This is a genomic window from Gordonia sihwensis NBRC 108236, from assembly GCF_000333035.1.
Lineage (GTDB): Bacteria > Actinomycetota > Actinomycetes > Mycobacteriales > Mycobacteriaceae > Gordonia > Gordonia sihwensis.
The window spans coordinates 57,672-173,014 of sequence record NZ_BANU01000006.1 but is presented as its reverse complement, the minus strand read 5'-3'; the positions used below and the strand labels follow the sequence as shown (position 1 = coordinate 173,014).

Here is a 115,343-nt window from a genome sequence, read left to right as displayed (position 1 = left end):
CGACCACGGCCAGGAAATCCTGTCCGCGCTCGACCTTCTCGAGCCGGCCCGGCACCGCCACGCGGGCCAGACCGGTGACCGCCGTCCCCACGTTCACTCCGGCCGCCGCACTCAGCGCTACCGCGAGGAGAGCGTTCGCGACGTTGTACGCACCCGGCAGGGGAACCGTCAGCTCCACCTCCGAGCCCTCCGGCGTGGCCGCCAGAACCGTCTGCGACCCCGGCTCGGTCCGTACCGATCCGACCACCGACCAATCAGCCGCACCGGTGGTCGACACGGTGGTCACGGACGTACCGGCGACCGCGGCCATCTTCACGCCCCACGCATCGTCGACGCAGACCACGGCGCGTTGCGCCCGGGTCGACGAATCCGCCCGGAACAGCCGGGCCTTGGCCGCGAAGTAGGCGTCCATCGTGTGGTGGTAGTCGAGGTGGTCCTGCGAGAGATTCGTGAAGCCCCCGACGGCGAACCGGCAGCCGTCCACGCGGCCGAGTTCGAGGGCGTGGCTGGAGACCTCCATGACGACGGTGTCGACTCCGCGCTCGAGCATCACGGCGAACATCCGCTGGAGGTCGGGGGCCTCCGGGGTGGTCAGCGAGCTCGGGACCACGGTTCCGTCCACGCGGATCTCGACGGTCCCCAGCAGTCCGACCACCCGTCCCGCGGCCCGCAGCGCGGCCTCGGTCAGGTAGGCGGTCGTGGTCTTGCCCGACGTCCCGGTGATACCGATGAGGGTGAACTTCGACGACGGGTCGCCGTAGATGCGCGCCGAGACCTCCCCCAGCACCGACCGCGGGCGGTCGTGCACCAGCACCGGCACCGACTCCAGGCCGGGCGCGGCGCGAATCAGGTCCAGTCCCGCCGCATCGGTGAGCACCGCGACGGCACCGGCGGTCGACGCCTGGCCGGCGTATCGAGCACCGTGGGTGCGGTCGCCGGGCAGCGCGGCGAACAGGTATCCGGCACCCGCGTCCTGCGCACGCAAGGTCGCGCCCGTGACCTCGGCGTCGGCGCCGTCGAGAACCAGACCGAACTCGTCCGCCAGTGCGCTCAGGGCCACCGGCCGGAGGTGCTCCGGGCGGATCGGCCCACTGCTGTTCGTCGCACCGGCTCCCGGCTCCACCACTACCTCAGACCTCCGCCTTGACCTTCTCGTCCCGTTGAGACGTACTCGTCTCGCCGACGTCTCCCCTCGTCCGCCGGAGCGCACGCGGTGATGACGCAATGAATCTACCGTGCGATGCGGCGCGCCCTCACGCCTCCAAGCGCAGGCGCGGAGCCGGCTGCGCGGAGAACGGCACCTGGTCGTGACGCAGAAGCCACGAACCGATGGTTCCGAACAACGGCGCCGCGGACTGACCGCCGCTGCCGTCCGAGCTGCGCACCGGATTGTCCATCATGATGCCGATGACGAACCGCGGCGCGTCGGCGGGCGCGATACCCGCGAAGGTGATGTTGTAGCTCGACCGCGAGTAGCAGTTGCAGGACGGGTCGACCTGCTGTGCGGTACCGGTCTTGCCCGAGGTCTGGTAGCCCGGGATGGCGCCGGTGTAGCCGGTGCCGTTCTGCACACCCTCCGGGTCCTTCTGCATGACGGCACGGAACATGTCGCGAACGGTCTTGGCCGTCTGCGGACTGACCACCCGCACCGACTCCGGCTTGCTCACGCCGGCCTCGTCCTCGTCCTCGGGAGCGATGATCCGCGGCTGGATCCGAACCCCGTCGTTGGCGATCGCCTGGTACATCGACGTCATCTGCAGCAGCGTGGTCGACAGACCCTGACCGATCGGCAGGTTGGCGAACGAGCCGCCCGACCACTGACTCAGCGCGGGCACCGCGCCGGGGCTCTCGCCGGGGAGGCCGACTCCGGTGCGCTGACCGAGCCCGAAGCGGTCGAGCATGTCGGCGAACCGCCGCTCACCGACCTTCTGCGCCAGCATCAGTGTGCCGACGTTGGACGACTTCCCGAAGATACCGGTGGTGGTGTAGGGCGCGGTGCCGTGCACCCACGCGTCGTTGACGGTGATACCCGACATCCGAATCGACCCCGGCACCTGGTGCACCTCGTCCGGGGTGGTGACCCCGTATTCGATGGCCGCGGAAGCGGTCACGATCTTGTTCACCGACCCGGGCTCGAAGGGCGAGGTCACCGACCGGTTGCCGAGATCGGCCTTCTGCTGCTCCGAGAGCGGCCGCGAGGCGTCGAAGGTGCTGTCGTTGGCCATCGCCAGCACTTCGCCGGTGTGCGAGTCGAGCACCACGGCGGAGACGTTGTGCGCGCCCGACTTGTCCTTCGCCAGGTTCACCTGGCTCTGCACGAACCACTGGAGGTCGGAGTCGATCGTGAGGTGCACGGTCTCTCCGTCGACGGCCGGATGGACGTTGCGCTTGCTGCCGGGGATCACCGCGCCGTCGCGGCCGCGGTCGAAGGTCTCGGTGCCGTTGGTGCCTGCGAGCACGGAGTCGAGCGACGATTCGAGGCCGATCAGGCCGTTGCCGTCGAAGTTCACATCGCCGACCAGGTTGGCGGCGAGTGAACCGCCCGGGTACAGGCGGTTGCTCTGCCGCTCGGCGCCGACCTCGGGGAACTCGTCCTGGATCTTCTTCGTGACGTCCAGCGACACCAGGCGGGCGAGGTAGACGAAGTCCTTGTCCGACTTCATCTGTGCCAGCAGATCGTCGGACGCGATGCTGCCGCCGAGGGCCGACGAGACGCCGTCGGCGATCTGCTTGAGGCGCACGTCAACGTCCGGGACGGTCGAATCCTTCTTGTGTTCCTCGGCGATCTGCTTGCGTACGGCCTTCGGTTGAAAGGTCAGTGCCCGTGCGTCGTCGGTGTGTGCCAGCAGGCGTCCGTTGCGGTCGACGATGCTCCCCCGCACCGCAGGCAGTTCCTGGGTGATCGATCGTTGCTGCGAGGCCTGCGCCGAGATGGAGTCGGCCGCGATCACGTGCACGTACAGCATCCGGCCCGCGATCACGAGAGCGACCACCGCGACGAGCACGGTCAGGATCCGCTGGCGGACGACGAACCCCGACGGCCCCGAACCGGAAAGTTCGGGGGGACGGGGAGGCCTGGGCGGAGGCGTTCCGGTGCCGTTCGACGACGCGCCGGACGGGCGGCCTCCCGCCCTCGCCTCGGCTGCGCGCGGTGTACGGGTGCGGGTCATGATCTTCCGATTGTCGCGCGCATCAACGCGCGGCCGCGGTATTGGCGGGCGGCGTGGCGGTCGTCGGAGACGCCACATCGGTGGGCCGACTCACCCGATTCCGGACATCCGGGCGCACCGAGGTCTGGGGTGCCGGATTCGTCCGAGACTGCGATGTCGGGACCGAGGACGGGCGGGGGTTCGGCGCCGGCCGCGGGTTCGGCGCAGGCGTCGACGGCGCCGGAGCGGGAGTGGTCGCCGTACGCGGCGGTGCACTCTGCGATTGTTCGCCACCGAGTCCCTCGGAATCGTCGACCTTGTTCTTGTCGATCTTCTCGACGGGGTCCGGCGCCGGGTTCAGGTCCGGAAGCGGGCTGCCGGTCGCCGGTGTGGGAGTGCCGCGGAGCCGTGGCTTGCCGTCTGCTCCGACGATGATCTCGGCGGCGTTCGACGCCGGGACCATCCCCTGGCGAGCGGCCGCCCGCGCGATCGCGGGCGCCTGGTCGCCTGCGTCGGCTGCCGCCTTCAACTCGGCGGCACGGGCCTGCAGCTCCTGGTTCTCCTTGCGGAGCGCGTCGATCGAGTACGAGTCCTGCGCCGATTTGGTTGTCAGGAACAGAGTCAGCGCGAGGGCGCCCATCACCAGGACCAGGATCGGCACCACGAGCGGGACTCCGGCGATGCGGCGCCCGGTCATCGGCAGCCGGGCTCCGGTGCGCTCACGGCGAGTGCGCCGATCGAGAGCCCGCTGGGCCGCCTTGGATCGCGACGGACGCTCGCTCGCCGCGGCGCCGGTGCGCCGTCGACGCTGACGGTCGGAACCCTCGCGTGGTCCGGTGGCGGTGCGAGTGTCCACAAGCGTCACTGTGCTCCCCTTCCGTCTGCGGTCCCGCCGCCGCGACCCGCGGGGTGGTTCGGTGCGATACGTTCGATGGCCCGGATCCGGACAGGGGCCGAACGCGGGTTGGCCGCACGTTCGGCCGCGTCTGCCTGTTCGGCTCCGCGAGTGACGAGCGAGAACCGCGGGGCGGTCCCCGGCAGATCGACCGGCAGGCCGGCCGGGGTGGTGTTCTCCACCGCACGGGCGAAGTCGCGCTTGACAATTCGGTCCTCGAGCGACTGGTAGCTCATCACGGCGAGCCGGCCGCCGACCGCGAGTACTTCGAGCGCCGCCGGGATCACCCCGCGCAATGAGTCGAGTTCGTGGTTCACCTCGATCCGGAGCGCTTGAAAGGTCCGCTTGGCCGGATGGCCACCGGTCCGCCGGGTCGCCGCCGGGATGGTGGCGTACAGGAGCTCCACGAGACGTCCGCTGGTGGTGAACGGCTCCTTGGCGCGTTCCCGGATCACTGCCGAGGCGATCTTCCCCGCGAACCGCTCCTCGCCGTACTCGCTGAGCACTCGGGCGAGAGAGCCGTGGTCGTAGGTGTTGAGGACGTCAGCCGCTGTCAGCTCGTCGTCGGGATTCATCCGCATGTCCAGCGGTGCGTCGACGGCGTACGCGAACCCGCGTTCGGCCCGGTCCAGCTGCATCGACGAGACCCCGAGGTCGAGAAGCACCCCGTCGACCTCGTCGCGTCCGGTGGCGGCGACCACCGACTCGATCTCGTCGTAACGATTGTGGTGGAACTCCACGCGGTCTCCGAAGCGATGCAGACGCTCGGAGGCGATGCCGATCGCCGATGTGTCGCGGTCGATGCCGACGACGTGCAGGCCCGCCAGGCGTTCGAGGAAGTACTCTGTGTGGCCGCCGGCGCCCAGCGTGCCGTCCACCAGGACCGCGCCACCGCCGTCGGGCGACCGACGGGTGAGAGCCGGTTCCAGCAGCGCGAACATGCGATCAGCCATCACCGGAACGTGTCCGTGTTCGCCTTGCCGCGGTGCGTTCACCCCGCTCCCTCCCTGCTGCCGTGAGAACCGTGCCGATAACTTCTGGGCGTCGCCCCCTGCGACGCTCCGGAGACCACCGGCATCGATGCCGTGGAACTGCGGCGGTGTGGGCCTGCGATGAGACGGGGTCCCCGCCCGAGCGCACCTGGCGTTGGGGAAGTACGTCAGGGTCGATCGGGCCGAGGCCTCGACTCACCGCAGCAGTCGTGATCTCCGAATGTTCAATTCACGTGTGTCGACGCGATCCCGTTACAGGATCGAGTCGAGGGCGGACGATCCCGCGTTGGAGAACGCCTCCTCGTGCTGGGCCTGGTAGTCGCGCCAGCTCTGCGCGTCCCAGATCTCCAGGTGGTCGTACGAGCCGATGACGACGCACTCCTTGGTGAGCCCCGCGTAGTCGCGATGCTCGGCCGAGAGGTTGACGCGGCCCTGCCCGTCGAGCCGCTGCTCGTCGGCGCCGGCGAAGAAGTACCGCAGAAAAGCGCGGGCCTCCGGGTCGTTGCGCGACGCGGTGACCGCCTTCTCGGCGATCGCGTCGAACTCCTCTGCCCGGTACACCGACAGGCTGCGGTCCTGGCTGCGTGTGACCATGACTCCTCCTGCCAGCGCGTCGCGGAACTTCGCGGGCAACGTCAGTCGCCCCTTGTCATCGAGCTTGGGCGTGTAGGTGCCGACGAAACGAGCCACGTCGACACCTCCTCACCCTTCCGGGTTCGGCGGTTCCGGTATCCCCCTCGCCCAGTAATGCCCACACTACCCCACTTTCCACCACATTCCACCCCGCAGGCCCCACCGTTTCCCCACCATCAACTATATGCGCAGGTCAGAGTGCCTAAGCTTCACTGAATTCTCAGCAATCATTGACGTGTCGCAGCTCACTAGTGTCGTTACGAAAGGGGTCAAAAGGTAACGAAGTGACTGGTGAGACCAACCAAGAGCGGTAGGTGGGGCGTTGTGGGGAGACGAGGTGGGACGCTGTGGGGAGACGGGGTGGGACGCTGTGGGGACACCCCGGAGACAGACGTTCCCGAGATACGAAAAACGGGGCCGCATCTTCCTTTCGGAAGTTGCGACCCCGCCAGGGAGATCGTTGTCGACGCAGGGCGCGTCAGGCCGTCAGCCGCCGGTGCCGACGGCCGGTTCTACAGATCGCGGTCGTCCCGCTCGAAGCGACGGTTGAAGCGATCCTCCATCCGTCGGCTCAACGAGCCGTGACCGCTCGCGGCCTTTCCGGACTTCTTCGACGAGGAGGCGCCGTCGGGACCCGAGATCCGCCCGCGGCCAGCCATCAGGCCGAAGACCGCGGCCCCGAACATCAGCAGGAATCCGACGAAGCTGAGGATCTTCAGTCCGCCGACCTCGACGTCGACCATCATTCCGCCGACCAGCAATGCGAGTCCAGCGAGGAACCCGAGAGCGACCACGATCCGACGACGCGCGTTCGGCAAGCGCACCTTGTGGCGGGTGACGCTCGACGCGAACTTCGGGTCTTCGGCGTAGAGAGCGCTCTCTATCTCATCGAGCATGCGCTGCTCGTGCTCTGAAAGCGGCACCGCTCCTCCCTTACTGGATCGTGGCGAGGATTTCGTCTTCTCGCCTCTCTATGTCAATAGTACGAGCCCGAGCGCCCTTCGACCACCATTGGCCGACGATGCGTTCACAATCACGCCGATCATCCCGCGCACTCAAGCGACGGTTCCGCGCGCCGCCGGACGCTTCGAGGTGAGCTTCCCCTGCTCGTACGCCAGCAGCGTCGCGTCGGCCACGTCCAGGAACGCGACCGCACGGCGCTCCACGCGCGCGCAGAACGTGGAATCGACGGCGCGCACCAGCCCCGCCTCGACGTGCGAGCGCATGGTCGAGAGTTCGCCGAAATAGTCGGCGAGTTCCCGGCACTGGGGAGCACGCTCCTTGATCCGACTCCACGCGTCCGCCGCACCGCGGCGTCGGCGGACGCGGCCCGAGGGCTCGTAGATCTCCAGCACCGCGCCGGCGGCTCGGATCGCCGCGAGATAGAACAGCCGGAATCGCTCGGCCCCGTCGTCGTCCACCGACGCCGCCTGCTCGAACAGGTCCTCTGCCCGATCCAGGAGATCGCGGCTGCGGTGCACCACGTGCGGGTCGACTCCGTGATCGGCTTGTGCACCGGACACCGACGGGGCGGGTGCGAGATGCAACCCGGCGAACTGCCGCCCGGACCGTTCTGCTGACCGCTCCATCCCAACTCCTCCGTGTCGGCGCCCGGCTCTGTCGGGCTCGTGACGACACCATGACAGAGGGGTACGACAAAGAAGGTGTTGCGACGACGGGCCCGACGGCCGGCCGTCGCACGGCGCCGGCACTCCCGCGAAGACTTCGACAGCGGACCCCGTCACCGATGATCGGTGGCCCGGCGATGTCTTCCCCATCGCCGGGCCACTGGACCGCCCAACCGATACGAACATCAGTTCGACAGGCGTCAACCGTAGCCGGTGTGAACGCCGATGGGCAAGTGCCGCTACGCTCCCAGAGTCTGGCAGCCGCAGACGAATCGAGCCGACGACGAAGGGAACGGGCATGTCACTGGACGCCTCCCCGATCCGCGTCGCGCCCCTCCCGGCCGATCTGGCACACCTGTGGCTCGATCCCGCTGTGCACACCTACATCACCGCCATGCACTACCCCCGCGGAAGCGAAGCCCACCGGTTGCCGCTGTGGCGCGATCACATCGCGCGCCCCGGGTGGTCGGCTTTCGGCGCGTTCGCGACGCTGTCCGCGCTCGACTCGCTCCGGCCCACGTACTCCCGGCTGCGCGTGCGCGCACCGCTGGCGCTCTCGGATCGCGAGATCCTCGTCGGGGTGGCGTACGGCTACCGCGGTGCACCGGACCAGTGGTGGAACCGCCAGCTGTATTCGGGACTGCTACAGGCCGGAACCCGGCCCGCCGACGCGCGCGAGTTCATGCGCGACTACTTCGAACTCACCGAACTGCATGTGCATCCGGCCGGTCAGGGCCGCGGCGTCGGCCAACGGCTCCTGACATCGCTGCTCTCGGGCAGACCGGAGAGCAAGGTCCTCCTCTCGACGCCCGAAGTCCAGGGTGAGGCCAATCGCGCCTGGGGCCTCTACCGCCGCCTCGGCTTCGAGGATGTCCTGCGGCACTTCACCTTCGCCGGAGACGCCCGGCCGTTCGCCTTCCTCGGACGCCCGCTCCCTCTTCCGGACGCCGGTCCCCCGCCGCGATGACCGGCCGCCCGCGGTCCGTCCGACGCACCGATGACGACACTGCGCAGGTTGGCGCATCTCTTCTGGCACGATGAGTCGGTGACCTCGTTCCGCCGCACCGCGCTCGCCCTAGCCGGACTGTTGGCACTGATCCCCGTGCTCACCGGTTGTCTCACCAAGTCGACCACGGTCGGCGACCAGTTCTCCGGCACGGTCATCATCGCCACGTCACCGGATCAGCATCCGCAGAAGCCGTCCTTCGACATCCCGGCCTCGCTCAGCGGCCAGGTCTGGACCACCGACTTCCCGGAGAAGTCGGATGAGAGCAGTGCCGTACCCGCCCCGTCGACGCAGAGTTCGCGCCCCGGCGGACAGGCCGCGCCGTCGCCCGACGGCAAGGTCGGTTCCGAGCTCACCTTCGACAGACTCTCTGCGGGTCAGTTCAGCCAGCTCGGCGACATCATCGCCGCCGCCCTCCCCGACCCGTCCGCGACGGTCCATCTCAAATCGTCCCGCAGCGGCGACATCGTCCGTTTCCGCGGCTCGGCCTCGCTGACGGACGCCGATCCCGGCAGCGTGTACTTCTCCCTGTCGATCACGTTCGGCGGTGAGGTGGTCGCGACCAACGGTCATCAGGCGGGCGACGACACGGTGGTCTGGACGCCCACCCCGGGACAGAACGTCGACCTGCAGGCCGATTCGGAGTACGCGGATCCGGCGACCGCCGCCGTGCCCAGTTGGACCTGGTTCATGTTCCTGCTGTGCGCGATCATCGTCGCGATGGTCGTGTACGCGGCCTACCAGAATCGGGACCGCTCACCCCGTCCGGGACGCCCGAAGCGCAAGCCCGAGGCGCCGCAGTCCGACGAGGAGTCCCCGAAGCCCGAGCGCGAGACATCCGGGCGCGGCGCCGACTGACGCCGTCCGCGCGCGGTCGCCCTCTCCGGCGGACCGCACGTCTCAGACGCCGGCCAGCGCCCCGCGCGTGTCGATGCCGATGCGCTCGAGCACCTCGCTGGTCGCCTTCGCGAAGTTGAGGCTGCAGAAGTGCAGGCACGGCACCCCTTCGGAGATGAGCCGCAACGAGGCCTCCGTGCACAGGTCGATGCCGACCGCACGCACGTCGGCCCGATTCTCCTCCGGTCCGTCGCCCGCCGCCTTCGCTAGCCGTTCCTCGACCGCCGGGGGGATCTTGCTGCCGGACAGCTCGGTCATCCTGCGCGCCGAGGCCAGCGAGGTGATCGGCATCATCCCCGGGATCAGCGGCTTGGCGCCCTGCTCGGGATCGGCGGCGGCGATACGGTCGCGCAGGCGGAGGAAGTCGTCGACGTCGAAGAACATCTGCGTCACCGAGTACTCCGCGCCCGCCCGCAGCTTCCGCACCAGATTTCCGGTGTCGGCGGCGAGATTGGGCGCGCGGTGGTGACCTTCGGGGAACGACGCGACGCCCACGTGGAAGTCGCCGAGTTCTCCGATCAGGCGCACCAGTTCTTCGGCGTACGCCACGCCTTCCGGGTGCTTGACCCACTCACCGAGCGGATCACCGGGCGGATCACCGCGCAGGGCGAGCAGGTTGACGATGCCCTTGTCGGCGTACGCGCCCACCAGGCCGCGGAGTTCGTCGACGCTGTGGTTGACCGCGGTCAGATGCGCGACGGTCAGCAGCGTGGTCTCGGTCGCGAGTTCGCCCGCGATGCGCACGGTCCGGTCGCGGGTCGATCCGCCCGCACCGTAGGTCATCGACACGAAGGCCGGGTTCATTCGTTCGAAGATCCGGACCGCACGCCACAGTCGCGCCTCCTCGGCGGCGTCGCGCGGTGGGAAGAACTCGACGGAGAACGGCACCGGCCCGGAGTGCGGGTCGGCCAGACGCTCCACGACCGACTGCCCCGGGCGGGCGCGGACGTCGGAGTCGGTACTGATCGGATCGGTCACCCCAGTCATCATACGGACACCCGGCGAGCGGCCCGCGGCCGCCGATACCGCGGCTGTGCCCGCGATCACCGCCGCTGCGGCGCGTGGCCGGGCTATCGACGAGGACCGGTAACCTTGCCAGTCGTGGTCAACATTGCGCACGTGCCCGCCGCGGTCGACGAGATCCTGACGGCGTTCTTCGACTCCGGCCGGCCTGCGCTCGACGACATCTACCCCGCGGTCGCGGAGGCCGGCGACGTGCTCGCCGACTTCGTGCTGTCGGGCGGCAAACGGGTGCGGCCGCTGTTCGTCTACGCCGGCTGGCGATGCGGCCCCGAAGCGGCCGCCGACACCGGCCCCGGGGAGTCGACGGCATTGCGGGTCGGCGCCGCGATCGAGTTGATCCAGGCCTGCGCCCTCATCCACGACGACATCCTCGACCGCTCCGACACGCGGCGCGGCCGCCCGACCGTCCACCGCCGGTTCGAGGCCCTGCACGGCGACCGGGGGTTCGCCGGCGACCCCGCGCACTACGGCGTCTCGGCGGCCATCCTGCTGGGCGATCTGGCACTGGCCTGGGCCGACGACCTCGTGCACGGCATCACTCCCGCCGACGGCGGTCCCGCCGATCCGCATCCGCTGCCGCGGCCGGTGGCCGTTCTGTGGTCTCAGATGCGGACCGAGGTGCTCGGCGGTCAGCTCCTCGACATCACCAACGAGTCGTCCGGCGACGAGTCAGTGACCGCCGCGTACCGGGTGATGGAGTACAAGACGGCCGCGTACACGGTGGCCCGGCCGCTCCAGCTCGGTGCGGCGCTGTCCGGGGCCGAGGACGAGTTGTCACGCTCACTGCATCGCATCGGGCTCGATCTCGGCGTCGCCTTCCAACTGCGCGACGACGTCCTCGGTGTATTCGGAGACCCCGCGGAGACCGGGAAGCCGTCCGGTGACGACCTCGTCGAAGGCAAGCGCACCGCACTCCTGGCCGAGGGTCTGCAGCGCGCGTCGGCGGCCGGCCGAGATCTGCTGCGCGACAGCCTCGGCCGTTCGCTGTCGGAGGCGGAGCTGACCGCGGCGCGCGACGTCCTGACCGAATCCGGCGCACTCACCGAGATCGAGAGACAGATCGACGAACGCCTCGACGCGGCCCTGGCCGGCATCGACGGACTGGATGCCGGAGAGTCCGCGCGCGCCGATCTGACCTGGATGGCCCGCCGAATCACCCATCGACGGCGGTGACGGCCATGACCGCTGATTCGCACGTCGTCGTCATCGGAGCGGGGCTGTCGGGATTGACCGCCGCGGCCCACCTGCGCGCCCGCGGACACGAGGTGACAGTCTTGGAGGCCACCGACTCCCCCGGCGGCCTGGTGCGCACCGAGACCATCTCGGGTCACCGATTCGACACGGGTGCAACGGTTCTCACCATGCCCGAGTTGATCGTCGACGCACTCACCGCCGTCGGCGTCGACCGCGAGCAGGCCCTGGAGCGGCTGGCCCTGCGCCCGGTGGACCCGAGTTACGTCATGAACTACGCCGACGGCTCGTCGCTGGCGATACCGCGCGAGCCCGCGGCCATCCCCGCCGCCGTCGAGCAGGTGTTCGGGACCGAGGCCGCCGACGGTACTCGCGACCTGCTGACCTGGCTGCGCCGCGTCTACGATGCCGAGTTCGACGTCTTCATCGACCGCAACTACGACGGCCTGGCCGACCTGACCGGACCGCGCACGCGCGCCGCCGCCGCGAACCTGGTCCGGCTCGGCGCGCTCGGCGGCCTCACCGCCGCCGTGGGTCGATTCGTCTCCGACCCCAGGGTTCAGCGGGCGTTCACCTTCCAGGCGCTCTACGCCGGCGTTCCACCCCACCGCGCGCGGGCGATCTACGCCATCATCGCGGATATGGACATCGGCCGCGGCCTCTGTGCTCCCGCGGGCGGCATGGGCCGCATCGGCCGGGTCCTCGAGCGCGCACTGGCCGACGCCGGCGTGCGGATCGAGTACGGAGCACGCGTCGACCGGATTCTGCGCCGGACCGACGGCTCCGCCTCGGGTGTGCTCGTCGGCGACCAGCGGCTCGCCGCCGACGCGGTGGTCGCGACACTCGAACGCGACGCGGTCGCCGAACTGTTGCACGACGAGCGCCGCCTGCGGACTCTGCGCTACTCGCCGAGCGCCGTGGTGGTGCACGGCGTGCTGCCGGCCGGGACCACCGCGGGCTGGCGGTCCGGCCATCACACTCTCGACTTCGGCGCCGCGTGGACCGACACCTTCGCCGACCTCACCGCTCGCCCGGGCCGACTGATGGGCGACGGATCGTTCCTGATCACCCGGTCTGCGGCCACCGATCCGGAGACATTCGTGGCCGACGGATCCGAGTCGGTGTCGGTTCTCGCGCCGACACCGAATCTGGTCTCGGCCGATCTGCCGTGGGATGTGCTCGCCGAGCCGTACACCGCCGAGTTCCTCGGCGTCCTGGAGTCCCGCGGCTACCCGGGTCTGTCCTCGATGACCGTGCTCCGGATCGACCACCCGCTGACCTGGCTGCGATCGGGTCTGCCCGCGGGGACGCCGTTCTCCGCGGCTCACACCGTCGCGCAGACCGGCCCGCTGCGCACGCCCAACCGCTGGCGGGGTGTGCCGAACCTGGCTCTGGGCGGCAGCGCGACCGTGCCCGGAGTCGGCATCCCGCCCGTGCTCGTGTCCGGCGGGCTCGCCGCGGCGCGGATCGACGACTACCTGCGTGGCCGGAACGGACACGGGGGGCGGTCGTGAATCTCCTGAAGCGCTATCCCGACGCCTGTCTCGGGTTCCTCGGTGTGCTGCTGGTGGTCGCGGGAAGCTACGGTCTCTCCGACGTTCCTCGCAACGACGCGACGCTCGCCGATCTCGGCCTGGCGCCGATGACGTACGGCCACGGGAAGACGCTGTCCGGCTTCGCGTTCTGGACGGGGATCGCGCTGATGGTCATCGCCTGGGTGCGAATCGGCCGGAGCCCCGAGCGGATGAGCCTGCGCGCCACGATGGCCACCGTCGGCGCCTGGACCGCGCCGCTGATGTTCGCGGTACCCACCTTCAGCCGCGACGTGTACGCCTACCTCGGTCAGGCGTCGGTGCTGATGCACGGATTCGATCCCTACACCGACGGACCCGCACACCGTCCCGGACCGATCGTCGATTCGATGGCGCAGATCTGGGCTCCCACGACCTCGCCCTACAGTCCCGGGTTCATGCTCCTGCTGCGCGGCATCGTCGGGATCACCGGCGACAACGTCTTCGCCGGCGTGTTCGCCATCCGCGTCGCCCTGCTGCCCGGACTGCTCCTGACGATGTGGGCGGTGCCCCGGATCGCCGCGCACTTCGGTGCGAGCCGGCGACTCGGGCTCTGGCTGGTCCTGGTGAACCCGATGCTGCTGATCCATCTGGTCGGGGGCCCACACCTCGAACTGCTGATGATGGGCTTCCTGGCCGCAGGCGTGGCCCTGGCGCTGGAGGGCAGGCACGTCGCGGGTCTCGCGGTCCTGGGCCTGGCGATCTCGGTGAAGGTCACCGCGGGAATCGCGATTCCGTTCGTCATGTGGATCTGGCTCGACCACCTGCGCAAGCGGCGCGCGGCCGATCCCGCGGCACCGACTCCGCTCATCGCCTGGCGCGACCGTGTCGCGATCTTCGTCGCGACGGGCGCGATCCCCGCCGCGGTGTTCGGTGCCTTCACGGTGATCCTCGGCCTCGGCCTCGGATGGATGAACGGCCTGTCGTACGCCTCTCGGATCATCAACCCGTTCACCGTCCCGATCTTCGTCGGGCACATCGTCACCTACGCCGCGGCTCCCTTCGCGACGCTCAACCTCCAGGCGGTCCTGGTGGTGACGCGGGCCATCGGCAGCGTCGCACTCGCGCTGATCCTCGTGTACCTCTGGTGGCGGTCGCGTCGCGACGAGCGGTCCGCGATGGCCGGCATGGCATGGGCGATGCTCGCTCTGCTACTGCTCGAACCGTCGACCCTGCCCTGGTACTACACGTGGGTCGCCTGCCTGGCCGTCGCATTCACCCTCCCGATGTGGGTGCGGCAGGTGGTCGTCGGAGTCAGCACCTTCTATCTCATCGTCTTCCAGCCGGACGACTCGATCCTGTTCTACAAGCCGCTCGAAACTTTGATGGCGCTGGCCTTCGCCGTTCTCGCGGCCGTCTCGCTGCGCCGCCGCGACCCGCTCAGACTGCGGGGGCTCGGGTCCCTGCTGATCCATGGCTGACGCCGACCGCGGGTACCGCCTCGCCGAGTCGCTCACGCGCGCGGCCGGCCGCACCTACTTCCTGGCCTCGCGTCTGCTGCCGGTGGACGGCCGGCGCGCGGTGTTCGCGTTGTACGGCTATGCACGCACCGTCGACGACGTCGTCGACGGTGCCGGTGGGTCGCAGCCGCGATCGGCGCGGCTCGACGCCCTCGAGAACGGCCTGGCCGCCGCACTCGCGGGGGCGCCGGTGCCGGCTGGTCTGAGCCGGGACGAGGCCGACATGCTCGCTGCGCTCGCCGAGTCGGTCGACCGGTTCGCGATCCCTGCCGAAACCTTCGAGGCGTTCGGCCGATCGATGCGAATGGACCTGCCCGGCGACCCCCTGTTCCGGAACCGCTACGCGACGCTCGACGCCCTGGCCGAGTACACCTACGGCTCGGCCGCGGTGATCGGCCTGCAACTGCTGCCGATCCTGGGCGCGGCTCCCGATCCGGACACCGCCCGGGGTGCAGCCCTGCTGGGCGAAGCGTTCCAGCTCACGAACTTCCTCCGTGACGTCGGCGAAGATCTGAACCGGAATCGGATCTACCTGCCCCTCGACCACCTCGGCGCCTTCGGGGTCGACGAGCAGGAGCTGCGTCACGACGCCACCGCGGGCACGGCCGGCCCCCGGATGCGGCGGGCGACGGCGCATCTGATCGCCGTCAATCGCGACCAGTACCGGCGGACGCTGCCCGCCATCGCCTCACTGCCCCGACGGTCGCGCCCCGCGATCTGCGCGGCCGCGCGGTCGTACAGCGCGATTCTCACCGCCATCGAAGACCGCGGTCACGACGTGTTCGCCGCGCGGGCCGTCGTACCGGTCCACCGCAGGCTCGGCCATGCCGTCACCGCCGTGGCCGGCCGCCCGGCTCTCGGCTGACCGGCTGCGCCGTCAGAAGGCCTGAGCCTGTGCGCGCCGGATCACCTCGCGCGCCGAATGAGTGTGCAGCGCATCGGCCGGGCGCAGCCCCAGGTCGTCCTGCTCGGTGAACAGCCAGCGCATCGCCTCGTCGCGCGTGTAACCGCCGTCGAGCAGGATCCGGACCAGCCCCTCGAAGTGCTTCGCGAGGCCGTCGGACCCGAAGAAGGCCTCCGGAATCACGGGTACCCCTCCGCGCGAGGCCGCGAGCAGGTTGTGGTCGCGGATGAGTGTGCGGAGCCGGTTGGACGAGACCCCCAGCCGCTTGGCGGCCTGGTCCAGGTCGAGAACTGGAACGTCGTCGGGAAGGATGTCGATCGAAAGCGGAAGAGAACCCACGGGGCAAAGCCTACCGGTGTCCTGCGCGGCACATACGAGGTCGTCGGCGCGGCGGGTAGATTCGAACACCGTGACCACCCCTGGCGACCCGCTCATCGGCCGAGTGCTGGAGCGCAGATACCGGATCGACGCGCCGATCGCTCGCGGCGGGATGTCCTCGGTGTATGTGGGAACCGACCTGCGTCTGGGTCGGCGCGTCGCAGTGAAGGTGATGGATGCGCGTTACGTGGGCGACCCCCAGTTCCTGCGCCGGTTCGAGTTCGAGGCCCGCGCCGTCGCCGGTCTGAGCCACCCCGGCCTCGTCGCGGTCTACGACCAGAGCATCGACGGTGAGGTCGCGTTCCTCGTCATGGAGCTCGTGCGCGGGGGCAGCGTCCGCGAACTGCTCCGCGAACGCGGGCCGATGCCGCCGCACGCGGTGGCATCCGTCGCGATCCCGATGCTCGGCGGCCTGGGCACCGCGCACCGCGCGGGCCTGGTGCACCGGGACGTGAAGCCCGAGAACGTCCTCGTCTCCGACAACGGCGACATCAAGGTTGCCGACTTCGGTCTGGTCCGCGCGGTCGCCGAAGCCGGCGTCACGTCGGCGAGCGTGATTCTGGGGACCGCCGCGTACCTGTCCCCCGAGCAGGTCAACTCCACCGACGTCGACGCGCGCAGCGACGTGTACTCGGCCGGAGTGATGCTGTTCGAACTACTGACCGGACGGCAGCCCTTCAGCGGCAGCACTCCGCTCGCGCTGGCCTATCAGCGGCTCACCTACGACGTCCCCGCCCCCGGCGACCTGATCGAAGGCGTCCCGCCGCAGATCGACGAGATCGTCCTGCGAGCCACCGAGCGTGACCGCGCCGATCGCTTCCGCGACGGATTCGCCATGCAGCACGCGTTGCTCGACGCCGCCGATGAACTCGACCTGCCAGCCTTCACCGTCCCGGCTCCGAGCCGGGCCTCGGCGCGGGTCACCTCCGCCATCGCCCGCCCGGTGCGGGCCGTGTCGGCGCAGGCGCCCGATCCGCGACCGGTCACCGCATACGATCCCGAGCCGCTCCCCCGGTCTGATCGGTGGGACGACGACGCCTGGGACGGACCCGACGAGCGACGCTGGACGGACGACGAGCCGGAGTGGGCCGACCGGGCCGACTGGGAGCCGGACTCCGACCAGGTCGACGTGATCGACGAAGCCGATCCCGCGGCCACATCGCGCGGACGCGCACTGGCGGCCGTGTGGTTGACGATCATCACGATCGTCGCCGTCGTGCTCGCAGCGGCGGGGTGGGCCGTGGGCGCCTCGCTCGCCTGAACCGGGCGCCGTCGGGTCTCCTCAGCCGCGCAGGCTCCCCTCAGCCGCGCAGCATCTCCGCCACGAGGAAGGCCAGTTCCAGCGACTGCTGGGTGTTGAGGCGCGGGTCGCACGCCGTCTCGTAGCGGCCTTCGAGATCGAGGTCGGAGATGTCCTGTGCGCCACCGAGGCACTCGGTCACATCCTCACCGGTCAGCTCGATGTGAATGCCCCCGGGGTGACTGCCCAGCGCGCGATGCACCTCGAAGAAGCCCTGCACCTCGTCGACCACGCGGTCGAAGTGGCGGGTCTTGAAACCGGTGGACGCGGTGTGGGTGTTGCCGTGCATCGGATCGCACTGCCAGATCACCTTGTGTCCGGTCGCCTCGACGGCCTGCACGATCGCGGGCAGGACCTCGCGGACCTTGCCGTTACCCATCCGCGACACCAGCGTCAGCCGGCCGGGACGGTTGTCGGGGTCGAGTGCCTCCACGTACTCGACCGCCAGCTCGGGCGTCGTGGTGGGGCCGATCTTGACGCCGATCGGATTGCTGATCAGCTTGGCCAGCGCGATGTGAGCGCCGTCGAGCTGCCGGGTGCGTTCGCCGATCCACAGGAAGTGCGCCGACAGGTCGTACAGAGTCTGCTCGTCGCCGCCGCGCGGGTTGTCGGCGAGCCGCAGCATGGCGCGCTCGTAGTCCATCACCAGAGCTTCGTGCGAGGCGAAGATCGACGCCGACTCGAGGCTCGAGTCGGTGACGCCGCAGGCGTCCATGAATCGCAGCCCGCGATCGATCTCCGCGGCGAGCGCCTCGTACCGCGCACCGGCCGGCGATGTGCGGACGAACTCGCGGTTCCAGTTGTGAACGTGCGCCAGGCGGGCCTCCGACCCGGTCAGCGACCGCACCAGGTTCATCGCCGCGGCGGCGTTCGCGTACGCGCGCACCAGACGCGAGGGATCGTGCACGCGCGCGGCCTCGTCGGCCTCCAGCGCGTTGACCATGTCGCCTCGGTACGAGAGCAGCCCGAGCGCGTCGGTGTCGGACGAACGCGGCTTGGCGTACTGCCCCGCGATGCGGGCGACCTTCACCACCGGCATGCTCGCGCCGTAGGTGAGCACCACGGCCATCTGAAGCAGGGTGCGGATGTTGCCCTTGATGTGCGGCTCGGTGTTGGCCGCGAAGGTCTCGGCGCAGTCTCCGCCCTGGAGCATGAACGCGCGACCGTGGGCCACCTCGGCGAGTTGGTCGGCGAGCACCTCCACCTCGGACGGCATGCAGATCGGCGGGACGCTCTCGAGGACGGTGCGCATCTTGTGCGCCTCCTCTTCGGGCCAGCTCGGCTGCTGCAGAGCCGGGCGCGCCAGCATGTCGTCGAATTGCTCGGCGAGACGTCCCGGCAGGGGCGGCAGTTCGGGAAGCTCGTCGATGGGCACGTCTACGGTCCAGTTCACCACCGCTCCAGCCTATCGTGACGAACCGGACGTCGCGTCGGTCACCTCCGACAGTGCCATCGGTTCTCGGCCGTCAGTTCACGCCGGCGCCGCCGCCGACGGCCGCTTCGATGGCGCGCCACTTGACGAGGTTGTGCCGCGCGTCGGCGAGCGCATCGTGTGCGTTGCGCGGAGCCGGAGGCAGTTCCGGACGGCCCGCGGCCTCCCAGTGCTGTCGGAGTTCCCGGGTGAAGCGCGGCATCTCCCGCGGCAGCTCGGTCATCGACCCCCACAGCTGACACACCACCACGTGGTCGTACGCGCCGACCCACGCCCACAGTTCGACGCCGTCGCCAGGGGCGGTGAGGAACTCGTAGAGGCTCTCGCGGATCGCTCGGCGACTCCGCCACGCCTTGTCGGCCGGGGACGGCAGCTTGTCGAGGACGTTGGTGCGTACCCAGTCACCCGCCCGCGCCGGATCGAATTCGGTCGAGACGGCGTAGAACTCGCGGCCGTCCTCGCCGACCACCCCGATCGACACCAGCTCGATGGTGGTTCCGTCTTCGATGAACTCGGTGTCGTAGAAGTAGCGCACGACTTCTGATTATCCATGCCGGACAGGAATACTGGCTTTCATGCCCACTGCAAGCGGTCAGACGCAGCCCCGCGACGAGGGCGGAGCGCTCCGGGGTCAACGGCTCGCCGAGCGGCTCACCCGGTGGTCGCCCGGACCAGCCGCGAGGGCGGCGATCGTCGCCGCATTCGCACTCTCGGCCGCCCTGCAGATCCTGGGCGTGCCCTTCACATCCAGTTTCGGCACCCGAACCCGGTTCGACATGGACGTGTACCGCATCGGCGGCCAGATCTGGCATCAGGGCCTGAGTCTGTACGCCGACGGCTCGATGCCCTTCACCGCCGACGGCATCTGGCTGCCGTTCACGTACCCGCCGTTCGCGGCGCTGCTGTTCACCCCGTTGGGTGCGATCCCGCTCGCCGTCGCGAGCATCGGGATCTCACTGGTCACCGCCGCGCTGCTGGTCTACGTCACCAAGCTCTCGCTCGCCGTGCTCGACATCGGCTCGCCCGGCAACCGGTGGTGGCTCGCGATCGCTGCATCGGTCGCGACCATCTGGTTCAACCCGTTCTGGATGACCCTCGGATTCGGTCAGATCAACGTGGTGCTGATGGCGATGATCATGATCGACGTCTTCGTCCTGCACCGCGCCGGGGGCCGCCGCGCACAGGGTGTCCTGATCGGCATCGCGTCGGCGGTCAAACTCACCCCGCTGGTCTTCCTCGGCGTGTTCCTTGTGGCTCGCCGGTTCCGCGCCGTCGCCACCGGACTGGCCGCGTTCGTCGGCGCGGCGGCGATCGGCTGGATCTGGATGCCGGCCGACTCCCGCACGTATTGGACCGACACCCTGTTCCACACCGCCCGGATCGGCCAACCCGAGGGGCGGATCAATCAGAATCTGAACGCCGCGTGGCTCCGCGTGTTCGGTGACGCGGGCAGCGCCGCGGAGGTTGCCTGGATCCTGTCCAGCGTCGCGGCCACGGTCCTCGCGCTGGCGGCGGTGCTGGCGGCACGCCCCGCCGAGGCGTTCGCGCGCGGACCGATGACCGGCCGCGTCGACGCCCTCGCGATCACGTGCGCCGTGGCCGTGTGGGGACTGCTCGTCTCGCCGACCACCTGGGCCCACCACTGGGTCTGGTGCGTCCCGGCGCTGCTCCTGTGCCTGACGATCGGCTGGCGGGTCGATGAGCGCCGCTACCGTGCCACGTACTTCGGCCTCGCCGGAACCGGGGTCGTGATCTTCGCGGTGGGGCCTTTCCAGCTCCTGCCGCCCATCGAGCACGGCTGGGCTGCATGGCAGCACCTGATCGGCAACGCCTTCACGCTCTGGGGCGTGACGCTCCTGGTGGCACTGTGGCGGCTGCCGTACCGCGCCCCCGAGACGACGACGGTGTCCGCCACGGCCGCTTGACGGCCGGCGCGGACACCGTCATGGGGTCCGGAATCGGATCAGGCCGCGTCGCCCGGTTTCGCGGCCGGCGCCGTCGGTGCCGCCGCCTTGGCGCCTCCGCCGGCGTTCTTGAGGCTGGCGGCGTACACGTCGACGTACTGCTGGCCGCCGAGACGCATCAGCGCGTACATGATCTCGTCGGTGACCGCGCGCTCGATGAAGCGGTTGCCTGCCATGCCCTCGTACCGCGAGAAGTCGAGCGGTTCGCCCACTCGGACGACGATGCGGGTGGGCCGCGGCAGCACCGTGCCGGGCGGGTTGATCCGATCGGTCCCGACCATCGCGATCGGGATCACCGGTGTGCCCGTCTCCAGAGCGATCCGTGCGAGCCCGGTCTTTCCCTTGTACAGTCGGCCGTCCGGCGAGCGGGTGCCCTCCGGATACAGGCACAGCAGCCGTCCGTCCTCAAGCACCTTCTTGCCCGCCAGAAGCGCGTCCGCGGCCGCGCTGGCGCCGGACCGGTCGATCGGGATCTGTCCCGAAGTGCTGAAGAACCACTTCTTGAAGCGCCCCTTGAGGCCCTTCTCCGTGAAGTACTCACTCTTGGCGAGGAAGAAGATCCTCCGCGGCACCATGAGCGGCAGGTAGAAGCTGTCGACCACCGCCATGTGGTTGGACGCGATCAACGCGGCACCGTCCTTGGGGATGTTCTCCAGCCCCTCGATCCGCGGACGTCCCATCAAGCGGAGCGCCGGACCCATGAAGATGTATTTGAAAAGGTAGTACCACATGGACGTTGCTGCCCCTCCTGCTCGATTCCCGACCTGCACCGGCGCACCGGCGCCCGAACGCATCGGAAGAAACTCTACTGACTGCCCGCCACCTGCATCGCCAGTCCCTGCCGTGCCACCTCGGCCGCACCGATCGTTCCCGCCGCCTCGCCGAGCTGGGTACCGCGGATCCGGGCCAGCCGGCGGTGCCCGCTACCGGTGACCGCCGCCGCATAGTGCTCGCGCGCGTCGTCGAGGAACAGACTCGACGCAGCACCGACGCCGCCGGCGAGGACGATGAGATCCGGATCGAAGACGTCGGCGATCATGCCGAGACCGTAGCCGAGCCAGCGCGCCATGTCCTCGTACGCGGCCAGTGCCGCGGGGTCGCCGTCCGCCGCGGCCGCCGCCACTCGCCTGCCCGTGAGCGAGCCCGGGTCCGCCTCCGACTCGGCGGCCAGCACGCTGCGCGGATAGTCGTGCGAGGCGAGCAGTTCCAGCACGGTGTCGACCAGTGCCGTCCCGCTGCAGTAGCGCTCCCAGCAACCGCGTTTGCCGCAACTGCACGGGCGGCCGTCCGGAACCACGGTGAGGTGCCCGAACTCCGGCGCCACGCCGAAGCTGCCGCGATAGAGCCGCCCGTCCATGATCATCCCCGCGCCGATCCCGGTGCCGATGGACAGGACGAGCGTGTTGTGTCCACCTGCCGCCGCACCGAAGTGCAGCTCGGCGAGTGCGGCCGAATTGGCGTCGTGCTCGGCGAATACCGGCAACCCCAGCCTGCGCGTCATCGTCTCCGGTACCGGAGCCTCGCGCCAGGCCAGATGCGGGGAGAAGCGCACCGTCCGGCGATCGGGTGTCAGGAAACCCGCGATCGCCAGTCCCACCGCTGCCACCGCCCACCGGTCCCGCAGTTCGGTGACGAGCCGGTGCAGGCAGTGCTCGAGTGACTCGGCGGTCGGCGGGGTCGCCGTGCGAAGCGTGTCGAGTTGGCGACCGCGCGCGTCCACCACCGAAGCTCTCACGCTGGTGCCGCCGATGTCGATGCCGATGGTCAGTTCCGAACCGGGCGACGCCCCGTCGCCTGCGCGCGCGGTCACGTCACCTGCCCATCGGCGTGACGTTGACCGAGATCGTCTCGAACCGCGATGACGTGCCTGCGCGCTCGGACCGATCCGAGCGCAGCATGTCGGCGACGGCCTCGAGCACCGCGATCAGTGCGGCGAGGATGCGGGCGAGCAGGTCGCCGAGTTCCCGGACCATCGTGCCGACGTCTCCGAGCAGCTCCGGAATGCCCGATCCCGCAACCCCGGAACCCGGGACTCGCGGCCCGGATGTGCCGGCGATCAGACCGGCGAGCTGGTCGATCTGATTCGCGAAACCGAGCAGCAACGCCTGCACGGAGTCGCCGGCGTCGGCGGCTCCTGAACCGGTGGCGTCGTGGTCGTCGGTCATCGTGGGTGGAGTCCTCGGTGGTCGGGCCGACATCGGTGGTCGGGCAAACGGGGGTCGGGCAGCAAGCGGGGGTCGGACGGCACGTGGGTGCGCATCGCGAACACCTGACGCTACCGGGCGCGGCGGCCGATCCCCAGCGCCGGGCACCGGAGTGGTGACAGACCGCACATCCCACCCGGTCGATGCCCTCGCTCACAACGACGAGTGTACGTTCACCGGCTTCTCGTCGTGCCCGTCGCCGGGATCGTTCGTCCGGTCAACCGTCCCCGTCCGGAGTGGTTCCGGTGCGCCGCTGCGGCCAGACGGCCGGGTCCGGGCGGAAGCGCAGAACCAGCCGTCCCGCATGCCAGTCGGCCCCCGTCACCAGGCACCGCCGCAGCACCGAGGGCAGCCGGACCGGGAAGCGGAAACCCGACACCGTCACCAGCAGATCGTCGCCGGACCTGCCCAGCGCCAGCCGGTCGGGGTCGGGTAGCCCTTGGTCCCACGCCAGTTCGAAGACGCTGTCCAGGCCCTCTCCGGAGACGTGCGCGACGGTCAGCGCGCCCGACCCGCGCGGCCGCCCGCCCGGTGTCGGCAGATCGACCACCACCCGGCGGATCCGGGACAGCCGGTCGACCGCCTCCGGCGCGGCGGCCACGGCCATCACCTGCACCGTGTCGTCGCCGCCGAGCACCGCCCGCGCGGTATCGATCGCGCAGACCTGTGCCGCGCCGCCCGCGCCCTCATTGACCAGCACCGATCGCAACGGCAGCGCCATCAGGTCGCTGATCGCGATCTGGTCTGCGAGCGCACGCGCTCCGCGGTCCCCCGCGTCGACAACCACGTGGACCGCCACCCCGTGCGGATCGGTGAACAGATCCGCCAGATCCTGGCAGTCGCGGTCGATGCCCTCCACCGCCGCGGACAACTGCGCCACCGCGGGCTTCTCCGCCGCCTCGGCGAGCCGCGCGTGCCGCGGCCACAGCCGTTCGAGTGCCGCGGACAGCACCGTCGGCGACCGCAACAGGGCGAACGGATCACCGCAGCCGGACAGGTCTACGACTATGCGTCGCCACCGTCCAGCGGTCGCGGCTTCGCGAATCCGCCTGAGCAGCAGGAACTCCTGTACGCCGGGCAGAGCCGACAGCTCGCCCGGCGCGATCGACGCCACCGAACCGACTATCGGCAGCAGCGCCTTGCCCGAGCTCACCGCCGTGAGCGCACCGGTGAACTCGCTCCACGCCTGCTCCAGCACGGACAACGGGTCGAGTTGCAGAAGGTCGACGTCGGCGGTCACCGCGACGGGTTCCCCGGGGAGCCGAAGAACGCCGAGACGTTCCGGCAGATACGACCGCGAGTCGAGAGAGACGAGCAGTGTGCCCCGCTCGGCGCCCAGCCGCACGCCCGCGGGCGGGTGCGTGGTGTGCCGCAGTGCCGCGGCCGCGGCGACGACGGAGACGCCCGAGCCACCCGGCCCGAGCACCAGATCGATGGGCGCTAGATCGATCAGCCTTCGACCCTCTTCTTCAGGTCGCCGAGCGCGGCCTCGGTGATCGCCTTCTCCGCGCGTCGCTTCAACTGGCTGATCATCGGGATGTGAAGGTCCACCATGAGAGCGTAGGTCACCTTGGTCGAACCCGGAACCTGCTGCGCCAGACGGTAACTGCCCTCCTGAGCGCGCTGCAGCTCACTCGAGACGAGCGTCCAACAGACACCGTCGCCGTCCTCGTCCCACGTGTATCGGAGTTCGTAGGTGTCGGCGAGGACTCCCGCGTCGAGGACGAATCGCACCCGAACGCCCCGTCCCCACGCGTCCCGTTCCAGAACGGTCACCTCGCGGGCCGCGGTGACCCACTGCGGATAGTTGTCGAAGTCGGCGATCACTGCCATCACGTCCGCCACGTCGGCGTTGATGACGATCGACTGCTCGGTGTGGTCGGCCATCGCTACGCCCCCGCGGCGGCAGACGCCGCGGGCGCCCCGGCCTCGCGGTCTCCCTCGAGCAGCGCCTTGACATGGAAGGACATCTCCTTGCCCGCGATGCGCCTGCGGCGGTTCAGCTCTGCGACCGCGTCCATCCGCTCGCGCGCCCCGTCCGGCAGTGGGCGCGACGGCTCGGCGTGCAGGTAGTAGTGCAGGATGAAACCGTCCATGCACGGCTCGCACCAGATCTCCATGGTGCCCTCGACCGGTCCGGCCACCGTCCACCGCACGCCCTGGTCTCCGCGGTCCTCGACCACGGTCAGCCGGAGGTCCGGCCACCACTGCCGCCAGCGCGCCCGATCGCCCACCACCGCACCGGCGAGCGACGGCGCCGCAGCGACGAAGACCTCGTCGGCAACCTGAATGCTCGTCACCGTCCTAGCTTCACACACCCGGCCCCGTGGGTGAAACCCGACTCGTGCGTAACCGGCACTCCGAGTGGGTCTAAGATCACTCAGAGATTCAGGTCGTTCTGAGAAATTTCCGTTCCGGAAGGTGTATTACATGGCCGAGTGCCGCGTGCCCGCGAAGTTTCAGATCCCCGAGGAGCGGAACGCGTCCGACGTGCTCTTCGACATCGTCGAGAAGCAGAGCGGCAAGACCGTGTTCCGTCGTCAGTCCGGCTCGCAGTGGCTCCCGGTCACCGCGGCCGAGGCCGGAGCACAGGTCACGGCGATCGCCAAAGGATTGATCGCCTCGGGCATCGAACCGGGCGACCGCGTCGCGTTGGTCTCGGCCACGCGCCTGGAATGGACTCTCCTGGACTTCGCCATCTGGTCGGCCGGCGCGATCACCGTCCCGGTCTACGACTCCTCCTCCGGTCCCCAGATCGATTGGATCATGCGCGATTCCGGCGCTACGGCGATCATCGCCGAGACCGCCGGGCACCGCGCCGTCATCGACACGGTGGAATCGGTGGACGACTCGGTCCAGGTGTTCCAGATCGACGTCGCCGACGGCCCGGGAGTCGTCGAACTCCTCACCGAGCGCGGCAAGGACGTGGCAGACGAGGAGGTCCACGCGCGTCGTCGGACGCTCAAGGCCTCCAGTCCGGCCACCCTCATCTACACCTCGGGGACCACGGGCCGCCCCAAGGGCTGCATGCTGACCCACTCCAACCTGCTCGGCGAGATCGCCGGCGTGATGGAGACCCCGCTGAATGCTCTGCTCGGCGACGGCAAGCGCCTGCTGCTGTTCCTGCCGATGGCACACGTACTCGCCCGCGCGATCAACCTGGTCGCGCTCGAGGCGGGCATGGAGGTCGGGTACACCAGCGACATCCCCAATCTGCTGCCGACTTTCTCCGTCTTCAAGCCGTCGCTGATCCTGTCGGTCCCCCGCGTCTTCGAGAAGGTGTTCAACTCGGCACGCCAGAGTGCGCACGACGGCGGGAAGGGCAAGATCTTCGATCTCGCGGCCGACGTCGCCGTGCAGTATTCGACGGCCGCCCAGAACGGTGACGTGGGCCTGCTGCTGCGCGCGAAGCACGCGGTGTTCGACAAGCTGGTGTACGCCAAGCTGCGCGCCGCGCTCGGCGGGGTCTGCGAACTCGCGATCTCCGGCGGCGCACCCCTCGGTTCGCGCCTCGGACACTTCTTCAGCGGCGTCGGCATCCCCGTCTACGAGGGCTACGGCCTCACCGAGACCACCGCCGCGGTCACGGTGAACACCCCCGGCCAGGTGAAGGTCGGCACCGTCGGCCGGCCCATCCCGGGCAACGCCGTCCGGATCGCCGACGACGGCGAGATCCTGCTCTCCGGCGAGGTGGTCTTCACCGGCTATTGGCGCAACGACGAGGCCACCGCTACCGCGATCACCGACGGCTGGTTCCACACCGGCGACATCGGAGCGCTCGACCAGGACGGCTACCTGAGCATCACCGGCCGCAAGAAGGAGATCATCGTCACCGCCGGCGGCAAGAACGTCTCGCCCGCGCCGATGGAGGACATCATCCGCGCGAGCGCACTGGTGTCGCAGGCCGTGGTGGTCGGCGATCAGAAACCGTTCATCGGCGCACTCATCACGATCGATCTCGAGGCCTTCCCGGCGTGGAAGGAGCGCCACGGCAAGTCCGCCGACCTCAGCGTCGCCGATCTGGCGCAGGACCCCGACCTGCTGGCCGAGGTCCAGGAGGCCGTCGACGCCGCCAACGAGACCGTCTCCCACGCCGAGACCATCAAGAAGTTCCGCATCCTCCCGACCGACTTCAGCGAGGACTCGGGCGAACTGACCCCCACGCTGAAGGTGAAGCGCAACGTGGTGGCCGACAAGTGGGCCGAGGAGATCGCGGCGATCTACCGCAAGTAGCCGCCGGTGCGTGCCTGCGGGCACCGAGACGCGGTATGACGATCCCCGCGAACCCCTTCCGACGGGGTTCGCGGGGATCGTCAGTTCAAGCGCGTGGGGCGGCGTGGTCGGCCGGACCGGACGGCGCTCGTCACAGCAGCCGCATGAGGCGCGCGGCCTGCATCTTCCACTGCCAGTTCTCCACTGCCCATTCGCGTCCGGCCTCCCCCATCGCCGCAGCGAGCCGCGGTGAGGAGAGGATCTCGACGATCGCCCCGGCGACGGCGGCCCGGTCACGGCCGTCGACGACGGTGCCCGTCAGGCTCTCGCGCACCGTCTCGGGCGCCCCGCCCGAGTCGCCCGCCACCACCGGCACACCGCTGGCCGAGGCCTCGAGAAAGACGATGCCGAGGCCTTCCACGTCGAGGCCGCCGCCCCGGGTGCGGGTCGGCATGGCGAATACGTCGGCCATCGCGTGGTGCATCGGCAGTTCCGCGGCGGGGACGCCGCCGGTGAAGGTCACCGAATCCATCACGCCGTTCTCCTCGGCGAGCCGGTGCAGCGCATCGGCGTAGGGACCGCCGCCGACGATCATCAGCCGCGCGTCGGGAATTGCGTCACGGATCGCGGGCCACGCCCTGATCAGCATGTCCTGGCCCTTGCGCGGCACGAGCCGCGACAGGCAGAGCACTGTGGGTGCGTCGCCCAGTCCGTAGCGCTCCCGCAGCACGCGCCGCGCCGTGGAGTCCGGCGCGAACCGGTCGACGTCCACTCCGCAGGAGACGTACTCGAGCGATGCCCGCGGGCCGAAGGCCGCCGCGAACCGGCCGCGGGTGTAGCGGCTGACGTAGGTGATCGCGTCGGTGTGGTCGCCGATGTACCGGAGTACCTGGCGGGCGCCGGGCAGCATCGACCACCCGACCTCGTGACCGTGTGTGCTCGCGACGATCCGCCGAGCCCCGGCCTTCCGGAGCTTGGGCCCGAGGACCGCGAGCGGAGCCGCCGCGCCGAACCAGACTGTGTGAACATCGTTGTCGCGCACGAGATTCGCAGCCCTTCGCAGCACTCCGGGAGTCGGCAGCATCAGGCTCGTGGGATGGCGGACGATCCGGTACGGAGCCGCGCAGTCGTACTCCTCGCAGCCCCGCCACGTCGGCGCGTAGACGATGACGTCCTCCGGCGGGAGGAAGGCGATCAGGTTCTCCAGGTACGACTGGATGCCGCCCGGCCGAGGCGGGAAGTCGTTGGTGACAAGCAGCGTTCGTCTCACCGGCGCACCTGGGTGCGCAGCCACGCCTGCCAGTCGGCGACCACCGTCGACTTGTCGGCACCCAGCGCGTCCTTCATCGCGTCGTCGGTGGTCGAGGTGTCTCCGCCCTTGCCGACACCGATGTACATCTTCTTGAGCTTCTCCTCGCCGAACCTCTGGCCGACGAAGGCCGCGAACGACCACGCCTCCTGATAGGCGATCCGGGCCGCGTCCGAGTCGACGGAGAACGACCCGTCCGAGGGCAGCGCCTTCGGAACGTCGCCGGCGGCCACGGCAGCGGCCAATTCCGGTGCGGCGTCGACGAAGTCCCGGTAAGTGCCCTTGCGGCCCACGTACTCCGGAACGCCCTCGGTGAGCCACAGCGGCGCGTTCTCGGCGGTGTTGAGCCGCGAGGCGACGTGCGTGAGCTCATGGCGGATCACGACGGCGAGCGCCGGCTTCGACAGGGCACGGGCGGCGGGCGTGAGCACGATCCGCTGTCCCACCACCTGCTGATTCTGACGATCGATCATGGTGTACACGGTGGCGGCCGCGGCAGCTGAGGTGTCGACCGGAACGGTCCTCGTGAGTCCGGAGAACTGAGCGCCGTCGGCGGTGGAGATCACCGCGATCCGCCGGACCCAGTCGTCGCCCCAGAACTTCGATACCTCATCCACCGCAGCGGGCAGGATTTCGGCGACCTGAGCCGCGGTCTTCTCCGCGCCCCGGTAGCACAGAACCGTCGAGGTCCCCCCGGAGGTGCGCACGTCGTTCGCCGACAGCCCCGGAAACGCCCACGGTCCCACCTCGGGTGCCTTCGGATTCTCGCGTGAGGCCTGCGACGGGTCGGGCGCCAGGCCACCGTCGCCGACGACTTTCCAGTCGTCGCCGTATCGCGCGAAGGTCAGGCTCTGGTGGAGGGTCACCGTCGGTTCGTCGAGTCCAGGCGACGACGCGCCTCCCAGCGCGTAGTCGAGATCGACGGGCGTCACCCAACTGTCGGAGGCGCCGGCCGCTTCGAGCTTCGCCTCGAAATCCGGTTCGAGAAGGTGCTCCGGGCCGGTCTGGGGCGCCACTCGATAGCGGAATTCCTTGAGTTTGAGCGGCTTTCCCACCGGCGCCGATGCGAAATCGGCAGCCACGGCGTCGAGCCGATGCCGGAACTCGACGGTGGCGGCCGGATCGATGAGTTCGGACAGACCTCTGCGGTCGCCGTTGCGCAGCGCCGACGACAGTTGGTCGAGCAGGGCGGTGACGCCGTCGTAGCGCTGCTGTTCGAACGGGTTCAGCGGCGTCGTCGCGATCGTCGGAGACGAAGTGGCCGATGGGTGATCGGCATCGGAGCCACAGGCGGTGAGCGACGCGGCAGTCACGGCCGCCAAGACAGTGGCCGCGATCGCGGCACGCTGGGGGCGCACTCAGTACCGTCGCGCGGAGTTGTACGGGCCGGCCTTGTCGATCGGCACCACCGCGACCGGCACACCGAAGGTCGATGCGTGCACCACGTAACCGTCGCCCACATACATCCCGACGTGCGTGGCATCCGGGTAGTAGATGATCAGATCTCCCGGCTCGAGGTCGTTGCGATCGACCGGGGTGCCGCCTGCGAGCTGGGCCTCGCTGGTCCGCGGAATCGAACGTCCGGCCTGCTTATAGGCCCACAGCATCAGGCCGGAGCAATCGAACTGGTTCGGCCCGGTGGCGCCCCAGACGTACGGATCACCGATACGCGAGATCGCGGCCTGGACGGCCACGAGTTCCGGAGAGGTCCCCTTCGGCACGGCCCGGGGGTCGAAGTTGTACTTCGGCCCGCGCAGCGCGGCGAGCTGCTTGCCGGTCATCGACTGGTAGATGGCGCGGATCTGAACGGCTTCGATCTGCAGATTCGCCTGCTTGGCCTGCAGTTCACCGCGCTGCTTCTCCGAGGCGGCAATGGCCTGGGTCGCGGCTGCGGCGGTCTTCTCGGCCTCCGATTTGGCGGCCTTGGCCTCGCGTGCGGTCTTCACCACCGACCGCAGGTCGGCCGCCGACTGGCGGGACATCACTTCCAGACCCGACATGTTGTCGAGGAGATTCTGGGGCGAATCGCTCACCAGCATCGCATAGAGGCGGTTGATGCGAGCGCCGCGGTAGCTGACGCGCGCGAGGGCGTCCACCTTCTTCTGGGCCGCGTCCATCTGGCCCTGCATCGCGGTGAGCTGATGGGCCGCCTTGTCGGCCTTGCGTCGTTCGACGGCGACGATGCGGCGCTGCTTGTCGTACTCGACCTGCGCGGCGTTCATCGCCTCGGAGGTCTTCTCGGCGTTCACCGAGAGCGAGCGGTACTTCGAGAGCAGTTGGTCGGGGGTGCGCGCCGGGTCGGCTGACACGGGGGCCCCGACCATGATCGTCGACGCGGACACGGCTGCCAGCCCGAAGGCGGCCGCCCGTCTGAGCGTCCGGGACGTTCGACTCTTCAACACCACTCGCACTCGATCCTTCATACCCGTGAGGGCGGGCCGGCGCACTTCACGCCGTCCCGCCCTTCACCGAAGTTCAAACGGCAGTCGCTGCTCAGTAGCGGCGAATACCCGTCAGGTTCCACGCGTTCACCTTGTCGCGCTTCACCGGAACGCCCTCGGTGGACGAGTGGACGAAGATTCCATTGCCGGCGTAGATGCCTGCGTGGCCGCCGCCGTTGAAGATCAGGATGTCGCCGGGCTGGGCCTGTGCCAGCGATGCGACGGGAGTGCCGCCGCCGAGCTGACCGTAGCTGTCACGCGGGATGATCTTCCCGGCCTGCTTGTAGGCCCACGAGGTCAGACCCGAGCAGTCGAAGGCGTTGGGGCCGGCCGCACCGTAGACGTACGGCGCGCCGATCTTGGACTCCGCGTAGCGCAGCGCCTTCTTGGCGCGCACCTGCTGCGGGGTGCCGATGTCCAGGCTCGGGGCCTGCGGGGCCTTCGGCACCAGGTTCTGCGGCAGTCCCGGAACGTCGAAGGTGCCGACGTTCGGAACGGTCACCGGAGTGGCATGTGCGGGAGCTGCGGCGAACGCCAGCGATCCGCCGATGGCGATCGAGCCGGCGAGCACTGCGGACTTGGCGGCCTTACGGCCGGCACTGGTCTGCTCCAAACTATGTTTGCCCACGAAAACACGTACTCCTTGTTGTTCTCCCTTATCGCCGACCGGGTTAGCTGTCGGGTTCGGGCCGGAAGAGATGGACCCTACGCAGGCAGAAAGAAGCCCGAAGCTTCAATCCTTGTGCGATTCACCCCAATCCGCACGCACGATTCACATCGGTCGCACGGAGGAAGTGGTTCCCCGGTTCGCCCCCGTTGGTGAGGGCGATTAGGCGATGACCCACCGGGCACCCGGACTGCTCCGGGACATCCCTGACTGGAAGGTCTCGGAAAGATTACGAAACCCTGACAGCGATGTCCACTGGCCCGCCGTAGGCGTGCCGTCCACTACCGGCTCACACGGCGCGGAGGCCACCCGGCCACGACTCCCGGAAAGTGTCATCACCTGCGACGACACCCCGTTTGGCCGCACCCGCGACCTCAGGGGAGATCAATTCTGTGTCAGCGAACACATCGATCGCGTCGGCGAGTTCGGCACCGGCGGGGTCAGGGTTCTCCATGACCCCATAACCGCTGGTGGGCGGACCGAAGAAGACCTGCATCATGCAGTCGCCGCAGGCTCGCGCTCGCATCGGACACCGCGCACAGTCAATTTTCATGTGATCTGCCTCTCATCATCTCGGTGGAGACGGCGAAACCGGGCAATCACGTTGTCCGCGACCCGAAGACGTCTCGTCGCCGTCGACCTCGGGTGGAGACTACGACGCCCCTACGACATCTCCGTCCGTCGAAGCGCGTCGGGCCGGGGCTGTCAGAGCCCCGCCGTACGGTTCGGCCATGACCGTCGAACAGCTGTCGTTCGCCGACCTTCCCGAGGCCGACGAGTTCACCTCCGCTCCATTGCGGGAGACCACCTTCGTGGTGGTCGACCTCGAGACCACGGGCGGCAGTCCGGAGAACGACCGCATCACCGAGATCGGTGCGGTCAAGATCCGCGGAGGCGAAGTGCTCGGCGAGTTCGCGACGCTGGTCGACCCCGGGCGCGCGATCCCGCCGCAGATCGTCGCCCTCACCGGAATCACCACCGCCATGCTCTACGACGCGCCAGCCGTCGAGGCGGTGCTGCCGTCCTTCGTCGAGTTCGCCCGCGGGTGCGTCCTGGTGGCGCACAACGCCCGCTTCGACATGGGGTTCCTGCGGAGGAGCGCTGCCCGAGCGGGCCTGCCGTGGCCGTTCTCCGCGTCCCTGTGCACTGTGGTGATGGCCCGACGGATTCTGAGCAGGCAGGAGGCGCCGAGCGTCAAACTCTTCGCGCTGGCCGATCTGTTCGACGTCTCGGTCCGGCCGACCCACCGTGCGCTGGACGACGCCCGTGCCACGGTCGACGTCTTCCATCGACTTCTGGAGCGCGTCGGCGACCAGGGGGTGCGAACGGTGGGCGATCTGACCACGTATCTGCCCCGGGCGACGCCGGCGATGCGCGCCAAACGCACGATGGCGTCCGGGCTCCCCCATCGGCCCGGCGTCTACCTCTTCCGCGGTCCGTCGGAGGAGGTCCTATATATAGGTACCGCCGTCGACCTCCACCGTCGCGTCTCCGGGTACTTCAACGGAAGCGACACCCGCACCCGGATCGCCGAGATGGTCTCACTCGCGACCCGCGTCGATCACGTCGAGTGCGCTCATGCGCTGGAGGCCGGGGTCGCCGAACTGCGACTCCTCGGAGTCCACAAGCCGTCCTACAATCGCCGCTCCCGCAATCCGCAGCGGGGCTGGTGGATCACCCTGACCGCCGAGCGCTTCCCGCGCCTCAAGGTGTCGCGCACGCCGGGGACCGAATCGCTCGGGCCGGTGACGAGCCGGGCGGTCGCGCTGGAGGTGGCGGACGTCCTCTCCGGGGCGGCGGGGCTGCGGACGTGCGGCGCCGACCTGAAGAAGGCGAGTCACCACTGGTGTGAGGGGCCGACGGAGGCGGGACGACTGCCGGATCCGCTCGTCGCGACGCTGCCGGGAACGTGCCGCGCCGCCAGTGACCGCCCGCAGACGCTGCCGGACTACCTCTGCCGAGTCGAGGCCGTACGCGACCTGATCTCGGGACGGTCCGACTCGCTTCTCGCGGTTCTGTGCGAACGCGTCGAGTACCTGGCCCAGCAGCGCCGGTTCGAGTCGGCGGCCCGGGCGCGCGACCGGCTGTCGGCGACCATCGAGACCCTCGCCCGGACGCAGCGGCTCGCGGCGGTGGCGCAGCGGCCGGAGGTCGTGGGCGCACGGCCCGACGGTGCCGGCGGCTGGGAGCTGAGCGTCGTCAGATACGGGCGCCTGGCCGGCTCCGCGCACGCGGCTCGCGGCGTGGCCCCGATGGCGGTCGTCGAACGACTCAGAGCCGCGTCCACGACCGTGTTGCCCCCGGCCGACGACAGCGGACCGCTCGCCGGTGCGCCTGCCGAGGAGACGGCGCTGATCGAGCGATGGCTGTACGAGTCCGGTACGCGGTTGGTCGACGTGAGCGACCAGCTCTCATTGCCGATCGGCGCGGCCGAGCGCTGGCGCGACTTCGCACGCATTGCGCGATCGGCGCGCGAGGCGACGAGTCGCTAACGGCCTGGCGGCAAGCCACTAGAGTCGAGCCCATGATCACCGCCATCGTTCTCATCGGAGCCGACATCCATCAGATCCCCGAGACGGCCCAGGCCGTCGCCGAGATCCCGGGCGTCACCGAGGTGTACTCGTGCGCCGGCGACGTGGACCTGATCGCCAAGGTCCGGGTGCGCAATCACGAGGAGATCGCCTCGGTGGTGACCGGCGCCATCAACCGTCTTCCCGGTGTCCGCACGAGTGCCACGCACATCGCGTTCCGCAGTTACGCCAGCGCCGAGGTGGAGGGCGGGTTCTCGATCGGCGAGGCGTGACGCGCCCCGATGTCCCGTCCGACCGAGGCGTCCTGCGCCCCGAGTCGCTTCCCGAGTTCCATCGACTTCCCGCCATCGGCGCGACGGCCGACCTGGTCCGGTGGTTCTGGATCTGCCGCTGGCAGCTGCCGACCGGCCGTGTCAGCCGCCAGGAGGTCATCGGCTTCGGCGCCCTGAATCTGGTGGTTCAGCACGATCACGTCGTGGTGGCCGGTGCGACCACCCGGATCAGTCATCGGGACCTGGCAGGAACAGGATGGGCCGTTGGAGCACTCCTGCGGCCCGCGGCCGCAGGAGCACTCCCCATCCGTCCCGCCGAACATCTCGACACCGTCACCGTGGTGTCCGCACCGGACCTGCACGCCGCGGTGAGCACTGAGATGACCACTGGAATGGGCTCCCCGCCCGACCCCGCGGCCGCTGCCGAGACGGTGGGACGGTGGCTGCGGGCTCGCGCGTCGCTCACCGACGAGGCGCTGCTCGCGAACCGCGCGGTGACCGCGCTCGAGTCCGACCCCGCTCTGATCCGGGTCGATCAATCGGCCGAACTCTTCGGGATCAGCGAACGGACCCTGCAGCGCCTCACCGCCAAGTACGTCGGCCTGTCACCGGCGGCGTTGATCCGCCGCCGTCGACTGCAGGAGGCGGCGCACCGCGTCCGGACACGGCCGGACGAATCCCTCGCCGAGATCGCCGCCGAGCTCGGCTACACCGATCACGCCCATATGACACGCGACTTCGCCTCGGTGCTCGGGTTCACCCCGAGCCGCTACCGCGCGGGAGGGTGAGATCAGCCGTGCTCGGCGGCGAGGCGGTTGCTGACCTGCGCCCAGCGCGACAGCAGGTCCGCCGCCCCGCCCGAGTCGATCACGGCCTCGACCCTCGCGAGAGCATCGCGCATCGCCGCGATGAACTCCTCCTGAGTGAACATCTCGTCCTGTTCGAAGGCGACCACAGCGGCCGCGGCGTTGAGGACCACCGCGTCACGCACCGCACCGCGGGCACCGGCGAACATCTCACGGGCGATCTGCGCGTTGACCGAAGCGTCTCCGCCCTGCAGGGCTGACAGCTCGACGAGATCGATTCCGAGATCTCGGGGATCGAGGGTCAGTTCGCGGGAACGGCCGCCGATGATCTGCCACACGGTGGAGGTGGTGGTGGTCGTCAACTCGTCGAGACCGTCGTCGCCTCGAACCAGAAGCACCCGGTTGCCGCGCTCTGCGAAGGCCTGCGCCAGCACCGGCGCGAGGTCGGAGAAGGCGCAGCCGATGAGTCCGGCTTCCGGCGACGCCGGATTCGTCAGCGGCCCGAGCACGTTGAAGACCGTCGGAATGCCGATCTGACTGCGCGGCGGTCCTGTGAAGCGGAAGGCCGGATGAAAGACCGGCGCGAAGCAGAAGCCGATACCGAGTTCCTCGACGCACTGCTGGACCGCGGCTGGCGGCAGCGTGATCGCCACGCCGAGCGCCTCGAGCACGTCGGCTCCGCCGCTCTTCGACGAGGCCGCACGGTTCCCGTGCTTCACCACCGGAACACCCAGAGCGGCCACGACCACCGATGTCATCGTGGAGATGTTGACGGTGTGGGAGCGGTCGCCCCCGGTCCCGACGATGTCGACCGCCGCCCCCGACACCTCGATGCGGTTCGCGAGCGCGAGCATCGCCTCCGACAGCCCTCGCAACTCCGACGACGAGGCGCCCTTCATTTTGACGCCGACACCGAACGCGGCGATCTGTGCGCCGGTCGCCGCGTCGGACATGATCTCGCGCATCGCCCACGCCGCCTCGTCCACCGTCAGATCGACCCGATCGGTCACTTTGCCGAGTACATACGGCCAGGTGTAAGCGTTCTCGGCGGCAGTCACGTCGTCAGCAGTCACGCGAACCACCCTAACGGCAGCCTCCCGGACGCGTCAGCGGAGTATCCGCCGCAGTTCAGCGACGGGGCGCACCGGCTTCCCCGGCACCCGCCGGCCGCAGCACCGCCCAACCGACGACGGCCCCCTCCGCGCGCGAGACCATGCTCGCGATGCGGGCCCGCTCCCGAGAGAGCGCCACCGCATCCACCGGCATCACCCGAGCAAGCGCGAGGGTCGTCAGCGCGTCGTCCGCTGCGTCGGGCCCCGCAGCCACCACACGCTCATCCACCGGACTCTCGTCGACCGCGTAACCGTCCGCACCGACACGCTCGAGGACCCCGCCGACCGCCGAGGCGGGCAGTCGCACCACATGCCGCAGAACCACCGCCTCGGTCGAGGCGAACCCCGCCTGCGCCAATGCCACCGAACTCGCGACCGTCTCGTCGGTGCCGGAGACGACCACCCGCAGATCCGGATCGCCCACCACGGGCTCGGGTGCGCGCGCGGCGTCACTGCGCCAGGGCAGCTTCCACGAGACCATCACGCCACCTCACGCCATATCGTCATGGCGTCCACCGTAAACCCTCATCCTGGTCTCAGGACACGCCGGTAGACTCGTCGTCATCGGCTCTACCTGCGGAAAGCAGGCGACTTCGAGCAATTTTCCGACCCGGGTGGTCAACGGTTACTACGAACCGTCATACTTCTCTTGTGACTAGCGCTGTGGGTAACTCAGAAACCGCCATCACCTCACGCGTGCACTCGCTGAACCGTCCGAACATGGTCAGCGTCGGCACCATCGTGTGGCTGTCGAGCGAATTGATGTTCTTCGCTGGCCTCTTCGCGATGTATTTCGTCGCTCGGGCCAATGCATCGGACGGCTGGCCGCAGCCGCCGACACATCTGAACCTCTGGCTCGCCGTGCCGGTGACCACGGTTCTGATTCTCAGTTCGTTCACCTGCCAGGCAGGTGTCTTCGCCGCCGAGCGCGGCGACGTGTACGGCCTTCGTCGCTGGTACACGCTGACCCTGCTGATGGGCACCTTCTTCGTGTGCGGCCAGGCCTACGAGTACTACTCGCTCATCAACGAGGGCACCACGCTCTCGTCGAGCGCATACGGGTCGGTCTTCTACATGGCGACCGGTTTCCACGGCATGCACGTCATCGGCGGTCTCCTCGCGTTCGTCTTCCTCCTCATCCGCACACGCCTGTCGAAGTTCACTCCGGCGCAGGCGACAGCTGCGATCGTCGTCTCGTACTACTGGCACTTCGTCGACGTGGTGTGGATCGCGCTGTTCGTCGTCATTTACTTCATCCGGTAGCCCCCGGCGGCCGAAGAACCGGCCGGCCCGCCGGACCGGTTCACATACATTCAGTCCAAACCGCTTAGTAGAGAGTCACAGATGAGATCATCTCCACCGAGTTCGCCGGAAGACCGCGACCCGTCCGATGACAACAACGACGCCGCGCGCGCTAAGCGGCGTCGCAAGCTCCGTCGCCGAGCCAGCGGCACCATCTTCCTTCTGCTGGGCCTGATCGCCACCGGCATCATCGCCGCATTGATCTCGCCCAAGCCGCAGGTCGCGACCGCCGACGACAAGAGCGCGAGCTCCGTCGCCGCAGGCAAGCAGCTGTACGACACCTCCTGCATCACCTGCCACGGCGCCAACCTCGAGGGCGTCCGGGACCGCGGTCCGTCGCTCATCGGCGTCGGTGACGCCGCGGTGTACTTCCAGGTCTCCAGCGGCCGCATGCCGGCCTCGCGCAACGAGGCTCAGGCGCAGCGCAAGCCCGCCAAGTTCACTGAGGCTCAGATCGACCAGCTCGGCGCCTACATCCAGGCGATGGGCGGCGGTCCGTCGGTCATGTACGAGAAGGACGCCGACGGCAACATCAAGTACAAGGACGGCTTCCCCGTCCTCGCGATGGACTCGCTGCGCGGCACCGACATCGGCCGCGGTTCGGAGCTGTTCCGTCTCAACTGCGCCTCCTGCCACAACTTCACCGGTCGTGGCGGCGCTCTCTCGGGCGGTAAGTTCGCTCCCCCGCTGACGGACGTCAACCCGCAGCAGCTCTACACCGCGATGCTCACCGGACCGCAGAACATGCCCAAGTTCTCGAACCGTCAGCTGTCGGTGGACGAGAAGAAGAACATCATCGGCTACGTCCGTTACGTGGACACCGCCAACCCCAGCGGCGGTTACGGACTGGGCGGTTTCGGTCCGGTCTCTGAGGGCATCGTCATGTGGGTTGTCGGCGTGACGGCGGTCGTCGCCGGCGCAATGTGGATTGGATCACGAAATTGAGCGACACGAGTAAGGACGTCCCGTCCGACGACGAACTCGCCGCAATGTCTCGCGACGAGAAGGTCCGTCTCGGTACCAACCTCGACGGAGTGGAGATCATCCACCGCGCCGAGCGTTTCCCCGAGCCGGGCACGAAGGCCGAGAAGCGCGCCGAGTTCGCTGTCGCGATCTGGTTCGTGCTGGCAGGCCTCTTCGCCATCGCCGGCTTCGCGCTGTTCATCTGGAATGAATGGCAGTTCCGCATGCCGGACGAGTCGGGCTACTGGGCTTACACCCTGTACACGCCTCTGCTCGGCGTCACCTTCGGTCTCTCGATCCTGTCGTTCGGATTCGGCGTCGTTCAGCTGACCAAGCGGTTCATCCCGGCCGAGATCTCGGTGCAGGATCGTCACGACGGCGGTTCGGCGGAGGTAGACAAGCAGACCATCGTCGCTGAACTCGACGACACGCTGGAGACCTCCACCCTCCCCCGCCGCAAGATGATCATCGGTTCGGCGGTCTTCGGCCTCGGCGCACTGTCGGTGGCCGGCGGCGTCGCCGCGATCGGCGGCTTCATCAAGAACCCGTGGGCCAAGGGCGACGACGCTCCCCTGTGGCACACCGGTTGGTCGCCGATCTACAACGAGACCAAGGGCGAGACCGTCTTCCTGCGCCGCGACACCGGCAACCCGTACCAGGTGGCCCTGGTCCGACCGGAAGACCTCGACGCCGGCGCCATGGAGACCGTCTTCCCGTGGCGCGTCTCCGACGGCTACGGCGAGACCGAGGAGTCCCGCCACAAGCTGCTCGAGGGTCTTCGCGCGGTCCGCAACCCCGTCATGCTGATCCGCCTGCGTCCGGCCGACGCCGAGCGCGTCATCAAGCGCAAGGGCCAGGAGAGCTTCAACTACGGCGACTACTACGCCTACACGAAGGTCTGCAGTCACCTGGGTTGCCCGACCTCGCTGTACGAGCAGCAGACCAACCGGATCCTCTGCCCGTGCCACCAGTCGCAGTTCAACGCCCTCGAGTACGGCAAGGCGGTCTTCGGACCGGCCGCACGTGCGCTGGCGCAGCTGCCCATCAGTGTTAACAACCAGGGCTACATGGTCGCCAACGGCGACTTCATCGAGCCCGTCGGACCGGCATTCTGGGAGCGTAAGTCATGACGATCGCTGACCGCCTCGCCACGCAGGCAGAAGAGGTCGACTCGCGGTACCACCTCGCGGCCGGTATGCGTCGACAGATCAACAAGGTCTTCCCCACCCACTGGTCGTTCCTGCTGGGCGAGATCGCGCTGTACAGCTTCATCATCCTGTTGCTGTCCGGTACGTACCTGACTCTGTTCTTCGACCCGTCGATGGCTCACGTCATCTACGACGGCGCCTACCAGCCGCTCAACGGCGTCACCATGAGTCGCGCGTACGAGACCACGCTGAACCTCTCCTTCGAGGTCCGCGGCGGACTCTTCGTTCGCCAGATCCACCACTGGGCGGCCCTGCTGTTCGCCGCGTCGATCATCATCCACATGATGCGAATCTTCTTCACCGGCGCGTTCCGCCGCCCGCGTGAGGCGAACTGGGTCATCGGCTGCTTCCTGCTGCTGCTGGCGATGTTCGAGGGATTCTTCGGGTACTCGCTGCCGGACGACCTGCTCTCGGGCACCGGTGTTCGCGCCGCGATGTCGGGCATCGTCCTGGGCATTCCGCTGATCGGTACCTGGGTCCAGTGGGCCCTGTTCAGCGGCGACTTCCCGGGCGACATCATCATCCCGCGCCTGTACGTCCTGCACATCCTGATCTTCCCGGCCATCATCCTGGGTCTGATCGGTGCTCACCTGGCTCTGGTCTGGTACCAGAAGCACACGCAGTTCCCCGGCCCCGGCCGCACCGAGAAGAACGTCGTCGGCGTTCGCATCCTCCCGGTGTTCGCCGCCAAGGGCGGTGCCTTCTTCGCCATCATCACCGGCGTTCTCGCCCTGATGGCCGGCGTCTTCCAGATCAATGCGGTGTGGAACATCGGTCCGTACAACCCGGCGCAGGTCTCGGCGGGCTCGCAGCCCGACATCTACATGATGTGGACCGACGGCTTCGCCCGACTGATGCCGCCGTGGGAGCTCTACCTCGGCAACTACACGATCCCCGCGATCTTCTGGGTCGTTGTGGTCATCGGCGTGATCTTCGGCCTGCTCTTCACGTACCCCTGGATCGAGAAGAAGCTGACCGGCGACACCGCGCACCACAACCTGCTGCAGCGTCCGCGTGACACCCCGGTGCGCACGGCGGTCGGAGCGATGGCCCTGGCGTTCTACATCATCCTCACGGTGAGCTGTATGAACGACATCATCGCGCTGAAGTTCCACATCTCGCTCAACGCGACCACCTGGATGGGCCGCATCGGTCTGCTGGTGATCCCGCCGCTGGTGTACTTCATCGCGTACCGCTGGGCATTGTCGTTGCAGCGCAGCGACCGCGACGTCCTCGCACACGGCATCGAGACGGGCATCATCCGCCGCGAGCCCAAGGGCGAGTACATCGAGATCCACCAGCCGCTCGGACCGGTCGACGACCACGGTCACCCGATCCCGCTCCCCTACGAGGGTGCACCGCTGCCGAAGCGGATGAACAAGCTCGGCGCAGCGGGGTCGCCGGGTTCCGGCACCGTGCTGGTTCCGGACAGCGCCGAGGAGCAGGCGCTCAACGAGCGCATCGCTCACGAGCAGCACGAAGCGGAGAAGCAGGCGCTCATCGCCCTGCAGGAGAAGGGCGGCAAGGCCCTCGACTGATCCGCGCAGTCACCACGACGAAGGCCGTCTCGCACCAGCGAGACGGCCTTCGTCGTATCTGCGCTCCCCTCCCCCACCGGCGACGGTGCGCGCCCTCGATCGGTCGCCAAGCGACGGACCACGGCCGAGCTGGCGGCAGCCGAACGGGAACTGCGCAAGCGTCGCTCGCGGTCCCGGTGACCGCCGCCGAACTCGACGAGGTCGCCGACGCCGGCCGAGAATGAAGGCACGACTCGGTGTCGACGCCCTCGGCTCTACCGTCGCCCGCCCGGCCGCGCCCGGAGATCTGGTGGCCGGCTGCGTGGTTCACAGCGACCGCGGATCGCAGGGCGGATTCGACTGGTCGCCGCAACACCTTGACTGTGGAGGTGTTTCAGCAGTGGCGACGAAGGACTGGTCTGCTAAGACGAGCGACGTTCCTGAAAGGGCTCGGCGGCAGTGGCGTCCAGATCGTGCGTTGCGCCCGCCGATACGCTCGCCCGGGCGACCCGGAACGGGCCTACGAGGCCGTGGACGTCGAGTTCACCACACGTCCCCGCGGCGGTATTCGCAGATCAGCCGACCGTCCGTGTCGATCTCCGCGGTCTCAGGTGTCCGGAGGACCAGGACTGCGCCCTCATCGTCCGGGGTGAACTGTACCCCCGACTGTGTGAGGACGCCGAGCGGGCCGGACCACGGTTCCCAGCCGTGTCGAAGATACAGCCGGCGACCGTCGTCGGAGGCACCGAGTCCGCCGAGGTCGTACGCACGGGCGACGATTCCGTCCACCTGGTGCATCAGCGCATCGCCGATGCCGCGGCGGCGGTGTGCGGCATCGACCGCCACCGCCTCCACATAGCCCGTCCGCAGAACCCTGCCGCCGGGCACGTTCTCCCCTTGGACGATCAGCTGCCGTTGAACGACGGACGCGTGTCCCACCACCGCGTCGTCGGTACCGAACGCGATCACGTGGACGCCACCGAGCGCATGGTCGAAGTCGTCGGCGCCGAAGTCCCCGTCGAAGGCATCGGCCAGGAATGCGAACAGCTGCCCGCGGAACGCCGCGGACAGCTCGTGAGAATGACGAAGCCGCACCCGGTTCTCGGGTGCGGCTTCGTGCGTCTGAGTGGAGACGATCAGTGCTTCTCGGGTCCGACGTGGTACTCGAAGACCAGTCCGGCGACCGTGCCGACGATGATCGGCACCAGACCGATGGCGAACCACCAGTTGGAACTCGCGAAACCGATGGCGAAGAGCGCTGCGCCGCCGGCGATCATGATCGGCCAGTAGCTGTGCGGCGAGAAGAAGCCGAGCTCACCGGCGCCGTCCTCGATCTCCGCCTCTTCGTAATCCTCCGGACGGATCTCCACGCGACGGGCCACGAACCGGAAGTAGGTGCCCGCGATGAGCGCCAGACCGCCGGAGAAGAACATGGCGGTCGCACCCGCCCATTCCACACCGGTCCGGTAGTAGAACGTCGCGACGGCGTAGATCACGCCCATCAGGATGAAGAAGAGGGCGAGGGCCTCAAAGACCCGTGCTTCGACCTTCATAGTTCCTTAAACCTCCGGGGTGCACTGGGCGATCGTGGTGTTGTTGGCATCGCCGAGGTTCTTCGGAGTGGTTCCGTTGGAGACACGGCGGGTGTCGAACGGAACCGTGGTGACCGACTCGGGAACCTGGCACACGGCCTTGAGCGCCTGAGCGTTGGTCGCCTCCGGGTGGGCCTGGCGGTACTTGATGTAGTTCGCGAAGGTCGTCGGGCTCACGGCGCGGACCTCGAAGTTCATCATCGCGTGGAACGTTCCGCACATCTCCGCACAGCGTCCGACGAAGGCGCCCTCGCGGTCGATCTCGGAGATCTGGAAGCTCGAGTCCTGGTGGTTCTGCTTCGGGAAGGGCATCACGTCGCGCTTGAAGAGGAACTCGGGAACCCAGAAGGAGTGCACGACATCCGCTGCTGCGAGATCGAACTGGATGCGCGTATTGGTCGGCAGCACCAGGATCGGAATCTCCGACGAGCTACCGAGGGTCTCGATCTTGTCGTAGCTCAGGTAGTCCCGGATCTCGGCCGAACGGCCGCCGGCGGCACCGAGGATCTCCTCCTGCTTGCCGTCCTCTTCGCGGTACTTGGCGATCTGGTCCTGGAAGGGAACGCCCTGCTTGGAGTCCGTCTTCGGGTTCACCAGCTGCTTGCCGTCGATGGTGACCGACTTGTAGCCGAACTTCCAGTTCCACTGGAAGGCGGTGACGTCCACGGCGACAGCCGGGTTCTCTTCCTTCTTCTCCACCGAGTTCTGAACGACGACGGTGAAGTAGAACATCACGGCGATCAGCACGAACGGGATCGCGGTGTACGCGAGTTCCAGCGGAACGTTGTATCCGGTCTGACGCGGAATCTCGTCCTCGGCGGTGCCGTTCTTCTTGCGGCGGTGGAAGGTGATGGTCCAGAAGATCAGACCCCACACCAGCACACCCATGGCCAGGGCGGCGATGACCGACCAGGTCCAGAAGGTGCGCATATCATGTGCCTCGGGAGTGACTCCCTCCGGCCAACCGAAACGCAGGGCCTCTTCAGCACTGCAGCCCGATGTCATCAGCACACCGACGCCGAGTACTGCGAGGCCACTCAGTCTCTTGATCGTGCGCGACGGAGATCCCTTCCGTCGCGTCGACGGCCGTACACCGTTCGTCAATTTCACGCCTTCCTGCTGGCAGGGAGCTGTTCTTCCAAGGCCTGCGGCGACGAGCAGACACTCCTCGACGCAATTCTTGCACCTAGTACTACGCAGCGTAGACCAACCCGACGAAGTCGTCGTGATTGGGGTTCGCTGTTTCGCCGATCATTTTTCGCGACCTGCGGATACGGCTTCGACCGGGGGTGATTCCGCCCTCGCCACGGTGCGCCGGAGTCGCGGCGGCCAGCGCATCTGCGGCATAGTGGAACGCGCTCACGGGCGCGGATCGCCGCCCGTCTGACCTGACAGTATCTGCGAAAGAGGCCCTGACACCGTGTGTGGCTTGCTCGGAATGCTCACCAGCGACGGTTCGGCGTCGTCCACCATCGACCTCGTCGCCTCGGCAGCGAGGTACATGCGGCATCGCGGGCCCGACGACATGGGCACGTGGAACGACGACGACCTCGTCTTCGGTTTCAACAGGCTCTCGATTATCGACATCGAACATTCGCACCAGCCGCTGCGATGGGGGCCGGCTGAGAACCCCGAACGCTATGCACTGGTGTTCAACGGAGAGATCTACAACTACCTGGAGATCCGTGAGGAGCTGGCGCGCGACCACGACGCGCCGTTCCGCACCGAAGGGGACGGCGAGTCGATCGTCGCGGGCTTCCATTACTGGGGCCCGGAGGTGGTCCGCAAACTGCGCGGCATGTTCGCCTTCGCGATCTGGGACACCCAGAACCGCGAGTTGTTCATCGCCCGTGACTCGTTCGGCATCAAGCCGCTTTTCCTGGCGACCAGCCCGCGGGGTACCGCCTTCGGATCGGAGAAGAAGAGCCTCCTGGAACTGCTCGACCGGCTCGACCTCGACCGCGAACTCGACGATCGCGCGATCGAGCATTACACCGTTCTCCAGTACGTCCCCGAGCCGGAGACTCTGCACCGCAACATCACCCGGCTGGAGTCCGGCTGTTACGCGACGCTCAAGCCGGGTGCCGCCCCGCAGACGACTCGCTATTTCGCACCTCGATTCCCGGTGCGCCCCTTCGCTCCGGGTGGCGAGCAGAAGCGCTACGACGAGATCGCCGACGTGCTGCGCGACTCGGTGGCCAAGCACATGCGCGCGGATGTCACCGTCGGGTCGTTCCTGTCCGGCGGCATCGACTCGACGGCGATCGCGGCGCTGGCGATCCAGCACAATCCCGACCTCATCACCTTCACCACCGGATTCGAACGGGAGGGTTACTCCGAGGTCGACGTCGCCGCGGAGTCGGCGGAGGCGATCGGCGCCCGCCACATCGTGAAGGTGGTCTCGCCGCGGGAGTTCATCGAGGCGCTCCCCCAGATCATCTGGTACCTCGACGACCCGGTCGCCGACCCCGCGCTGGTGCCGCTGTACTTCGTCGCGGCCGAGGCCCGCAAGCACGTGAAGGTGGTGCTCTCCGGTGAGGGCGCCGACGAGTTGTTCGGCGGCTACACCATCTACAAAGAGCCGCTGTCGCTCAAGTCGTTCGACAAGCTGCCCGGCGGACTACGGCGGCTGGCGGGCAAGGTGTCGGACAGAATCCCCGAGGGCACCCGGGGCAAGAGCCTCCTGCACCGCGGCTCGCTGACCCTCGAGGAGCGGTACTACGGCAATGCACGCAGCTTCGACGACGCCCGGCTGCGTGCGGTGCTGCGGAACTTCCGGCCCGAGTGGACACATCAGGACGTCACCGCACCCATTTACCGGATGAGCGAGGGAATGGACCCGGTGACGCGCATGCAGCACCTCGACCTGTTCACCTGGCTGCGCGGCGACATCCTCGTCAAGGCCGACAAGATCAACATGGCGCACTCGCTGGAACTACGCGTTCCGTTCCTCGACAAGGAGGTGTTCGCCGTCGCCGAACGCCTCCCGTTCGAGGAGAAGATCAGCCACGGCACCACCAAGTACGCGCTGCGCAAGGCGCTCGAACAGATCGTTCCGCCGCACGTGCTGCATCGTCGTAAGCTCGGTTTCCCGGTCCCGCTGCGCCACTGGCTCGCCGGCACCGAGATGTACGACTGGGCGCGCGAGCTCATCTCCACGTCCGACACCGACCACGTCTTCGACAAGCGTTTCGTGATGCAGATGCTCGAAGAGCACCGGCGCGGCGAGGTCGACAACAGTCGGCGGATCTGGACCGTCCTCTGCTTCATGCTCTGGTACGGCATCTTCGTCGACGGAACCATCGTCCCGGCGATCGAAGATCACGATTACCCGGTCCGCCTGTAGCTGACCGCCCGGTGGTCGAGCAGGCGGCCCGTCCCGCCTCCGCTGGTTGAGCGAGCGGCCCGTCCCGCCTCCGCTGGTTGAGCGAGCGGCCCGTCCCTGTTCCCGCTGGTTGAGCGAGCGAAGCGAGTCGAAACCCCGGTGACAATCGGCCGGTAGCAGAACCATCTGCTGCCGTCGGATGTCGCGTTGGTTTCGACTCGCTTCGCTCGCTCAACCAGCCTGAGTGGCGCGCCGGCCGGCTACAGAACGGTCTTGATCTCCGCAGCGGCGTCGGCGCCGTAGGCCTCGGTGAGTCGCTCGACGGCCACGTCGACGTTCCAGGTCCAGCCCTGGGTCGATTCCGATTCGAGCACCAGCGTGGCGACCATCGCACCGAGCTGTGCGGCCCGTTCGTAGCCGAGGCCGCGGGCGATGCCGGTCAGGAACCCTGCGCGGAAGCCGTCGCCGACACCGGTCGGGTCCACCTGCTCGCGGACCGGCACCACGCCGACGTGGGTCGTGGTGCCGTCTCGCTCCACGATGTCGACACCACCGGCACCGAGCGTGGTGATACGGGTCCCGACGAGACCTGCCACCTGCGCGGCGTCGAGTCCGGTCTTCTGCTGCAGCAGGCCCCACTCGTACTCGTTGGTGAACAGGTACGCCGCGCCGTCGATCAGGTCGCGGGCGGCGGTGCCGTCGAGCCGCGCCAACTGCTGCGACGGGTCCGCGGCGAACGGGATCCCCTGCTCACGGCACGTCCGCGTGTGGCTGACCATCGCGTCGGGGTCATCGGCTCCGACGAGCACGAGGTCGGGGCGGCCGGTGGTGGCGAACAGCGCGGTGAGGTCGATGTCGCGGGCCTCGCTCATGGCTCCGGCGTAGAACGTGGCGAGCTGAGCCATGGTCTCGTCGGTGGTGCACATGAATCGCGCGGTGTGCTTGGACTGGGACCTCGTGACGCCGCGGCAGTCGACGCCGTGTCCGGACAGCCAGTTCTCGTAGTCGTCGAAGTCGGGACCGGCCGCCGCGACGAGCAGGGGCTCCTCCCCCAGCGAACCGATCGCGTACGCGATGTTGCCGCCGACACCGCCCCGATGGACGACGAGGTCTTCGACGAGAAAGCTGAGCGAGATGTGCTCGAGCTGATCGGCGACGAGCTGATCGGAGAACTTTCCGGGGAACTTCATCAGATGGTCGGTCGCAAGCGACCCGCAGACGGCAATGAACATCTGTCCAACGGTACTTCGTCCGGAAACGACGACGGCCGTGACCCCACCCCCGACGCGAGCGTCAGTTGAGGTCACGGCCGTCGACAGCTCCGTGTCAGCTGCCGAATGGACTCAGTTGAACGAATCGCCGCAGGCGCAGCTGCCGGTCGCATTCGGGTTGTCGATGGTGAAGCCCTGCTTCTCGATGCTGTCGACGAAGTCGATGGTGGCACCCTGCACGTAGGGTGCGCTCATCCGGTCGACGGCCAGCTTCACGCCGCCGAAGTCCGAGACCACGTCGCCGTCCAGGCTGCGGTCGTCGAAGAACAGCTGGTAGCGCAGACCGGCGCAGCCACCGGGCTGCACCGCGATGCGCAGGGCCAGGTCGTCGCGTCCTTCCTGGTCCAGCAGTGCCTTCGCCTTGGAGGCGGCGGCGTCGGTCAGCAGGACACCGGTTGCGGTTTCGTTCTGAACGGTCATGGGCGCTCCTCATGTCGCCGACCGCGAAGAATCTCGACGGCCGGATACGTTGTCGGTGGCTCAGTTACCGGTACAGCGGCCCGGCAGACACGGCCAACAGCATCAACGGTACTCGCCGACCCGCTATTCCCGCATCCCGCGCCCGGGTTTCGGCCGAGTCAGATTCCGGTCCGCTCGACCGTCCCGGCGAATCCGGCCGCGACCGTCTGCGCGAGTCCGGCCAGGATCGGCGCCGGGTCGGCGAGTGCGCGCGCGGACGAGCCGGCCCAGTCGGCCATCGAATACGCGACGGTGACGCCGTCGACGCGGGGCCTGCCGCGCACCTGCCCGGCCAGAACCACCGCAGGCACTCCGGCACGCCGTGCGTCGGCTGCGACGGAGGCCACCACCTTGCCGAAGGGAGTCTGCTCGTCGAAGCGGCCCTCCCCGGTCAGCACGAGATCGGCGACGCCGATGCGCCGCGCACGACCGGTGACACCCGCCACCACGTCGGCGCCCGCCTCTCGGGTCGCACCGAGTGCCAGGAGAAAGGCACCGAGCCCGCCCGCGGCACCCGCACCGGTGGCGTCACGGAGCCGCTGACCGTCGTCGGTGCGGACGCGGAGGTCCTCCAACTCGTCCGCCCACCGCTGCAGTCGCGACTCCAACCGCGCGACCGTCTCGGGGTCGGCGCCCTTCTGCGGAGCGAAGACAGCGGCCGCCCCGGACGGACCGAGCAGCGGGTTGGTCACATCGGTGGCCGCCACGAGTTCCGTCTCCCGCAGGAGGTGGTGCGCGGCGGTCAGTCCGCCGAGTGCCGTACAGGCGCCGCGGCCTCCGTCGGTGGTTCCACTTCCGCCGAGTCCGACCACGATCCGGGTCGCACCGGCCTCCACCGCAGCCCGCAGCAGGTCACCGACCCCGGCCGTCCCCGCACACCAGGCCGTCTCCGGACCGGGCGAGCCGATCAGATGCAGTCCGCATGCCTGAGCCGACTCCACGAACGCCGTGCGGCCGTCGAGCAGCACCTCGGCGGCCACCGCACCTCCGAGCGGTCCGGACGCCGAGACGCCGAGACGCCGCCCGACGCCGGCAGCCGCGAGCACGTCGACGAATCCGGGACCGCCGTCGGACTGCGGCAGCTGCTCGAGCACATCACCCGGCCGCGCGCGGGCCCAGCCCTCGGCGATCGCGGACGCGGCCTGCGCCGCCGTCAGCGTCCCGCCGAACTCGTCGGGGGCGATCACCACCCGCATCGCCGTCGTGTCCATCACCGGTCAGAGTAGCCGGGAGGCGCTTGCCCGATGCCCGCCGTCGCCGCCGCATCGAATAGTCTCGTAGTCGTGAAGTTGCCCTGGAAATCCGACGCCGCCAAGAGCTCAGCCGCCGAGTCGGAGGAGACCACCGACGTGCCGGCCGACGACGCGAGGCCGACCTCTGGTTCGACGACGCCCGGCAAGGGCCGCCCCACGCCGAAGCGCCGCGAAGCCGAACGCCGCCGCGGTCCCGTCGCGCCGCCCCCGACCACCCGCGCTGAAGCGCGGGCCCGGAAGAAGGCACTGCGGGCGTCGATGACCAAGGTGGAGCGCAAGGAGGTGGCCGCCGAACGCCGCCGCGTCCGCCTCGAGCAGCGCGAGAAGATGATGTCCGGCGACGAGAAGTTCATGATGGCCCGCGATCAGGGGCCGGTCCGGAAGATGGCGCGTGACATCGTCGACTCGCGACGCAACTTCGCCGGACTGTTCCTGCCCTTCGCGATCTTCCTGCTGGTGGTTCTGATGCTGCCGAACCTCGCGGTCATCGGGAACCTGGTGCTGCTGGCCTTCGTCCTGCTGGTGATCATCGATTCGCTGTACCTCGGCCGGATGGTCAACAAACGGGTGCGTGAGCGCTACCCGGACACCACCGACACCGGATTCCGGCTCGGGTGGTACTGCTTCACCCGTGCCATGCAGCTGCGGATGATGCGCGCGCCGCGCCCGCAGGTCAAGCCGGGCGACAAGGTCTGATCGCGTGCGCACGCTGATCCTCGGCGGCATCCGCTCGGGCAAATCGGCGCACGCCGAGCATCTCCTCGCCGACGCACCCGCGGTCCGCTACGTCGCGACCGGTTCCGCCGACGGCGACCGGGCCTGGCGCGCGCGGATCGATGCCCACCGCGAACGTCGCGGCGACCGCTATCGCACCGTCGAATCGTGCGATCTCGCGTCGCTCCTGCGCGACTTTCCCGATGAGCCGACACTCGTCGACGACCTCGGCAACTGGCTCACCGCACTGCTCGACGAGGCCGGAGCCTGGGAGGACGAGGCCGCCGACGTATCCGCGCAGATCGAGGACCTGTGCGCCGCCATCGCCGGCTACTCCGGCGATCTGGTGCTGGTGAGCCCGGAAGTGGGGCTCTCGCTCGTCTCGCCGACGCCGTCTGGACGGCGCTTCGCGGACGAACTGGGCCGCCTGAATGCGGCGGTGGCGGCTGTCTGCGAGACGGTCACTCTCGTCGTCGCCGGACGTGCACTGGACCTGCCCGCCGGTACCGGCGCCGTGCCCGCGGCCCCGGTACCGGTTTCCGCGTCCACGGCACCGTCCTCACCCGTCCCCGCGGAAGAGCCCGCCCGGCCCGCCGACGCGCCGGCGCCCCGGCGGGCGACCGTCTCCGAACCGGCCCAGATCGACGGCACCGACGCCGAGATCTTCCCGATCGTCGAACTCCCCGATCACGACGTCGCCGAGCAGGCCCGGGCACGACAGTTGCGGCTGACCAAACCGGCGCGATCCCTCGGCAGACTCGAAGAGCTCGGCGTCTGGATGTCGTCGTGCCAGGGCGTCTGCCCGCCGCGGACCCTGCAGTCGCCCGCAGTGGTGGTGTTCGCGGGCGATCACGCCGTGGCCGCCGACGGCGTCTCCGCCTATCCGCCCGAGGTGACGGCGCAGATGGTCGCGAACATCGCGACCGGCGGCGCCGCGATCAACGTGCTGGCGCGCCGCGCCGGAGCCACGGTGCAGGTCCTCGACATGGCGGTGCGAGCCGATACCGACCCGCACGTCTCCCGGTACAAGGTGCGCGCGGGAAGCGGCGATCTGCGAACCGGCAGTTCGCTGACCATCGCCGAAGCCCGACGGGCGGTCGCCGCCGGACGGGCCGTCGCCGACCAACTCGTCGACGCCGGCGCCGACCTGCTCATCGCCGGCGACATGGGCATCGGCAACACCACCCCGGCGGCCGTGCTGGTCGGGACTCTCACCGATCGCGAGCCGGTGGTCGTGGTGGGACGGGGCACCGGGATCGACGACGCCACCTGGATCCGCAAGACAGCGGCCATCCGCGACGGCATGCGTCATGCACGGCGGCACCGTAACGAGCCGCTCGCGCTGCTCGCCGCGGTGGCGGGCGCCGACATCGCGGCGATGGCGGGATTCCTCGCCCAGGCGGCCGTCCGGAAGACTCCGGCGCTCCTGGACGGGCTGATCACGACCTCGGCCGCCCTGGTCGCGCAGCAGTTGGCGCCGGGTGCCGCCTCGTGGTGGCAGGCCGGTCACCGGTCCACCGAACCGGCGCACGCGTTCGCACTCGATTCACTCGGGCTGACCGCGATCCTCGACCTGTCGATGCGGTTGGGCGAGGGCACCGGTGCCGTGTCGGCGCTCCCGCTGGTCGCGTCGTCGATCGACATTCTGACCGACATGGCGACCTTCGACGAGGCCGGCGTCAGCGGCGGAGAATAGGCACACCGGGATGATCGCCCGTGGCCTCCGCGGCGTGCACGACGCCTTCAGCTGGCTGACGGTACTCCCGCTCCCGCAGCCCCGCGGCGAATTCGACCGCGCCCGGGGCGCGACCGTGATCGCCGCGGTACCCGTCGTCGGAGCGGTGCTCGGACTGCTCGCCGCCGCCGTCGCCTTCGGGCTGTCGCACACCGATCTCCCCAGCGCGCTGGCCGGCGTCACCGTGGTAGCGGTGCTGGCGGCGACTACCCGCGGCATGCACTTGGACGGTCTCGCCGACACGGCCGACGGTCTCGGCTGCTACGGAGATCCGGATCGCGTGCGGGCGGTGATGCGCAGCGGCGACGTGGGGCCGTTCGGTGCGGCCACGCTCGTTCTGGTGCTGTTGGGCCAGTCCCTGGCGTTCGGCGCCCTGACCGCCGACTCACGATGGTGGTCGTTGGCGCTGGCGGTGGTCGCCGGAAGGACCACCGCGACCGTCGCGTGCCGGGCCGGTCTGAGCGCCGCGAACACCGACGGGTTCGGGGCGCTGGTCGCCGGAACTCAACGCGCGTCCATCGCGGTGTGGGCGGTGCTTCTGCTCGCGGTCGCGGTGGCCGCGGGAGGCTGGAACACGGGTACCTTCCACGCGGCGGATGCGGTCCGTGCGGCGGCGACCGTGGCCGTCGTCTGGGCGTTCGCCTGGGCCTTCACCGGGCATTGCGCCCGTCGCGCCGGCGGGCTGACCGGCGATGTCATCGGCGCGACGATCGAAGTGGCGACCGTGCTGACAGCCGTCGGCCTGCTCCTGTAGAGGTCGCCGAAACGGATCATGCCGCAGCCGGACCCCGGACGGGTGCGGCTGCGGCTGCGGCATGAGCGCTCATTCAGGGCCGGAGCGGCCGGTTCACGGAGCCGGGTAGAGCGTGGTCATCCAGCCGTGTGTGTCGGCGAAGGTGCCGCGCTGCAGACCGGTGAGGGTGTCACGGAGAGCCTGCGTCACCTCTCCCGTGGTGCCGTCGCCGATCAGGTAGTCGTCGGTGTCGCTCTGAACCCGACCGACGGGAGTGATCACGGCAGCGGTACCGCAGGCGAAGACCTCGGTGATGTCGCCGTTCTTGACCCCCTCGCGCAGTTCCTCGGTCGAGATGCGGCGCTCGTCCACCTTGTAACCCGCGTCGGCGGCGAGGGTGAGCAGTGAGTCGCGGGTGATGCCCGGAAGCAGCGAGCCGCTGAGCTCCGGCGTCACCAGCTGTGCGTCCGACCCCGAGCCGAAGACGAAGAACAGGTTCATGCCGCCCATCTCCTCGATGAAGCGGTGCTCGATGGCGTCGAGCCACACCACCTGGTCGCACCCCTTGTCGGCGGCCTGCGCCTGCGCCAGCAGCGACGCGGCGTAGTTGCCGCCGAACTTCGCATCACCGGTACCTCCCGGGGAGGCCCGCACGTACTCGGTGCACAGATAGACGCTGACCGGCTTCACGCCGCCCTTGAAGTAAGCGCCGGCGGGCGATGCGATCAGCGAGTAGCTGTACTTGTCGGCCGGCCGGACGCCGAGGCTCGCCTCGGTCGCGATCATGAACGGGCGCAGATAGAGGGACTCCTCGCCGCCCGCGCCGGGAACCCACGCGTGGTCGGCGGCCAGCAACGCCCGCAGCGATCCGACGAAGTCCTCCACCGGCAGCTCCGGCATCGCGAGGCGCCGTGCCGACCGGTTGAACCGTTCGGCATTGGCCTCCGGCCGGAAGGCGGCGATGGAGCCGTCGGGCTGGCGGTACGCCTTCAGCCCCTCGAAGATCTCCTGCGCGTAGTGCAGGACCATCGCAGCCGGGTCCAGAGCGAGCGGCCCGTACGGGGTCACCCGTGCGCCGTGCCATCCACGATCGCGGTCGAAGTCTACGGTCACCATGTTGTCGGTGAAGTAGTTGCCGAAGCCCGGCGCGGCGAGGATCTCGGCGCGTCGATTCTCCGACACCGGATGCGGATGCTCGGTGCGGGTGAACTCCAAGGTCATGCGGTCATGGTACCGCCGACCCGCAAGGGAGTTTCCCGGCACCGGCGGGATGCGCCGGTCAGACGTGACTCTCCACGAACGGCGGCAGAACGACCTCGCAGGTCAGGGCCCGCCCGCGGACATCGACCACCACTTCATCGCCCTTCTTGACGCCGGAGGCGGTGTCGATGAACGCCAGGGCGATGCCCTGCTTGAGGGTCGGAGAGAACGTGCCCGACGTGCACACACCGATCTGCTCACCGCCGGCCTCGACATGCACCGTGCAGTCCGCGCGCGGCACCCCGCGGCCGGTGGCCTTCAGCCCGTACAGGCGTCGGGCCGGGCCCGCGGCGCGTTCGGCCACCAGCGCCTCGCGGCCGAAGAACGACGGCTTGTCCCAGCCGACGGCCCACGACGACCGCGCCTGCACCGGGGTGATGTCGACGGTCAGTTCGTGTCCGTGCAGCGCGTACCCCATCTCGGTGCGGAGCGTGTCACGCGCACCGAGCCCCGCGGGCTGACCGCCGCGCGCAGTCACCTCGGCGAGCAGAGCGTCGAAGACCGCACCCGCGTCGTCCCACCGGGGCAGCACCTCGTACCCGTGCTCGCCGGTGTAGCCCGACCGGCACACCCGGATCTCCAGTTCGGCTCCGCCCAGCACGATCCGAGCGTCTCGGTAGGCCATGTACTCCATGTCGGTCGGCAGGTCGAGCGCGGCGAGCACGTCGGCCGACTGCGGGCCCTGGACTGCGAAGACCGCGTAGTCGCGATGCTGATCGGTGATCTCGATCCCTTCGGGGGCGACCGCTCGCAGTGCCTCCACGACGGCTGCCGTATTGGCTGCATTCGGCACCAGGAACACCTCGTCGTCGCCGGCCAGGTAGGCGATCAGATCGTCGATCACGCCGCCGCGCTCGTTGCAGCACAGTGTGTACTGGGCCTTCCCGGGCTCGATCTTGCCGAGATCGTTGGTCAGGGTCGTGTTCACGAATCCGGCGGCTCCCGGGCCCGCCACGAGCGCCTTGCCGAGGTGACTGACGTCGAAGATGCCGACGGTGCTGCGGACGGCGTTGTGCTCGGCGACGGTGCCTGCATACGAGACGGGCATGTTCCATCCGCCGAACTCGGCGAAGGAGGCGCCCAGGGCGGTGTGACGATCGGCGATCGGGCCTGCGAGCAGTTCAGTCATGGCGCTAACGGTATCGCCCCGACCCGGGCGGTTCCCACCCGAGGTTCAGCCGCTCGGCGGTGCCGGTGTGGCAGAGTTGAAAGGCGTGAGCGCCAACCACTTCTCCGACCGTGTCCGCGGTCCCCGCATCGACCTGACCACTGCCCTTTCCTCCGACGACGACGTGCTCGTCGTCGGCCTCGTCGCCGGTTCCGGCGACGGCGGCACCGAGGAGCCGACACTGCTGCTCGTCGAGGACTTCCTCGACGACGAGCCCGCCGACCAGATCAGCGCGGCGCTGTCGGCTCTGGGCGCCAAGGGGTCGGTCGGCGAGATCACGCGGATCCCGGCACCGCAATCGCTGCCGGTCGGCGTGGTGGTCGCGGTCGGGCTGGGAACAGAGGTGGACGATCCGGAGACCATCCGACAGGCCGCAGGGAACGCCGTACGCGCACTGGACGGATTCGACCGCGTCGTGAGCACCCTCTCGGCCGCCGACCTCGGTGCGGCGGCGGAGGGTTCGTACCTGGGCGCGTATCGCTTCGACGAACTGCGCAGCGAGAAGTCACGCCCCTCCGAGCAGCCGCCCTCCGCCGTGTCACTCGCGGTACCCGCGAAGAGCAAGCAGGCCAAGGTCGAACTCGACCACGCGCTGATCGTCGCCGATTCCGTCGCGATCGCCCGCGACTTCGTCAACACCCCGCCGAACGTCCTCTACCCCGCCGAGTTCGCCGAGCGCGCGCGCATCCTCGGCAGCAAGGCCGGCCTCCGGGTGGAGATCCTCGACGACGTGGAACTGGCCAAGGCCGGCTACGGCGGCATCGTCGGCGTGGGACAGGGATCCTCGCGCAAGCCCCGCCTGGTGCGCCTGACCCACGAGGCCAAGGGCGCCGAGCGCACCGTCGCGCTCGTCGGCAAGGGCATCACCTTCGACACCGGCGGCATCTCCATCAAACCCGCCGCCGGGATGGACCACATGACCTCGGACATGGGCGGTGCGGCGGCGGTCATCGCCTCCACGATCGCCGCTGCACGCCTGGACGTGCCGGTCACGGTCATCGCGACGGTGCCGATGGCCGAGAACATGCCCTCGTCGACCGCGCAGCGTCCCGGCGACGTCCTCACCCAGTACGGCGGCACCACGGTCGAGGTCCTCAACACCGACGCGGAGGGCCGGCTGATCCTGGCGGACGCCATCGTCCGCGCCTGCGAGGACGAGCCGGACTTCCTCATCGACACGGCCACCCTGACCGGCGCACAGATGGTGGCGCTGGGCACCCGGACTCCCGGTGTGCTCGGCACGGACGACTTCCGGGACCGCGTCGCCGCCATCTCCCAGTCGGTCGGCGAGCACGGCTGGCCGATGCCGATGCCTGCGGAACTCCGCAGCGACCTGAATTCACGGATCGCCGATCTCGCCAACGTCACCAACCACCGCTGGGGAGGCATGCTGTCGGCCGCGATGTTCCTGCGGGAGTTCGTCGCCGAGGGGCTCGACTGGGCGCATATCGACGTCGCCGGCCCGGCGTTCAACACCGGTGGCCCGTGGGGCTACACCGGTAAGGGCGGCACCGGCGTACCCGTCCGGACCATCATCGCGGTCATCGAGGACATCGCCGGCGGACAGTGACGCGCACCGCACTCCGGCGTTCAGCGGACTCACGCGGAGCCGAGATCGTTTGGGAGTAGGCTGAGTCACGGGCGTCGACCCATCCGGCCGACATCACGCGAACCTGCACACGCCGCTGGAGCGCGCCGACCCGCATCGACCGATCGACCGAACAGCACAGTTCACGAAATTGTTAGGGAGTCACACGCAAATGGCCTTCTCTGTCGAGATGCCCGCACTGGGCGAGAGCGTCACCGAGGGAACCGTCACCCAATGGCTGAAGCAGGAAGGCGACACCGTAGCGGTCGACGAGCCCCTGCTCGAAGTCTCCACCGACAAGGTCGACACCGAGATCCCGTCGCCCGTCGCGGGTGTGCTGGTCAAGATCGTCGCCGCTGAGGACGACGTCGTCGAGGTGGGCGGACAGCTGGCGCTGATCGGAGAGGCCGGCGAGTCGGCGTCCGATGACGCGGCCGCGCCCGAACCCGCCGCCGCTCCCGAGCCGGAACCCGAACCCGAGCCCGCCGCACCCGCTGCCTCCGCTCCGGCCGCCGAGAGCCCCGCGACCGAGGCGCCGGCCGCGTCGACTCCCGCGGCCTCGGCATCCGGCGTCGACGTCCTCATGCCCGAACTGGGCGAGAGCGTCACCGAGGGCACGGTGACCAACTGGCTCAAGCAGGTCGGCGACACGGTCGCGGTCGACGAACCGCTGGTCGAGGTGTCCACCGACAAGGTCGACACCGAGATCCCGTCGCCGACGGCTGGTGTGCTTCTCGAGATCGTCGCCGACACCGACGAGATCGTCGAGGTCGGCGGCAAGCTGGCCGTCATCGGCGACCCGAGTGCCGCATCGGCGGCCCCCGCGGCTCCGGCTCCCGCTCCCGCGGCTGCGGCTCCCGCGCCGGCCGCTCCCCCGACGCCCGAGCCCGCCGCTCCGGCACCTGAACCCGCACCCGCGGCCACCGCACCCGCTCCGACTCCCGCTGCCGCCGACGGAGATCTGCAGTCCACTCCGTACGTGACGCCGCTCGTGCGGAAGCTGGCCGCGGAGAACGGAATCGACCTGGCGACCGTCAAGGGCACCGGCGTCGGCGGACGCATCCGCAAGCAGGACGTGCTGGCCGCGGCCGAGGCCAAGAAGGCGCCTGCCGCCCCCGCCGCGGCTCCGGCCGCAACACCGTCGGCGCCGACACCGGCCGCCGCACCCGCCGCGGCGAGCCCCGAATTGGCTGCACTGCGCGGAACGACGCAGAAGATCAACCGCATCCGGCAGATCACCGCGGCCAAGACGCGCGAGTCGCTGCAGACCAGCGCGCAGCTCACGCAGGTCCACGAGGTCGACATGACCCGCATCGCGGCACTGCGCACCGCGGCGAAGTCCTCGTTCAAGGCAGCCGAGGGCGTCAACCTGACCTTCCTGCCGTTCTTCGCCAAGGCCGTCGTCGAGGCACTGAAGGTGCATCCGAACGTCAACGCCTCGATCAACGAAGAGGCCAAGGAGATCACGTACCACGCCGACGTGCATCTGGGCATCGCCGTCGACACCGAGCAGGGCCTCCTGTCGCCGGTGATCCACAACGCCGACGACCTCTCGCTGGCCGGCCTCGCTCGCGCGATCGCCGACATCGCCGCACGGGCCCGTTCCGGCGGGCTCAAGCCCGACGAGCTGGCCGGCGGCACGTTCACGATCACGAACATCGGCAGCCAGGGCGCTCTGTTCGACACCCCGATCCTGGTCCCGCCGCAGGCGGCCATGCTCGGCACCGGCGCGATCGTCAAGCGCCCCGTGGTTCTCACCGGCGACGACGGCACCGAGTCGATCGCCGCACGGTCGATGGCCTACCTACCGCTGACCTACGACCACCGGCTCATCGACGGTGCGGACGCCGGCCGGTTCCTCACCACGGTCCGTCACCGTCTCGAGGCCGCGGAGTTCGCCGCCGACCTGGGGCTGTAAGCACCCGGATATGCGAATCGCGGTCGCGGGAAGTCACGGGCTGATCGGTTCGGCCCTCGTTCCCGCGCTGACGCAGGCGGGGCACGACGTCCACACTCTGGTGCGTCGTGCCCCGACCGGTCCGCGGGAGATCGGTTGGGAACCCGAGCGGTCCGAACTGCCGGCCGACGCCCTGCGCGGCTTCGACGCGGTCATCGCCCTCGGCGGCGAGAACATCGGAGCCCACCGATGGAGCGGCCAGGTGAAGCAGCGGCTCCGCAATTCGCGGATCATCCCGACCACCGTCCTGGCCGACGCCGTCGCCGAGTCCGGCGTCGGAGTGTTCCTCAACGCCAGTGCCTCCGGTTTCTACGGAGACACCGGTGAGACCGCGGCGGACGAGACGTCGCCGCACGGCTCCGGCTTCCTGGCCGACCTGGTGGTCGACTGGGAGAAGGCCACCGAGCCCGCACAGGCCTCGGCGCGCGTGGTCACGCTCCGCACGGCGCCCGTGCTCTCCCGGCGCGGCGGCATCCTCGCGCGGCTCCGACCGCTCTACCGTTTCGGCCTCGGCGCCCGTATCGGCGACGGCAGGCAGTGGTTCTCGTGGATCAGCCTGCCCGACGAGATCGCCGCGATCACGCACGTGCTCGGCGACGATTCGATCGTCGGTCCGGTCAATCTGACCGCGCCCGGACCGGTACGCTTCGCCGATTTCTCCGCCGAGCTCGCACGAGCCGTCCACCGCCCCGCGGTGCTGCGCGTGCCCGCCGCGCTCGCGCGCAAGGCGGGCGGAGAGATGGTCGAGGAGATGGTCCTGACGTCCTCGCGCGTGGTTCCCGCGCTGCTCACCGACCGCGGCTTCACCTTCACCCACCCTCATCTGACATCTGCACTGGAGTACTGCTGTGCGTAACGCATCGTCGCGAGCCGACGGAGCACCGATCGAAGTCCGCCGCCTCGGCGTCGTCGACTACACCGAGGCCTACGAGCTGCAACACCGCCTGGCCGAGCAACGCGCCACCGGCGAGCTCGACCACGACCTGCTGCTGTTGCTCGAACATCCGTCGGTCTACACGGCGGGCAAACGGACCGAGGACTCCGACCGTCCGGTCAACGGCGCCCGGGTGATCGACGTCGACCGCGGCGGCCGCATCACCTGGCACGGTCCCGGCCAGCTCGTCGGGTATCCCATCGTCAAGCTCGCCGAACCCCTCGATGTGGTCGACTACGTCCGCCGTCTCGAAGAGGCGCTGATCGGCGTGGCGGCACGGCAGGGTCTGGCCACCGGCCGCGTGGACGGGCGCTCCGGCGTGTGGCTGCGCGACGCCGCCGGGGAGCGCAAGCTCGCCCAGATCGGCATCCGCGTCGCCAAGGGCGTCACCCTTCACGGGTTCGCCCTCAACGTGAACCCCGACATGTCCGTGTTCGACGCGATCGTCCCGTGCGGCATCGCGGACGCGGGGGTGACCTCGCTGAGCCAGGAGACCGGCACCGCCGTGACCGTCGACGACGTGCTCGACGACGTCGTCGAACTGGTCCAGAAGTGCCTGGACGACCCGGCCGGACCCGGCTCGGATACGGCAGGCGCCCCGGCTGAGGCCGGTCGGCCCACCGCACCCACGAGCGTAGGATCGGCACAGTGACCACCACCCCCGCCCAACCCGCCTCACCGAGTCCCGCCGACGCTCCCGCCGGACGCAAGCTCCTGCGTCTGGAGGTGCGCAACGCGCAGACTCCCATCGAGCGCAAGCCGAAGTGGATCAAGACGCGTGCCACGATGGGACCGGAGTACACCGAGCTCAAGGGACTGGTGCGCAGCGAGGGGCTCCACACGGTGTGTGAGGAGGCCGGCTGCCCGAACATCTACGAGTGCTGGGAGGACCGCGAGGCCACCTTCCTGATCGGCGGAGAGCAGTGCACCCGTCGCTGCGACTTCTGCCAGATCGACACCGGCAAGCCCGCCGCACTCGACCGCGACGAACCGCGCCGCGTGGCCGAGTCCGTCCGGTCGATGGGGCTGCGCTACTCCACCATCACCGGCGTCGCCCGCGACGATCTCCCCGACGAGGGAGCGTGGCTGTACGCCGAGACCGTTCGCAAGATCCACGAACTCAATCCCGGCACCGGCGTCGAGAATCTGATCCCCGACTTCCACGCGAAGCCCGACCTGCTCGACGAGGTCTTCGCCTCCCGTCCCGAGGTGCTGGCTCACAATCTCGAGACCGTTCCCCGCATCTTCAAGAGCATCAGGCCCGCCTTCCGGTACGAACGCTCCCTGGAGGTGCTGACCCGTGCCCGCGACTACGGCCTCGTGACCAAGTCGAACCTCATCCTCGGCATGGGAGAGACACCGGACGAGGTGCGAGAGGCTCTGCGCGACCTCCACGACGCCGGCTGCGACATCGTCACCATCACCCAGTACCTGCGACCGTCGGTGCGGCATCATCCCGTCGAACGGTGGGTCAAGCCCGAGGAGTTCGTGGAGCACTCGCAGTACGCCGAGGAGATCGGATTCGCCGGGGTGATGGCCGGTCCGCTGGTGCGGTCGTCGTATCGCGCAGGCCGGCTGTACGCCCAGGCGATGGCCCGTCACGGCCGTGAGCTGCCGCCGGAACTGGCCCATCTGGCCAAGGAGGGCAGCGCCGCTCAGGAGGCCTCTTCGGTCCTCGCCCGCACCGTGCGCTGAGGCCCGCCCACTGCCGAATCGACCGGCCGGAACATGTGTTCCGGCCGGTCGATTCCGTTGTGCGGGCCGCGCTACCCGAGCGCCGTCGACACTGCGTCGGCGCGCTCGGTGTGCACCGTAGACTGGCACTCATGGCTAAGGCGCAAGACAAGTCGAGCAAAGAGGCGAAGCAGGCTGCTAAGGCAGCTCGCAAAGCGGCGAGCAGGGAACGGCGGCAGCAGATCTGGCAGGCGTTCCAGATGCAGCGGAAAGAGGACAAGGCCCTCATCCCGCTGATGGTCGCCACCGTCCTGGGCACCACGCTGGTCTTCGGCCTGCTCGGCCAGTTCGTCTTCCACAATCTCTGGATCACCCTGCCGCTCGGCGTCATCCTCGGCGCGCTGCTCGCCTTCGTTCTGTTCGGCCGGCGCGTTCAGCGGAGCGTCTACAAGAAGGCCGAGGGCCAGCCGGGCGCCGCGGGCTGGGCTCTGAGCAACATCCGTGGGCAGTGGCGGGTACAGCAGGCCGTCACCGGCACCTCGCATCTCGACGCGGTGCACCGCGTCATCGGCAAGCCCGGCGTCATCCTGGTCGGTGAGGGCTCCCCCACTCGCGTCAAGCCGCTGCTGGCGCAGGAGAAGAAGAAGGCCGCCCGCGTGGTCGGCGACACCCCGATCTACGAGATCCTCGTCGGCGACGGCGACGGCCAGGTGCCGCTGTCGAAGCTGGAACGCCACATCCGCAAACTCCCGAGCAACATCGACCGCAAGCGGATGGACGCGCTCGAGGGCCGACTGTCCGCGCTCAAGGCGAAGGGCGGCGCCGGCGCCGCCATGCCCAAGGGCCCGATGCCGCAGGGCGCCAAGATGCGCAGCGTCAGCCGCACCACCCGTCGCCGCGGGGCCTGAACCTCCCGGCCGGTGGAACACCGCCCTACCGCCCGCATCGCGCTCGTGCGAATGTCGGGCGATTCCGACTCGAACGAGGAGCTTTGACATGACCGATCTGAACCGTTACGGCCCCTGGGCATTGATCGTCGGAGCCTCCGAGGGAGTCGGTTCCGCGTTCGCCCGGCGCCTGGCCGCCGACGGGTTCGGAGTCGTGCTCGCCGCCCGCAACGCCGAGCGTCTGGAGGCGGTGGCCGGCGAGGTGCAGGCGCTCGGCGCACCTTCGCGCACGGTCGCTCTGGACATCCTCGACGAGGACGCCGCCGAACGGCTGATCGACGCGACCGCCGACCTCGAGATCGGGCTCCTGGTGATGAACGCCGGCGCCAACACGTACGGGCACTCGTTCGTCGACGGCGACCTCGCGCGCCACAACGAGGTGGTCACGCTCAACGTCCTGCGCCAGCTGCCGCTCCTGCACCACTACACGCGGGCGATGGTGGAGCGCGGCCGGGGCGGAGTCATCACCACCGGATCGGTCGCCGGCTACACGGGCTCACCGCGCGAAGGCGCCTACGCCGCGTCGAAGGCCTTCCTCCGGGTCTTCACCGAAGGTCTCTGGGTGGAGTGCAAGCCGAAGAACGTGGACGTGGTGCACCTGGTGCTCGGACTCACCCGGACCCCCGCGATGGAGCGCCGCGGCCTGAACTTCGACAACCCCGGCATCCCGGTGTCCGAGCCCGACGATGTCGCCGCCGAGGGTCTGGCCCATCTGGCCGACGGCCCGGTCTGGATCACCGAAAACAATGTGAGGTCGGTTCAGCGGCAGTCGGGGCCCGATCGCGCCGCGATCGTTCAGGCGTCCGCCGACGTGATCGCGAAGGTGGTCGGTCAGCGGTGATGCGCATCGGACTCGGTCTGCCCGTCGTCACCGCCTACCCGCCGACCACTCAGGACTGGGAGAAGGGTGCGGGCATCGCTGAGATCGCGACGGCCGCCCGTGTGGCCGACGCCCTCGGCTTCCACCACCTCACCTGCAGCGAACACGTCGCGGTGCCGGACGAGGTGGCCGCGGTCCGGGGCGGCGTGTACTGGGATCCGCTCGCGACCTTCGGGTACCTCGCGGCCATCACCCGCCAGATCCGCTTCGCGACCAGCGTGCTGGTTCTCGGCTATCACCATCCGCTCGAAGTCGCCAAGCGCTACGGCACCCTCGACCAGGTCTCCGGCGGACGGCTCGTCCTCGGCGTCGGCGTCGGGAGTCTGCAGGAGGAGTTCGAGCTGCTGGGCGCCGAGTTCGACGGCCGCGGCGCCCGCGCCGACGACGCGCTGGCCGCGATCCGGTCGGCGTTCCCGACCGGCACGCCGTCGCACACCGGCCCGTACTACTCCTACGGCGGCGTGACGGTGGAGCCGCACGCTGTGCAGGACCGGGTGCCCGTGTGGGTCGGCGGCCGGAGCGGTCGCGCCCTGCGCCGCGCCGTGGAACTCGGCGACGGGTTCAGCCCGTTCGCCCTGTCGCCCGACGAGGTCGCCACCATGCTGTCGCGCGTCGAGACCCCGGAGGGATTCGACGTGGTGCTGCCCAGCGGTCCGGTGGACCCGCTCGGCGATCCGGACGGGGTCCGGAGCCGTCTCGACTCGCTGCAGGCGGCCGGCGCGACGATCGTGACAGCATCCATCGCCGCCACCGGTCTGGATCACTACACCGACCAGCTCGACGCACTCCACTCCCTCGCCCGTGCGCAGGGCGCCGTGTTCAGCCCCGCGGCGGAGGGCCCCCGATGAATGTCGACGAGCGGCTCGAGGCTCTCGAGACCCGGCTGCGCCTCGTGGAGGACAGGCTCGCGATCACCGATCTCGTCTACCGCTACGGTCCCGCGATCGACACCGGGTCGGTCGACGACGTGCTCGCTCTCTTCACCGAGGACGGCGTGTACGACGTCGACACCGGCAGGCTCTCCGGTGCGCAGGAGATCGCGGACATGGTGACCGGCGATCCGCACCAGGGGCTCATCCACCGCGGCTGCAGTCACGTGATGAGCGCGCCGCAGATCCGGATCGACGGCGACCGTGCGAGCGTCGTCAGCTACTCGCAGCTGCTCCTGCGCGACCCCGCCAGGGACACCTTCACCGTGCTGCGTGCGACGGTCAATCACTGGGCGCTCACCCGCACCCCCGACGGGTGGCGGGTGGCCCAGCGCACCGCACGCAAGGTCGACGGATCCGACGAGGTGCGCGCGCTGCTCGCCTCCCACGGCCTCGACCGGACGTCAGAGAGCAGCTGAGTCGCCGAGCGGCTCATCCGCACCGAGCCGGAAGTGCGACCGGTCGGGCCGGGCGAGCATCCTCGACAGCGTCGCGCGGTCGAACGGCCACAGGTCCACCGCACCGGACTCGGTGAGGTACCAGGAATCGCATCCGCCTGTCTTCCACACCGTGGTCTCCGACGCCGCCGCCACCTGGGCGTTGAACTCGGCCGTCGCCTCCTCGGTGACCTCTATCCGGTCCACCTCTCCGTTCCGGAACAGGTCGAACCACTGCGCCAGGTACCGTGCGGTCTTCTCGGCCGTGTACTGCAGGGAGATCGAGCCGGTCGGTGAGTTGGGTCCAAGGACGGTGAACAGGTTGGGGAAGCCCGGGATCGCCGTCATCCGGTACGCCCGCGGACCGTCCCGCCACGCCTCGTCGATCGTGAGTCCGCCGCGGCCGACCACCGTCATCGGGCGCATGTAGTCGTGCGCGCGGAAGCCGGTCGCCAGAATGATCACGTCCACCTCGTGGAGCCGCCCGTCGGCGGTCACGATCCCCTCCGGCCGGACCTCGGTGATGGACTCGGTCACGAGGTCGGCGTTGCCGGCGGTGATCGCACGGTAGTAGGTGCCCGACACCACCTGCCGCTTGCACAGCGGCTGGTAGTCGGGCGTCAGGTCGGCCCGCAAGTCGCTGTCGCGGACTTGCGCGCGCAGCGACAGCCGCGCGTAGGCCTGAACGGCTCGGCGGCGCCACGTGTCTTTGCGGACGATGTCGGCCAGAATTCCCGACCCCCACAGCAGGCCTCGGTACAGCGCGTGATGCAGGCGCGGCGACGCGGCCAGGACGGTGTCCGCGAAGGGCAACTGCGGCAACGACATCGGCGCCCAGAGGATCCACTGCGGGGTCCGGGTGAAGTGGAGCAGTTCCCGGGCTTCCGGCTGTAGCGCGGAGACCACCTGCACGCCGGTGGAGCCGGTGCCGATCACCGCGATCCGCTGTCCTGAGGTGCGCACGTCGTCGTCCCAACGCGCGGTGTGCACCACCGGTCCCGCGAAGCTGTGGAGCCCGGGGATGTCGGGGATCGACGGGTTGTGCAGCACCCCGGTGGCGCAGACGACGAAGTCGGCGTCCACCGTCTCCCCGTCAGCGAGAGTGACCGTCCACCGACCGGTGGCGTCGTCGAAGACGCTGCTGACGACCTCGGCGTTCAGCCGGATCCGGTCGCTCAAGCCCAGGCGTTCGACGACGTCCCGGTGATACCGCTGGATCTCCGGACCACTGGCCCAGATCTTGGGCCAATCGGGTTTGGGTGCGAATCCGAACTGGTAGAGCTGCGAGGGCACGTCGCACGTGAGACCCGGGTAGTGGTTCCAATGCCATACCCCGCCGACGTCGTCGCCCTTCTCGTAGACGGTGAAGTCGGTGAACCCGGCCTCCTGCAGGACATGTGCCGTGGTGATGCCGGCTATCCCCGCACCGATGACGACGATCCGCGGCGATCGGCGGGCCGTCACAGCGCGGCCCGAGTCTCAAGAGCCCGGGCGACGGCCTCGGCCACGGTCGATCGCGCGGCGTCGAATGCGCGCTCCCGGTGATCCCGGTTCATGAAGTTCCATCCGAGACCGGCCATGTCTGCCGCACCGGGGGCGATGTGGACCACCTCGGTCCCGCGTCGACGGACGGTTGCGATCTCGGCGTCGAGCACGGCCGACATCGGCCGCCGGAGAAGAGCTCGTTCGGCGAGTCCGCCGATTCCGGGGGCCCGCACGGACGGCGCCGACGCCATCGGGGTGATCAGGTAGATCAGATCCGCTTCGTCTCGCGCGACCAGATCCACCGAGGCGGTGGACGCGGCCCCGCCGTCGACGTACTCGCGGCCCTCGATCGCCACCGGGGGCATCCATCCGGGAATCGCCCACGAGGCGCGCAGCGCCTCGCCTGCGCCGGCCTTCGGTGCACCCGGAGCACCGAACGCGACGCGCGCGCCGTCGTCCACGCGGTACGCGACCATGCGCGCGCCGGGATGCGGCAGTCGGCCGTAGTCCGCGGTCACCGCGTCCGCGAGTCGCTGAAGCCAGGAGGCATCACCGCGCCCGCGGGGAGCGATGCCGGTCAGCGCGGCGTGACCGCCGCGCCTGGTCCACAGCGTCGAGGGTCGAGGTCGCGCCGGACGCGGCAGCGGAGGCAGGCTCGGGGGCGTGGCAGCCGAGTGCGCCCGGAGAATCGGGCTGGTGGCCCGACCGGCCTGCATGTCTGCGAGGTCGGCGGCAGTGAATCCGCCGGCGAGCATCGTCACCATCTCCGCACCGGCGGAGGTGCCCTGCAGCACCGTCGCCTCCGCCGGGTCCCAACCGGTCTGCCGAGTCAGCTCGTCGAGGGCGGCGATCGCCCACGCTCCGCCGATGGTCCCGCCGCATCCGATCACCAGGGCCGTCTTCGTCATCGCGCCCGCACCTCGCTCGTGCCCGCAGAGTCCACTACCGCGCCGTCGACCACCGTGCCGCCGGAGTGGCCGCCCGCCGCGTGATCGCTCGCCTGCCTCGCGATCCGTGCGAGGTACGCCGATCGCTCCGCGGCGTCCAGGGCCAGCGCCTGACCGTGTCCGGCCAGAGTGCGCGCGACGCGTTCCACCGACTCCGGGACGAACAGGTCGGCGATCGACCATCCGGGCAGCACCCATCCGGGGACCGACGTGCGGGCCGCTCGCGTGCGAACCGTGCGGACCACGGCACGGGCGACATCCTGCGGGTCGACGGTGGGAAGCACGCCTCCGAGGTCCGCTCCGGAAGCCAGCTCGGTGCGGACCGCTGCGGGCAGAATCGCGGACACGGTGACGCCCGTGCCGTCGTATTCGCGGCGGGCGGCCAGCGAGGCGCCGTAGGCGGCGAACTTGCTGGCGTTGTACGAGACCATTCCCGGCAGTGGCAGCATTCCGGCCATCGACGCAATGTTGACGATGTGGCCTCTCCCCTCGCCGAGCATCGAAGGCAGGACGGCGCGCATCCCGTTCAGCATGCCCCGGACGTTGACGTCGAGGATCAGATCGGCGGTGGCCTCCGACTCCTCGAGGAACGCGCCCACCGGCATCACACCCGCGTTGTTGACCAGGATGTCGATGCGCCCGCACTCGTCGAGGACCTTCGAGACGAACTCACGCCAGGAGACGGCGTCGGTCACGTCCAGTACCGCCGACCGCGCACCGTCGATGACGCCAGCCGTGTCAGCGGCGACGTCGGCGTCCACGTCCCCGATCCAGACCGTCGCCTCCGCCTCCGCGAACTGTCGGGCGATCTCGGCGCCGATCCCCCGCGCCCCACCGGTGACTACGACGACGGCGCCGGGCGGCTCGATCCGCGGATTCGACCGCGCGTACGACCCCGGAACCAACTCGCTCAGCATCTCGGACAGCCTCACGGCCCACCTTCTCTCGGATCTTGCCATTGGATGATGGCACCGATGATCGTTCAGATACCATCGGTATGTCAATACCTTCGGTATCTGAAATGAGGAGGTCCGATATGGCCAGGATCAGCCGCGCCGACCAGAAGGAGCGGAACCGAGCGGCTCTTCTCGCCACCGCACGCACCCAGTTCCTCGACGCCGGCTACGCGGCGACCAGCCTCGATGCGATCGCCGAGGCGGCGGGCTTCTCGAAGGGCGCGGTGTACTCCAACTTCAAGGACAAGCCGACGCTCTGCCGGGCCGTGCTCGAGGACATCCACGGGGAGAAGCTGAACGAGCTGCGCGGCATCGTCGAACAGAGCACCGACCTGCACGGGATGCTCGACGCTTTCGCAGCGTGGGTGCGCCGCACCATCGGCGACGTGGAGTGGACGATGCTCGAAATGGAGTTCGCGGTGCTCTCACGGCATCATCCGGAACAGAAGGCGATGATCGTCTCCCTGCGTGAGGATGCGCGCGACGCCCTGGCCGGGCTTCTCGAAACCGTTCTCGGAGACTTCTCGCCGCTCATCGACCAGGCGGCGGCGGACACCTCGAATCCGGTGCCCACGCGGGACGAGATCGCCGACCTGATTCTCAGCACCGGAATCGGGCTCGGGATCCAACGAGCCATCGACCCGGCCGTGTCCGTCGAACCCGGCATCGCGTTGATCCGGTCGGCGTTCGGCCGGTGAGTCGACTCAGCGCGTGCGGACGATGGCCGTTCCGGTCGCGCGGTCGTGCATCGCGCGACCGTTGTAGTCGTTGATGAGTGCCGGCACCACGAAGATCAGAATCGCTTGGCGGCCGAGGGCCCGAATCGGCCCGACCGCGGCCCTCGGCGTCTCCCCGCGAGCCTCCGCGGCGCCGCGATCACTGCCCAGATCCACCCGTACCACCCGCGTGCCCGCGATGAACTGCCCCGGGGTGAAGCCGAAGAAGGCCACCGCCAGCACACCGATCACGAACCAGATGATCAACTGCGGCGTCGCCGCCGCACGCATGGTCATCTCCAGACTCGACGCCATCTCCTGAGCCGGCCGCACGCCGACGATCACGATCGCGAGGCCGCCGGCGATCAGCCAGTCGAACAGCAACCCCACCACGCGCAGCCACCCGCCGGCGAGAGCGCCCGGTCCGTCCTGCGGCAACCCGAGATCCTGCCCGCGGTACTCGTTCTCCGTGGCACCCGGGAACTGCGGCCCCGACAGCCACGTACTCGTCGCGCGCGCCACTACTGGGCCCCTCGGGAAACGGTCATGAATACCACGGTCATGAATGCCATGGTAGCCAGCTTCCCCGTGCACCCCAATAACGTGACTCCGACCACACCGCCGTGCGCGCGACGCGGTCTTTCGTAACGCGCCGGCCATCGGTGTAACACGGGGGAAACATTGGTTTAGCGCACGAGCAACGTCATCTCCGTACTCTGGTTGCCGAGATTCGTGCTGCCCTCGCGAGGGTGGCACGGGTTCTGTGTCAGAGAGTTTCTGACCGGATCTTCACCAAGAAGGAGTCAGGCGAACCGTGTACAACACGAACGAGGAACTGCTCGAGGGGATCAAGGCCGAAGGTGTCGAGTACGTCGACATCCGCTTCTGTGACCTGCCGGGAACGATGCAGCACTTCTCCATCCCCGCAGCAGCATTCACCGAGGACGTCTTCGAAGAGGGCCTGGCATTCGACGGTTCGTCGGTTCGCGGCTTCCAGTCGATCGACGAGTCGGACATGATGCTCCTCCCCGACCCGGCCACCGCGCGGATCGACCCGTTCCGCAAGGCGAAGACGATGAACATCAGCTTCTTCGTTCACGACCCGTTCACCCGCGAGGCCTACAGCCGCGATCCCCGCAACGTCGCGCGCAAGGCCGAGGAGTACCTCGCCTCCACCGGCATCGCCGACGCCTGCTTCTTCGGCGCGGAGGCCGAGTTCTACATCTTCGACTCGGTCTCGTTCAGCTCCGAGATGAACTCGACCCACTACGAGGTCGAGTCGGAGTCAGGTTGGTGGAACGCCGCGTCGCCGACCAACCCCGACGGCACCCCGAACAAGGGCTACAAGGTCCGCCAGAAGGGCGGCTACTTCCCCGTCGCCCCGTACGACCACTACGTCGACCTGCGCGACGAGATGTCGACCAACCTGACCAACTCGGGCTTCACCCTCGAGCGCGGCCACCACGAGGTCGGCACCGGCGGCCAGGCGGAGATCAACTACCGCTTCAACACGCTGCTGCACGCCGCGGACGACGTTCAGCTGTTCAAGTACATCATCAAGAACACCGCGTGGCAGAACAACAAGTCGGTCACCTTCATGCCGAAGCCGCTCTTCGGCGACAACGGTTCGGGCATGCACGCTCACCAGTCGCTCTGGAAGGACGGCAAGCCGCTGTTCCACGACGAGTCGGGCTACGCCGGACTGTCGGACATCGCGCGCTACTACATCGGCGGCATCCTGCACCACGCTCCGTCGCTGCTGGCCTTCACCAACCCGACCATCAACTCCTACAAGCGCCTGGTTCCGGGCTACGAGGCTCCGATCAACCTCGTCTACAGCCAGCGCAACCGCAGCGCCTGTGTGCGCATCCCGATCACCGGCAACAACCCGAAGGCCAAGCGCATCGAGTTCCGCTGCCCCGACAGCTCGGGCAACCCGTACCTGGCATTCGCGGCGATGATGATGGCCGGCCTGGACGGCATCAAGAACCGCATCGAGCCGCACGAGCCGGTCGACAAGGACCTCTACGAGCTCCCGCCGGAGGAGGCCAAGGGCATCCCGCAGGCACCGACCTCGCTGTCTGCCGTGATCGATCGCCTCGAGCAGGACCACGACTACCTGACCAACGGCGGCGTCTTCACCGAGGACCTCATCGAGACCTGGATCGCACTCAAGCGCGAGAACGAGATCGAGCCGATCCAGATCCGCCCGCACCCGTACGAGTTCAACCTGTACTACGACTGCTGACGTCTGACCTGCTGCTACGCCTTTTCGGTACGCAGTAGAGCCCGCAGTCCCCTCGACCCGCTCCGCGATCACCTTCCCGATCGCCGAGCGGGTCGACTCGTCTGAGTCCGGCGATGACAGAGCCGATCCACCCGCTCGGGCTCACGTCCATCCGTGACGAGCCCCGTTCCCTCTGCTCGACGAACCGTCGACCGGGCTCGATGTCGCCGCGCATGAACAGTGCCGAGACAGACGTGCGCAGGTGCCCGCGCCGGCCTACCCGATGAGATCGAGCGCCAGGTCTCGCGCTCGGTCGAGTTGCTCCTCGCTTCCGAAGAGTTCGCGGTGGACGTTCGCCGCACACAGGTAGGCGTCGATGCGGAACGCGTCCCCGGCCGGGTCAGCGACCCCCGCCTCTCGCAACTCGGACTCCAGCAGATCGAGCCACTCACGCTTCAACGCACGCACCGCGTCCGCTACGTCACCCTCACGGCGCCCGTACTCGGCCGTACTCGCGACGATGAAGCAGCCGCCGGGGAAGACCGCTGCCCGCAGGTAGGCGACCCAGCAGTCCAACAATGCCCGCAACCGCGGCCTGCCCGGCTCATGTCCCCATGCCGGAGCCACAACCGCCTCCAGATAGATCGCGCGCGCCTCGGCGACAGCAGCCACCTGGATCGCCTCCCTGGTACCGAACACCGTCAGGATCCCGCTCTTACTCAACCCGGTCGCCGCCGCGAGCGACCCGACGCTGATCGAGTCGAGCCCATGGGTGGTGGCGATCTCCGCCGCCTTCCGCGCGACGGTGCGACGCGTGAGATCTCCACGCGCACGGCGCCCGTCGACCTTCGAGTCCGACGTCATGGTCCGAGAATATGCGACCGACTTGACGCGAACCATCGGCGCTACCTACGCTCCACAACAACACGTCCGATCGAACGTATAGTTTGGAGACCCTCCGTGCCCGTCCCCTCCGCAGAGCTCCTGCACGACACCATCGACATCGACGCCACCCCGGAACAGGTCTGGGAACTGATCAGCGACCTGCGCCGCATGCCGCAGTGGAGTCCCCAGGTCGACTCCGTGCGGCTGCGCGAAGGCTTCGACCGGATCGAGCTCGGTGCCGAGTTCACACATCTCAACCATGAAGGCGACCTCAAGTGGACAACCCACAGCACGATCGTGCGGTTCGAGCCTGAGCAGGAGATCGCCTTCCGGATCGAGGAGAACTGGGTCGTCTGGTCGTTCCAGACCACTCCCCTACCCAAGGGCCAGACGCGCCTGAGCCAGCGGCGCGAGACACCGGCCGGCATCTCCGACTACTCACGGGAACTCACCGAGAAGTACCTCGGCGGACAGCAAGCCTTCACTCAGGTCTTGCGCGCCGGAATGCGTCAGACGCTCGAGGCGATCAAGGCCGCCGCCGAACAGTCCGACCGCACCACCTGATCCGAGGCCACCGGCAAGTCGGTTCCCCAGCCTTGTCGCGTGCGATTGTTCGCGCGTGTGCCCGACTGAACGGGTCGTGACCGGTCCCGCGACACCAGCGCTGTTTCTGTGCCTTCCGGCGCGCTGTGCGCGCAACCACCGCCGTCCGCGGTGCTACAACTTACTGCGAGTCCGCCGGTCCCGATCGGCGTCTCCTTCCGGCGCCCTCCCGGCCCCCCGATACCGCAGCGGCTCGCGTCGCTCACGGAAGTGAAAAGAACTCGTATGAAGATCCGTTCCCTGGCAGGTCTGTTCGCCGGCCTGCTCACCCTGACGGCCGCTGCGACCGGTACGACGGTCATGGCCGCGTCCGCGTCCGCCACGGCTCCCTCCCACATCGTGTCGGTGGCCGACGGTGCCACCCCGCAGCACAAAGTGGTCACCGTCTACTCGCAGTCGATGCAGCGCGACATCCCGCTCGACGTCCTGCGGCCCGCCGACACCCGCAAGCCGGCTCCGGTGCTGTACCTGCTCAACGGCGCCGGCGGCGGCGAGGACTCCGCGAGCTGGGCCCTGCGCACCAACTACGTCGAGTTCTTCCGCACCAAGCACGTCAACGTGGTGACCCCGCTCAAGGGCATGTTCTCCTACTACACCGACTGGGAGCGCGACGACGAGGTCCTCGGCAAGCAGAAGTGGCAGACCTTCCTGACGAAGGAGCTTCCTCCCCTGCTCGACAAGAGGTTCAAGACCAGCGGAAAGAACGGCATCGCGGGCATCTCGATGGCGGGCACATCGGTACTGAACCTCGCCATCGCCGCGCCGGCGCTGTACAAGATCACTGCCTCGTACAGCGGCTGCGCTCGCACCAGCGACAAGGTCGGCCAGCAGTACATCCGCACGGTGGTGGAGAGCCGAGGCAAGGCCGACACCCGCAATATGTGGGGACCGTACGACGGCCCCGGCTGGCGCAAGAACGATCCGTACCTCAACGCCGAGAAGCTCCGCGGCACCCAGATCTATCTCTCCTCCAACTCCGGGCTCCCCGGGCAGGACGAGTCGATCGAGCCCGGAAGCACCGCGGCGCAGGGCGTCTCGCTGGCCGACCGGGTGGTTCTCGGCGGCGCCATCGAAGCCGCCACCAACGTCTGCACCCAACAGATGGCGCAACGCCTGGCGCAGCTGAAGATCCCCGCCCGCGTGGAACTGCATCCGCAGGGCACCCACTCGTGGGGCTACTGGGAGCGCGAACTGCACTCGTCCTGGCCGATGATCGCCAAGGCCATCGGAGCCTGACCGGAACCGGGCACCACACGTGCGGGCGGCGGCTCGGAGTCCTGTCGGGGGACTCCGAGCCGCCGCTCTGCGTGAGGTGTGCCACCGACGTTTTCGTGCCACGTCCGGGCCCAGGAACCTATCAGTCCGGGCTGCTAGTGTCGTCGCCCATGAAGCGCAAGTCTCTCCTCCTGGTCCCCGCGGCGGCGGCCCTGCTGGCCGTGGCCGGATGCTCCTCCGACGACACCGCGGGCAGCGCGCAGACCAGCCTCGACGTGACCACGCCCAGTCCGACAATGGACGGCGGGATGTGCCCGGAGGCCGATCCGCCGGCCGACACCAGACCGCAGTGGCAGGTGATGGGTGCGACGGGCAGCGCGGAGATCGCCGCCTCCACCGATACCGCCGGGCCGCTCATCAAGATCACCCCGCCGTTCAGCGTCGATGAGACCCAGGTCAAGACACTGGCACCGGGAACCGGCGACGAGATCACGGACGCCTCCATCGTCAACGTCTGCTACGAGGGCGTCGACGGCCGCGACGGCCAGACCTTCGACAGCTCCTACCAGAAGGGCACGCCCACCCGCCTGCACGCCGACGGCGTGGTTCCGGGTTTCCGCAAAGCGCTCGTCGGACAGCGCGTCGGCGCCTCGGTGGCAGTGGTGATGACCTCCGCCGACGGATACCCCGACGGCAGTCCCGACGGAACCATCAAGCCCGGAGACAGCATCGTGTTCGTCCTCAAGATCATGGCTGCGGAACCGGCCTCGGCGACCGACGGATAGGCTGATCGACCATGAAGCTCAAGGCACTGGTCCTCCTTCCCCTCGCCGCCTCCGCGCTCGCCCTGACCGCGTGCTCGTCCGACGACGGCGACAGCTCGGCCGCCGACACCACGAGCTGCGCGCCGACGCCGCAGAACGTCTCCGGAGCGCCCTCGTGGACCGTCGACGGCGTGCAGGGCAAGGCCGCTTTCACCGTCACCGACGACGCGAAGAACGCTGCGCCGGCGATCACCCTGACCACACCGTTCAAGGTCGACAAGACTCAGGTGAAGACGCTCATCGCGGGAAATGGCTCCGAGGTGACCGACGCGACCACCGTCTCCGTCTGCTACGAGGGGGTCAACGGCACCACGGGTCAGGTCTTCGACAGCGCTTACCAGCGAGGCGAGCCGGCCCAGTTCCCGGCCTCCGGCGTGGTTCCCGGCTTCCGTCAGGCCCTCGTCGGCCAGAAGGTCGGCTCCACCGTCGGCGTGGTGATCCCCTCCGCCGACGGCTATCCCGACGGCAATCCGGGCGCTTCCATCAACAAGGGCGACACCATCGTCTTCGGGCTCAAGATCCTGGAGGCACAGGGCTGAACCGGCCTCGGTCGGCTCATCCGCGCAGGCGTCTGCGCAGCACCTTGCCGGTGGCCGTCTTCGGCAGGGCAGGGAGCACGGTGATGCTGCGGGGACGTTTGTACGCCGCGAGCTGAGCCGCCGCGAACTCCTCGATGTCGGTGACGGTGGCGGTGGCCCCGGATTCGAAGGCGATGAAGGCGCTGACCACTTCGCCTCGTGTGTCATCGGGCACTCCGACGACGGCGGCCTCGGCGATCGCCGGATGGCGGTAGAGCACCTCCTCCACCTCGCGCGGCCAGACCTTGTAGCCGGCGGTGGTGATCATGTCCTTACGCCGGTCGATCAGGAACACCCACCCGTCCGTATCGCGGAAGCCGATGTCGCCGGTCCGCAGCGCGCCGTCGCCCGGGCCGCCGACGATCGAACCGTCCTGCCAGTACCCGGGGCTCACCTGCGGTCCGGCGATCTCCACCTCGCCGATGACACCTGGGCCGACCGGCTCTCCGGAGTCGTCGAGGATTCGGCAGCGCGTGGCCGCGACCGGCATCCCGATCGACAGTGCGCCGGACTCGCGGTCGATCGGCCCGAGCCGCCCCACGGGCGTCGCTATCGCGGGCGAGGTGGTCTCGGTGAGCCCGTAGACGATGCTGAGCTCGGTGCCCGTGCGTTCGGCCACCCGTGCGGCGGTGTCCGCCGACACCGGCGCACCGCCGGTCGCGAGCCATTTCACGGACCGGAAGTCGTCGGGACCGTCGGCTTCCTCGGCGAGCGCGACGATCGCACTGATGACGCCGATCACGAATGCCGGCCGATGCTCGCGCAGCGCGCGCACCAGCACCGGCGGATCGAACCGGTGCGCGAGGATCAGCGGCGCCCCCACACGCAGCGCGAGCGCCACGTGGCCGACGATTCCGGTGACGTGGAACAGCGGAGTGATCCCGAGGATCTCGTCATCGGAGCCGATCGTCGTCCACCGGCGGAACAGCTCTGCGCCCGCGGTGAGGTTGCCGTGGGTCACCACAGCGGCCTTCGGCACTCCGGTGGTGCCCGACGTGTACAGCAGCAGAGCGGGGTCGTCGCGGCCCGGATCGGCGCCGCGCACCGGGCCGGACCACGGCAGCGCGGGCAGCGATCCCGGCGCCGGGTCGGTCTTCGCCGCCCAGTCGCCGATCGAGGTCAGCACCACCGTCCGCACATCGGTGTCGCCGTCGGCGATCACCGATTGCGCACCCGCGGCGTACAACTCGTCGAGGCACACGAGCGCCCGCGCACCGGTGTCGACCAACGCGAACGCCGTCTCCCGCCGGGTGTTCATCGGGTTGAGCGGTACCGCGATCCCGCCGGCCTTCCACGCGGCGACGAGGGCGATGACGAATGCGGGGCTGTTCTGCGTGAGGATGGCCAGCCGGTCGCCCGAGGAGAATCCCTGTCCGATCAAGTGGTGCGCGAGCGCATCCGAATGCCTGTCGACGTCGCGCATCGTGAGCACGCCGTCGAAGTAGCGGATCAGCGGACGGCCGGAGCCGGCGGCGACCGCTTCGTGGAACATCGTGAGCCCGGATGTCGGCCTCGGCAGGTCGGATCCGTCGTCGATCATCAGTTCGCGCCCTCATTCGTCGCTGGTTGCCCGCACCCGCGATTGTAAGCGGCGGCAACCGGGACAAGGTCGCTTTCGCGGCCCGGTCGCGCCCCGGAACCGTTGCGGCCTATTACCGTTGACCCCATGCCCGATCCATGCGCCCGCGCGCAGCTGATGATCCGGCCGGCTCGCGAGCTCGCCGGGATCTCGATGCGAGAGCTCGCCCGTCGCGTGGGAGTCAGCGTCGGGACGATGAGCGGGATCGAGACCGGCAAGACCGCGGCCTCACCGGAACGGCTCGCGGCCATCGCCGCCGAACTCGACACGACGATCACCGCGCTCACCGAGCTCCAGTCACCACAGCCGGCCGACGCGGCCAAGGAGTTCGACTGGCGCGACTATCCCGACCGCGAGATCGACCCCGCCCTCGCCGCGGCCATCGGTTGCTTCGTGGAGACCGGATATCACGGCGCGACCATGAGGACCGTCGCGGCCGCGGCCGGACTCAGCGCAGCCGGCGTGTATCACCACTATCCGAGCAAGCAGTCGTTGCTCACCGCCGTCTTCGACCTCGCGTACACCGAGCTCGCGGCACACGTCGAGGCCGCCGCGGACGTCGACGACCGGGTGCTCGCACTCGGCAACGTCTGCGAGGCGGTCGCGCTGTTCGCCGCGGTTCGGCGCGACGTGATGCGGATCGTCGTGACCGACCGTGCCAACCTCGACCCCGCGGACCGGCCGCGAATAGAGGCGGTGTCGGGGCGGCTGCTCGAGGTGGTCCGCGCGCAGTTGCCCGACGGCGACGACGAGGACTCCGCGGCGACCGCGCGCGCCGTCCTCGACCTCTGCACCGGCGTCTGCCGGCTGGAGCGCATCGACGATCCCGCCGACATCGCGGTCCGCTACCGCCGTTTCGGTCTCCGTCTCGCGGGACTCGACGGCGTCGGGTCCCGGCCGGGCTGAGCCGGTCGGGACCCGACCGCCGACAGGCGCGGGGCGACGCCGTTCAGGCGCGCGCGGCCGCCTGGTCGCGCAGCGTGCGGCGCAACACCTTGCCGGTCGCGGTCTTCGGCAGTTCGTCGAGGATCTCCACCGATCTCGGGTACTTGTAGGCCGCCATCTGCGACTTGCAGAACTCGACGATCTCCTCGCCGGTGGCGGCCTTGCCCGGTTGAAGGGAGACGAAGGCCTTCACCGTCTCCCCCCGGTACTCGTCGGGCACGCCGACCACCGCTGCCTCGGCGACGGCCGGATGACCGTACAAGACGTCTTCCACTTCACGGGGCCACACCTTGTAACCGGATGCGTTGATCATGTCCTTCTTGCGATCGACCAGGTAGAACCAGCCGTCGGAGTCCATGAAGCCGACGTCGCCGGTGCGCAGTTCACCGCCGGGAATCGACTCGGCGGTGGCGTCCGGACGGTTCCAGTATCCCGGCACCACCTGGGGCCCCGAGGTCGCGAACTCGCCGATCGCACCCACCGGCAGGTCTTCACCGTCGTCGTCGACGACCCGGACCACGGTGTTGAACACCGGCACCCCGACCGACAGGGCCCCGGACTCGCCGTCCACCGGCGCCCGCACTCCGAAGGGCACCGCATGCGACGGTGAGTTGGTCTCCGTGAGGCCGTAGATGTTGTGGATGTACGCACCGAACACCGATTCGAGACGATCGGCCACCGCGGGCGCGATCGGCGCGCCGCCCGAGTACAGGGCCCGCAGCGAGTCGAAGTCACCCGGCCGCGCGCCGCCGGAGTCGGCGAGGGCGATGTAGGCGGTGATCGCACCGACGGTGAACGTCGGACGGTGTTCGCGCACGGCGTCCACCATCACCGCGGGCGCGAACCGGTGCGTGAGGACCAGCGGAATCCGGAGCAGCGGAGCGAGCATCACGTGGCCCACGAGACCGGTGATGTGGAACAGCGGCGCGACGCCGAGCACCACGTCCTCACCGGTGAGCCCGATCCAGTCCCGGTAGGTCTGCGCATTGAACGCCAGGTTGCCGTGAGTATTCAACGCACCCTTGGGTTTTCCAGTGGTACCGGACGTGTAGGTCAAGACCGCCAGATCGTCCGCAGACGGCGCCGTCGGCGTCACGGGAGTGCCGTCGTGCTCGGCGATGATCGCCGACAGGGCACGGGTGCCGACCGGCACGTCGGCGCTCTGGTCGCCGAGCACCCGGTCGTCGTCGCGCGACTGACCGTCGAGCGCCGACACCGAGATCACCGTGCGGACGGCGGTCGTGCCGCCCGCGATGACCTCCGCGGCCACCTCGTCGTACAGAGTGTTCAGCGTCAGCAGCGCCGTCGCCCCCGAATCCTCGAGGAGGTAGGCGAGTTCTCGCTGTCGATTCATCGGGTTGACGGCCACGGCGGATCCGCCGGCCTTCCACGCCGCGAGGAGTCCGATCACGAACGCCGGGTTGTTCTGCACGTAGACCGCCAAGCGATCCCCGGCCGTGAAGCCGTCGGCGCGCAGTGCACCGGCGAGCGCGTCCGCGGCCGCGTCGAGTTCGCCGTAGGTCAGCACTCCGTCGAAGTACTTGATCGCCGGAGCGTCAGGAGCGTGGGCGGCGGCGCTCATGAAGATCTGGAGTGCGGACGCGTTCTCCGCGGTGATGTCCGTCGGCGTACCGGCCCGATACCGCGCGAGCCAGGGACGGTCGGTGTACGCGCTCACTTGATCGCCACCGGGTTCACCGGGGCACCGGTGGCGCGGTGGATCTTGAGCGGGGCCGCGACGTAGAACGACGTGTAACGACCGTCCGCCGCGGAGTCCTCGGCGAGTCGCTCCAAGTCGCAGATCTCGGTGAACGCGATACCGAGATTGCGCATCAGCGCGTTGTGCAGCACCAGCGCGACTCCGCTGTCGGGGTCGAAGGTCACCTCGTTGGCGATGGTGTCGGTGACCAGGTTCGGGATCTCCATCTCCTGGAACCACTCGACGAGCTCCGGCGAGTACACCAGTCCCGACTCGCAGAAGTCCTCGTAGAAGGCGTCTCCCTTCTCGAAGAACAACTGCAGGTGGTTGGTCCGGATCATGAGGATGTCGCGCTCGGCGATCGGCGTGCCCTGCGCTTCGGCGCAGGCGATCAGATCCTCGTGCGTGAACGTCTCCCCCGGGTCGAGATAGTCCTTCCCGCGGAATCGGGCCATGTCTAGCAGATTCGCCCGCCCCGCGACACCGCGCTGGGCGATCGGCTCCACGCTCGCCTTGTCGAGGCCACCGATGGTGGTGCGGGCGTCGAAGCCGTTCCAGATCTTGCCGTCGTACCAGACGTGGCCGAGCGCGTCGTATTGCGTGGACCCCTGCAGGAATGCGTTCAGCTTGTCGTCGGCGTAGTGCAATCCGCCCGGGAACGCCGGCCCGTCGCCGCCCTCGTCCCAGTGCGACTCGTCCAAGATCATCTCGCGGGTGGCCGGACTGCGGCCCGGCCACACCGGATCGCCGGCGGGGTCTCCGATGAGCCGCTGCAGCGTGAACAGTTCGCCCTTCCGGATCTCCGACGCCCCCGCGAGAACCTGGTCCGGGGTCAGGTAGTTCAACGATCCGACCTCGTCGTCGGGGCCCCACTTGCCCCAGTTGGACGGTGCGTCGGCCAGCAGATCGGTAAGGTCGGGAGCATCGGTCATGGGAGTCACACCTTCCAGAATTGAACACTCACTACCGAGCGTTCGGTTTGTTCAGGTGTGACTACAATCACCCCTCTTCTTCCAGATGTCAAGGCTTCGCCGCGGAATCGCGTGAAAGCCGACGTCAGCGATCCCGTCGCGACGGAGCGAACGGTGTGATGAACTCCGGGGCCCCACCGGTTCGGCGCAGCAGCGGCGAGCCGAAGAACGGCGCCACCAGCCGGCAGGGCACCACGCGCACGTCGCGGCCCTCGAGAGCGTTGACGACCATCGCCGCGGCGCGCGGCGAGCCGCAGATGCCCAGGTGGTCGGAGAAGTCCTTGCCGCACCCGTCCTGCAGGACGATGTTGGTGACGTCGTGACCGGGTCCGCCCTCCACCTGCCCCGAGGTGTACGGGCGCACCAGTTCGTCGTGAACCGTGGAGATGTTGGTGTACGCGGTCCCGCGCACGTACGGACTGCCGCCGGAGTTCAGGCGGCGCAGGAACGTCGACCCCTGCATCATCTGCGGCAAGGCATGACATGGGATCACCGCGCTCGGATCGATCCCCAGCCGGCGCTCGAGTTGCGCGGCCACAGGGCGTGCGCGGGCGAAAGTCGAGGTCCCCTGCCACAAGGGGGCGAGGGAGACGTATCGTCGGATCCGGTCCTCCCCGCCCAGGAACTTGGCCCAGTACGCCGGGACGAGCGTGCCCTGCGAATGCCCCACCACGTCGATGCGGTCGGTTCCCGTCGATGCCATCACCTTCTCGGCGAATCGGCCGAACTCGGCGGCGCTGTCCTCGATCCGGCGCATGCCGCCGAGCGCGGAGATGGGCCACCTGGCGCCCTCCGTGGCTCCGTAGGTGAGCGTGAACACCGAGAATCCCGCACCCACCAGGAGCGGAACGTACGTGCCCCAGTTGGTCTGCGCAACGCCCGCCGTGCCGTGCACGAGGATCACCGGAACCGGATGCTCCGGATCACACGGAACGTCCCACCGATTCGCGCCCGGCAGCGATCCGCCGGGATGCGCCAGTTCGGGACCGATTCCGGAGAAGAAGTCGTAGACCACCCGGTTGGACGCGCGCTGCCGTTCGCTGCCGACCTCCACGAGCAGGTCGAGAGGCAGAGCCTGCGCGAGCGTCTGCACCGCACGCAACGCCGGCGCGGCCGCCTTCTGGCCGGCGCGGATACCCGCGGTGATCGCATCGGCGACCGGTCGGCCCCACGCTCGGTGCAGAATGCTCACGTCTCGCAGCACGCCTCTCGTCCGGCCGCGACTCCGTGGGCCGGGTCGATCAGCTCTCGAATACCTCCACCACGACGGCCTTCGCTCGCCGCGTCACCCGCATGTAGTGCTCCAGGAACTCCTGCGCCTCGTCCTGCGGCCATCCCGCAGCGTACGCGACCGATCGCAGAGCGCGCCCCGGCCCCGGCAGTTGATCGACCGGCTTGCCGCGCACCAGCACGAGCGCGTTGCGCGCCTTGGTCGCGGTCAGCCAGGCGTCCGCCAGCATGTCCACCTGGTCCTCGGTGAGCAGCTCCAGCTCCCGGATCGCCTCGAGTGTCTCGAGCGTGGACGTGTTGTGCAGTTGCGGGTACTTGTGCGCGTAGCGCAACTGCATCAACTGCACCGTCCACTCGACGTCGGCGAGCCCGCCGCGGCCGAGTTTGGTGTGAGTGGCCGGATCGGCGCCGCGCGGCAGTCGTTCGGAGTCGACGCGGGCCTTGATGCGCCGGATCTCCCGAACAGCCTCCGCGGACACCCCGCCCTCGGGGTACCGCGTCACGTCGATCATGTGGAGGAAGCGCAGCCCCAGGTCGGAATCGCCGGCCACCGAGTGGGCGCGCAACAGCGCCTGCACCTCCCACGGCTGGGCCCATTGGCGGTAGTAGGCCTCGTACGATCCGAGGGTCCGGACGATGGGCCCGTTCTTCCCCTCGGGCCGCAGACCGACGTCCACCTCGAGCGGCGGATCGGCGCTCGGCGTCCCCAGCAGACTGCGGACCTGGTCGGCCACCGTCTGCGCCCAGCGCAGCGCCTCCGATTCGTCGACGCCGTCGGCCGGCTCGCACACGAACAGCACGTCGGCGTCCGACCCGTAGCCGAGTTCGCCACCGCCGAGCCTGCCCATCCCGATGACGGCGATCCGGGCCGGCGCCCGCGCCCCGCGGTCCAGCGTCGACGCGATCACCTTGTCGAGCGCCGCGCCGAGCACCGCCGCCCAGACGGTCGACAGCGCCCGGCACACCTCCTGCACCGACATCAGCCCGAGCAGATCGGCCGAGGCGATCCGCGCGAGTTCGGCGCGTCGATGCGACCGCGCCACGGCGATCGCCCGGTCGAGGTCGGTGGCCCGCATGGTGGAGGCGACCAGACCTTTCACCACGTCGGCCGAATCGACCTCGGTGAGCTTGGGTCCGGTCGCCCCCGTCGAATACAGCTGGATCACGTCGGGCGAGCGCATCAGGAGGTCGGCGATGTACTCGCTGGTGCCGAGAACGTGCATCAGCCGTTCGGCGACCACCGCGTCGTCGCGCAGCAGGCGCAGGAACCAGTCGACGCCCACCACCTCGTCGCACAGCCTGCGGTAGTTCAGCAGGCCGGCATCGGGATCGGGGGTGTCGCTGATGTGCTCGAGCAGACTCGGCAGGATCAGCATCTGGATCTGGCCGCTGCGCCCCGGCTCCGATCCGAGCACCCGGATGTGCGCGAGCGCGCGATCGGGGAACGCCCAGCCCAGCACGGCGAGCTGACGCTTGGCCGACTCGTCCGACAGCCGCAGCGCCCCCTTGTCGAGTCGGGCGACCGACTCCAGCAGCGGACGGTAGAAGAGCTTCTCATGCAGCTGCCGGACCCGGGTCCGCTGTTTGCGCAGCTCGCGGCCGAGGACCTGGGTCGCGTCCTTGTCGCCCTCGGGCCGCACGTGCGCCGCCCGCGCCAACCACCGCATGGCCGCGGTGTCGTCGGGATCGGGCAGCAGATGAGTGCGCTGCAGCCGCTGCAGTTGCAGGCGATGCTCCAGCATCCGCAGGAACTGGTACGACGCCGAGAAGTTCGCGCCGTCGTCACGCCCGATGTACCCGCCGTCGGTGAGCGCGGCGAGAGCGTCGACGGTCGACTGGACGTGCAATTCCGGATCCACGCGGCCGTGAACCATCTGGAGCAGCTGCACCGCGAACTCCACATCGCGCAGTCCGCCGCGCCCGAGCTTGAGATTGCGAGCCTTCTCCTCCGGCGGCACCAGTGCCTCGACCCGGCGGCGCATCGCCTGCACCTCCGGTACGAAGTCGTCTCGTTCGGACGCGTCCCAGACCATCGGCGAAGTGGCCTCGATGTAGGCGGCGCCGAGCTTCATCGATCCCGTCATCGGGCGGGCCTTCAGCAACGCCTGGAACTCCCAGGTCTTGGCCCACCGACGGTAGTACGCCACATGCGATTCCAGCGTCCGCGTGAGGGCGCCGCGCTTTCCCTCCGGCCGCAGTCCCGCATCGACGTCGAAGAACGCCGACGAGCCGATGCGCATCATCTCCCCCGCGATGCGCGCCGACACCGAGTCCGCCGGCTCGGCGACGAAGACCACGTCTACATCGCTGACGTAGTTCAGTTCGCGCGCCCCGCATTTGCCCATCGCGATCACCGCGAGATCGATCTCGAGGGGATCCTCGTCGAGCACCGTCGCGATCGCCACCGCCAGGGCCGCGGTCAGTGCGGCGTCGGCGAGATCGGACAGGCGTGCCCCCACCTCGGGCAGATACAGGACGGGCTCGTCTTCGACCGTCGCCGCCAGATCGTGTGCCGCCAGGACGAGTAACTGGTCCCGGTAGGCGCAGCGCAGCGCGGCTACCGCGTCCGGACCGGTGACCCCGGCGCGGTACAGGAGATCTCCGCGTTCGTCCGCGCCCGGCTCGGGGGTCGCGGCCACCGCGCTCAGCAGCGACTCGCGGACCGCGATCTCGTCCGGCAGCTCGTCGTCGAGAAGCAGCCGCCACGTGCCGGGCTCGGCGACCACGTGGTCGCCCAGCGCGTCCGACCCGCCGAGCACGGAGAGCAGACGCCCCCGGAAATGCTTGTTACGGGCCATCAGCCGGCTGATCTCCGGCCAGGCGTCGGGGTCGGCGTCGCGGAGCCGGATCAGCGCGGCGAGGGCCAGATCGGCGTCGGCCGCCCGCGAGAGCGACCACAACAGGTCGATGTGCTCCGGTTCGGTCCAGCCGAGTGAGGCCAGACGCGCGCGCGCCTCGGGCTGCAGCAGACCGAGGCGGCCGGGGCTGGGGACGGTGGAACGGCCACGGGAAACAGTCACACGTGCCTCCCTTACAGCGGCAGGTAGTTCTCGAGCTCGTACGGCGTCACCCGGCCGCGGTACGCGTTCCACTCCGCGCGCTTGTTGCGCAGAAAGTAGTCGAAGACATGCTCACCCAGCGTCTCGGCCACCAGTTCCGACTTCTCCATCTCGACGAGCGCATCGGCGAGTGAGCCAGGGAGCTCGCGGTAGCCCATCGCGCGACGTTCGGCCTCGGTGAGCGCCCAGACGTTGTCCTCGGCCTCGTCCGGCAGCTCGTACTCGTTCTCGATCCCCTTCATGCCCGCGGCCAGGAGCACCGCGAACGTCAGGTACGGATTGCACGCGGAGTCGGGTGTCCGGATCTCCACGCGGCGCGACGACGCCTTGTTCGGCGTGTAGAGCGGCAGCCGGATCATCGCCGAGCGGTTGGCGCCGCCCCATGTGGCGGCGGTGGGGGCCTCGTCGCCGTAGATGAGGCGCTTGTAGCTGTTCACCCACTGGTTGGTGACGGCGCTGATCTCACCGGAATGCTTCAGAATCCCCGCGATGAACTGCTTGCCGACCGTCGACAGCTGCATCGGGTCGTCGGGATTGTGGAAGGCGTTGGTGTCGCCCTCGAACAGACTCATATGCGTGTGCATCGCCGAGCCCGGGTACTCGCTGAAGGGCTTGGGCATGAAGGTGGCGCGGACCCCGTCGCTGAAGGCCACCTGCTTCACCAGGTAGCGGAAGGTCATGACGTTGTCGGCCATCGACAGCGCATCGGCGTAACGCAGGTCGATCTCCTGCTGCCCCGGCGCGCCCTCGTGATGCGAGAACTCCACCGAGATGCCCATCGCCTCCAGCGCGTCGATCGCGTGGCGGCGGAAGTTCGGCGCCAGGGCATGGAACGCCTGATCGAAGTAGCCGCCGCGGTCGGCCGGAATCGGCGGCGTGCCGTCGATCGGCTTGTCCTTCAACAGGAAGAACTCGATCTCCGGATGGACGTAGCAGGTGAACCCCTGATCGGCCGCACGGTTGAGCTGCCTGCGCAGCACGTTGCGAGGGTCGGCCCAGGACGGCGAACCGTCGGGCATCGTGATGTCGCAGAAGATGCGCGCCGAGTACAGGTCGCCCTCGTCGCGCCACGGCAGGATCTGGAAGGTCGACGGGTCGGGCTTGGCCACCATGTCGGCTTCGGACACGCGAGAGAAGCCTTCGATCGCCGACCCGTCGAAACCGATGCCCTCGGCGAACGCGCCTTCCAGTTCGGCCGGCGCGATCGCCACCGATTTCAGATAGCCGAGGATGTCGGTGAACCACAGTCGGACGAAGCGGATGTCCCGCTCTTCGAGGGTGCGCAGCACGAATTCCTGTTGGCGGTCCATACCCGAACCTTAGAGGGCCGCGGTTACGCGCGTGTTACACACGCGCGGACCCGCGCCCGCGCGCCAGGGCTTGTCACGACGGGCCCGCCGTGTGACCAATCCCACCGAACCGCGGGTTCTCCCCTCCTCGGCCCGGTGGAACAATCGAGGGCGTCCACACCAACCCGGGTACCCGCACGAGCGGGACTCGAGGCAGAAATGAGGCAGATCATGTCGGATGCACCCGTCTACGGCTCCACTCCGGACACCGGCACGCAGGCACCTCGCCGCGCGACCCGCGTCCACCATCTCGCGCAGTGGAAGGCCGAGGGGCACAAGTGGCCCATGCTGACCGTGTACGACTACTCCACCGCCCGCATCTTCGACGAGGCCGAGATCCCGGTCCTGCTCGTCGGCGACTCGGCCGCCAACGTCGTCTACGGCTACGACACCACCATCCCGATCTCGATCGACGAGTTGATTCCGCTGGTCCGCGCGGTCGTCCGCGGAGCACCGCACGCCCTCGTCGTCGCAGACCTGCCGTTCGGCACCTACGAGGCCGGTCCCCAGCAGGCGCTCGAGACCGCCGTGCGCTTCTTCAAGGAGGGCGGCGCGCACGCGGTCAAGCTCGAGGGAGGCGAGCGCGTCGCACCGCAGATCGCGGCGCTCACGGCTGCGGGCATCCCGGTCATGGGCCATGTCGGGTTCACCCCGCAGAGCGTCAACGGACTCGGCGGATTCCGCGTTCAGGGGCGCGGCGACGCCGCCGATCAGTTGGTCGCCGACGCCATCGCGGTGCAGGAGGCGGGCGCGTTCTCGGTCGTCATGGAGATGGTCCCGGCCGACGTCGCCGGGCAGATCACCCGCAAGCTGACCATCCCGACCGTCGGTATCGGCGCGGGCAATGAGACCGACGCCCAGGTGCTGGTCTGGCAGGACATGGCCGGATACACGCACGGCAAGACCGCCAAGTTCGTGAAGCGCTACGCCGCGGTCGGCGACCAGCTCCGCGAGGCCGCCCGCACCTACGCCGCCGAGGTCGCCACCGCCGCCTTCCCCGGCCCGGAGCACTCGTACTGATCCGAGCCGCGGTCACATCAGCCAGCGCCGATCACCGGTCTCGCACGGGCATGAGCGCCGTCGGCGCGTGACTTAGGCTGAGGGTATGCGCACCCTGTACCCACCGATCGAGGCCTACGAATCCGGACATCTGAACGTCGGTGACGGACAAGAGATCTATTGGGAGACTTCGGGTGACCCCGAAGGCAAGCCCGTCGTCTTCGTCCACGGCGGGCCGGGCGGAGGAACGGCGCCCAGACAGCGCCGGTTCTTCGATCCGGCCCGCTACCGGATCGTCCTGTTCGATCAGCGCGGCTGCGGACAGTCGCGGCCGCACATCGCCGACGGCGGCGACCTCTCGGTCAACACCACCGACCATCTGATCGCCGACATGGAGGCGCTGCGCGTCCATCTGGGTATCGACGCCTGGCAGGTCTTCGGAGGCTCGTGGGGATCGACCCTCGGCCTGGCCTACGCCCAGGCCCATCCCGAGCGCGTCACCGAACTGGTGCTGCGCGGGATCTTCCTGCTGCGCCGCAGCGAGATCGACTGGTACTACAACGGCGGCGCGGCGAACATCTTCCCCGATCTCTGGGAGACCTACCTCGATCCGATCCCGGAGGATCAGCGCGGCGGCGATCTGGTGGAGGCGTACCACCGGATTCTCACCGGCGCCGACCGCGAACGGGCACAGCGGGCCGCGACTGCATGGAGCACGTGGGAGAACAAGACGAGTTATCTTCTGCCACAAGATAACTCGGATCAGACTGATCGATTCGACCTGGCCTTCGCCACCATCGAGAACCACTACTTCATGAACCGCGGATTCCTCGCGGATGGACAACTGCTGGCGAACATCGACCGCATCGCGCACATCCCGGCGGTCATCGTCCAGGGCCGTTACGATGTGGTCTGCCCGATGCGCAGCGCCTGGGATCTGCACCGCGCCTGGCCCGCCGCGCAGTTGGAGATCGTCGACGACGCCGGTCACGCATCGTTCGAGCCGGGCATCGTCCACCATCTCGTCGAGGCAACCGACAGTTTCTCCCGCAGCAGGAGCGTATGACATGAGCCCCTCCGATTCGATCGAGATCGAGCTGAAGTTCGACGTCGACGCCGGACTCCCCGCCCCCGACCTCACCGGTCTCGTCGACGGCGGCACCGTCGGCGAGCCCACCACCTACCTGCTCGAGGCGACCTACTTCGACACCGCCGACACCGCGCTCGCCAGGAACCGGATCACCCTGCGTCGCCGGACCGGCGGCACCGATGCGGGCTGGCATCTGAAGCGACCGTCGTCCGTGCCCGGCGGACGCAAGGAGACCGCGGTCGGCTTCGACGAGGCCGGCGACGCCCAGGTGCCAGCGCACCTGCGCGAGCAGGTGCTGACCATCGTCCGGTCGGCGCCGCTGGTGCCGGTCGCGACGATCACCACCGACCGGACCGTCACACGCGTCCTCGACGCCGACGGCCGCTCGCTCGCCGAGTTCTGCGAGGATCTGGTCTCGGCCGAGTCCCTGCTGCCCGGCGGCTCCGTACACCGCTGGGCCGAGTGGGAGTTCGAGCTCACCGGCGGCGATGCGAAACTGCTCAAGCGGGCCAAGGGCGTCCTCCGCTCAGCGGGCGCGCGTGAGGCGTCGAGCGTCTCCAAACTGGCGCGGGCCATCGGCAGCCGGCCGCACGACGACCTCGTCCGGGCACTCCCGAAGAAAGCGACTGCGCTCGGCCTGGTGCAGTACGACCTCGCGGCACACCGCGACGCCCTCGTCGCCTGGGACCCGATCGCGCGGGAGAACGGCGAAGACGCGGTCCATCAGATGCGAGTGGCGGCACGAAAGATCCGGTCGATTCTCGCGTCGTACCCGGGCGTCATCGCACCCGAGGCCGCGGCACCGGTGGCCGAGGAATTGCGCCTGCTCGGCGAAGTTCTCGGCGACGCACGCGATCGCGAGGTCCGTCTCGCCGCCAACGCCCAGTTGCTGCACCGCGAGCAGGCGCCCGACGATCTGGTCCGGGCACTGATCGACGACGAGCGGCTCCACCACGAGCGCGCACTCAAGTCGATGCGTTTCGCACTCACGACGCTCCGCTATCTCCGACTGCTCGACGATCTCGACGCGTTGATCGAGGCGCCCATCCCGGGCCCCGCGGCCGCCCGGGACGCCCGCGACGTGGCCGCCGACGCCATCGGCCGCGCCTACTCACGGATGGTCTCGGCCGAGAAGCGGCTCAAGAAGTACAGCCCCTGGTCCGCGGAGTGGGTGGAGCAGTTGCACACGATCCGCAAGCGCGCCAAGGCGGTCCGGTACACCGCCGAGTCGGCCGATCCGCTCGGCAAGCGCGCCTTCCACCGGGCCGGCAAGGAGGCCAAGCGCGTGCAGAACCACCTCGGCGTCTTTCACGACACGGTGGTCAATCGGCGGCACCTGGCCGGGGTCGCGGCGAATCCGGATCTGAGCCGCGAAGCCCTGTTCGTCCTGGGCCGGCTCGACGCGCACGAGGAAGCCCGGGGACGTCGCGCGGTGAAGAAGTACCGCCGCACGAGGTGATCGCGCGGACTCACACCGCGCGGAAGGACACCTCCGGCACCGCCGGATCGGCCGTGACCACCTCCACCGTGCAGGGAGTCCCCGCCGCGGGTGCGTTCTCGCAGCGGGCGACGATCGCCGGGGATTCGATGAAGATCTCCGGCGGCCGCCGGCCGTCGGCTCCGCGCATCACGACGGCGTCGAACCGACGGCCGACCTGGTCGGACAGCACGACTGCCTCGGTGAGGTCGATACTCTTGCGCTCGGCGGTCGCGGCCACCGAGTCCGAGCCGCTCATGGTCTTCGGCAGTTCCGGCAGCACTTCGCGCACCCACGTCGGCACCTCCGCCCCCGCCGTGACGGCCAGCGCGACCTCGGTGGCGTATCGGTCGCCCAGACGACGCAGGGGTGCGGTCACGTGTGCGTAGAGTCCGCCGACCCCGGCGTGCTCGCGGCGCTCCGCGGGCAGTGCCGAGGACTCACCGGCGAGGGACAGGTAGCCGGCGCCGCGCATCAGTCGCGCCCCGACCGTCATCAGCGCGAGGGTGGTCGGCGCATCGGGTTCGAGCGTCGCGAGGAACTCTCCCGGAGAGAGTCCGTCGCGCCACTCGATCCCGAGGTGTGCGGCAGCCCGGCGCAGATCCTCCACCGCCTCCGTCGAGGCCGGCGGCAGGGTTCTGAGCAGACCGATCCCCGCGTCATTCTGGATCCGGCCCGCACACATCCCGATCAACAGCGACACCTGCGCATTCCATTGGTCGGCCGGCGTGCGCGGCGCCATCCGCAGCGTCCATGCTCGTCCGGGTTCGGTGTGGGGCACGATCTCCTGGTCGGGGAGGTCGAGTTGCACCGCACCGCGGGCGAGCGACCATGCCAGGCGCGTGCGGCCGAAGTCCGGCAGCGCCGCGATCGCCGGATGGAGCCGGTCTGCGGACAGGTCGGCCATCACCCCGGCGTAATCGAGGCGAGCCCGGGACCGGACGAGTGCCCGCGAGACCTCGACGCCCCGGCACTGGCCGTCGACCGCCACATCGGCCGTCCACAGAACGGCCGGTCGTCGTTGATCCGGCAAGAGCGAGCCGGCCCCCTCCGAGAGCGCCCGCGGATGCAGCGGAACGCTCCCGTCGGGGAAGTAGACGGTCTGTCCCCGCCGCCGGGTCTCCAGATCGAGGGCGCTGCCGGGCTCCACCAGTGCCGCGACGTCGGCGATCGCATAGTGGACCAGGAAGCCTCCGTCGTCGGCCCGGATCACCCGCAGCGCCTGATCGAGGTCCATCGATCCCGGTGGGTCGATCGTCACCAGCTCGAGGTCGGTGCGATCGACGCGCGCGTCCGCGAAGCGGTCCACGGCCGCGGCCGCCTGCTGCTGAGCCTCCGCGGAGAACTCGCCTGCGATCCCCATGTCACGGCGCAACTGAGCGAAATCGATTGCCGGCGCCCGCATTCTCCGCTGCATATCTGAACAGCATAGGAGCCGTGGCGGGCGGACGCCGGGCCCGCCTCGGGTCAGCCGGCCGGTGTCACGGTCACCTTGCCGCCGACGAACTTGATCGTGCCGTTGTCGTAAGTCTGTTCGAGACCGCCCTCGATCTTCGTCTCATCGCTGGTCGGGTAGCCCAAGCGGCCGTTCTCGTGGTTCAGCCGGCCCCACTCGTCGCCGATCTCGCCGTGCACGGCGTAGACCGCGCCGGTGGCCGGATTCTGGTACAGCGAGCCGTGTTCGAAGGTGATGAACGAACCGCCGGACTTGAGCTTCACGACGGGACCGAGCGGCTTGCCCAGGTAGCCGTCGGGTCCGCCGCGTTCGCCGTACGACTTCGCGATCGCCTCGTCGCCGATGGTGATCTGCTGACCGCCGACGGTGGTCAGCTCGGTGTCGGTGGTGATCGTCGTGGGTTTGGACGCCCCCGAATCCATCCCGTTCGGCTCCATCGCATCGGACGACGCGGTCGCACCGCTCGCGTTCGACATCGGGCTCGACATCGCCGCCGACGTGTTCGACGCCGAGTCGTCGTCGGACGAGCACGCGGTACCCAGCAGCCCGATGGCCCCGACGGCCACGACGACGGCGGCCACTTTCCTGGAATCGACATTCATGAACAGTCCCCTGCCTCGTTCGGTGCGTGTTGCCGCCCGCCGTCCTCCGCGGCGGTGCGTGGGCGAGATGCTATGTCGCGCCGTCCGCTTGCGCGGTGTTCGATGGCCGGATCACCGCGTATGAGTGATACGCGAGCCGGAATCGTGATGTGCGCTCGACCGAACCGTGAGAAAAGTGCGGTGCCCGCACCGCGCAGGCGGGCGAAGGAGAGAGCGAACGAGCCGGCGTGTAAGCCGGATCCTGTACCGGCCCGAGAGCCGGTGGCGACCATCCATCTGGACACACCGTCGCCGGGTGCCTCGAGCGGCCAACCCGCGAGCTCGGACGAGCAGTCCTCGGTCACTCGCGCACTCGCACACGCCGGCCGGCGGTGCGAGCTTCGGCCTTGCTCCGGGTGGGGTTTACCGAGCCGACACGGTCACCCGCATCGCTGGTGCGCTCTTACCGCACCGTTTCACCCTTACCCGCACGCCATGCGTGCGGGCGGTCTGTTCTCTGTGGCACTGTCCCGCGGGTCACCCCGGGTTGCCGTTAGCAACCACCCTGCTTCTGTGGAGTCCGGACTTTCCTCGACTCGGGCCTGCACGATCGCTCGTGCGGTTCCCTCGCCGCGGCCGCCCGGCCGACTCGTTCGCGAGATTCAGGATAGCCCGGCGGGCGGTCGGACACCGAATGCCGCGGGCTACTGCAGGTGTGCGGTGTCGTTCACGAGCCGGACCACCGATCCGCCATCGGGGAAGAACTCGACCACGGAGATCGACGCGAGGTCCAGATGCAGCCGGAAGAGCAGTTCCGGTCCCACCGTCAGCGCCTGTCGCAGCATCGATTTGATCGGCGTCACGTGTGAGACGGCGAGCACGGTCCGGCCGGGGAATCGGGCGACGATGTCCTCGCGGGTCGCGGCGATCCGCTCCTGCACCTGGGCGAAGCTCTCTCCGCCGGGCGGGGCGACGTCGGCGTCGGCGAGCCACCGGCCGTGCACCTCGGGGTCGCGGCGGGCGGCTTCGCCGAAGGTGAGTCCCTCCCACGCACCGAAATCCGTCTCGATCAGCCCGTCGCACACTTCCACCTCGGCGCCCAGCCGTTCCGCGGCGGCGGTCGCGGTATCCATCGCCCGCACCAGCGGAGAGGACAGCACCGCGTCGATTCGACCGAGGCCTCCCCCGCCGATCCGCTCGCCTGCCGCGGAGGCCTGTGCGCGGCCGAGGGCGGTCAGTTCGGGATTGCCGCGGCCGGAGTACCGACGGTCCACCGAGAGCGCCGTCTGGCCGTGCCGGAGCAGGACGATCCGGGTCGGCTCCTCCATCTGTCCCTGCCAGTTCGGCGACTTCCGCGGTCCGGTCCGGCGGTCGGCGGTCACTGAGCCGATCCGGGTCGCGGCAGACCCGACTGCTCGGTCCGCACCATGATCGCCCCGCACTCCTCGCAGCGCACCACCTCGTCCTCGTCGGCGGCGGCGATTCTCGACAGCGTCCGCGGATCGAGTTCCATCCGGCACGCGCCGCATCGACGCTGGCGCAGCAGTCCGGCGCCGACCTTGCCCTGCGACCGCAGCCTCTCATAGACCGCCAGCAGCGACTCGTCGACGCCCTCCACCACGGCCGTCCGTTTGACGGCGAGGTCGTCGATGCGTTCGTCGACCGCGACGCCCGCGGCGTCGCGCCGTGCGATCAGGTCGAGTTCGCGTTCGGTGGCGTGCAACAGCGCGGCCTCGGTGCGCTCGGCTTCCGCCGTCGTCGCCTCCTGCTGCTCCATGATCTCGAGGAGTTCGGTCTCCAGGTTCTCCGACCTGCGCTGCAGACCGGTCACCTCGTGCTGGAGTTCGGCAAGTGCCTTGTGGTTGAGCGCACCCGACTCGATCTGCGCCTGGTCGCGCCGCAGGTGCTCCGTCGTGCCCGACAGTTCCGCGTCGATGCGCTCGTATTCGCTCTGCAGATCGTCGACCGCCACCTGAGCACGGGCGCGGTCCTCACGGATCTTCTCCATCTCCTCGGTGAGTCGGGCCAGCTCCGCGACCTCCGGGAGGCTGCGGCGTTCGTGGCGAGCCTTCGCGAGATCGGCATCGATCTCGGCCAGGTCGAGCAGTCGGCGCTGCTGAGCGTTCGGGACCTTCACTGCTGCTCCTTGGGGCCGGCGATCACCGTGAAGGGATCGGTCGGGTCTTGGAATACGGTCGTCCGGCAACCGATCTCGGTCAGGATATCGGCGACGCTCTCGCACCACGGGAACTCGGTGGCCCAATGGCCGGCGTCGACCAGGGCCGGCGATCGGTCGCGTAGCGATTCGTCGACCACGTGGTGGCGCAGATCGCCGGTCAGGTAGACGTCGGCGCCGGCCGCGCTCGCCGCACCGATGAGCGAGTCACCGGCACCACCGCACACCGCGACGGTCTCCACCGTCGCAGCCGGATCACCCGCCCCGCGGACCGGCCACGCCGCGGCGGGCAGGACGCGTCCGGCGTGGGCGACGAACTGGCCGAAGGTCATCGGCTCGGGCAGTCGTCCCACCCGGCCCAGACCCACGTCACCGTCCGTGACGGCCTGCTCGAACACGTCGAAGGCCGGTTCCTCGTACGGGTGCGCCTCGCGCAGCGCACCGAGGACCAACCGGCGCAGATGCCGCGGCGCGACCATCTCGAGCCGTTCCTCATCCACCCGGGTCAGGGCTCCGACGGCCCCCACAGCGGGCGAGGCACCGTCCACCGGCAGGAATTGTCCGGTACCGACCACACTCCATTGGCAATTGCGGTACTCGCCCAGAGCGCCCGCCCCGGCGTTGAACATCGCCTCACTCACCTGATCCGCGCTGCCCTCGGGGACCATCACCACCCATTTGTCCAATGCCGGCGCGGGCTCGGGAGCCAGCGGCACGGTGTCGAGGAGACCGAGCGTCTCCGCGAGCGCATCCGACACGCCCCGGCGTGCCTTGTCCGCGTTGGTGTGCGCGGCGTACAGCGCGCATCCGCCCCGGATGAGGCGATGCACGATGCGGCCCTTGGGAGTGTCGGCGGCCACCGACGTGACGCCCCGCATCAGCAGTGGGTGGTGGGCCACGATGAGCGTCGCACCGGCTTCGAGCGCGGCGTCGACCACGGCGTCGGTGACGTCGACGCAGACCAGCACGCTGTCCGCGGGTTCGGCCGGGTCGCCGCAGACCAAGCCGACGGCGTCCCAGCTCTCGGCGAGCCGGGGCGGGTACACGCGCTCCAGCTCCGCGATCACCTCGTCCAGTCGCGGGCTCGGCAGACGGGGACTCATGTGGCCTCACTCTCTCGGCTCTGTCGGGTGAAGGGCGGTGCGTTCTCCGCCATCACATCTTGCAACGCGCCGACGAGCACGTCGGTGAGTTCCGGGCTCCGGACCGCGATGCGCAGATGGTCCGGTCCGAGCCCGACGAAGTTGGCGCAGCTGCGAACGCCGATCCCGCGGTGACGCAGGCGTTCCTTCACCTGCAGCGCGTTCGGCACCCGGATCAGCACATAGGATGCCGCCGCGTCCGCCGCGGGCGGCCACCCGCACTCGGCGAGCCGGGTGCTCAGATACGCGCGATGCGCTGCCACCGCCTCGCTCTGGGCCCGCGCGTACGCCTGCCCTTCGTCGCCGGCGCACACCGCGAGCGCGACGAGCGCGAGCGTGCCCAGCGGCCAGTGCCTGCGGCCCGTCGAGAGCCGCGCGATGATCGCAGGCGAGGCCAGCAGGTAGCCGGCGCGCAGCCCCGCGAGCGCGAACGTCTTCGTGATCGACCGGACGACGATCAGATCGTCGGAGCGCTCTCCTGCCAGCGACTGCGGTTCGTGGGCGCCGGTGACCGGGTCGAGGGTGAGATCGGCGAAGGCCTCGTCGATCACCACGGTCCGGCCCGGCCGCCGGAGCGAGTCGATGTGCGCGCGCGTGTGCAGCACGGACGTCGGATTGGTCGGGTTGCCGACCACCACCATGTCTGCGTCGTCGGGAACGTGGACGTCCGCCAGCGACCAGGGGTCGGTCAGGATCACCTGACTGATGCGCGCACCGGCGGCACGCAGCACGCGCTCGGGCTCGGTGAACGACGGCTGGACCAGCGCGACGTGTTTCGGTGCGAGCTTGGCGAGCAGTTCGAACCCTTCGGCCGCACCACCCAGCAACAGCACCTCCGACCGATCGCGGCCGTGCAGGCGCGCCACCGCGCTGGTGGCCGCGGTCAGGTCCGCCGCACTCGGATATCGGCCCAGATCGGCGATCCGATCGCGCAACGCCGAGACGAGGAATTCCGGCGGGCCCGGCCGCACGTTCACGGCGAAGTCGATCACACCCGGAGCGGTGTCCTCGTCGCCGTGCCGATCGGGATCGAAGAACTCGGCCGATCCGGACGGCGTCTGCTCAACGACGGACGTCGTCTGCGAGTTGCCCGGTTTCATGACCTCTGACACTACGTGCACGGTCGACGGCACGGGCCCGGGCCCCGCGCCCGGCACGTCGAAGGACTGCCGCGGCCACACGCCCGGCCTCGTCCGAGGGCGTCGGTCACGTGTGCGACGTACTACAGTCGAATGTGACAACGCCCCGAGTCGGGACGGTCGGCGTGAGGATCGGTTCCCCGGACAGGTCACGGCCGCGATGGCTGCCGCCGGGCACGCAGCCGTGATGGGAAGAACAACAAACGACTGGACTGCGACGCGGTTCACCAAATCGTGTGAGGAACTCGGTGTCTGACAACTCGCCCCGCACACTGCACGTGTGCTTCGTCTGTTCCGGCAACATCTGCCGCTCGCCCATGGCGGAGTCGATCTTCACCTCGGCGATCGAGGAGGCCGGCCTGGCCGACCGCGTCCGGGTGAGCAGCGCCGGAACCGGCGGCTGGCACATCGGCGAGCCCGCCGACAACCGCGCGCGGACCGAACTGCTCGCCCACGGCTACTCCGATCAGCACGTCGCCGCCCAGCTGACGCCCGATCACCTGTCGGCCGACCTGCTGGTCGCCGCCGACAGCGGTCACGTCGCCGAGTTGGAACGCAAGCGACTCGGGGATCGGGTCCGGCTCCTGCGCAGTTTCGATCCCGACGCCGACGGCGCTGATGTCCCCGATCCGTTCTATGGCAGTCCGGCGGATTTCACCTTGGTTCGCGAGCAGGTCGAGGCCGCCGTTCCCGGGCTGCTGGCGTGGGTGCACGCGACCCTGGCCGACGACGACTGACCGAGCCGATTCCAGCAGCCAGTAACCTGGAGTCGTGCGTGTGCTCAAGACCTTCCTGCGACCGGGCTGGCTGCTCCTGGCCGTCTTCGTGGTCACATTCGCGGCCGCCTGTTTCACGGTTCTCGCGCCGTGGCAGCTGGGCAAGAACTCCGACACCGAGCACCGCAACGACCTGATCCGTACGGCCGAGTCCACCGCTCCGGTCCCGATCGACGAACTCGCCCCGGCCGGCCGGCCGCTGAATCCGGATTCCGAGTGGCGCGAGGTCGAGGTCACCGGCCGGTACCTGGACGACGAACAGACCCTCATCCGCCTCCGCAGTGCCGACGAGCGTCCCTCCGTGGAGGTCGTGACCCCCTTCCAGGTGGCCGGCGGTGATCGCGTTCTGTTCATCGACCGCGGCTACGTGCGGCCCGGCGACAACAACCGCGTCGACGTCGCGCCCGCACCGACCGGCGAGGTGACCGTCACCGCGCGCCTGCGCAAGACCGAGTCGACGAGCCCGGGCAAAGAACCCCGCGTCGAGAACGGGCAGCGCACCGCATACACCATCGACACCCGCCTCTTGGGGCAGTCCACCGGCCTGAACAGCGAGAATCTCTATCTTCAGCTGTCTCCGAACCAGCCCGGCTCGCTCGGCGAGATCGCTCTGCCGCAACTCGAGTCGGGCCCGTACCTCTCGTACGGACTGCAGTGGCTGGCCTTCGGTGTCATGGCCCCGTTGGGCGCCGCGTACTTCATCTACTCCGAGGTGAAGGCGCGTCGCGCCGCGAAGAAGACCGGCGACGACACCGCCGCTCCGCCGCCCCCGCCGCGCAAAGACCGCGAGCGCATCCGCAGCCAGCTGCGCGAAGCGGGAACCTTCACCGGCAACGACATGACGGCCAAGAAAACCGCCGAGATCGGTGGCGGCGCGGCGCCCGCCGACACCGACGACGAGGTGAAGGCCAAGCTCGCGCAGCGCTACCGCAGCTGACGTCCGACAGCCAGACGCACCGCCACGGCGACGACGGCCGAGAGCCGTTGAATCCGGCGCGACAGCACGACCGCCGCGCGCAGATCGGATGCGAGCGGCGCCCGGCCGTCGCCCAGCCGCGGTCGGTCCTCCACCCCGTGCGGGTACACCGTGCGACCGCCGAGTTCAATGCCGAGGGCCGCCGCGAACGCGGTTTCCACCACCCCGGCGTTCGGGCTGGGGTGTGCTCCGGCGTCTCTGCGCACCGCACGCCACACGGTCACGGGCCGGCCGCTCACCAGCGCCGCGGCCACCGCCGTCATCCGAGCCGGCGCGAGATTCGCGGCGTCGTCGATCCGCGCCGCCGCCCACCCGAAGTTCCGGTACCGGTCCGAGCGGTAGCCGATCATCGCGTCCAGGGTGTTGACCGCCCGATAGCCGAGCAGCCCGGGCGCGCCGGCGACCGCGCCCCACAGCAGCGGTGCGATCGCGGCGTCGGAGGTGTTCTCCGCGATGGATTCGACGGCGGCGCGGCAGATCCCGGACTCGTCGAGCAGATCGGGGTCCCGTCCCACCAGTCCCGATACCAGCCGGCGCGCCCGGTCGACGTCACCGGATTCGAGGGCTCCGGCGATATCGTCGCCGATCCGGCACAACGACGTGCCGCCGAGCGCGGTGAAGGTCGCCGCCGCGGTGCCCGCCGGGCCCGTCCGCCGCGCCAGGGCGCCGACCGCGACCGCGACTGCGATCCATCCTCCGGCGAAGACCGCGCCGGCCGGTCTGGCGTCGGCGTACACCCGTCGCTCCAGCCGGGCCACGGCGCTGCCGAACAGCGCCACCGGGTGTCCTCGCCGCGGGTCGCCGAAGGCCGCATCCGCGACCGCTCCGATCGCCAGTCCCGCCGCCTCCGCCCGGTTCCTGCGCATCCGGTGATCGTATCGGCGACTAGAATCGGTCCCCGATGGCCACCGCACGTTCCGAGCCCGAGCCGGGCTCATTCGAGATCTCCACCGGCGTCGCCGAACTCGCCTTCGACCGCGAGGGCGGCTGGCTGCTGACCGTCAACGGTGTGCAGAGCAGTCACATCGCGCCCGCTCGTCCGGACCTGCTCGAGTTCGAGTACATGCGGCAGGCGGTCGCCGCCGTCGAGGACCGCTACCCCGACCGGTCCGCGGGACTGCGATTCTTACACCTCGGCGCCGCGGCATGCGCGCTGCCCCGCGCTCTGACGCACACCTATCCCGCCTCACGCCATGTCGCCGTCGAGATCGACGCCGAACTAGCCCGGCTCGCCCGCGAATGGTTCGACCTCCCACGCGCACCCCGTCTGCGGATCCGGGTGGGCGATGCGCGGGAGGTGGTGACCGGTCTGCGCGAACACACGCGCGACGTGGTGATCCGCGACGCCTTCGCCGAGAGCCTCACACCCGACCATCTGAAGACGGCTGAGTTCACCCAGGCGGTGCGTCGCGTGCTCGCCCCCGGAGGCCTCTACATCGCCAACTGCGGCGACCGTCGCGACCTCAAGTCCGTCCGGAGCGAGGTCGCCACCGTCGCCGAGGTGTTCGCGAACATCACCCTGATCGCCGACCCGTCGATGTTCAAAGGGCGGCGCAGCGGCAACGTGGTCGTCGTGGCGTCCGACGGCCCGGTCCCCGACTCTCCCGAACTGGAACGGCGGCTGCGCTCCGATCCCGAACCGGCCCGGTTGATGACCGGCGACGCCGCGCGGGCGTTCGGTTCCGGCGCCGTCCTGCGCGACGGCCCCGCTACCCGGCCCGGCACTGTTTGATTCACTGCGGGCACAACGGTCGACGACGGCGTCCTCGCCCGGCATCGTCGAAGACCTGCGGGTGTGGCTGAGTGGCGAGGCAGCGGTCTGCAAAACCGTGACACGCGGGTTCGAATCCTGCCATCCGCTCCATTCATCCGCGTTCAGCCGCTGTAGTCCTCGAACATGAGACGGCGCTGGTGCCATCGCTGGCTGTAGGTGGCCTCTCGGACCACCTCTTCGTTGTCGAAGTTGGAGCCGAGTGCACCGGCCATGGTCCCCATCGACGCCGCGAACCAGCCGATGACGAGGTAGTCGACAACCGAGACGGCGTGGCCCAGTCGGCTCGCCAGGTACGCCGGCTCCACGACCGCCGTCGCCAGTACGGTCAGCCCGACGAAGAGAATCACGTGCATGAGTGTCACCGCCGACGAGACGGTCACGACGGTGGAGGCATTGTCCAGCGCGCCGCTCTGCGGTGCCAGGTTCCGACGTCGACGGGTCCAGAGCCCGTTGCGCAGGATCAGCCACGAGCTGAGCGCAGAGATCACGCAGACGCTGACCGCCGCCAGACGTGCGAACGACATCGAGTCGGCGATCGGCCACACGCTCCCGAAGAAGATGCCGAAGGCCCCCGAGGCCATACCGACGGCCGTACAGCCGCGCAGCGCCCGCCCCATGGCGGCCGGCCGATTGCTGTGCACCATCCCGGTCAGCATTCGCGCATGTCCGAGCGGACCTCGTACACCATCGTCGGGTAGCTGAGATGCGGGTGGCCAGACGTGGCTGTGGCCGCCCGGGCGGTAGTCCACGCCGGTGTCGGTCTCTGCGTCCGCTCGGAGTATCTCGCGAACGAGTGTGCGCACCTTGGTGCGCCGTCGCGAACAGCCGAGAGTCGGGACGAACACGACGACCGCCGGTTCACCAGCGGCGAGCAGATAGCGGAGGGCCGACCGCCCTCGATAGTGAGTCAGGTCCGTGAGATAGACGACGTATCGCCATCGGTGGCGCCGCAAGAGGTCCGGCGTGCGTTCGGCGAGGGGAATCGCGCCGCTCGGAGCGATCGGCAACGACTCCTCGCTGACTTCCACCGACCACTGCCCGCCGAGGTCGTCACCGAGATCTTCAGCGAGGTCGCCGCCGATCGCCTCCGCGAGTTGCCGGGATGCGCCGGGGTCCGCCAACAGACCGACCGTCGGCGGCGGCCAGAGCCGGAGATCGTCCGGCTCGGCCGCGTCGGCGCGGGTTCCATGTGCATCTGCTGCGTTCGAGACATATTCACCCACGCCGACGCGGGTACCCGCCTCGATCGTCGCCAAACGCGAGCGGACGTCCCCGATCCGCGACCCGGTTCCTCGTCATGATTCCGGACCGGCGGTGGGCTAGCGTCACAGACTGTGTGCAACGAAACCGAAGCCACGGCAGCGGCGGCACGAGGTCACTACCTGCGGACACATCTGGCCCGCGCGGAGCGGTGGGGCGAGACGCCCTCGCTCGTCTGGGCACGGACAGGCGCCCGGCACGCCGAGCTCAATCGGGTGCTGTGGTTCACCGCGGACGATGTTCCCGCCTGCCTCGAACTGATGGGCGACGTGCCAGCGCTTTGGTCGCTGTGGCCGGGCACCGAGGGTTTCGCCGACGTGGAGGCAGCGATGCGCGAATCAGGCCTCGCTGCGGTGGAGGAAGAGCCGCTCATGACGCTGCCACTCGCGCGGTGGGCGTTGCAGACGGACGACGTGCCGACCGACCGCGACGCTTCCGATGTGACGATCCAAGCCTGCAGGTCGCTCAGGGATCTCGATCGCTGGGCGCGCTTCTGGGCTGCCGAGGATGCCGCTTCCGAGCACCTTCCCGGTATTACTGCGGCGCTGGCACCGTTCACCGGATTCGGCCTGCCCGAAAGCGGTTCGGCTGCACCGATCGTGACGCATTTTCTGGCGCTCCACAGTGGAAGAGTCGTCGGGTGTTCAGCGGCGGTGGTCGCCGGAGTGTCCGCGGCTGTGGAACACGTGATCGTCGCTGCGGAGTGGCGCTCCCGTCGGATCGGAACGCGTCTCACCGAAGCCGCGCTCGACCGCGCCGTACTCGGCGGCGCGAAGACGTGCGTGCTCACCGCCTCGCCCGAAGGAGAAGGCCTGTACCGACGGCTGGGATTCTCGGAGGTCTGCCGCGTGCAGAGCTACGGTCGGCGTTCGGTGGCGTGATGCCGGGGTGCGATGCCGAGCCTTCACCGAGCATCAGGTGGGCTGTGCGCGCAAAGGGATTCGAACCCCTGACCGCTGGTGTGTAAGACCAGAGCTCTACCGCTGAGCTATACGCGCCCGGCCGAGACGTGCTGCGGCCCACACCAAGATATCGGCTCGGCGGCGTCGGACCCAAACCGGGATACGCGCGACCGCTACGGCTAGCGTGAAGCGGAGCCCCCATTCCACGGAAGGATGCCCAGTGACGACCATCGTGCCGCAGGAACCGCTGATCAGCGCACTCGAGACTCAGTGGAAGGCCATCGACGACCTCGTCTCCCCACTGTCCGACGCGCAATGGACCGCCGCGTCACCCCTGCCCGGGTGGCAGATCCGCGACATCGTCGCACACATCGCGGGCACCGAGTCGATGCTGGCCGGCAGGCAGCCCGAGTCGTCCATCGACACCTCGCAGATCGCCCACGTGAAGAACCCGATCGGCGAACTCAACGAGCGGTGGATCGACCACTACCGATCGCGGTCCCGCGATGAGCTGATGACCGACCTCCGCACGGTGACCGCTGAGCGCAGCAAGGCGCTGCGCGGCATGACCGAAGGCCAGTGGGACGCCGAGACGGCCACGCCCGCCGGTCCGGACACCTACGGGCGATTCATGCGGGTCCGCGACTTCGACTGCTGGGTGCACGAGATCGACATCCGCGACGCGCTCGGCCTCGGCGTCCCCGAGAACGTGGAGCCGGCGCACTGGGCGCTCCGCGAGATCGAGAGCTCGATGCCGTACGTCGTCGGCAAGAAGGCTCGCGCCGAGGTCGGCAGCACTGTCTGTTTCGACATCACCGGCCTGTATCCGTTCACCTTCTTCGTCGTCACCGAGGACCGCGCCGCGGTGGTGCCGGCCGTCGACGGAGAGCCCGACGTCACGCTCCGCCTCGACGGGCTCGACCTCGCCCGTTCGGTCGGCGGACGGCCCAGCGCCGGCGACGCGGAGGTGGAGGTCACCGGCGATACGGAACTCGGCGCGGCGATCATCCGCAGCCTGCATTACCTCATCTGAGCTCTCCCGGTCCCCCGCCCGCCGACGCCGGGACCACGTTCGACTCGACCGGGTACTGTGACTCAACCGACACGCTCGGGCGTTGCGGCGAGTGTCGCACGTCCGGTGCAATGTAATTGTTGTGACTACTGAGACTCCTGTTACCGACGACCGCCGCCGCACGCGCTTCCGCCGCGGGCGGCGACTCACTGCTGCTGTCATCGCGGCGGCCGCCGTAACGACGATCGTCGCGCCCGCGGCGTCGGCCAAGACCGACGTCGCCGGAACGCTCGACGCCGTCTCCCGGATCATCACTCAGAATCTGAGCACGCAGCGCGGAGTCTCCGACACACCGTTCGACGTTCCGTCGTACCTCTGGGTGCTGACTCATCCGCTCGGATCCGGCACTCAGAACCTGCCGCGCCCGAATCAGAAGACGATGTGCAACACCGTGATTCAGATCGGCGATTCGACGTCGGTGGGTCTGGACAACTCGCTTCGCGTGCCCAGCCCCACCGACCGCATGACCCCCCAGTACCGGCGCGTGGGCGCGAAGAAGGTCTATCTCGACGCGGCCAACGGCCGTGCGGTCGTCGAACCGGCCGGCGGCCGCCCCAGCGGACTCGAAGCGATCGACGATCAACGCCGCCGCGGCCACGACGGCTGCTGGGTCATCGCACTCGGAGCCAACGACGCGGCACGCATCGCGGAGGGCAGTCATATCAGCGCCGACCGCCGCATCGACCTGGTGATGCACCGTCTGGCCGGCCGACCGGTTCTCTGGCCCACGGTGCGCACGGGCGACGGAGCCCTACCCCAGTACGCCGACGCACACATGCGCGCATTCAACGCGGCGCTCCGCCGTGCTGCGCACCGCTACCCGAACCTGCGGGTCTACGACTTCGCCGCGCATACGGACCGGTCCTGGTACGTCGACGGGGTGCACTACACCCCGGACGCGATGATTCAGCGCAACCGCCTGCTCGCGACCGCGCTGGCCACCTCGTTCCCCCGGCGCTGAGCCCGGCGCCTCGGTCACACCGTCACGCGGCCTGACCGGTGGAACGGCGCTACTGCGCGACAGCCGCCAACGCCGCGTCCCAGGTCTCGTCGCCGCGCTGTTCGCCCGGACCGACCATCGCCGAGTACGCCACGACACCGTCGCGCCCGACAACGAACGTCCCGCGATTGGCGAAGCCGCGCTCGGCGTCGAAGACGCCGTACGCCTCCGCCACCGCACCGTGCGGCCAGAAGTCCGAGAGGATCGGGAACAGGAAACCCTGCGCCGACGACCACACCTTGTGAGTCGGGGGCGGGCCCACCGACACCGTGACCACGGTGACGTCGTCGTTGTCGAAACGCGGCAGATTGTCGCGCAGAAAGCCGAGTTCGCCTTCGCACGTGCCGGTGAAGGCCAGCGGGAAGAAGACGATCAGCACATTGCGGTCGCGCAGCGCGGAGAGCTTGACGACCTGATTGTTCTGGTCCCGCAACTCGAAATCCGGGGCGAGAGTCCCCGTCGCGAGGGGTGCGGCCACCGACTGAGCGGCCATCAGCGCTTACCCGCGCGCGCCTTCGGCGTGACCAGACGGGCGCCGGACCAGTCTCCGAGATTGACGACGGAGGTCTGCGTGAGTCCGGCGGTCGGCGCGGCCTCCGCGATCTCGCTGGGATCGACGTAACCGTCGCGGCCGGTCTTCGGCGACAGCACCCAGATGAACCCGCCTTCGGCGAGCGGACCGATCGCGTCCATCAGCGCGTCGACGAGGTCTCCGTCGTCGTCGCGCCACCACAGCACCACGGCGTCCATGACGTCGTCCGCATCGTCGTCGAGCATCTCGGCATCGATCGCGTCCTCGATCTCGATTCGGAGATCATCGTCGGTGTCCTCGTCCCACCCGATCTCCTGCACCACCATGCCGTTGGTGAAACCGAGCTTGACAGCCCTGCCTTCTGGGGCGGTTACCACCGCGTACGACCTCCATTCGATGTAGCGGGCCGTGCATTCCGCACGTGCCGAGCCACGCCACGACGGCGCAACTTATGTGACAGCGTAAAGGCAAACTACCCCCGAGCACAGTGTCTAACCGCCCGAAGTACGGGATTGGGGCTTCTCTGCAACGGATTCGGGACGGTTCACGCCGATCCCGCGGGGAGATACCCCGCGCACGTGTCGAGTAGTGCGGTACGGTCCGCGTCCCATCTGTCGGAGGCGCCGTTGAGCGCTTGGCGCCGCTTCGCCTGAATCTGCTCGGCCAGGCGTTCGGCACTGGCGACGAACGCCTCCACCTGCGCGTCGACCTTCTCCGGCACCTCGGGCGAGACGGCCTTGCGGACTTCCTCGGCGCCCGTGTCGAGAGTGTCGACCGCCCAGCGGTCCTCGGATCCGACCTTCTCGTAATCCTGGACCTCGTTGAGGCGTTTGACGAAGGCGTTGTAATCGCGTGCCATCACACCGGCCGAAGTGATCACCTGCTGGCACAATCGGACGACGGCGACCTTCTCCGCTTCGGAGGATCCCGCGCGGGCGACGGTCCTGGTGACCGTGCCGACCGAGACCGTCGGACTCGGCGACTCGTCGTCCGATGAGCACGCCGGGACGGCGGCGACAGCGGTCAGCGCCGTCGCCGCGACCACGATCGACCGAGCCGTCCGGCCCACGAGGTCCCCCTTTCGGGAGAGAAGCAGCGGATACGCCGACGCTACCGCACCCGAGCGGCATGTGACTGGACACATCTTGCGCCAGGGCCGGTGATTTGCGGCACGATATAGGCAAGGCCGCACCATCGTTCCGCGGCACGTATCCGGCCGCCCCACCCCGGCGGCCCCGACATGCAGTTCGCGGCGGCAATCGCTTCGGTGGACTGCGAGATAGGTGGCAGACAGTGACTGATCAGATCGCCGGCACCGACAAGGCCGGCGCGCCGGCGTCGAGCGGGAGCCGCGTTCAGGTCATTCGGGACGGCGTCGCGTCCTACCTGGTCGACAACGACCCCACGGAGACCGACGAGTGGCTCGAGTCCTTCGACGCCATGCTCGCCGACGCGGGCCCCGAGCGCGCGCGGTACCTCATGCTGCGCATTCTGGAACGCGCGGAGGACAAGCGTGTGGGCATCCCCGCGTTGACGAACACCGACTACGTCAACACGATCCCGACCGAACTGGAACCCGAGTTCCCCGGGGACGAGGATCTGGAGCGCCGCTACCGCGCCTTCATCCGGTGGAACGCCGCGATCATGGTCCACCGAGCGCAGCGGCCCGGCATCGGCGTGGGCGGCCACATCTCGACGTACGCGTCGTCCGCCTCGCTCTACGAAGTCGGCTTCAACTACTTCTTCCGCGGCCAGGATCATCCCGGCGGCGGCGACCAGGTCTTCATCCAGGGCCACGCCTCACCCGGCATCTACGCGCGCGCCTTCCTGGAAGGACGCATCGACCAGGCGCGGCTCGACGGCTTCCGTCAGGAGCAGAGCCACGCCGGCGAAGGCGGCGGGCTGCCGTCGTACCCGCATCCCCGGTTGATGCCGGAGTTCTGGCAGTTCCCCACCGTCTCGATGGGCCTGGGCCCGATGAACGCGATCTACCAGGCCCGGTTCAACAAATACCTGCACGCGAACGGCATCAAGGACACCTCCGACCAGCACGTATGGGCGTTCCTCGGCGACGGTGAGATGGACGAGCCCGAGTCGCGCGGTCTGGCGCAGGTCGCCGCCATCGACGGGCTCGACAACCTGACCTTCGTCATCAACTGCAATCTGCAGCGGCTCGACGGCCCGGTCCGCGGCAACGGAAAGATCATCCAGGAACTGGAGTCGTTCTTCCGCGGCGCGGGCTGGAACGTCATCAAGGTGGTGTGGGGCCGCGAGTGGGACGATCTGCTGCACGCCGACAAGGAGGGTGCGCTGGTCAACCTGATGAACCGCACCACCGACGGCGACTACCAGACCTACCGGGCCAACGACGGCGCGTTCATCCGCGACCACTTCTTCGGCCGTGATCCGCGCACCAAGGAACTCGTCAACGATCTCTCGGACGAGGACATCTGGAACCTCAAGCGCGGCGGTCACGACTACCGCAAGATCTACGCCGCATACGCCGCCGCCATGGCCCACAAGGGACAGCCCACGGTGATCCTGGCGAAGACGATCAAGGGCTACACGCTCGGCAAGCACTTCGAGGGCCGCAACGCGACCCACCAGATGAAGAAGATGACGCTCGACGATCTGAAGGCCTTCCGCGACACCGCGCATGTGCCGATCACCGATGCGCAGCTCGAGGCCGACCCGTACCTGCCGCCGTACTACCACCCGGGTATGGACTCTCCGGAGATCCAGTACATGCTGGAACGGCGCAAGCAGCTCGGCGGATTCGTCCCGAGCCGCAAGGTGGCGGCCAAGCCGCTGCAGGCCGATCCGGCACCCGCCCTCAAGGCCGTGGCATCGGGCTCGGGCAACCAGCAGGTGGCGACCACCATGGCGCTGGTCCGCATCTTCAAGGAGCTCCTGCGCGACAAGGAGGTCGGCAAGCGCATCGTTCCGATCATCCCGGACGAGGCCCGGACCTTCGGCATGGACTCCTGGTTCCCCACCCTGAAGATCTACAACCCGCACGGCCAGAACTACACGTCCGTCGACGCCGAACTGATGCTCGCCTACAAGGAGGCGGAGAACGGCCGGATCCTGCACGAGGGCATCAACGAGGCCGGTTCCACAGCCAGCTTCACCGCGGTCGGCACGTCGTACGCCACGCACGGCGAGCCGATGATCCCGCTGTACATCTTCTATTCGATGTTCGGCTTCCAGCGGACCGGCGACGGTCTCTGGGCCGCGGCCGACCAGATGGCCCGGGGATTCGTCATCGGAGCCACCGCGGGCCGCACCACGCTGACCGGTGAGGGTCTGCAGCACGCCGACGGACACTCTCCGCTGCTCGCCGCGACCAACCCGGGCGCCGTCTCCTACGACCCGGCGTTCGCGTACGAGCTCTCGCACATCGTCGTCGACGGTCTCGAGCGCATGTACGGTCCGGATGCGGAGAACGTCTTCTACTACGTGACCGTCTACAACGAGCCCATCACCCAGCCGGCCGAGCCGGAGGATCTGGACGTCGCGGGGCTGCTCAAGGGCATCTACCGGTACCGGAGGGCACCGCAGCCCGCGGCGCACTTCGCGAACATCCTCGTCTCGGGCGTCACGATGGGCGATGCCCTGCGCGCCCAGGACCTGCTGGCGCAGGAGTGGGACGTGGCCGCCGACGTGTACTCGGTGACCTCGTGGTCGGAGCTCGCCCGCGACGGCATCGCAGCCGATCGGGCCGAACTGCGCAACCCGGGGTCGTCGACGCGGCCGTACCTCACCGAGGTGCTGCAGTACGCCAAGGGCCCGTTCGTCGGCGTCTCGGACTACATGCGCGGCGTCCAGGAACAGATCCGCGCGTACGTTCCGGGGACGTATCTCACCCTCGGCGCCGACGGCTTCGGATTCTCCGACACCCGCCCCGCCGCACGCCGCTACTTCAATATCGACGCCGAATCCATCGTCGTCGGAGTACTGGTGGCGCTGGCCCGCGACGGCAAGATCGACCGCACCGTCGCGGCCGACGCCGCCCGGAAGTACCAGATCGACGACGTCTCGGCTGCTCCCGAGCAGACCAGCGACCCCGGCGTCGCCTGACCGGTCCGACCACCCGAACGCCGGCGACCTCGCGTCGCCGGCGTTCGGTCGTCTCGGCGCGGGGGGACGTTCGACGGACAGCGCCCGCGACCATCGGCCCAGTCCGGCCGGCCGATACGACCCGGCCACAGCGGGTCGCGAGCGGTCTACATTGAATCCGTGCCTGATGCCGAACCCGACCCCCGTCTGAAGACGACGCGCGCCACCGACGTCTTCGGCGCGCGCGGCGCCCACGTGCCCGCGCCGGCCACCGTGCACGACGCGCTGCCCGACACCCTGCTGCGCCGCGTGAAGCAGTACAGCGGCCGACTGGCCACCGAAGCGATCCACTCGATGTCCGAGCAACTGCCCTATTTCAGCGACCTCGACGCGGCGCAGCGGGCCAGCGTGCAGTTGGTGGTCCAGACGGCGGTCGTCAACTTCGTGGAGTGGATCCAGGACCCGGAGGGGAACGTCAAGTTCACCGTCCAGGCATTCCAGGTGGTCCCCCAGGACCTGGCCCGGCGCATCTCACTGCTGCAGACGGTCGAGATGGTGCGCGTGGCGATGGAGTTCTTCGAGAAGTGGCTTCCGCTCCTGGCCCGGAACGACGCCCAGCTCCGCGCACTCACCGAATCGGTGCTGCGGTACGGCCGGGAGATCGGATTCGCCGCCGCCGCGATCTACGCCTCGGCCGCCGAGTCGCGTGGCGCGTGGGACTCGCGCATGGAGGCACTCGTGGTCGACGCCGTGGTGCGCGGTGACGAGGGCCCGCAGTTGCTCTCGCGCGCGGCGGCACTGAACTGGTCCACCGACGCCGCGGCGACGGTGATCGTCGGATCTCCGCCCCCGGAACAGAACGTGTCGGTCGCGTTGACGCTCCACAACACCGCCAAACAGTACGACCGCGCCGCACTCTCGGTGGTGCAGGGCAGCACCCTCGTCGCGATCGTCGAGGGGCCGCTGCGGCCGTCCGACCGCTTTCTCACCGACCTCCTCGAGCACTTCGCCGAGGGTCCCGTGGTGATCGGCCCGACCACGCCCAACCTGGGATCGGCCCACGCGAGCGCCGTCGAGGCCATGGCCGGACTCCGGGCGGTGGTCGGATGGCCCAACGCGCCGCGACCGGCTTACAGCTGGGATCTGCTTCCCGAGCGGGCGCTCAACGGCGACCGCTCAGCGATCGAGACGATGGACGAGACGATCGTGGAACCCCTGAGCGGTTCGGAGACCCTCGTCAACACCGTCGAGGCCTACCTCGACAGCGGCGGCCAGGTGGAAACTTGTGCCAGGGAACTGTATATCCATCCAAATACTGTGCGGTATCGCCTAAAGAAGGTGGCCGACATCACCGGACGTGACGCATCTAACCCCCGAGACGCTTTCGTTCTGCGTGTCGCACTGACCATCGGGAGATTGGCACGAAACCATCAAGGAACGCCCCATTCAGCCCCCTGAGTAACACTCGTCACGGCAAAGTAGCCGTATAGACCCTGTTCGGTGTTTGTCAGACTCGATCGCGTAACGGATCTCAACCCGATGACGATGGGAACACCGACAGAGTCACTTTTGTAGGAACCCTACAAATATCGCCGCCAAGGTTCGTACCCAGCAACACCACTACGACACAGCTGAAAGGTGTTCCCTAGTCACGTGCTTTCGTTGCTTGCGCCCGGCCAGGGCTCCCAGACACCCGGCATGCTCACCGAATGGTTGGAGCTGCCCGGGGCTCGTGACCGCGTCTCCGCGTGGTCCGAGGCCATCGGACTCGACCTCGAACGCCTCGGAACCACAGCGACGGCGGAGGAGATCACCGATACCGCGGTCACCCAGCCGCTCGTGGTCGCCTCCGCACTGCTCTCGTTCGACGAGTTCCGCCGCCGCCACGGCGAGTTGCCCGCGGACGTCGTGATCGCCGGACACTCGATCGGCGAGGTCGCCGCCGCCGCCGTCGCGGGCGTCCTGACGGCCGATGAGGCGATGATCCTGGCCGGCGTGCGTGGCGCCGAGATGGCCAAGGCCTGCGCGCTGGAGGAGACCACCATGGCCGCGATCCTCGGCGGCGATGAGACCGAGGTGCTCGCCTTCCTCGACGATCTCGACCTCGTGCCCGCCAACCGCAACGCGAGGGGACAGATCGTCGCCGCGGGTTCGGTCGTCGCCATCGACAAGCTGATCTCGGCGCCGCCTGCCAAGGCGCGCACGCGCAAACTGGCGGTCGCCGGAGCGTTCCACACTCGGTTCATGGCACCGGCGCAGGACGCGTTCGCCGAGGCAGCGGCGCAGATCACGCCCGCCGACCCCACCCGGACCCTGCTCTCGAACGCAGACGGTCGCCCCGTTCCCACCGGCGCCGAAGCCCTGCGCCGACTCGTCACTCAGGTCACCAGCCCCGTACGCTGGGACCTCTGTTCGGACTACCTCCGCGAGGCGGGCACCGACGCGATCGTCGAACTCGCGCCGGGCGGGACGCTCGTGGGCATCGCCAAGCGTGAATTGAAGGGCGTGCCCTCGCGAGCCGTCAAGGTCCCCGCCGATCTGGAGGACCTCCCAGGACTTGGATAGCGGTCGGCAGCACCCGACCCCCGGAAGGCCTCACGGCCCGTCCACTCAGCACACGCTGACTCCGGAAAACCAGATAGCAGTACAGAAACGAAGAAGGGAGCCACACCGTGGCCGCCACTCAGGAACAGCTCGTCGCAGGCATCGCCGAGATCATCGAGGAAGTCACCGGCATCGAGCCGTCGGAGGTGACGCTGGAGAAGTCGTTCGTCGACGATCTGGACATCGACTCGCTGTCGATGGTGGAGATCGCCGTCCAGGTCGAGGACAAGTACGGCGTGAAGGTTCCGGACGAGGATCTCGCCAGCCTGCGCACCGTCGGCGACACCGTCGCCTACGTCCAGAAGCTCGAGGCCGAGAACCCCGAGACCGCTGCAGCCATCGCCGCCCAGATCGAGGGCGGCCAGGCGTAGCATGACCGAGCTGCGTGACTTTTCCACTCGCGGTGGAGAGTTCCCCAGCGTGGTGGTGACCTCCATGGTCGCCACCACGCCCCTGGGAGCTGATCTCGACACGACCTGGGAAAATCTCGTCGCCGGTAAGACCGGCATTCGGGAGCTGACCGACGATTTCGTCGAGCAGTACAAATTGCCGGTCAGCATCGGTGGTCGTCTCGTCGACGACCCGACCAACGAAGTGACTCGCATCGAGGCGCGACGCATGTCGTACGTCGAGCGGATGTCGCATGTGATGAGCAAGCGCCTGTGGGCGCAGGCCGGCGAGCCGGAGGTCGACCCCGACCGGCTCGGCGTGGTTCTCGGCACCGGCATCGGCGGCGCGGACTCGCTGATCGACGCCGACCGAGCTCTGAAGGACACCGGCAACTACCGCAAGGTGTCGCCGCTGGCCGTCTCGATGGCGATGCCCAACGGGCCCGCGGCCGTCGCAGGTCTCAACATCGGCGCACGCGCCGGCGTCATCACCCCGGTCTCGGCATGCTCGTCGGGTGCGGAGGCGATCGCACACGCATGGCGTCACATCGTCATGGGCGACGCCGACATGATCGTGTGCGGCGGCGTCGAAGGACACATCGACGCGGTGCCGATCGCAGCCTTCAGCATGATGCGCGCGATGAGCACCCGGAACGACGATCCGGCGTCCGCGTCGCGCCCGTTCGACTCCGACCGCGACGGATTCGTCTTCGGCGAGGCCGCGGCCATGCTCGTCCTCGAGCGGGAGGACCACGCCAAGGCGCGCGGTGCTCACATCCACGCTCGGCTGATGGGCACCGGCATCACCTCGGACGGGTTCCACATCGTCGCCCCCGACCCCTCGGGGCAGGGCAACACCCGCGCGATGGCCCGAGCCCTGCAGACCGCCGGTCTGCAGAAATCGGACATCACGCACGTCAACGCGCATGCGACGTCCACCCCCATCGGAGACACCGCAGAATCGCTGGGCATCCAGGCCGCCGTGGGCAACCACGCAGCCATCTACGCGCCCAAGTCAGCCCTGGGCCATTCGATCGGCGCCGTCGGCGCTCTCGAAGCGGTCCTGACCATCAAGTCGGTGGAGGACTCCGTCATTCCCCCGACGCTGAATCTGGACAACCTGGATCCGGAGTGCGGCGACATCGACGTCGTACACGGTGAGGCTCGCCGCGGACAGATCGACTTCGCGCTGAGCAACTCCTTCGGATTCGGTGGGCACAACGTGGCCTTGGCATTCGGCCGATACTGATCCCCAACCCCCGCATAGGAGAACCCGATGACCACACTGGCACCCATCCCCGGCCGTGAGGAGGCGACGGATCCGCGCGATCCGTTGCTGCGGTTGACTAGCTTCTTCGACGACGGAACCGTCGAGCTGCTGCATCCCCGAGACAAATCGGGTGTGCTGGCGGCGATCGGCGACGTCAACGGTGTTCGCACCGTCTCCTATTGCACCGATGGCACCGTGATGGGCGGTGCCATGGGGATCGTCGGCTGCGCTCACATCGTGAACGCGATCGACACCGCGATCGCCGAGCAGGCGCCCGTCGTGGGCATCTGGCACTCGGGCGGCGCTCGACTGGCCGAGGGCGTCGAGGCCCTGCACGCTGTGGGGGGCGTGTTCGAGGCCATGGTGCGCGCATCGGGTTACGTGCCGCAGATCTCCGTGGTGGTCGGGTTCGCCGCGGGCGGTGCCGCGTACGGACCGGCCCTGACCGACGTCGTGATCATGGCTCCGGAGGGCCGGGTCTTCGTGACCGGGCCCGACGTGGTCAAGAGCGTCACCGGCGAGCAGGTCGACATGGAATCGCTCGGCGGACCGCACACCCACGGCAAGCGCTCCGGCGTCAGCCACATCACCGCCGACTCGGAGGCCGACGCGTACTGGCGCGCCCGCCGTCTGGTCGGCACGTTCTCGCAGCAGGGTCACTTCAACCGGGAGAAGGCGGAGGCCGGCGACACCGACCTGCGCGCACTGCTGCCCGAGTCGAATCGGCGCGCCTACGACGTCCACCCGATCGTCGAGGCCCTCCTCGACACCCAGCTCGCGGCGGACGGCGAGTCGGAGGTCACCACCTTCGAGGAGTTCCAGGCCAAGTGGGCCCCGAACATCACCGTCGGCTTCGGCCGCTTGTCGGGCCGCAGCGTGGGCATCGTCGCGAACAACCCGCTCCGGATGGGCGGTTGCCTGAACTCGGAGGCCGCCGAGAAGGCCTCCCGCTTCGTGCGCCTGTGCGATGCCTTCGGTGTGCCGATCATCGTCATCACCGACGTCCCCGGCTACCTCCCGGGCGTCGGCCAGGAGTGGAACGGCGTCGTGCGCCGCGGCGCCAAGCTGCTGCACGCGTTCGCCGAGTGCTCGGTGCCGCGTGTCACGCTCGTGACCCGCAAGATCTACGGCGGCGCCTACATCGCCATGAACTCGCGCGCCCTCGGCGCCACCGCTGTCTTCGCCTGGCCGGGCTCCGAGGTCGCCGTCATGGGCGCCAAGGCCGCCGTCGGCATTCTGCACAAGAAGACCCTCGCCGCGGCCCCGGAGGAGGAGCGCGAGGAGCTTCACGAGCGCCTCGCCCAGGAGCACGAGCAGATCGCAGGCGGCGTCGGCCGTGCCCAGTCGATCGGCGTCGTCGACGAGATCATCGATCCGGCCAAGACTCGCAGCATCATCGCCGAGGCCCTCGCTTCGGCGCCTGCCCGACGCGGACGGCACAAGAACATTCCGCTGTGACGCGCACTTGGAGCGCATGAGTTCGACGATGTCCCCGGACGCCTGTACGGCGCCGGGGACATCGTCGTTCCCGGCGGACTGCGCCGGCCCGTCGTCCGTCGCCCGTCGTCCGTCGTCCGTCGTCCGTCGTCCGTCGAGGAACACATCCGCACCAAAAAGAACTAGCGCAACACGCACATCACAAGGCATACTTTGTATCAGCAGTGTGATATCCGAGTTCCGGCGTAGGTGCGCTTGGGGAAGACGTTCCTCGTCGAACCGGAGGTGAAAAGGTGCGCAATCTGAATCAGTTTGCGGACATGACGAGCGGCGTGGTCTACATCCACGCCTCTCCCGTCGCGCTGTGCCCGCACGTGGAGTGGGCGCTGTCGTCGACTCTGAATGCGCGGGCCGACCTGAAGTGGTCCGAACAGGACGCCGAGCCCGGCCGCATGCGTGCGAGCGTCGACTGGACGGGGCCGGTCGGTACCGGCGCACGGCTGACCAATGCGCTGCGCGAATGGTCCGGCCTGGTCTTCGAGGTGACCGAGAACCCCAGCGAGGGTGTCGACGGCGAACGCTTCTGCTATCTGCCGGGGCTGGGTCTGTGGCGTGGGTCCACCGGAGCCAACGGTGACGTGATCGTCGGAGAGATGCAGTTGCGCGCGCTGATGGACGCACAGCCCGACAGTGCCGGCCTGGCCGGAGAGCTCGATGCCATCCTCGGCACCGCGTGGGACGAGGGCCTGGAGAACTACCGCATGGGCGGTGTCGGCGCAGAGGTCACGTGGCTGCGCCAGCGGGTGGGCTGAACAGCCGCCGCACCCCGGTTCTTCGACAGACGACGGCCGCTCGGAGCGTTCTGCTCCGAGCGGCCGTCGTCTGTCGCGAGCTCTGTCCTAGGTACTCAGCGGGTAACGCAGCCGAGCCGTCACGGTGCCGTTCCAGATGTCGGAGACGATCTCGGACGCGCGAACCGGAATCACCCGGCCGCCCGTCTGCAGCACCCACACCGCGATGCGTGACAGCAGGTCGTAGCCGTCGTCGGCGTACGTGACGTCGCCCGTCTCGTTGTCCAGGCGCCCGAGGACGTCGACGGTGAAGTCGTACACCAGGGTGTCGACGTTGCCCGCGACCGCCGCCCGTGCCACATCCACGAGGTCGGTCGCGACGAGGCCCTTGGCCACGCCGTCGGCGATCTTCTCAACCGTCGCGTTGGCGCGGCGGGAGTTGATGTCCGCGAGTTCCTGGCGGATCCTGGCATCGATCTGCACCGCCGTCAGTTCGTCGGGGCTTCCGGGCACCGCGACGAGTTCGCGGAAGCCGCGGTCGAGGTTCCGGTACATGTCCAGCAGCGGATCGGCGGCGAACACGAACAGCGGGCGCTCGGCGGACGGGTCATCGGCGTCGATCGCCTTCACCACCACCTCGTGCACGCGTTTGGCGTACGTCTCGAGGAGCAGCTTGGTGCCCTCGTCGCCGTGCAGCCGACGGGCATGGATCCGTCCGCGCACCGTCGCGCGATTGGTGGCCTCCGCGACATCGCCGATGCCGTCTGCCTCCACCTCCATCTCCGACGCCAGCTCCGTTCCGGACGCCTGCCACAGGTTCCACCCGTCGGCCGACAGCGTCAGCGCGTAGGCGTCCTGCGGGGCCGCCGCCGCGCGCACCAGCTGTCCGACGTCGAAGTAGCTGCCGACCTGAAGCTGGTTCTCCAACTGGTTCGGGAGGACGAACATCTCCGCCTCTTCCGGAGTGATGAACACCGCCAGCGAGTGCGACAGCTTGCGCCACCCCTCGTCGGCGAGAATCGCCGTGGTCCTCTCGCGCAGGGCCGACTCCAGCGCGTGGTTCCCGCCGCCGTTGCGGAGCGACCGGATGGCGCGGTCCATCGCGCTCTTGACCGTGGTTCGGGCGAGATCGTACTGCGCGGCACTGGCCTGCGCATAGACGGTCACCGCGTGATCGCGCGGCGACCCGAGTTCGAGCAGCTCCGTCGTGGTCGGGAGTTCATAACGTGCCACGAAACGCCTCCTTCGGGTTCTCGGGTGCGAACGCGGCGACGACGCGCCCCCGCACCCGACTGACTCCACCCGGATGTGAGGCGAGACCGCGTCCTGGTTCCGAGGCTACCCGCCGGA

The 115,343-nt window shown here is 69.0% G+C and carries 108 protein-coding genes, 2 tRNA genes, 1 other RNA gene and 1 riboswitch (2 of these 112 cut by a window edge); of the genes, 53 read left to right on the top strand and 58 right to left on the bottom strand.

Annotated elements, in window-relative coordinates; all coding sequences use genetic code 11:
- The 7 genes from GSI01S_RS04845 to GSI01S_RS04815 form a co-directional block, all read right to left on the bottom strand.
- A protein-coding gene (locus tag GSI01S_RS04845; protein ID WP_006895325.1) for a UDP-N-acetylmuramoyl-L-alanyl-D-glutamate--2,6-diaminopimelate ligase crosses the window boundary here: on the bottom strand, nt 1–1,126 show its 5' portion. 950 nt of this gene lie to the left of the window's left edge; only the first 1,126 of its 2,076 coding nucleotides appear in the window; its start codon is at nt 1,124–1,126; its stop codon lies off the left edge, out of view.
- A gap of 127 nt (nt 1,127–1,253) precedes the next feature.
- The gene (locus tag GSI01S_RS04840) at nt 1,254–3,170 is read right to left on the bottom strand and encodes a peptidoglycan D,D-transpeptidase FtsI family protein (RefSeq protein ID WP_006895324.1); all 1,917 of its coding nucleotides are present in this window, start codon (nt 3,168–3,170) and stop codon (nt 1,254–1,256) included.
- Between the two features lie 22 nt (nt 3,171–3,192).
- Nucleotides 3,193–4,005: a cell division protein FtsL gene (gene ftsL / locus GSI01S_RS04835; protein WP_233500070.1), complete on the bottom strand. Its 813-nt coding sequence runs from the start codon at nt 4,003–4,005 to the stop codon at nt 3,193–3,195.
- Nucleotides 4,006–4,010: 5 nt separating this feature from the next.
- Nucleotides 4,011–5,039, bottom strand: coding sequence for a 16S rRNA (cytosine(1402)-N(4))-methyltransferase RsmH (gene rsmH / locus GSI01S_RS04830; RefSeq protein WP_039866947.1), 1,029 nt, complete (start codon nt 5,037–5,039; stop codon nt 4,011–4,013).
- Between the two features lie 249 nt (nt 5,040–5,288).
- Entirely contained in the window at nt 5,289–5,726 is a 438-nt protein-coding gene (gene mraZ / locus GSI01S_RS04825) for a division/cell wall cluster transcriptional repressor MraZ (protein WP_006895321.1), read from the bottom strand.
- A gap of 455 nt (nt 5,727–6,181) precedes the next feature.
- Nucleotides 6,182–6,592, bottom strand: coding sequence for an SCO2097 family morphological protein (locus GSI01S_RS04820; protein WP_006895320.1), 411 nt, complete (start codon nt 6,590–6,592; stop codon nt 6,182–6,184).
- 132 nt (nt 6,593–6,724) lie between these two features.
- Nucleotides 6,725–7,258 (bottom strand): SAV_6107 family HEPN domain-containing protein, encoded by a 534-nt coding sequence (locus GSI01S_RS04815; protein ID WP_006895319.1) that lies wholly within the window; start codon nt 7,256–7,258, stop codon nt 6,725–6,727.
- Between the two features lie 337 nt (nt 7,259–7,595).
- Between GSI01S_RS04815 and GSI01S_RS04810 the strand changes: the two genes are divergently transcribed.
- Together GSI01S_RS04810 and GSI01S_RS04805 are read left to right on the top strand one after the other, a co-directional pair.
- Complete coding sequence (locus GSI01S_RS04810; RefSeq protein WP_006895318.1) at nt 7,596–8,264, top strand: GNAT family N-acetyltransferase; 669 nt, start codon at nt 7,596–7,598, stop codon at nt 8,262–8,264.
- Nucleotides 8,265–8,342: 78 nt separating this feature from the next.
- On the top strand, nt 8,343–9,161 hold the full coding sequence (locus GSI01S_RS04805; protein WP_174302278.1) for an LppM family (lipo)protein: 819 nt from the start codon (nt 8,343–8,345) through the stop codon (nt 9,159–9,161).
- 42 nt (nt 9,162–9,203) lie between these two features.
- On the opposite strand, the gene GSI01S_RS04800 is transcribed toward GSI01S_RS04805, so the two are convergent.
- Nucleotides 9,204–10,187 (bottom strand): methylenetetrahydrofolate reductase, encoded by a 984-nt coding sequence (locus GSI01S_RS04800; protein ID WP_045539584.1) that lies wholly within the window; start codon nt 10,185–10,187, stop codon nt 9,204–9,206.
- Between the two features lie 114 nt (nt 10,188–10,301).
- Between GSI01S_RS04800 and GSI01S_RS04795 the strand changes: the two genes are divergently transcribed.
- The 4 genes from GSI01S_RS04795 to GSI01S_RS04780 are packed head-to-tail and all read left to right on the top strand — an operon-like array spanning nt 10,302 to nt 15,310.
- On the top strand, nt 10,302–11,396 hold the full coding sequence (locus tag GSI01S_RS04795) for a polyprenyl synthetase family protein (RefSeq protein WP_006895315.1): 1,095 nt from the start codon (nt 10,302–10,304) through the stop codon (nt 11,394–11,396).
- A gap of 5 nt (nt 11,397–11,401) precedes the next feature.
- Complete coding sequence (crtI, locus tag GSI01S_RS04790) at nt 11,402–12,928, top strand: phytoene desaturase family protein (RefSeq protein ID WP_006895314.1); 1,527 nt, start codon at nt 11,402–11,404, stop codon at nt 12,926–12,928.
- Entirely contained in the window at nt 12,925–14,406 is a 1,482-nt protein-coding gene (locus GSI01S_RS04785) for an alpha-(1->6)-mannopyranosyltransferase A (protein WP_006895313.1), read from the top strand. The genes crtI and GSI01S_RS04785 overlap by 4 nt, the downstream gene beginning before the upstream one ends.
- Nucleotides 14,399–15,310 (top strand): phytoene/squalene synthase family protein, encoded by a 912-nt coding sequence (locus tag GSI01S_RS04780; protein WP_006895312.1) that lies wholly within the window; start codon nt 14,399–14,401, stop codon nt 15,308–15,310. The genes GSI01S_RS04785 and GSI01S_RS04780 overlap by 8 nt, the downstream gene beginning before the upstream one ends.
- A gap of 12 nt (nt 15,311–15,322) precedes the next feature.
- Here GSI01S_RS04780 and GSI01S_RS04775 read toward each other — a convergent pair whose 3' ends face one another.
- Complete coding sequence (locus GSI01S_RS04775; protein WP_006895311.1) at nt 15,323–15,688, bottom strand: Rv2175c family DNA-binding protein; 366 nt, start codon at nt 15,686–15,688, stop codon at nt 15,323–15,325.
- Nucleotides 15,689–15,758: 70 nt separating this feature from the next.
- Between GSI01S_RS04775 and GSI01S_RS04770 the strand changes: the two genes are divergently transcribed.
- Nucleotides 15,759–16,988: a protein kinase domain-containing protein gene (locus GSI01S_RS04770; RefSeq protein ID WP_006895310.1), complete on the top strand. Its 1,230-nt coding sequence runs from the start codon at nt 15,759–15,761 to the stop codon at nt 16,986–16,988.
- Nucleotides 16,989–17,028: 40 nt separating this feature from the next.
- Here GSI01S_RS04770 and GSI01S_RS04765 read toward each other — a convergent pair whose 3' ends face one another.
- Both GSI01S_RS04765 and GSI01S_RS04760 read right to left on the bottom strand, forming a co-directional pair.
- On the bottom strand, nt 17,029–18,423 hold the full coding sequence (locus tag GSI01S_RS04765; protein WP_006895309.1) for a class II 3-deoxy-7-phosphoheptulonate synthase: 1,395 nt from the start codon (nt 18,421–18,423) through the stop codon (nt 17,029–17,031).
- 70 nt (nt 18,424–18,493) lie between these two features.
- Nucleotides 18,494–18,994 (bottom strand): polyadenylate-specific 3'-exoribonuclease AS, encoded by a 501-nt coding sequence (locus tag GSI01S_RS04760; RefSeq protein WP_006895308.1) that lies wholly within the window; start codon nt 18,992–18,994, stop codon nt 18,494–18,496.
- 40 nt (nt 18,995–19,034) lie between these two features.
- Between GSI01S_RS04760 and GSI01S_RS04755 the strand changes: the two genes are divergently transcribed.
- Complete coding sequence (locus tag GSI01S_RS04755) at nt 19,035–20,384, top strand: glycosyltransferase 87 family protein (protein ID WP_006895307.1); 1,350 nt, start codon at nt 19,035–19,037, stop codon at nt 20,382–20,384.
- A gap of 38 nt (nt 20,385–20,422) precedes the next feature.
- Here GSI01S_RS04755 and GSI01S_RS04750 read toward each other — a convergent pair whose 3' ends face one another.
- The 6 genes from GSI01S_RS04750 to GSI01S_RS04725 form a co-directional block, all read right to left on the bottom strand.
- Nucleotides 20,423–21,154, bottom strand: a complete 732-nt coding sequence (locus GSI01S_RS04750) for a lysophospholipid acyltransferase family protein (RefSeq protein ID WP_006895306.1) — start codon at nt 21,152–21,154, stop codon at nt 20,423–20,425.
- Nucleotides 21,155–21,228: 74 nt separating this feature from the next.
- Complete coding sequence (locus GSI01S_RS04745; RefSeq protein WP_006895305.1) at nt 21,229–22,233, bottom strand: ROK family protein; 1,005 nt, start codon at nt 22,231–22,233, stop codon at nt 21,229–21,231.
- A gap of 1 nt (nt 22,234) precedes the next feature.
- Nucleotides 22,235–22,588, bottom strand: a complete 354-nt coding sequence (locus GSI01S_RS04740; protein WP_006895304.1) for a hypothetical protein — start codon at nt 22,586–22,588, stop codon at nt 22,235–22,237.
- A gap of 256 nt (nt 22,589–22,844) precedes the next feature.
- Nucleotides 22,845–24,056: an ArsA-related P-loop ATPase gene (locus GSI01S_RS04735; RefSeq protein WP_039866943.1), complete on the bottom strand. Its 1,212-nt coding sequence runs from the start codon at nt 24,054–24,056 to the stop codon at nt 22,845–22,847.
- A gap of 20 nt (nt 24,057–24,076) precedes the next feature.
- Entirely contained in the window at nt 24,077–24,514 is a 438-nt protein-coding gene (locus GSI01S_RS04730; RefSeq protein WP_006895302.1) for an SRPBCC family protein, read from the bottom strand.
- A gap of 2 nt (nt 24,515–24,516) precedes the next feature.
- Complete coding sequence (locus GSI01S_RS04725; RefSeq protein ID WP_006895301.1) at nt 24,517–24,927, bottom strand: hypothetical protein; 411 nt, start codon at nt 24,925–24,927, stop codon at nt 24,517–24,519.
- A gap of 130 nt (nt 24,928–25,057) precedes the next feature.
- Between GSI01S_RS04725 and GSI01S_RS04720 the strand changes: the two genes are divergently transcribed.
- Nucleotides 25,058–26,860: an AMP-dependent synthetase/ligase gene (locus tag GSI01S_RS04720; RefSeq protein WP_006895300.1), complete on the top strand. Its 1,803-nt coding sequence runs from the start codon at nt 25,058–25,060 to the stop codon at nt 26,858–26,860.
- Between the two features lie 130 nt (nt 26,861–26,990).
- Here GSI01S_RS04720 and GSI01S_RS04715 read toward each other — a convergent pair whose 3' ends face one another.
- The 5 genes from GSI01S_RS04715 to GSI01S_RS04695 form a co-directional block, all read right to left on the bottom strand.
- Nucleotides 26,991–28,109, bottom strand: coding sequence for a glycosyltransferase family 4 protein (locus GSI01S_RS04715; protein WP_006895299.1), 1,119 nt, complete (start codon nt 28,107–28,109; stop codon nt 26,991–26,993).
- Nucleotides 28,106–29,461 carry a peptidase MA family metallohydrolase gene (locus GSI01S_RS04710; protein ID WP_231650305.1) on the bottom strand — a complete coding sequence of 452 codons (1,356 nt, stop codon included), beginning with the start codon at nt 29,459–29,461 and terminating at the stop codon, nt 28,106–28,108. Before GSI01S_RS04710 ends, GSI01S_RS04715 begins: the two co-directional genes overlap by 4 nt.
- Nucleotides 29,462–29,506: 45 nt before the next feature.
- Complete coding sequence (locus GSI01S_RS04705) at nt 29,507–30,553, bottom strand: C40 family peptidase (RefSeq protein ID WP_006895297.1); 1,047 nt, start codon at nt 30,551–30,553, stop codon at nt 29,507–29,509.
- An 88-nt stretch (nt 30,554–30,641) separates the two neighbouring features.
- Nucleotides 30,642–31,217, bottom strand: coding sequence for a C40 family peptidase (locus tag GSI01S_RS04700; RefSeq protein WP_006895296.1), 576 nt, complete (start codon nt 31,215–31,217; stop codon nt 30,642–30,644).
- Nucleotides 31,218–31,235: 18 nt separating this feature from the next.
- Nucleotides 31,236–31,435: riboswitch (cyclic di-AMP (ydaO/yuaA leader) on the bottom strand.
- Nucleotides 31,436–31,545: 110 nt separating this feature from the next.
- Nucleotides 31,546–31,782 carry a hypothetical protein gene (locus tag GSI01S_RS04695; RefSeq protein WP_231650306.1) on the bottom strand — a complete coding sequence of 79 codons (237 nt, stop codon included), beginning with the start codon at nt 31,780–31,782 and terminating at the stop codon, nt 31,546–31,548.
- Between the two features lie 205 nt (nt 31,783–31,987).
- On the opposite strand from GSI01S_RS04695, the gene GSI01S_RS04690 reads away from it, so the two are divergent.
- From GSI01S_RS04690 to GSI01S_RS04680, 3 genes are read left to right on the top strand one after another with little or no spacing between them, the layout of a single operon-like run.
- The gene (locus GSI01S_RS04690) at nt 31,988–33,748 is read left to right on the top strand and encodes a DEDD exonuclease domain-containing protein (RefSeq protein WP_006895294.1); all 1,761 of its coding nucleotides are present in this window, start codon (nt 31,988–31,990) and stop codon (nt 33,746–33,748) included.
- 32 nt (nt 33,749–33,780) lie between these two features.
- Nucleotides 33,781–34,059, top strand: coding sequence for an Lrp/AsnC family transcriptional regulator (locus GSI01S_RS04685; RefSeq protein WP_006895293.1), 279 nt, complete (start codon nt 33,781–33,783; stop codon nt 34,057–34,059).
- Nucleotides 34,056–34,847 (top strand): AraC family transcriptional regulator, encoded by a 792-nt coding sequence (locus GSI01S_RS04680; protein WP_006895292.1) that lies wholly within the window; start codon nt 34,056–34,058, stop codon nt 34,845–34,847. The genes GSI01S_RS04685 and GSI01S_RS04680 overlap by 4 nt, the downstream gene beginning before the upstream one ends.
- A 2-nt stretch (nt 34,848–34,849) precedes the next feature.
- Here the strand turns inward: GSI01S_RS04680 and trpD are convergent, their stop codons facing one another.
- Nucleotides 34,850–35,938, bottom strand: coding sequence for an anthranilate phosphoribosyltransferase (trpD, locus tag GSI01S_RS04675; protein WP_006895291.1), 1,089 nt, complete (start codon nt 35,936–35,938; stop codon nt 34,850–34,852).
- 55 nt (nt 35,939–35,993) lie between these two features.
- Nucleotides 35,994–36,458 carry a hypothetical protein gene (locus GSI01S_RS04670; protein WP_006895290.1) on the bottom strand — a complete coding sequence of 155 codons (465 nt, stop codon included), beginning with the start codon at nt 36,456–36,458 and terminating at the stop codon, nt 35,994–35,996.
- Nucleotides 36,459–36,628: 170 nt separating this feature from the next.
- On the opposite strand from GSI01S_RS04670, the gene ctaE reads away from it, so the two are divergent.
- From ctaE to qcrB, 4 genes are all read left to right on the top strand, one after another.
- Nucleotides 36,629–37,240, top strand: a complete 612-nt coding sequence (gene ctaE / locus GSI01S_RS04665) for an aa3-type cytochrome oxidase subunit III (protein WP_039866941.1) — start codon at nt 36,629–36,631, stop codon at nt 37,238–37,240.
- Nucleotides 37,241–37,321: 81 nt separating this feature from the next.
- Nucleotides 37,322–38,224 (top strand): cytochrome bc1 complex diheme cytochrome c subunit, encoded by a 903-nt coding sequence (gene qcrC, locus GSI01S_RS04660; protein ID WP_006895288.1) that lies wholly within the window; start codon nt 37,322–37,324, stop codon nt 38,222–38,224.
- Nucleotides 38,221–39,372, top strand: a complete 1,152-nt coding sequence (gene qcrA / locus GSI01S_RS04655) for a cytochrome bc1 complex Rieske iron-sulfur subunit (RefSeq protein ID WP_006895287.1) — start codon at nt 38,221–38,223, stop codon at nt 39,370–39,372. The genes qcrC and qcrA overlap by 4 nt, the downstream gene beginning before the upstream one ends.
- A complete protein-coding gene (gene qcrB, locus GSI01S_RS04650) occupies nt 39,369–40,988 on the top strand; it encodes a cytochrome bc1 complex cytochrome b subunit (protein WP_006895286.1) in 1,620 nt (539 codons plus the stop codon). The genes qcrA and qcrB overlap by 4 nt, the downstream gene beginning before the upstream one ends.
- Nucleotides 40,989–41,510: 522 nt before the next feature.
- Here the strand turns inward: qcrB and GSI01S_RS04645 are convergent.
- From GSI01S_RS04645 to ctaC, 3 genes are read right to left on the bottom strand one after another with little or no spacing between them, the layout of a single operon-like run.
- Complete coding sequence (locus GSI01S_RS04645; RefSeq protein WP_006895285.1) at nt 41,511–42,062, bottom strand: GNAT family N-acetyltransferase; 552 nt, start codon at nt 42,060–42,062, stop codon at nt 41,511–41,513.
- 41 nt (nt 42,063–42,103) lie between these two features.
- Nucleotides 42,104–42,520, bottom strand: coding sequence for a cytochrome c oxidase subunit 4 (locus tag GSI01S_RS04640; RefSeq protein WP_006895284.1), 417 nt, complete (start codon nt 42,518–42,520; stop codon nt 42,104–42,106).
- Nucleotides 42,521–42,526: 6 nt separating this feature from the next.
- Nucleotides 42,527–43,669, bottom strand: a complete 1,143-nt coding sequence (gene ctaC / locus GSI01S_RS04635; RefSeq protein ID WP_006895283.1) for an aa3-type cytochrome oxidase subunit II — start codon at nt 43,667–43,669, stop codon at nt 42,527–42,529.
- A gap of 310 nt (nt 43,670–43,979) precedes the next feature.
- On the opposite strand from ctaC, the gene asnB reads away from it, so the two are divergent.
- Nucleotides 43,980–45,905 carry an asparagine synthase (glutamine-hydrolyzing) gene (asnB, locus tag GSI01S_RS04630; RefSeq protein WP_006895282.1) on the top strand — a complete coding sequence of 642 codons (1,926 nt, stop codon included), beginning with the start codon at nt 43,980–43,982 and terminating at the stop codon, nt 45,903–45,905.
- 239 nt (nt 45,906–46,144) lie between these two features.
- Here the strand turns inward: asnB and GSI01S_RS04625 are convergent, their stop codons facing one another.
- From GSI01S_RS04625 to GSI01S_RS04615, 3 genes are all read right to left on the bottom strand, one after another.
- Nucleotides 46,145–47,116: a carbohydrate kinase family protein gene (locus GSI01S_RS04625; RefSeq protein WP_006895281.1), complete on the bottom strand. Its 972-nt coding sequence runs from the start codon at nt 47,114–47,116 to the stop codon at nt 46,145–46,147.
- 111 nt (nt 47,117–47,227) lie between these two features.
- A complete protein-coding gene (locus tag GSI01S_RS04620; RefSeq protein ID WP_006895280.1) occupies nt 47,228–47,575 on the bottom strand; it encodes a HesB/IscA family protein in 348 nt (115 codons plus the stop codon).
- Nucleotides 47,576–47,733: 158 nt separating this feature from the next.
- Nucleotides 47,734–48,825 carry a glycerate kinase family protein gene (locus GSI01S_RS04615; protein ID WP_101841560.1) on the bottom strand — a complete coding sequence of 364 codons (1,092 nt, stop codon included), beginning with the start codon at nt 48,823–48,825 and terminating at the stop codon, nt 47,734–47,736.
- A 72-nt stretch (nt 48,826–48,897) separates the two neighbouring features.
- Between GSI01S_RS04615 and GSI01S_RS04610 the strand changes: the two genes are divergently transcribed.
- From GSI01S_RS04610 to GSI01S_RS04600, 3 genes are read left to right on the top strand one after another with little or no spacing between them, the layout of a single operon-like run.
- On the top strand, nt 48,898–49,563 hold the full coding sequence (locus GSI01S_RS04610; RefSeq protein WP_006895278.1) for a DUF3043 domain-containing protein: 666 nt from the start codon (nt 48,898–48,900) through the stop codon (nt 49,561–49,563).
- Nucleotides 49,564–49,567: 4 nt separating this feature from the next.
- On the top strand, nt 49,568–51,277 hold the full coding sequence (gene cobT, locus GSI01S_RS04605) for a nicotinate-nucleotide--dimethylbenzimidazole phosphoribosyltransferase (RefSeq protein WP_006895277.1): 1,710 nt from the start codon (nt 49,568–49,570) through the stop codon (nt 51,275–51,277).
- A 10-nt stretch (nt 51,278–51,287) separates the two neighbouring features.
- Nucleotides 51,288–52,070 (top strand): adenosylcobinamide-GDP ribazoletransferase, encoded by a 783-nt coding sequence (locus GSI01S_RS04600; RefSeq protein ID WP_006895276.1) that lies wholly within the window; start codon nt 51,288–51,290, stop codon nt 52,068–52,070.
- Between the two features lie 93 nt (nt 52,071–52,163).
- On the opposite strand, the gene GSI01S_RS04595 is transcribed toward GSI01S_RS04600, so the two are convergent.
- Complete coding sequence (locus GSI01S_RS04595; protein ID WP_006895275.1) at nt 52,164–53,270, bottom strand: branched-chain amino acid aminotransferase; 1,107 nt, start codon at nt 53,268–53,270, stop codon at nt 52,164–52,166.
- Between the two features lie 58 nt (nt 53,271–53,328).
- On the bottom strand, nt 53,329–54,438 hold the full coding sequence (gene gcvT, locus GSI01S_RS04590; RefSeq protein WP_006895274.1) for a glycine cleavage system aminomethyltransferase GcvT: 1,110 nt from the start codon (nt 54,436–54,438) through the stop codon (nt 53,329–53,331).
- 85 nt (nt 54,439–54,523) lie between these two features.
- Here gcvT and GSI01S_RS04585 point away from each other — a divergent pair, with 85 nt between their 5' ends.
- From GSI01S_RS04585 to GSI01S_RS04545, 9 genes are all read left to right on the top strand, one after another.
- On the top strand, nt 54,524–56,047 hold the full coding sequence (locus GSI01S_RS04585; protein ID WP_039866939.1) for a leucyl aminopeptidase: 1,524 nt from the start codon (nt 54,524–54,526) through the stop codon (nt 56,045–56,047).
- A 190-nt stretch (nt 56,048–56,237) separates the two neighbouring features.
- Nucleotides 56,238–57,983: a 2-oxoglutarate dehydrogenase, E2 component, dihydrolipoamide succinyltransferase gene (sucB, locus tag GSI01S_RS04580; RefSeq protein ID WP_006895272.1), complete on the top strand. Its 1,746-nt coding sequence runs from the start codon at nt 56,238–56,240 to the stop codon at nt 57,981–57,983.
- Nucleotides 57,984–57,993: 10 nt separating this feature from the next.
- Complete coding sequence (locus GSI01S_RS04575) at nt 57,994–58,878, top strand: TIGR01777 family oxidoreductase (RefSeq protein ID WP_006895271.1); 885 nt, start codon at nt 57,994–57,996, stop codon at nt 58,876–58,878.
- Nucleotides 58,871–59,608 carry a lipoyl(octanoyl) transferase LipB gene (gene lipB, locus GSI01S_RS04570; RefSeq protein WP_006895270.1) on the top strand — a complete coding sequence of 246 codons (738 nt, stop codon included), beginning with the start codon at nt 58,871–58,873 and terminating at the stop codon, nt 59,606–59,608. Before GSI01S_RS04575 ends, lipB begins: the two co-directional genes overlap by 8 nt.
- Nucleotides 59,605–60,651, top strand: a complete 1,047-nt coding sequence (gene lipA / locus GSI01S_RS04565; RefSeq protein WP_006895269.1) for a lipoyl synthase — start codon at nt 59,605–59,607, stop codon at nt 60,649–60,651. The genes lipB and lipA overlap by 4 nt, the downstream gene beginning before the upstream one ends.
- 131 nt (nt 60,652–60,782) lie before the next feature.
- Nucleotides 60,783–61,538: a DUF4191 domain-containing protein gene (locus GSI01S_RS04560; RefSeq protein WP_006895267.1), complete on the top strand. Its 756-nt coding sequence runs from the start codon at nt 60,783–60,785 to the stop codon at nt 61,536–61,538.
- Nucleotides 61,539–61,626: 88 nt separating this feature from the next.
- Nucleotides 61,627–62,418 carry an SDR family NAD(P)-dependent oxidoreductase gene (locus GSI01S_RS04555; protein WP_006895265.1) on the top strand — a complete coding sequence of 264 codons (792 nt, stop codon included), beginning with the start codon at nt 61,627–61,629 and terminating at the stop codon, nt 62,416–62,418.
- Nucleotides 62,418–63,305 carry an LLM class F420-dependent oxidoreductase gene (locus tag GSI01S_RS04550; RefSeq protein WP_006895263.1) on the top strand — a complete coding sequence of 296 codons (888 nt, stop codon included), beginning with the start codon at nt 62,418–62,420 and terminating at the stop codon, nt 63,303–63,305. The genes GSI01S_RS04555 and GSI01S_RS04550 overlap by 1 nt, the downstream gene beginning before the upstream one ends.
- Entirely contained in the window at nt 63,302–63,805 is a 504-nt protein-coding gene (locus GSI01S_RS04545; RefSeq protein WP_039866938.1) for a nuclear transport factor 2 family protein, read from the top strand. The genes GSI01S_RS04550 and GSI01S_RS04545 overlap by 4 nt, the downstream gene beginning before the upstream one ends.
- On the opposite strand, the gene GSI01S_RS04540 is transcribed toward GSI01S_RS04545, so the two are convergent.
- Genes GSI01S_RS04540 through GSI01S_RS04530 form a run of 3 tightly spaced genes read right to left on the bottom strand, consistent with a single transcriptional unit; the run spans nt 63,791 to nt 67,172 of the window.
- The gene (locus GSI01S_RS04540; RefSeq protein ID WP_006895261.1) at nt 63,791–65,287 is read right to left on the bottom strand and encodes a flavin-containing monooxygenase; all 1,497 of its coding nucleotides are present in this window, start codon (nt 65,285–65,287) and stop codon (nt 63,791–63,793) included. The two genes, GSI01S_RS04545 and GSI01S_RS04540, sit on opposite strands and share 15 nt — an antisense overlap.
- Nucleotides 65,284–66,216, bottom strand: coding sequence for a patatin-like phospholipase family protein (locus GSI01S_RS04535; protein WP_006895260.1), 933 nt, complete (start codon nt 66,214–66,216; stop codon nt 65,284–65,286). The genes GSI01S_RS04540 and GSI01S_RS04535 overlap by 4 nt, the downstream gene beginning before the upstream one ends.
- The gene (locus tag GSI01S_RS04530) at nt 66,213–67,172 is read right to left on the bottom strand and encodes an SDR family oxidoreductase (RefSeq protein ID WP_081598073.1); all 960 of its coding nucleotides are present in this window, start codon (nt 67,170–67,172) and stop codon (nt 66,213–66,215) included. Before GSI01S_RS04530 ends, GSI01S_RS04535 begins: the two co-directional genes overlap by 4 nt.
- 119 nt (nt 67,173–67,291) lie before the next feature.
- On the opposite strand from GSI01S_RS04530, the gene GSI01S_RS04525 reads away from it, so the two are divergent.
- On the top strand, nt 67,292–67,909 hold the full coding sequence (locus GSI01S_RS04525) for a TetR/AcrR family transcriptional regulator (protein WP_006895258.1): 618 nt from the start codon (nt 67,292–67,294) through the stop codon (nt 67,907–67,909).
- Between the two features lie 6 nt (nt 67,910–67,915).
- Here the strand turns inward: GSI01S_RS04525 and GSI01S_RS04520 are convergent, their stop codons facing one another.
- Nucleotides 67,916–68,449 carry an RDD family protein gene (locus tag GSI01S_RS04520; protein ID WP_006895256.1) on the bottom strand — a complete coding sequence of 178 codons (534 nt, stop codon included), beginning with the start codon at nt 68,447–68,449 and terminating at the stop codon, nt 67,916–67,918.
- 292 nt (nt 68,450–68,741) lie between these two features.
- Here GSI01S_RS04520 and glnA (GSI01S_RS04515) point away from each other — a divergent pair, with 292 nt between their 5' ends.
- Nucleotides 68,742–70,175 carry a type I glutamate--ammonia ligase gene (glnA, locus tag GSI01S_RS04515; RefSeq protein WP_006895255.1) on the top strand — a complete coding sequence of 478 codons (1,434 nt, stop codon included), beginning with the start codon at nt 68,742–68,744 and terminating at the stop codon, nt 70,173–70,175.
- Nucleotides 70,176–70,430: 255 nt separating this feature from the next.
- Here the strand turns inward: glnA (GSI01S_RS04515) and GSI01S_RS04510 are convergent, their stop codons facing one another.
- The gene (locus tag GSI01S_RS04510) at nt 70,431–71,018 is read right to left on the bottom strand and encodes a TetR/AcrR family transcriptional regulator (RefSeq protein ID WP_039866984.1); all 588 of its coding nucleotides are present in this window, start codon (nt 71,016–71,018) and stop codon (nt 70,431–70,433) included.
- A gap of 96 nt (nt 71,019–71,114) precedes the next feature.
- Here GSI01S_RS04510 and GSI01S_RS04505 point away from each other — a divergent pair, with 96 nt between their 5' ends.
- From GSI01S_RS04505 to GSI01S_RS04490, 4 genes are all read left to right on the top strand, one after another.
- Nucleotides 71,115–71,603, top strand: coding sequence for an SRPBCC family protein (locus GSI01S_RS04505; protein ID WP_006895253.1), 489 nt, complete (start codon nt 71,115–71,117; stop codon nt 71,601–71,603).
- Nucleotides 71,604–71,867: 264 nt separating this feature from the next.
- Complete coding sequence (locus GSI01S_RS04500; protein ID WP_006895252.1) at nt 71,868–72,878, top strand: alpha/beta hydrolase; 1,011 nt, start codon at nt 71,868–71,870, stop codon at nt 72,876–72,878.
- Between the two features lie 149 nt (nt 72,879–73,027).
- The gene (locus tag GSI01S_RS04495) at nt 73,028–73,642 is read left to right on the top strand and encodes an FKBP-type peptidyl-prolyl cis-trans isomerase (protein WP_039866935.1); all 615 of its coding nucleotides are present in this window, start codon (nt 73,028–73,030) and stop codon (nt 73,640–73,642) included.
- An 11-nt stretch (nt 73,643–73,653) separates the two neighbouring features.
- Nucleotides 73,654–74,220 (top strand): FKBP-type peptidyl-prolyl cis-trans isomerase, encoded by a 567-nt coding sequence (locus tag GSI01S_RS04490; RefSeq protein ID WP_006895250.1) that lies wholly within the window; start codon nt 73,654–73,656, stop codon nt 74,218–74,220.
- Between the two features lie 16 nt (nt 74,221–74,236).
- Here the strand turns inward: GSI01S_RS04490 and GSI01S_RS04485 are convergent, their stop codons facing one another.
- Nucleotides 74,237–75,799, bottom strand: coding sequence for an AMP-binding protein (locus GSI01S_RS04485; protein WP_006895249.1), 1,563 nt, complete (start codon nt 75,797–75,799; stop codon nt 74,237–74,239).
- Between the two features lie 126 nt (nt 75,800–75,925).
- Between GSI01S_RS04485 and GSI01S_RS04480 the strand changes: the two genes are divergently transcribed.
- Nucleotides 75,926–76,744: a TetR family transcriptional regulator gene (locus tag GSI01S_RS04480; RefSeq protein WP_006895248.1), complete on the top strand. Its 819-nt coding sequence runs from the start codon at nt 75,926–75,928 to the stop codon at nt 76,742–76,744.
- A 43-nt stretch (nt 76,745–76,787) separates the two neighbouring features.
- On the opposite strand, the gene GSI01S_RS04475 is transcribed toward GSI01S_RS04480, so the two are convergent.
- From GSI01S_RS04475 to glnA (GSI01S_RS04455), 5 genes are all read right to left on the bottom strand, one after another.
- Nucleotides 76,788–78,461, bottom strand: a complete 1,674-nt coding sequence (locus tag GSI01S_RS04475; protein ID WP_006895247.1) for an AMP-binding protein — start codon at nt 78,459–78,461, stop codon at nt 76,788–76,790.
- Nucleotides 78,458–79,414 carry a cyclase family protein gene (locus GSI01S_RS04470; protein ID WP_006895246.1) on the bottom strand — a complete coding sequence of 319 codons (957 nt, stop codon included), beginning with the start codon at nt 79,412–79,414 and terminating at the stop codon, nt 78,458–78,460. The genes GSI01S_RS04475 and GSI01S_RS04470 overlap by 4 nt, the downstream gene beginning before the upstream one ends.
- A gap of 124 nt (nt 79,415–79,538) precedes the next feature.
- On the bottom strand, nt 79,539–80,645 hold the full coding sequence (locus GSI01S_RS04465) for an esterase/lipase family protein (protein WP_244874918.1): 1,107 nt from the start codon (nt 80,643–80,645) through the stop codon (nt 79,539–79,541).
- Between the two features lie 49 nt (nt 80,646–80,694).
- Nucleotides 80,695–83,703 carry a bifunctional [glutamine synthetase] adenylyltransferase/[glutamine synthetase]-adenylyl-L-tyrosine phosphorylase gene (locus tag GSI01S_RS04460; RefSeq protein ID WP_006895244.1) on the bottom strand — a complete coding sequence of 1,003 codons (3,009 nt, stop codon included), beginning with the start codon at nt 83,701–83,703 and terminating at the stop codon, nt 80,695–80,697.
- Between the two features lie 11 nt (nt 83,704–83,714).
- Nucleotides 83,715–85,052 carry a type I glutamate--ammonia ligase gene (gene glnA, locus GSI01S_RS04455; RefSeq protein ID WP_006895243.1) on the bottom strand — a complete coding sequence of 446 codons (1,338 nt, stop codon included), beginning with the start codon at nt 85,050–85,052 and terminating at the stop codon, nt 83,715–83,717.
- 210 nt (nt 85,053–85,262) lie between these two features.
- Here glnA (GSI01S_RS04455) and panB point away from each other — a divergent pair, with 210 nt between their 5' ends.
- The 3 genes from panB (at nt 85,263) to GSI01S_RS04440 (ending at nt 88,639) form a co-directional block, all read left to right on the top strand.
- Nucleotides 85,263–86,111, top strand: a complete 849-nt coding sequence (gene panB / locus GSI01S_RS04450; RefSeq protein ID WP_006895242.1) for a 3-methyl-2-oxobutanoate hydroxymethyltransferase — start codon at nt 85,263–85,265, stop codon at nt 86,109–86,111.
- Nucleotides 86,112–86,196: 85 nt separating this feature from the next.
- Entirely contained in the window at nt 86,197–87,156 is a 960-nt protein-coding gene (pip, locus tag GSI01S_RS04445) for a prolyl aminopeptidase (protein ID WP_006895241.1), read from the top strand.
- Nucleotide 87,157: 1 nt separating this feature from the next.
- On the top strand, nt 87,158–88,639 hold the full coding sequence (locus GSI01S_RS04440; protein ID WP_006895240.1) for a CYTH and CHAD domain-containing protein: 1,482 nt from the start codon (nt 87,158–87,160) through the stop codon (nt 88,637–88,639).
- 10 nt (nt 88,640–88,649) lie between these two features.
- Here the strand turns inward: GSI01S_RS04440 and GSI01S_RS04435 are convergent, their stop codons facing one another.
- From GSI01S_RS04435 to cobC, 7 genes are all read right to left on the bottom strand, one after another.
- Nucleotides 88,650–90,074, bottom strand: coding sequence for an RNB domain-containing ribonuclease (locus GSI01S_RS04435; RefSeq protein ID WP_039866933.1), 1,425 nt, complete (start codon nt 90,072–90,074; stop codon nt 88,650–88,652).
- 50 nt (nt 90,075–90,124) lie between these two features.
- The gene (locus GSI01S_RS04430) at nt 90,125–90,715 is read right to left on the bottom strand and encodes an LGFP repeat-containing protein (RefSeq protein WP_006895238.1); all 591 of its coding nucleotides are present in this window, start codon (nt 90,713–90,715) and stop codon (nt 90,125–90,127) included.
- Nucleotides 90,716–90,929: 214 nt separating this feature from the next.
- Nucleotides 90,930–91,346, bottom strand: an RNA gene (rnpB, locus tag GSI01S_RS19460) — RNase P RNA component class A.
- A 52-nt stretch (nt 91,347–91,398) separates the two neighbouring features.
- Nucleotides 91,399–92,022, bottom strand: a complete 624-nt coding sequence (locus tag GSI01S_RS04425) for a histidine phosphatase family protein (protein WP_045538702.1) — start codon at nt 92,020–92,022, stop codon at nt 91,399–91,401.
- 50 nt (nt 92,023–92,072) lie between these two features.
- Nucleotides 92,073–92,831, bottom strand: a complete 759-nt coding sequence (locus GSI01S_RS04420; RefSeq protein ID WP_006895235.1) for a zinc ribbon domain-containing protein — start codon at nt 92,829–92,831, stop codon at nt 92,073–92,075.
- Nucleotides 92,828–93,973 carry a Nif3-like dinuclear metal center hexameric protein gene (locus GSI01S_RS04415; RefSeq protein ID WP_006895234.1) on the bottom strand — a complete coding sequence of 382 codons (1,146 nt, stop codon included), beginning with the start codon at nt 93,971–93,973 and terminating at the stop codon, nt 92,828–92,830. The genes GSI01S_RS04420 and GSI01S_RS04415 overlap by 4 nt, the downstream gene beginning before the upstream one ends.
- Nucleotides 93,970–95,112 (bottom strand): Rv2231c family histidinol phosphate aminotransferase CobC, encoded by a 1,143-nt coding sequence (gene cobC, locus GSI01S_RS04410; RefSeq protein ID WP_081598072.1) that lies wholly within the window; start codon nt 95,110–95,112, stop codon nt 93,970–93,972. The genes GSI01S_RS04415 and cobC overlap by 4 nt, the downstream gene beginning before the upstream one ends.
- Before the next feature lie 287 nt (nt 95,113–95,399).
- Here cobC and GSI01S_RS04405 point away from each other — a divergent pair, with 287 nt between their 5' ends.
- Together GSI01S_RS04405 and GSI01S_RS04400 are read left to right on the top strand one after the other, a co-directional pair.
- Nucleotides 95,400–95,888 (top strand): low molecular weight protein-tyrosine-phosphatase, encoded by a 489-nt coding sequence (locus GSI01S_RS04405; protein ID WP_006895231.1) that lies wholly within the window; start codon nt 95,400–95,402, stop codon nt 95,886–95,888.
- A 34-nt stretch (nt 95,889–95,922) separates the two neighbouring features.
- Complete coding sequence (locus GSI01S_RS04400; protein ID WP_006895230.1) at nt 95,923–96,864, top strand: SURF1 family cytochrome oxidase biogenesis protein; 942 nt, start codon at nt 95,923–95,925, stop codon at nt 96,862–96,864.
- Here GSI01S_RS04400 and GSI01S_RS04395 read toward each other — a convergent pair.
- A complete protein-coding gene (locus GSI01S_RS04395) occupies nt 96,852–97,769 on the bottom strand; it encodes a cobalamin biosynthesis protein (protein ID WP_006895229.1) in 918 nt (305 codons plus the stop codon). The two genes, GSI01S_RS04400 and GSI01S_RS04395, sit on opposite strands and share 13 nt — an antisense overlap.
- A gap of 35 nt (nt 97,770–97,804) precedes the next feature.
- Here GSI01S_RS04395 and GSI01S_RS04390 point away from each other — a divergent pair, with 35 nt between their 5' ends.
- Both GSI01S_RS04390 and GSI01S_RS04385 read left to right on the top strand, forming a co-directional pair.
- Complete coding sequence (locus GSI01S_RS04390; RefSeq protein WP_006895228.1) at nt 97,805–98,635, top strand: spermidine synthase; 831 nt, start codon at nt 97,805–97,807, stop codon at nt 98,633–98,635.
- Between the two features lie 57 nt (nt 98,636–98,692).
- Nucleotides 98,693–98,767: transfer RNA gene (locus GSI01S_RS04385), tRNA-Cys, on the top strand.
- Nucleotides 98,768–98,778: 11 nt separating this feature from the next.
- On the opposite strand, the gene GSI01S_RS04380 is transcribed toward GSI01S_RS04385, so the two are convergent.
- A complete protein-coding gene (locus tag GSI01S_RS04380; RefSeq protein ID WP_156150448.1) occupies nt 98,779–99,900 on the bottom strand; it encodes a hypothetical protein in 1,122 nt (373 codons plus the stop codon).
- 111 nt (nt 99,901–100,011) lie between these two features.
- Between GSI01S_RS04380 and GSI01S_RS19455 the strand changes: the two genes are divergently transcribed.
- Nucleotides 100,012–100,818, top strand: coding sequence for a GNAT family N-acetyltransferase (locus GSI01S_RS19455; protein WP_006895222.1), 807 nt, complete (start codon nt 100,012–100,014; stop codon nt 100,816–100,818).
- A 45-nt stretch (nt 100,819–100,863) separates the two neighbouring features.
- On the opposite strand, the gene GSI01S_RS04370 is transcribed toward GSI01S_RS19455, so the two are convergent.
- Nucleotides 100,864–100,935: transfer RNA gene (locus GSI01S_RS04370), tRNA-Val, on the bottom strand.
- 124 nt (nt 100,936–101,059) lie between these two features.
- Here GSI01S_RS04370 and GSI01S_RS04365 point away from each other — a divergent pair.
- Together GSI01S_RS04365 and GSI01S_RS04360 are read left to right on the top strand one after the other, a co-directional pair.
- Nucleotides 101,060–101,872, top strand: coding sequence for a maleylpyruvate isomerase family mycothiol-dependent enzyme (locus GSI01S_RS04365; RefSeq protein WP_006895221.1), 813 nt, complete (start codon nt 101,060–101,062; stop codon nt 101,870–101,872).
- Between the two features lie 121 nt (nt 101,873–101,993).
- Nucleotides 101,994–102,872, top strand: coding sequence for an SGNH/GDSL hydrolase family protein (locus GSI01S_RS04360; RefSeq protein ID WP_006895219.1), 879 nt, complete (start codon nt 101,994–101,996; stop codon nt 102,870–102,872).
- Between the two features lie 49 nt (nt 102,873–102,921).
- Here GSI01S_RS04360 and GSI01S_RS04355 read toward each other — a convergent pair whose 3' ends face one another.
- From GSI01S_RS04355 to GSI01S_RS04345, 3 genes are all read right to left on the bottom strand, one after another.
- A complete protein-coding gene (locus tag GSI01S_RS04355) occupies nt 102,922–103,404 on the bottom strand; it encodes a redoxin domain-containing protein (RefSeq protein ID WP_006895216.1) in 483 nt (160 codons plus the stop codon).
- On the bottom strand, nt 103,404–103,820 hold the full coding sequence (locus GSI01S_RS04350; protein ID WP_006895215.1) for a DUF3052 domain-containing protein: 417 nt from the start codon (nt 103,818–103,820) through the stop codon (nt 103,404–103,406). Before GSI01S_RS04350 ends, GSI01S_RS04355 begins: the two co-directional genes overlap by 1 nt.
- Before the next feature lie 167 nt (nt 103,821–103,987).
- On the bottom strand, nt 103,988–104,512 hold the full coding sequence (locus GSI01S_RS04345) for an Rv2240c family protein (protein ID WP_006895214.1): 525 nt from the start codon (nt 104,510–104,512) through the stop codon (nt 103,988–103,990).
- Nucleotides 104,513–104,736: 224 nt separating this feature from the next.
- Between GSI01S_RS04345 and aceE the strand changes: the two genes are divergently transcribed.
- From aceE to GSI01S_RS04310, 7 genes are all read left to right on the top strand, one after another.
- Nucleotides 104,737–107,523 (top strand): pyruvate dehydrogenase (acetyl-transferring), homodimeric type, encoded by a 2,787-nt coding sequence (gene aceE, locus GSI01S_RS04340; protein ID WP_006895212.1) that lies wholly within the window; start codon nt 104,737–104,739, stop codon nt 107,521–107,523.
- A gap of 159 nt (nt 107,524–107,682) precedes the next feature.
- The gene (locus GSI01S_RS04335) at nt 107,683–108,960 is read left to right on the top strand and encodes a PucR family transcriptional regulator (RefSeq protein WP_006895210.1); all 1,278 of its coding nucleotides are present in this window, start codon (nt 107,683–107,685) and stop codon (nt 108,958–108,960) included.
- Between the two features lie 195 nt (nt 108,961–109,155).
- Nucleotides 109,156–110,067 (top strand): ACP S-malonyltransferase, encoded by a 912-nt coding sequence (locus tag GSI01S_RS04330; RefSeq protein WP_006895209.1) that lies wholly within the window; start codon nt 109,156–109,158, stop codon nt 110,065–110,067.
- Between the two features lie 107 nt (nt 110,068–110,174).
- Nucleotides 110,175–110,477, top strand: coding sequence for a meromycolate extension acyl carrier protein AcpM (acpM, locus tag GSI01S_RS04325; protein WP_006895207.1), 303 nt, complete (start codon nt 110,175–110,177; stop codon nt 110,475–110,477).
- A gap of 1 nt (nt 110,478) precedes the next feature.
- Nucleotides 110,479–111,744: a KasA/KasB family beta-ketoacyl-ACP synthase gene (locus tag GSI01S_RS04320; RefSeq protein ID WP_006895205.1), complete on the top strand. Its 1,266-nt coding sequence runs from the start codon at nt 110,479–110,481 to the stop codon at nt 111,742–111,744.
- A gap of 27 nt (nt 111,745–111,771) precedes the next feature.
- The gene (locus GSI01S_RS04315; protein ID WP_006895204.1) at nt 111,772–113,223 is read left to right on the top strand and encodes an acyl-CoA carboxylase subunit beta; all 1,452 of its coding nucleotides are present in this window, start codon (nt 111,772–111,774) and stop codon (nt 113,221–113,223) included.
- A gap of 272 nt (nt 113,224–113,495) precedes the next feature.
- Entirely contained in the window at nt 113,496–114,014 is a 519-nt protein-coding gene (locus GSI01S_RS04310) for a DUF3145 domain-containing protein (protein ID WP_006895202.1), read from the top strand.
- Nucleotides 114,015–114,101: 87 nt separating this feature from the next.
- Here the strand turns inward: GSI01S_RS04310 and GSI01S_RS04305 are convergent, their stop codons facing one another.
- Together GSI01S_RS04305 and GSI01S_RS04300 are read right to left on the bottom strand one after the other, a co-directional pair.
- A complete protein-coding gene (locus tag GSI01S_RS04305; protein ID WP_006895200.1) occupies nt 114,102–115,226 on the bottom strand; it encodes a baeRF11 domain-containing protein in 1,125 nt (374 codons plus the stop codon).
- A gap of 105 nt (nt 115,227–115,331) precedes the next feature.
- A protein-coding gene (locus GSI01S_RS04300) for a serine hydrolase domain-containing protein (protein ID WP_006895199.1) crosses the window boundary here: on the bottom strand, nt 115,332–115,343 show its 3' portion. The gene runs 810 nt beyond the window's last position; only the last 12 of its 822 coding nucleotides appear in the window; its start codon lies beyond the right edge, outside the window; its stop codon occupies nt 115,332–115,334.

Coding starts and splice junctions, on each gene's coding strand:
- GSI01S_RS04620 (WP_006895280.1), bottom strand. CDS start 47,575: ATGACCGTTCAGAACGAAACCGCAACCGGTGTCCTGCTGACCGACGCC.
- GSI01S_RS04555 (WP_006895265.1), top strand. CDS start 61,627: ATGACCGATCTGAACCGTTACGGCCCCTGGGCATTGATCGTCGGAGCC.
- sucB (WP_006895272.1), top strand. CDS start 56,238: ATGGCCTTCTCTGTCGAGATGCCCGCACTGGGCGAGAGCGTCACCGAG.
- qcrB (WP_006895286.1), top strand. CDS start 39,369: ATGACGATCGCTGACCGCCTCGCCACGCAGGCAGAAGAGGTCGACTCG.
- GSI01S_RS04780 (WP_006895312.1), top strand. CDS start 14,399: ATGGCTGACGCCGACCGCGGGTACCGCCTCGCCGAGTCGCTCACGCGC.
- GSI01S_RS04525 (WP_006895258.1), top strand. CDS start 67,292: ATGGCCAGGATCAGCCGCGCCGACCAGAAGGAGCGGAACCGAGCGGCT.
- GSI01S_RS04355 (WP_006895216.1), bottom strand. CDS start 103,404: ATGGCCGCTCAGTCGGTGGCCGCACCCCTCGCGACGGGGACTCTCGCC.
- panB (WP_006895242.1), top strand. CDS start 85,263: ATGTCGGATGCACCCGTCTACGGCTCCACTCCGGACACCGGCACGCAG.
- GSI01S_RS04315 (WP_006895204.1), top strand. CDS start 111,772: ATGACCACACTGGCACCCATCCCCGGCCGTGAGGAGGCGACGGATCCG.
- glnA (WP_006895243.1), bottom strand. CDS start 85,052: ATGGACCGCCAACAGGAATTCGTGCTGCGCACCCTCGAAGAGCGGGAC.
- gcvT (WP_006895274.1), bottom strand. CDS start 54,438: ATGACTGAACTGCTCGCAGGCCCGATCGCCGATCGTCACACCGCCCTG.
- crtI (WP_006895314.1), top strand. CDS start 11,402: ATGACCGCTGATTCGCACGTCGTCGTCATCGGAGCGGGGCTGTCGGGA.
- GSI01S_RS04530 (WP_081598073.1), bottom strand. CDS start 67,172: ATGCTGAGCGAGTTGGTTCCGGGGTCGTACGCGCGGTCGAATCCGCGG.
- GSI01S_RS04690 (WP_006895294.1), top strand. CDS start 31,988: ATGACCGTCGAACAGCTGTCGTTCGCCGACCTTCCCGAGGCCGACGAG.
- GSI01S_RS04800 (WP_045539584.1), bottom strand. CDS start 10,187: ATGACTGGGGTGACCGATCCGATCAGTACCGACTCCGACGTCCGCGCC.
- GSI01S_RS04730 (WP_006895302.1), bottom strand. CDS start 24,514: ATGGCCGACCACACCGAGCAGTCGATCGTCATCAACGCCGACGTGGCG.
- GSI01S_RS04625 (WP_006895281.1), bottom strand. CDS start 47,116: ATGTTCATTGCCGTCTGCGGGTCGCTTGCGACCGACCATCTGATGAAG.
- cobC (WP_081598072.1), bottom strand. CDS start 95,112: ATGAAACCGGGCAACTCGCAGACGACGTCCGTCGTTGAGCAGACGCCG.
- GSI01S_RS04810 (WP_006895318.1), top strand. CDS start 7,596: ATGTCACTGGACGCCTCCCCGATCCGCGTCGCGCCCCTCCCGGCCGAT.
- qcrC (WP_006895288.1), top strand. CDS start 37,322: ATGAGATCATCTCCACCGAGTTCGCCGGAAGACCGCGACCCGTCCGAT.
- GSI01S_RS04495 (WP_039866935.1), top strand. CDS start 73,028: ATGAAGCGCAAGTCTCTCCTCCTGGTCCCCGCGGCGGCGGCCCTGCTG.
- GSI01S_RS04640 (WP_006895284.1), bottom strand. CDS start 42,520: ATGAAGGTCGAAGCACGGGTCTTTGAGGCCCTCGCCCTCTTCTTCATC.
- GSI01S_RS04510 (WP_039866984.1), bottom strand. CDS start 71,018: ATGACGTCGGACTCGAAGGTCGACGGGCGCCGTGCGCGTGGAGATCTC.
- GSI01S_RS04560 (WP_006895267.1), top strand. CDS start 60,783: ATGGCTAAGGCGCAAGACAAGTCGAGCAAAGAGGCGAAGCAGGCTGCT.
- GSI01S_RS04550 (WP_006895263.1), top strand. CDS start 62,418: ATGCGCATCGGACTCGGTCTGCCCGTCGTCACCGCCTACCCGCCGACC.
- GSI01S_RS04815 (WP_006895319.1), bottom strand. CDS start 7,258: ATGGAGCGGTCAGCAGAACGGTCCGGGCGGCAGTTCGCCGGGTTGCAT.
- GSI01S_RS04720 (WP_006895300.1), top strand. CDS start 25,058: ATGGCCGAGTGCCGCGTGCCCGCGAAGTTTCAGATCCCCGAGGAGCGG.
- GSI01S_RS04670 (WP_006895290.1), bottom strand. CDS start 36,458: ATGGTCTCGTGGAAGCTGCCCTGGCGCAGTGACGCCGCGCGCGCACCC.
- GSI01S_RS04545 (WP_039866938.1), top strand. CDS start 63,302: ATGAATGTCGACGAGCGGCTCGAGGCTCTCGAGACCCGGCTGCGCCTC.
- GSI01S_RS04425 (WP_045538702.1), bottom strand. CDS start 92,022: ATGGAGGAGCCGACCCGGATCGTCCTGCTCCGGCACGGCCAGACGGCG.
- GSI01S_RS04695 (WP_231650306.1), bottom strand. CDS start 31,782: ATGCGAGCGCGAGCCTGCGGCGACTGCATGATGCAGGTCTTCTTCGGT.
- GSI01S_RS04755 (WP_006895307.1), top strand. CDS start 19,035: ATGCCCACTGCAAGCGGTCAGACGCAGCCCCGCGACGAGGGCGGAGCG.
- GSI01S_RS04575 (WP_006895271.1), top strand. CDS start 57,994: ATGCGAATCGCGGTCGCGGGAAGTCACGGGCTGATCGGTTCGGCCCTC.
- GSI01S_RS04595 (WP_006895275.1), bottom strand. CDS start 53,270: ATGACCTTGGAGTTCACCCGCACCGAGCATCCGCATCCGGTGTCGGAG.
- GSI01S_RS04500 (WP_006895252.1), top strand. CDS start 71,868: ATGAAGATCCGTTCCCTGGCAGGTCTGTTCGCCGGCCTGCTCACCCTG.
- GSI01S_RS04740 (WP_006895304.1), bottom strand. CDS start 22,588: ATGACCGACGACCACGACGCCACCGGTTCAGGAGCCGCCGACGCCGGC.
- GSI01S_RS04390 (WP_006895228.1), top strand. CDS start 97,805: ATGGCCACCGCACGTTCCGAGCCCGAGCCGGGCTCATTCGAGATCTCC.
- GSI01S_RS04415 (WP_006895234.1), bottom strand. CDS start 93,973: ATGAGTCCCCGTCTGCCGAGCCCGCGACTGGACGAGGTGATCGCGGAG.
- GSI01S_RS04685 (WP_006895293.1), top strand. CDS start 33,781: ATGATCACCGCCATCGTTCTCATCGGAGCCGACATCCATCAGATCCCC.
- GSI01S_RS04395 (WP_006895229.1), bottom strand. CDS start 97,769: ATGCGCAGGAACCGGGCGGAGGCGGCGGGACTGGCGATCGGAGCGGTC.
- GSI01S_RS04430 (WP_006895238.1), bottom strand. CDS start 90,715: ATGAATGTCGATTCCAGGAAAGTGGCCGCCGTCGTCGTGGCCGTCGGG.
- GSI01S_RS04440 (WP_006895240.1), top strand. CDS start 87,158: ATGAGCCCCTCCGATTCGATCGAGATCGAGCTGAAGTTCGACGTCGAC.
- GSI01S_RS04535 (WP_006895260.1), bottom strand. CDS start 66,216: ATGACGAAGACGGCCCTGGTGATCGGATGCGGCGGGACCATCGGCGGA.
- GSI01S_RS04490 (WP_006895250.1), top strand. CDS start 73,654: ATGAAGCTCAAGGCACTGGTCCTCCTTCCCCTCGCCGCCTCCGCGCTC.
- GSI01S_RS04485 (WP_006895249.1), bottom strand. CDS start 75,799: ATGATCGACGACGGATCCGACCTGCCGAGGCCGACATCCGGGCTCACG.
- GSI01S_RS04840 (WP_006895324.1), bottom strand. CDS start 3,170: ATGACCCGCACCCGTACACCGCGCGCAGCCGAGGCGAGGGCGGGAGGC.
- GSI01S_RS04750 (WP_006895306.1), bottom strand. CDS start 21,154: ATGTGGTACTACCTTTTCAAATACATCTTCATGGGTCCGGCGCTCCGC.
- GSI01S_RS04470 (WP_006895246.1), bottom strand. CDS start 79,414: ATGACCGATGCTCCCGACCTTACCGATCTGCTGGCCGACGCACCGTCC.
- GSI01S_RS04435 (WP_039866933.1), bottom strand. CDS start 90,074: ATGCAGCGGAGAATGCGGGCGCCGGCAATCGATTTCGCTCAGTTGCGC.
- GSI01S_RS04320 (WP_006895205.1), top strand. CDS start 110,479: ATGACCGAGCTGCGTGACTTTTCCACTCGCGGTGGAGAGTTCCCCAGC.
- GSI01S_RS04600 (WP_006895276.1), top strand. CDS start 51,288: ATGATCGCCCGTGGCCTCCGCGGCGTGCACGACGCCTTCAGCTGGCTG.
- GSI01S_RS04615 (WP_101841560.1), bottom strand. CDS start 48,825: ATGGACACGACGGCGATGCGGGTGGTGATCGCCCCCGACGAGTTCGGC.
- pip (WP_006895241.1), top strand. CDS start 86,197: ATGCGCACCCTGTACCCACCGATCGAGGCCTACGAATCCGGACATCTG.
- GSI01S_RS04480 (WP_006895248.1), top strand. CDS start 75,926: ATGCCCGATCCATGCGCCCGCGCGCAGCTGATGATCCGGCCGGCTCGC.